Origin of the sequence: Paenibacillus aquistagni (assembly GCF_900177815.1) — a bacterium.
GTDB classification, from domain to species: Bacteria; Bacillota; Bacilli; order Paenibacillales; family Paenibacillaceae; genus Paenibacillus_B; species Paenibacillus_B aquistagni.
Map to the genome: position 1 here is coordinate 1326447 of NZ_FXAZ01000001.1, position 115343 is coordinate 1441789.

The window sequence follows — 115343 nt, forward strand, 5'->3', positions numbered from 1 at the left end:
AAAGTTAGAAAAAGAAGATAGAATGAAGCATCATAAGAGCATCTTAAAGAACAGAGGTGCTCTTACCATGTTTAAAGAGAACAGACCATTTCAACGAGAATTGAGATTCACTAAGGCATATCAACAACATATGAGCAGTGATAAGGCGATTCGTGAATATGAATGCCTAAAGGAACAAATTCCGCAAAGCTATCGCACGCTGAATAATAAAGAGAAAGATATGTTTGCCGGAAGAATTGAAGACGCTTTAATCGGATTCTATCCTATCTTTGCCGGAAGCGATGAACTTGATAAAACAGCCTATTGCATCAACGAACATAAATGCCAGACCTTGCTTGCGAACATGCAGGCTGAAGGCATCTACGAGGAAGCGTATTTGAATGAAATCAGAGACATGATCTCATTTTGGCAAGAAGAGAATACGGTAACCAAAACCAGAAGAAGACTGACCCCGGAACTGGAACAGGCTTTAACGGGTGACAACTACAATACCGAGATTGGGGCTTGTTACCCGCTCTATCGTATCGCAGGAATTCATTTGGATGCCAAAAAGCTATTTCGTTATGGGCTAAATGGTTTAATGGAGCTTCTCGATCAGAAGATTATCGATAAACCGGAAAGTGAACCGCTTTACCGGGCAATGATTGGCACATTGGAGCTGCTCCAAGAGGTGTGTCAGCTATATGTTGATGAGATGGATGTGCTGATCTCTGAATGCCAAAGCGAAGAGAGAACACAAGAATTGCTGTTGATGAAGCAGTCTCTGATGAACATCAGAGTACAGCGGCCGCAAACCCTGCATGAAGCGATCCAACTGCTGACCATCTATATGTTGTCCAACGGTACACGGGAGATCGGACGCCTGGATGATTACTTATGCGAGTTCTATGTAAATGACCTTAAAAATGGAACGATTACAAGAGAGTTTGCCGTGAGGATGGTTGTTGATTTCTTCGGAATAATTGAAGAAGAATTTACGCGTGATACAAGAGCCATCATCGGTGGATTCGGCCGAGAGAACGAACAGGCAGCCGATGAATTTGCACTCGTTGTGTTGGATGCCCTTGAAGCAAGACCTTATAATTATCAGCCCCAAGTAAGCTTGCGTTACTATAAAGCAATGGACCAAAGATTATATGACCGCTCTTTAGATATTCTAGCCAAAGGCCGTACTTTCCCCATTCTATATAACGATGATGTGAATATTAAATCGGTTATGAATGCGATGGAAGTATCTCAAGACATGGCTGAGCAATATGCTTTCTTTGGCTGCGGAGAATATATGCTTGCTTGTAAAAGCATAGGCACGCCCAATGCATTGATTAACTTGGCAAAAGTATTGGAGCTCACATTAAATAATGGCATTGATCCCTTAACAGGCAAGAAAATCGGCTTGGAAACAGGCGAGATGACAGATGATATGACCTTTGATGATATCATGACGCGATATCAAACACAGGTTGATTATTTTGCAGATGCAGCCGGTTCGTTTAAAGAGCTGGTGTATGATGTGTGCAGTGAAGAAAGCTCTTTCTTGCTGGCGAGCATCCTTTATGATGATTGCATTCATCGTGGGAAGGCGATCTTTGACGGCGGAATAGAGCACTTGGGCGGAACCGTTGAAACCTATGGAAATATCACCGTCTCAGATAGCCTATGTGCGATTAAACAAGTCGTGTTTGACCAGAAGAAATTTACAATGACACATCTTCTTAACATGTTAAAGGCTGATTTTGTTGGCTATGAAGCAGAGCAAAAAGCATTATTAGAAGCACAAAAATTCGGAAATGATTATGACGAAGCAGACGACCTTGCAGTGAGAGCACATGAAGGCATCTGTCATGCCGTGAAACGGCAAAAAGAACGTACGCGGTTAGATTCTTTGCTTGTTGTCGTCATTAACAACAGCATGAATGTTGGGATGGGTAATGCAACCGGCGCCACTCCTGACGGCAGAAAAGCACATGTATATTTATCAAATGCCAATGGTGCATACAACTGTTGTGACAAAGAGGGCATCACCGCACTCATGAAATCCATGACGAAGCTGGATACATCCATCCATGCCGGAGCCAACCAAAACTTTAAATTCTCAACGGATCTGTTTCGCGAGAGAGCGAAAATTAAAATGCTGCTGGGCGGTTTCTTTGCACTAGGCGGACAACAAACCAATATCTCTGTTGTCAATCAAAAAGATTTGGAGGATGCACTCATTCACCCTGAGAATCACGAAAACTTAATCGTCCGTGTGGGGGGCTATACGGCTCGCTTTGTGCAGCTGGATGCCAAGACACAACAAGAGATACTGGCTAGAACGGCCTATTAACAAAGGTGGTTCATATGAAATCATATGTTATTGATGTGCAGCGCTGCTCGATACACGATGGACCTGGAATCAGAACAACCGTATTCCTTAAGGGATGTCCTTTAAGATGCAAGTGGTGCCACAATCCTGAGTCACAGAGCTATAAGAGACAATTATCTTATAATCAATCACTGTGCATATCTTGTAGAGCATGTGAAGAGGTGTGCAGTCAGAACGTGCACAGCTTTGTAGACGGATTGCATAGGGTTGATTATTCCAAGTGCACGCTATGCGGGAAGTGTGTAGAGGCTTGTCCATCGAAGGCGCTTAGCATGATTGGAAGAGAAATGACCCCACAAGAAGTGTTTGCGATTGTAAAAAAGGACGAGATCTTTTATGCACAGGGCGGAGGCGGTGTTACCATCTCAGGCGGGGAAGCGCTAACCCACATTGATTTTTGTCTGGAGCTTCTGCAGCTATGCAAAGAGAGCCATATTCACACTTGCATCGAGACAAGTGGGTTTGCTCAAGTTAATCAATTGAGAAAGGTGCTCCCTTACGTTGATCTGTTCTTGTATGATTTCAAAATAAGCAACGAGCCAGATGCATTACAATTTATTGGCGGCACACTTTCGGTTATCAATCGAACCTTTAATGAAATCTACACTAATGAAAAGGCAATGATTCTTCGCTGTCCAATCATACCGGGTGTCAACGAAACAGATGAGCATTTCCAGGCTATTGAAAAGATAGTGGCTGCATATCCTGATCTGATCGGAGTCGAGTTGTTGCCTTATCACAATTTCGGAGTGGTAAAAGGGGCAAACATCGGATGCAAGACAGAGGAGTTTGACTTCCCAACCGAGGAGCAAAAACAAGAATGGATACAGTACTTCCATCAGCACGGATATGATAAAGTCAAACTCGCATAGCATTATAAGGCCATGTCGTTCTTAGCCGCTATTTGGGTGAATGGATGATGAAGACAAGTGCGACAGCTCATCATGAATGATTCGTAAGCTGTCATCCAGCTAAGATGTAACTGTCGCACTTCATATTACAATCTGTCGGACATTAAAAAGTTAAAACTTGACACCTTATTATTTCGAGGATATTATAGACACACTAAGTCTTTTATTAAAGGTGCTACCATGAGATTTACCAAAGCCGCGAATGATGCTTGGTATACAGGTAATTCCACTCCGCTTTGTGCTGTTATGATGACTACAACTGATTGCGCGCTAAATTTCGCCTCAATTAAAGATATAAAAAGTCTGTAATGTCTCTATTCATTTGCAGCATTTGCAGAACAATTGAGCTGTGGTCGGACGAACTCGAAAGGGGCGATAAAGGAGGTGAGGAGGTTCAGTCAATTCATCATCGGCACTAGACAGATGGATAATAAAACGGTCTTTGAGATGAGACCTGTTGGTCTAATGCGTAATGATGCTAAAAAGGAGGAATATACAAATGACGATTTGTCTCTCTACGGATCAATCCTTTAACCATGATTTGAAAAATGAAGGTTTTACATTAGTTAATTTCTGGGCACCTTGGTGTGGGCCTTGCCGCTCTTTTGCACCCATTCTTGAGCGATTCGATCAAGAGCATAGCAAAGTTGTAAGGGTGCTCAAAATCAATGTAGACGATCAACCGGAAACGGCCGCTCATCATGGAGTTATGAGCCTTCCAACTACGATTCTGTTTAAAGATGGCAAGCCGGTCGATAAAATGATTGGAGCTGTTCATGTAGATAAATTGAAACAGTTCATTTCAGATAACAGCAATTAATTACGGGCAGCGTGATCCATTCTGGACGCGCTGTTTTTTGTGACATGAGGCGGGATTGTGAAATTGACGGGATATTCATGATTTTGAAATATTTGCTGTGATCGTACGCACTCTGGGGGGCTTTCCCATTTAGTATGTTGAAATTAGAAAACTATTTTGACAGGGGGAAGCCCATATGTTCTGTTATCAATGCGAGCAGACGCCGACGGGCGGCTGCAAGGTTGTCGGAGTATGCGGCAAGGACGAGACCATTGCCAGTCTACAAGATACGATCGTGTTTGCGTTAAAAGGCATCGCAGCGTATGCCACGCATGCGCGGCAGTTGGGCTATGTCGATGAAGAGGTTGACGCGATTACGCATGAAGCGCTTTATATGACGCTGACTAACTCCAACTTCAACTTACAAGAGCATCTGGATATGGCGATGAAGGTAGGGGGCGCGGCAATTCGCATTATGGATGTGCTGGATCGGGCGCATACAAAGCATTTCGGCGTTCCAGTGCCGGTTACCGTCCCGCAGAACAAGATAGAGGGCAAGTCTATCGTTGTGACAGGACATAACTTGTATGCGTTAGAGGAATTGCTGAAGCAGACAGAGGGCAAGGGCATTAACATTTACACGCATTCCGAGATGCTTCCCGCACACGGCTATCCGGTTTTGAAGAAATATCCACATTTGAAAGGCAATATCGGCAAAGCCTGGTATGACCAGCGCCGTCTGTTTGAACAATATCCGGGCGCTATCCTTGCGACGACGAACTGTGTCATGCCGATTAAGGGGAGCTATGCCGATCGGTTCTTCTCCTATGACGTGGCTGGACTTGAGGGCGTGACCAAGATCGTCAATGACGATTTCTCGCCGTTGATTGAGCGTGCGCTGGCGCTGCCTGCGGCGGATGTGGAGAGCGAGCAGACCTTGACAACGGGTTATCACCACGAGACGGTGCTTGGGCTGGCGCCTGAGATTATTCAAGCCGTTAAGGATGGAAAAATCAAGCACTTCTTCGTTATCGCGGGCTGCGATGCGCCAGGCAAGGGAGGCGAGTATTACCGGGAGCTCGCGACATCACTGCCGAACGATACGGTTATCTTGACGACCTCATGCGGGAAGTTCCGATTCAATGATGTTGATTACGGTACGGTAGCGGATACAGGTATACCGCGTTATATCGATCTGGGGCAGTGCAATAATTCCGGCTCCACGGTCAAGATCGCGGCCGCGCTTGCGGACGCCTTCGGCTGCAGTGTCAACGAACTGCCGGTGTCGATCGTGCTCTCGTGGTTCGAGCAGAAGGCGGTTGCGATTCTGCTTGGCTTGTTCAGTCTGGGCATCCGTGATATTCGCATCGGACCGAAGCCGCCGGAATTCATCTCCGAAGGCGTGATGAACGTGCTGACTGATCTGTTCGGCCTGAAGCTAATCGGAGATGCGCAGGAAGATATGAAGGCGATGCTCCATCTTGTCTAGATGATGAATGAGGTAAAGTATTTATGGAGTTAATCGATTACAGTTAATATAGTCATATAATTCTAAAGTCAGTGTCAGATGATATGAATATAGTGACATTATGTAGGCAAGACCCCGTTTAGTGGACATAAGAAAAACGCCTAAGCAGTAAGCTGTCGTCAGTACTCTACTGGCGACAGCTTCTTTAGCTTTCTTTGATAAGGCTAGAGCCCTTCCATTTTGAGAAACGAGAAGAAGATCTCCATTAAGGCGTTGTCGTAACAATTGCCTTTACGAGACATGCTGATTTGGGCGCCAAGCGACAGCATGACATGGTAAGCGTAGGACGTGTACTGGAATCCTTGATCGCTATGAACGGTCAATCCCGTCACGTCTTTCGTCTTGTTGAAGGCTTTCTCAAACGTTCAATGACCTTACAGATACATCTATGTAACTGATGAATTTTCCAAACAAACTCATTAAAAACAGATACTTATTTCAAAGAAGCTAATAATTGTTCTGCTTGCCGCAGCATAGGGCCGAAACGATCGGGATCGTCCGCATCCAGCTTAAGGTACACCTCGACAGCTTCTATGGCATATTCCAACGCTTCCTTAGCCCTTTCAACCACTACCAAACAGCTCGCAAGGGCGTACAACGTAGAGGCATATAATTCGAAATACTCCTCGTCCTTCAAATGGAATCCGCGTAACTCATCCACTGCCTCCAGCGCTTTACGGGCAGCATCCTCATGCACTCCCGTGCCAGACAACTCTTCGGACAGAGCCAACAATTGCTTCGCTAGGGATATCACATCGTACAACGGAATCGTGTCTACATAAGTTTGACGCTCTCTCATGGTAGATGTGGCTCCTTGCGGTACGGTGCCGGAGATAAGTTCGTGTTCCTGAATGACAAGCCGTAATCGCTCGTTCTCATGATCGACAGGGATGCTTATCTGGCCCTTCCATACTGTAACCTGGTCGGGATCCGATGCATCGGGTGCGAGCTCAACCTTCCACGGCAAATCCGCCCACCTTAACACCGCATCCTCAATCTCATCGACGCGGCGCTGCACAAGCGCTTCCATTCGGCTGGTTACCCGAATTTCGTCTCCTTCTAACGAGGCTTGCGCATAGTAGGAGACGCCGCTCACCGATACATTGTACACGCTGGCAGCACCTGACGCTTGCGAGACGGTTGCCATGCGATTCGGCGCTGTCTGTACGAGATCAACCAATACGACAGGGGAAGGGCGCAGGTCCAGCGAGGATCCAGGTATTACGATAGAATGGGGCTGAAAACGGACTAATGCCAGGCGGATAAACGGGAAGTATTGGTTGCCAATATCCAGCTCAAGGTCGCAGTACCATAACTTGCAAGCATGATCCCAGTTCACGTCAAAGCCAGCAATGAATAGCCTCTCTCCATTCCCCATATGCGCCGACCAGACCTGCTTCTTATTTGTAAAGTTCCCAGCATGCGGCAATCCGATTTCTCGAGATGACCGGATTGGATCCCGCCCCCACAGCGTCACTTTGTGATACGAGGCTTCGTAGCGAAAAGGGACACTATTGCCCAATACAACACCCAGCACCTCGCCAGCGCCCGATGACCACCAAGGGCGGTCAAGATATACCCGTATGCCGGCACCATTGCGCTCACTCGTAATATTCCCGTCGGCATCTGCCGCTTGATTCCATCCGAAAGTCGGAACGGCGTACAGAACATGAGGAGCTGCCGGACGCGCGGAGCTAAGGATATCGATCTCAATCTCCTTGCTTTCCCGAACAAGTTGATTCGGAGACAGGTTAGGCGCAAAATACTCGCGGAAACGCGAAGTTGCCGATACCCGATACCGTACGCGGCGGTACTTCGTATCGCCAAACTCGTGCGCTGCAACCTTGCTTGCCAAATTGAGCTGTTCCTGCAAATGCCTGCGCTGCTGGGGCGTTAACACCGAGAGTGGTTCGCCCAATATTCGCTGCACGCATCGCCGCGAGTTCTCTGCCTGCTCCCCGTTGAAAATGAGAAGATCGGCATCCCCATCCTGATGCACGAGCCGTAATGCATCATTCTCTTCTACAAAGCAATAGTCATTCCGGCCCTCTAAATGGACGACCTGACCTTCAAAAGTCGTTGGCAGCTCCATAACATGGGCACTCGAAATGACAGTGTCCGGTTCTTCTCTTTGAGGGTCGTCTCGTGGCTCTGTCCATTCCGCCATAATATCCAGCTTCGTCGTACTAGATGCATGTACGCCGATTGTTCCTTGAAGATAGGCATATGTGCTGCCTTCACTGCGTTCCGCATGAAGACGCTGCGGCTCAGGCACGAGCAGAGGCTGTTGCACAGCGTGAACCAGCGTAAGTTCACGATACGGAGTGAACATCCAGTGGCGGCCATCGAGAATGCCTTGCCTGAGAAGACTGTTATCTTCAAGGGATATTCTACCGTCGTCGCAAGCCTCGCACAGCCAATTCCACAGTTCCATCTCTTCCAGCGTACCGCCAAATATAGAACTTACGCGCACACGTGCGACTTCTGACTTGGGAAGCTGGACGGTAAGGATACGGGTTGCTTCATCCCATACGGGTTGGTCGCTGCCCTCGATCAAACGCAGCCGGAAAGGCGTCGCTTCATGCCAAGTTTCACCGCCAAACGCGATTGGCAGCAATTCGTCCTTCGCCATGCCCGGCAATCCTTGAAAGAGTACGCCTGTGGCCCATGGATCAGGCAAATAGGGGAGGAGCAGCTGTTCCTCGGTATGAACAGCGTAGCCCTCTGCAGAAGAGGGATCAGAGCCGGTTGGAATAAAGCGTACGGAAGGTGATGACACTTCATTCAAGGATCCAGCTTCGCGCTTGGCCAAGCGATACACTTCTTGCATGCGGGCTTTGGCTTGATCCAGCGGAAGGGTGTGCTTCGCATCCAGCGCCTCGTCCAACAGTCCATGTGTCTCCACCAAATGAAGCGAGGCTTTAGGTGCTGCAACATGCCGTTCGTTGTACGAATGATAGGTAGGGTGGACGACAGCATATTCATCCGCCGTTTGCCCGAAGTTGCTGCGAACAACGAGACGCTCCAACGATTCACCCTCTGTATAACCTGACGTATGGGAATCATTCAGGTTCCCGCTGGGACTATACAGCTGCCGCGGAACAAGCTCTGGTGGATTGATCGGCTCGAATCGGTTGTATACGAGCGGCTTGTCTTGCGGCAAACTCGCTCCTGATCCTGCTTCAATCGCCGATGCTTCAGCAAGCGTTAGACCGTTGCCTGCCAAATCCACGGTACGCACGCGCAGTCGGTAGTTCTGACCGAATCGTAGCCGTGGAAGCGTACCCTCCTGCACTCTAAAAGACGTTTCAAGTCCGAGGCCTGTCATCGCCACATTGCTGACATGCTGCGGCATTGTTTCTGGATCGGCAGGATCTGGGGCGCGTGAGCTCCTGCTAATGCTCTTTCCAGGACGTGCACCCGACAGACTCCACCCATCCCAAGTAAAGAGCGATTCATGGACATAAAGCTCACCTGCGGGATCAGGAGGGGAGGACGGATCCTCAGGCTTGCTTGCCACACTCGGTTGCATGAATCCTTCGTCTGCGATATCAGGGATCAAGCCGGGATGATTCGGGGTGCAATATGTACCGACACGTTGGTGCAGCGAACGCCATTGCCCTGAACGCTCCTCGTAGACATCCAGACGGTAGCCCCGCATGAGATCCTCGGCATATAGCTCTACGAGTTCGGGACGATCAGCGTTCAGCCTCTCGTTCAATAAAGCTGAGGAATTGAAGATATCGTTATAGTAGTGCGCATTCTTCTTGCGAACTAACGAGATCCCCTTCGTCCGCAGAGCGGGTACGCCCACTTGTTCAACTGCTTCGATAGGTTGGCTGTCGCCATTTTTTTTCATTCGAGCCAAGCTGCCAGTCAGATTCAAGGTTTTCAAGGCTGCACTATCGATATCTGCTTGCACCAGCTCCACACTGCTGCCCGGCATCCATAATCCTTTATTCACTTCTCCCGTTCTGGAAGACGCCGTAAATAATTCCTGTCCATTGACCGTCATGCATTCTTCACATGTCCAGGGGCTGTAATCCGCGGTCCATGTCTGCTGCTCGGGAGACTGGAGGGGCGGCAAAGCGGAATTCCAGGTCGGGATCGCGCGAACGAATCCAATCGAATCGCTAAGCTGCGGGAGAGCATCTGCCGGAACCTCAATGTCTATAATTAATCCCAATCGTCGTAAAATCTGTGGGAAATCACTTAGAGCCGCAATCATTTGATGGAAATCGAACCTCTCCTCAAAATGCTCGCGGACCGTCGTATCATCCGGCAATTCAACAGGCTCTTCGTTAGCGGGACGATAGTGAAATAACATGGCGCTATAGAAAGCGTCTTTGGTTTCATCCGCTTCTCTGACTTCATTGACATCACTGACTTCTCTTATTTCGCGCAAACCAACCGGCGTTATCAACTCTCCGCCTGCATCTGTTTCAGATCGGCGATTACGAGCAACTTCGCGTGCTCGTTCAATGCTTGAGCTCAGCAATTGGCTTAATTGCTCCTCACTCTCAACATTCAGACTCTGGTGAAGCTCAATCAGATCGCTAAATATTTCTTCCAGATCGGAACGGCTTTCCAGACTCTCTCCATTCCTTATAATCGGGGTGTCAAACGGAGTTCGCAGCGCAACCTCCTGATACGATGTCTTCACATAGCTTTGAACGCTGCTTACCGGATAGCTAACAATGGGCCGATTGGTAAAGTCATCGAACTCGTAAGGCTCAAGGCGCGTCTCTGATGTAAATAACGCTCTCCATAATGCGGGATCAGGTGGCGCGCTAGTAATCCTAGCCGGTACTTGAATATTGTCGGCCTCGACCGCAAATGATACTTGATCCGGCTGCATGCATGCGGCCCATTCGATAAAGTCGGGGAAGTGCGATAACGTTGTGCCCTGATCTGTGCGCAAGCGCGGACTAACGAACACGGACAAGCGCAAATAACGCGTTTCGCCATCAGTGATGACTCCATTCGGGAGCGCTATCCAAAAAATATTCTGAACGGTTGTCATGTTGCGAGCTCCTTTCTATTTACGCAAAAGCGAGGCAATATTGCTCCCAATCGCCTGGTTCGACCATGTCGGCGAAAGTCGGGTCTCCTGCCGCACCGGCAAATTTACGCTCAATCGTGAGGGTGACGCTCTTGCTCAAAAAAGCTACCTTCACGCCAACGGTTACAGAAGCCTGGCCCCAGACTTCGCCGCCGCCATTGTCCTTCTGACGATAGTTTAGTCCCATGTAGAACTCAACGGAAACGCCGATTAGCCCGAGCACGCTCAAATAGCCGCCGCAGCGCAGATAGCCCGTCAGCTTGACATCATTGCCTGCCATGCCGAAATAAATGCCCGCCATCACATATATTCCGCCACTGGCAATACCAAGGTTAAGGGAGACATTGCCACCGAACTCAATTGCAGCTTCGATCTGCTCGATACCGTTCGCATTGAGAGCAAGCGCAAAGAAGCCTCCTCCTCCGAATACACCTACGGTAACCAGGAATGGATGATGCCGCTCAGAAATCGCGAATCTAACCCCTGCTGGCTGGTCATTGAATGGTAGTGTCAGCGACGCGCCAAGGCTTATATTCTGCAAGCTGAAGATGCCTACACCAAGGCTGGGTACACCCAGCGTATATCCAGCTCGGATGCCCGAAGTGGTTACGTCCAGGAATGGCGGGTCGCTAAACCCATCCGCTGGCAGGATGTTGCGGATCGTATTCACAAACTGGAGCGGCCCCTCAAAGATCAGATCCATGCCCTTAGCGCTTACATCCATCTTTTTGCCGCTCTTAGCGCAAAAGCTCAGTGATGTGAATCGGATTGTGAGCGCTCCGGCAAAATTCATCGCAAAATCTTTGAGAGAGCCATTGACCTCATAACTGGAAGCTTTTCCGTCTGTGGGAAAAACCAAGCGAGAGTTCAAGCTCAGTTGAGCATCATAGGCGAATTTTGTATCCTGTTTTGTGGTTAAAAACCGGAAGAAGGGATCCGTCTCTGGAAAACCATAATCTTGAATATGCGGCTTCCACACGAATCGCGTTTCGATGGCGATTGGCACGGCCGTCTCAGTATACTCGACACCTGGCGGGTATAGGGGCCGGGTTGTAATGAAGGGAAGCTCTAATCGATATTCGGGAATATCCAGCTGTTCCTTTAACTTCTCCGGAGACCATTCTGTGGGCTTGATTATAGCGTCCGGATCAAAATCCAACTGCTTCAGAATGTCCTTTAAGGTAATGCCGCCCAGAAAACGCGCCTTGTCGAAGATGCTAGTATCGAATTTCCCGATCTTTAAGTTTTCCGGATCCGCAACAGGACCAAGCGATCGCGATAATGCCTGAATCGCGGTGTCCGGCTTGACCAATCCGCCGGCTTTCTCGACAGGGAAGGGAAGCTCAACCTTCCGGTTAAGCTTGGCAAAGATCTCCCCCTTGTTTATTGCACGTTCAAAGCCAGCCTCAAGGTAGCTTTCATCTAACGAGATATCGACGGGCACGGATCGTCCAAGAAGGCGATCAACCGCAGGCAGGTTTACCTTGGCTTCCTTCATGGTAGGCAAGAACAAAGGATGTGGTTTAGGTAATCGCCCGATTGCATCATCCTTGACAAGCTGTGCCTCGAACACAACTCGATCTGTTTGAAGCGTGGTTTTGCCTCGGCTATTGTCGGTAGTTTCAGCCAAGGCCACAGACTGAGCTTGCAGCGAGACGGCACGAAAATCCCGATGCTCTTCCGCATTATAATATTGGACGATATGGTTCCAACCCGCTCCCTCGTCAGGCAGCGGCACGCACAGCAACGGACGTTCGAAATGGACGGTATTTCCTTCCCAATCTTCCGCAACCATTTGGAACAGAAACGGCTTTCCTCCTTGCTTCGGCCAAAATGGAGCGCTGTCCGAAAAGGAGTCAAGCTCAGGCGTCGAAGGGGTCGTAATGTGAATTCGCCTGAATGGCATTTCACGCCCGCCGTATTTATAGGCCGATGCCAACGCGGTGTAATCCTTAATCGGCTCAAGGATTTCAATATATTGATATTGCTTCAGCAATGCGGTCACGCTGAGTGTAACACCATCAAATGTACGCTCGGTAATTGTCGTAATAGATACTCGGTGCCCTGTATCGCAAAGATAAGCTTTTTTTACCGTCTTTACATATTGATCCCGTCCCTGTGAGGCAATGTGCTGCCACTGAGTATAAGAAATCACAGGATACCCCAGATGGTCGTTCTGACCGGCAATAATCGTCGGGTATTCCCATGCGCCCTCTAGTTTCGTCCATGCGCCAAGCGAGGAAAGCATCAGACGGGGGGTATGGACAGGTTGAGGGACATATTGATGAGGAAGTCCGTATCCGTCCAGATTCGTTCTCCATACCTGATAAGCGTATTCTCCTCCGCCATAGCGCTGAAAGATCCACAGGGGAAGGCTAGGTATCGAGAAATCGGCAGATAAAGCAGCGAAATTTTTGCGGGCTTCCTCGGTTAAGGAGCTTGAGTAAGGGATATTCACGTCAGGGGACCATATGACGCGCGTGTTCCCGCCTTCCCGGAATTCACTGTCACCATTAACATTAGCAGGGATACGTTCTCCGAGCCTCGTATGCCACAGCTCAATACGCCCATTATGCATCACCTGTGAAAAGGCATGGCTCCAGACGCCCAACTCGTCGGGGGAAAGATACATGCCCGTAGGGATCTCAAGCGCCGTCTCTCCAGGGCCGGGCGGACTCGGCTCCGGACCGTTCGTGGCGCCAGGCGGCAGGGCATTGCCCGCTAGCACTGGTCGATAGTCCCGCCAGTTCAACAGTGTCTTAATCGTGAGCGGCCAACGATCCTGATCGTCTGGCAGCTTGAATGCAAGGCGGCTTGGACCGGACAGCATAGCTTGAAACGGCTTGACACTGGGGTAAGACAAAGCTTCCACAATATGCTGTGGTGGAAAATGAACGATCAATAGTGCCGGCTGGTTCGCATCAGTCTTGACGATGTGCAGCGGCGTACCTTCGGTATGCAGATTGATCAACTCGAAGGTTAAATCAAGAAAATCCTCCTTGCGCAAAGCGCGAAACACTAGACGTTCAGTAGGCATAGCCTGTCCTCCTTCACGTTCAAAATAGCGGAATCAGATATGATTGACGGCCTCTCTCAAATCCGGCATAACTCCGATCCCGTCGGGGTTGTCTGTGGCCGTATTGAATGGGCCGGATAGTATCTCTCGCACGCGGGCTGGAGTAAGTGTGATGCCACGGCTGCGGGCAATGCCCTGCAAGCTGACCGCTGCGCCCGCTACGATCGCGCTGGCGCCCGAAGTACCGCCAAATCCGGTATCTCCAGCCAGAGGATTCAAGCCCATATACGGACCGAAGGGACCATTCACGGAAGAAGTCGTTACGATGTTTTCGCCCCAGGCGTGACAGTCAACGCGATTGCCGTGGCACGAGAAGGCTATGCGGGCACGGAGTGCGGCATGTCTTGCTCCGACCATAATGGCGCCCGTGTCGAAGAAATTGAATGTGTTCCGGTCCAGGCTTGTCCCATCATTGCGCAGCAGCGCATCCAGGTCATGACCTCCGTTGCCAGCCGGTTCGATTACAACGATGCCAAGCAGTGTCAACGCATGAATGAGCATCGCGATGTGAGCGTCCATCTCGACAGGCTTCAGGTCGGTGCTTTGGTCTTCAATCAATAAGACATCGCCTGCCCCCAGAAATCCGGCAGCCAGAACGAAAGCATCAGGCAGCGTATTTCGCAGCGAACTGGCAATTGCTCCTTTTACTTTGGGCGCAATGCCGATTACCCCTTTATCGTTATCTTGGGCCAACACGATTCCGAGGCAAGCGGTCGAATGAAATTCATTGCCTGGCACACTCTGGTTTAACTCAGTGATGCCCACACCCGCAAGGTCTTCGTGAGTCAGATTCCAACCTCTTTCGATATCCAGGAACTTAACTCCCTCTCCGTCGGCACCTGGGAGACTCCATGCAAAAAAAGCGTCGATCCCGAACGGGGCGGGAAGAAGATACCCCTGGGTAGGCGCTAACGGATCATTAGAGGGATCCACGCTTGCTTGGACGAGCGGTGTCTCTTGGTATGCGAATTCAACGAAGGGCAGTGCGCGCAGGGCTGTCACTAGCGACTGCCTGTCGACGAATCCCGCGACATCAATGGCCATCACACTGAGCAGATTAGGCGGCTCTTGACCGCTTCGCGCCCGCGCAGTATTGAGCAAGTCAGCCAACTGTTCGCCTGTCTGAACCCGAATCAATCTGTTAAGGGACAACGCCGCACCCGGGAATTGGCTCTGCAATTGCTGCCACAATAATGAAATAGGGACCGGCAGAAATCGCTCTGCGGCATCTTCATATGGAATCGTTACATCCGGACGGAATTTGACGATGATTCTAGGTTCGCTTGCCATTACATGCACACTCCTAAGTTGTCAGGTTATAACGCTTAATGTTTGTAATGGCGTACAAAAAAATTCAGAAAAGGAAAGCATACACCTGCACAAGACGCTTCTGCAGGATTGCGGCCCAATCGTCTTGTTTGCGAGAGGATCGAAATCTATAAAAGCAAAGTCATTTGAAAACAATAATGCTAATGGTGCGCCGAACGACATTCGTACGGACGAAAAAAAACATTACGTAAGGAATGAGCGCTACATGAACAATCACGTAAGTTTAGAGGAGGTCCATAGCGCGTTAAACGTGCATGGCGATCCGTGGGTTGTCGGGGAAACCAGCTTTTCATCACTCCCATTAGAAGAAAAGCAGCAATACCTTGGGGCATCGCCGCCGCCGGACGTGCCCAGCCTTGAAGAGATCGAGCGGCGTGTCACTGCCATGCGAGAAGAAATCGACAATGAGGGTTTACGGGCGTTTCGCGAGAATGCCGCCCGCGATTTGCGCAATGTGGACGGCATTAATTATGTATCGCCAATAAAGCATCAGAAGCGCTGCGGCTCTTGCGTGGCATTCGCGACCATTGCAGCCGCAGAGAGTACTTACCAGATCCAGCAGCAATATTCAAACGGCATCGATCTCAGTGAGGCTCATTTATTTTTCTGCCTTGCCAATGCACTTGGGAAAACCTGCGAAACCGGATGGTGGGCAAAGGAAGCTTTGAATCGCTTCAAAGACAATGGTGTGTACGGAGAATCCTTTCTGAAATACGATGAAGCCCTTGCAAGAGAACCGCATTGCAGCGGTTTTCAACTTACACCCGAGTATTACTTCAAAATCACGGGATATGTGGATCTTACTGGACAGCCAGCGTTAATAAAGGAATGGATTGATAAAAAAGGCCCTGTGATAGCTTCTTTCATCGTTTATGAAGATTTCTATATATATAAAGGCGGGGTATACAAGCATGTGGCCGGTGAACGTTCCGGCTCGCATTGTGTGGCAATCATCGGTTATAACGACAGCGAGGGTTGCTGGATTTGCAAAAATAGCTGGGGAACGGAATGGGGCGAGGAAGGTTTCTTCCGAATTTCTTATGGCGAGTGCGGCATACATCTGTGGGCGAATTACGGTATTACAGGCGTCACGGGTATTCGCATAGAGGATCCTCCCGATCCGGATCCTGGTGAATGCACCGACTATGATTGCCCGCCACATCGAACGATGTGAGCGACTCGCTGATATAATCGGAACCATATAAAAAGGGATAGCAGCTTTGATTGAAAGTTATCCCTTTGCTTTTCTTGTAATCGATTATAAAACTAGCATCTGAGTTTGTTGCCCGTTAAGATGCCTATGAGGATGTCCAGATCGGTTATACTTGACGGGGCTAAACATGAGTGGGGGCGTGGCACTTAGCAGCAGTATCCAGGAAGGTTGCGGCTATCGTTTCCAATATGCGGTGGAGGTAACCCCAACCGGATACATGCACTGCACTAATAGGAACACCTAACTGGACATTCCATGGCGCGAAGGATGATATTGTTACTATTGTTGAATTACGGGAATGGTAGCTTCTCAGCAGATAAATAATTTACTGTCTAGCTTTAGATAGACCGATTATTATACTAAAAAGAGAAGCAACCAATGAGTTGTACATATAATTAATCTCTTCGAAAGATTTACCCTGTATTAATAGTTTGAACGCCATTGTTACTAAACTAAAAAGAATGAAAGTTCCGGAAAAATACTTTAAAAATATTATCAATTTATCCCTATTAGTTCGCTTCATACGCATCTAATACCCCTGATCATATATAATATACAGCAAATATTATCTTCCATTATAGTATATAATGTAATATATTCATCTCCATAACATTTTTAGATAAATACACTAATATTAATAGTGTAACTGTGACGGAAAATGATAGAGGCAGGGGATGTGGTCGCTAGAGTGGGGGAACAACGGCTATTCTAGAAATCCTCACATTCATGTAGGAGTAAAAATGTAGGAATTCTCATGAAATCTATTAGCGCCAGAGATATCATGAATGAAGGGGGAGATCATATCATTAGTGATGGTACAGGGTCTTCAAAGTCTGTCGCATTAATGTTACGAAAAGAAGATCAGGTTTGGAAGATCGATTTTTACTCACCAATGAAAAAGTACATAAAATAGACGGTCGTTAAATAACGGCCGCCTTGAATTGTAAGTATACGTTTTTATAGGTTCGGTAGAACGATCTACTGCAAACGACACGCTGCAGTTAGAACGGTACAGCTCTTTAAAAATTTCACACGAATTCTTACTTAGATCTTAACAGTACCCGTTTGTCTGTCTGAAGCAATAAATAATGGATTGCCCGTTTCAGTATGGTTCACTCCTGCATCTGAAGTAAACATGATGCCAATCGAAATCATCAAAAATAATAGTAAGACACTCAACAATAAGCTTAAGGAAAAAGATTGGGAGCTTGAACTTTTCAAAAGCACCACACCCTTTACATGGATATACTTACCATATTCATGATATAGCCCACCAATTATTTGTGTCAAGAGTGAAAACCATGTCAAACAAGTTATCAGTCACATCGTGAATCAGCTACATTTCTTTTGGCTTATAATTTAATTCTCGGAATAGTTCAGTTTGCTCTTTCTTGGATAAATCTCTCCATTGTCCAACAGGAAGGTTACCTAAATGAATATTCATGATTCGGGTTCTTTGCAATCGGCGAACGTTGAATCCTAATGCGGCGCACATGCGGCGAATTTGACGATTTAGTCCTTGTGTTAAAATGATTTGAAAATCAAATTTTGATAATTGAACGACTTTACAAGGAAGTGTTTTTGTACCTAATATTTTGACACCTTCTGACATCTTCTTCAAGAAATCAGGAGTAATTGGCTTGTCTACTGTAACGATATACTCCTTTTCGTGCTTATTTTCAGCACGCAGAATTTCGTTAACAATGTCGCCATCGTTCGTAAGTAGAATTAAGCCCTCTGAATCTTTATCTAGACGCCCAATATGAAAGATCCTTAATGGATGGTTGACGAAATCAACAATATTTCCCTTTACCCCTTTTTCTGTTGTACTCGTAATGCCTACAGGTTTATTTAAGGCAATATAGACATTATGCTGTGCTTCTTTGACTGGAATTCGATGTCCATCTATTCGAACGTCATCCCCAGCTTCAACTTGGCTGCCTATCGTTGCAAGTTCACCATTAATAGTCACTCTTCCATCGGTAATTAAATTATCGGCACCTCGTCTAGATGCTTTTCCTGATTCACTTATAAATTTATTAATACGCATGCTGACACATCCTTAATCAAGGCTTGTTTTATTAGATAATAACTATACTTTATTTTATGGATGAATCACAAACTAATATTTAGAAATAACCGATAAAAGTTCGTTTCTAAGGAAGACTCGTAGTGGACAATTAAATTATATATCGCTATCTTAAGGGGATGTGGAAGATTACGACAATTTCGTACAGGAAATGCACGGCAAGTCATTTTAATCTGCGATAGTATGTTACTCGGAGGAGCACTTCGATAGAAAGGGCTCCAATCACTGTTGGAAAATGAATATAGGGGGAGACAAATGAGACGATATCGTTTAATCTATATCTAGCTATAGATTACTCGAATAGCGCTTTATTTGTTAAATTAATACCATTCGTTGCCGAGTAAGATGTTGGTATCATTAATCTTGTACAAATTGCATAATCGAGAACCGGTGTCTGATCGGCGAGCGTGCTTGTCGTTCTGACTTAAAAGGGAAGATCGGTGTAATACCGACGCGGTCCCGCCACTGTAACGGAGGAGCAGGCAGCTCAACCAGCCACTAATCTACATTGATTGGGAAGGCAGCTGCCGAGTGACGATTCCGGAGCCAGGAGACCTGCCTGTTCTGACAGCACTGCTGTACCTACGAGAGATAGGGAGGTGTTAGATGAACCGTCATGATGTACGATTATGAAGGCGTCTTTCCCTATGTATTATTGTGGGAGGACGTCTTTTATTGTTGTCAGCAGGTGTAACAGGTTAAAACGTGTGCAATTATGCTGTTTGAACGATCTGATGGGTGTAACTGGCGACACGTGGTCAACCACGAAGGAGCTCACATTCATATCGCCGTTCGCCTGAGCAAAGTATTTGATCTTAGGATTAAATACTTTTTTTATTTACTACTGAACGCTTTTACATGAATACGGACTCGCCTCGTAAATGCTGGCCAACGCGCTCAGGAAAGAAGCCGGATAGCTGCAGCAGCATCTGTCCAGCTTTGGACGTGGACGGGCCATTGGTGCGTGAAGTCCATGAAAAATAATGTTGAGGTAAAGGGGGATTCCAATGACCTTGCAGCAGTTGAAATATATTCTGACCATCGTTAGTTGCGGCTCCATAAGCGAAGCGGCAAAAAGGCTGTATATCTCACAGCCGAGCTTATCCAATGCGGTAAAAGAAATCGAGATGGAAGCCGGGATCGAGATTTTCCTTCGATCGTCCAAGGGGATTGCGCTATCAAGCGATGGAGCGGAGTTTCTATCCTACGCTAGGCAAGTCGTGGAGCAAGCCGAGCTTCTCGAACAGCGGTACATGAATCGCAAGCCTTCGAAGAAGCTGTTCTCGATCTCAACGCAGCATTACGCCTTCTCTGTGCAGGCCTTCGTCGGACTGCTGAAGGAGCTTAACGTGGACGAGTACGAGTGTACGCTACGTGAAACACGCACCTATGAGATTATCGAAGACGTACGGAATATGAAAAGTGAGCTCGGAATCATCTATATGAGCGAATTTAACCGAAAGGTGATTCAGAAGATATTAAAGGACAACGGGCTGCAATTTCATCCGCTGTTCCAAGCGGAAGCGCACGTATTTATCAGTGAGGAGCATCCACTTGCCTCCAAGTCGCTGCTGGACATTGAAGATTTGGATGACTACCCGTGCTTGGCCTTTGAGCAAGGCGAATATAATTCCTTTTACTTCTCCGAGGAAATACTAAGCACACGAACGTACAAGAAGAAAATACTGGTCAGTGACCGTGCCACGCTTTTTAACCTGCTGATCGGGCTTAACGGCTATACGATTAGCTCGGGTATACTAAATAAGGATCTGAACGGGGAGCAAATCAAATCTGTACGCCTTCGTACGGACGAGAACATTCGGGTAGGTTACATCGTGAATCAGAAGGCGAGCTTGAGCCAGCTGGCTGCCGCCTATGTGATGAAGCTTAAAACCGTCATTACAGATTTCGGTTATCCGATCTTAAACCAAGAGGATGAGCTCGACTGAGCCCATCCTCTTGAACGTTATTACAGCGTTGCTCTTATTTCTTTGGCTGCTTGGACAAGGTTCTTCAAACTAGCCCACGTTTCCGTGACACCGCGAGTTTTAAGTCCGCAGTCTGGATTAACCCATAGCTTGGAGACTTCGATCTTGTCGAGCATGCGGTTCAGCCCTTGTTTAAGCTCGTCGACGCTAGGAATCCGAGGTGAATGGATGTCGTATACGCCAGGGCCAACTTCAGTACGGAAACCGCATTCGTTAATCGTATCGATGATGGCAAGATCCGAGCGCGACGCTTCGAACGTAATGACATCGGCGTCCATCGCATCGATATCGCGAATGATGTCGCTGAATTGGCTGTAGCACATATGGGTATGAATTTGCGTTTCGGCTTTGACACCGCTGTGTACAAGTCTGAAGGCGGGAATCGCCCAGCTCAAGTATTCGCACTGCCAGTCCGAACGACGTAGTGGAAGCTTCTCTCTTAAAGCAGCTTCGTCGATCTGGATAATCTCGATGCCGTTGGCTTCGAGATCGAGTACTTCGTCACGAATCGCAAGACCGATCTGAAGAGCGCTTTCCTTCAAGCTGATATCTTCGCGAGGGAACGACCAGTTCAGAATCGTTACCGGACCTGTCAGCATGCCTTTGACGAGCTTGTTGGTATGGCTCTTCGCGAACGCCGAGTATTCAACAGTAATCGGCTTGCTGCGGCTAATGTCGCCCCATACGACCGGCGGTTTTACGCAGCGTGTTCCATAAGACTGCACCCAGGCGTTCTCTGTGAAAATAAAACCATCCAAGCATTCACCAAAGTATTCGACCATATCATTGCGTTCGTATTCGCCGTGCACAATGACGTCAATTCCGATCTCTTCCTGCTGCGCGATGCACTCAGCGATTCGGTCAAAGTTGAACTGCTTGTACTGTTCCTCGGTGATGTTGCCTTTCTTGAAGGCTGCACGGTTTGCACGGACTTCAGCCGTTTGCGGGAACGAGCCAATCGTAGTCGTAGGCAACAGCGGTAAATTGAACTTCGCTTTCTGGATGGCTTCCCGCTCAGCGAACACAGGCAATCTCGTGAAGTCGGCATCCGTCAACGCAGCCACTCTCTTTTGTACCGAGTTATCATTCGTAAGGCGCGATGCGCTGAACAGCTTCTCGTTCTCCGTATAAAGTGTGGAGGCTTCAGGGCTCGCTTGTGCCAAGATCAATTTCAGATCTGCAAGCTCGCGTAACTTTTCTTCAGCGAACGCGAAATATTGCTTATTCGCCGCCGTCAGCTTCGTTTCGTGCTTCAGCGTATAAGGAACGTGGAGCAGCGAGCATGATGTGCCAATCACAACTTGGTCTGCATGCTTGTTAATTTCACGAACAAGGGCAACCGTCTGCTTATATTGGTTCTTCCAGATGTTCTTGCCGTTGAGTACGCCGGCGAAGAGTACTTTTTCGCTTGCGAAGCCGTGCTTACGCACAAGGTCCAAAGATTGCTTGCCCTCGACGAAGTCGATGCCGATGCCGTCGAAAGGAAGCGCTTGAAGCGCCTGATAGCAGTCGCGAATATCTCCAAAATACGTTTGTGCGACAACTTTCACACCGCCTTTAGCGGAGAGGATGCCGTTATAAAGCTCCGTGAATAGATCGATATCTTCCACAGTCAAGTCCGTTACCAATGCAGGCTCATCCAACTGAAACCATGCTGCGCCAAGCGTGTTCAACTGGCTCAGGACAGCCTTATAAGCTTCGACGATCGCTGGAACACAATCTTTGGCCTGCTTGGAGCCGGTAAATCGCGCTAGCTTAAGCAGGGTAAATGCACCGATTAGCACAGGTTTGGTTGTGATGCCGAGCTGCTTTGCTTCCGTAAATTCGTCGAACAGCTTCGATCCCGTCAAACGGATGTCAGTCGTATCGTCGATTTCGGGTACCATATAGTGATAGTTCGTGTTGAACCATTTTTTCATTGCCAGCGCTTTAACGTCGCCCTTGTCACCTTGATAGCCTCGTGCCATTGCGAAATACGTCTCCAGGGGGCTTAGGCCGAGCGCTTCGTATCTTTGTGGAACGATCCCAAGCAAGCAAGACGTGTCGAGTAGTCCGTCGTAGAAGGAAAAATCGTTGGACGGAATGAAATCGACACCGTTTTCCTGCTGAAGCTTCCAGTTTGCCGATCTAAGCTGAGACGCCGTTTGCTGCAGTTCTTCCACTGGAAGTATGCCTTTGAAGTATTTTTCGGATGCGAATTTAAGCTCTCTTAGCGCGCCAACTCGCGGATAACCGATGATGGATGTTTTCAATTGTAACAGCTCCTTAAGTGAGTATGTTGGTTTCATTATAGGACGTGGAAGCTGTTATCAATAAATACTTAAAAACTATATAGAGGCATAGTTTTTTGTTATAGTCCAGACAAATAGTCTATCAGACCAATATATTGTGGATTAAAAATATTAATTGAATGGATGCAAGGAGATATTAAATGCAAAATAAGATAGAATTTCCTGCATTATTTTAATTCCTGAGATAAATTCGTTTTTCCAGCGAGATTGAATTTACCAGCCTGCATATTAATTACACTGTATTGGCCAATTTGACGATGAGCAGGTAGAAGGGTACAGTAGAGTTTGGACATCTTAAATGAACATACATTCAAGGAGTAAATTATATGACGGAAAAGGAAAAATCACATGCAGGCATGTTATATCAACCCGGAGATCCTGAGCTAGTAGCAGACCGCGATATGACTATAAAAAAATTACACGATTATAACAATATACACCCGCTTGACCGCGACGTGAGGAAGGCCGCCATACGCGAGCTGCTGGGCAAGACCGGAGATAACTGCGTTGTGGAGCAACCATTTTTTTGCACTTACGGGTATAATACCACAGTGGGGGATAATTTCTTCCTTAATGTCAACTGCAAGCTTATGGACAGTGGGAAAATCACGATTGGAAACAATGTATTTATAGCACCCAATGTTTGCATTATAACGGAAGAACATGCCATGAATGTGGAACAACGGGTGGCAGGGTTGGAATATACACATCCGGTGAATATCGGTGATAACGTTTGGATATGCGCTGGCGCTATTGTATTGCCGGGCGTGACGATCGGTGCGAACAGTATTATTGGCGCGGGTAGTGTTGTTACAAAGGATATTCCGCCAAACAGGTTGGCTGTCGGTAATCCTTGCAGAGTAATCCGCAACTTAAATGATGAATGAATCAAGATTTACTAGGGGTACTGCTAAGATACGTGTAAAATTTATGGTAATTGCAACTGAGGTGTCCGATTCTGGTTCAAAATAAGATGGTTAGTGGAAGGCATCCTGATCGGGGCCTTCTACTAACCATTTTATTTTGAGAGGGGAGCGAAAACAAAACTTCGCTGTACCGACAGCTACCATCGAGAATTGTTTTACACGCTGGGGCTATCGAACGATACTCGCGCGGACGATCAAGAATGGTTCGACTTTACCTATGGCATCATCAAGCCGGAAGGACTGTCTGCTATCTTTATACACTTAACTATCCTGTATGGTCCCTCTTAAAGCGAAATCAATAGCACTCTCGGCATGAATTCTTGTTGTATCATAAACGGGTATACTGCAATCATCTTGCGAGATGAGTAGTGTTATTTCTGTACATCCCAGAATAATGGCTTCCGCTCCTTGCAGCTTAAGATTATTTATGATCTTTAAGTAGGTTTGCTTGGACTCTTCTTTAATCATTCCAAGACAAAGCTCTTGGTATATGATGTCATGTATAGCCAATCGTTCCACTTCATTTGGCACAATTACATCAAGTCCAAACTTTTCAGTAAGTCTGCCCTTGTAAAAGTCTTGTTCCATCGTAAATGAAGTGCCCAGTAACGCAACCTTCTTGATTCCATCTTTAACAATTTGAATTGCTGTTGAGTCTGCGATATGAATGAACGGAATACTTACTGATCTTTCTACTTCTTGAGCCATCTTATGCATTGTATTTGTACAAATGACGATTAAATCTGCTCCTGCCATTTCAAGTTTTTGTGCGGAGTCAATCATCATTCTGGTAGCCTGATCCCAGTTTCCTTGATGCTGTAGAGTCTTGATTTCTTGAAAATTCACAGAATACATAAGACTTTTAGCGGAATTATGACCACCCAGTCTTTCTTTTACATATTCATTAATAATTTGGTAATAAAGCAAAGATGACTCCCAACTCATTCCACCAATAAGACCAATCGTTTTCATTATTAAGCACCTCACTTATTGTTCACATCATTTTCTCACAATGAGTATATGAATACAATAAATGGAGGATATCGCATCTCATGCTGTCATCAGCGGCTTTAAATGGTGACAAGTACTTTTTTAATGAATTGCATCAACAGCTGGTTAGAACGATCATGTTCTTCCCAGAAAGGACCATGGCCACTGTATTGAAATGGGACTAACAGTGAACCCTTGATAAGGTCGTTAATTTACAGTCGACTTGATTTTTTACTTTCCAGACGATGTGTAATACCATTAAACCAAGACTTTCCTCTAATAAGAGGGGCATAACACCAAGTTGTGCCCCCTTATTCATTTCCGTGGAGGACTGTTCGGTAACAAATCAAGGGAAGGAGGTAGTTAAGAGTGATTCAAGAATTAGGGTTTTGTCCAACTGATCGAGTAGTCATAATTAATGCGGATGATTTGGGAGTGACGCGTTCCACGAATCAAGCTATTATGCAAATGTTTAAAAATAATGCCATTACATCAACATCAATAATGGTTCCAGCAGACGCCGCTCTCGATGCAGCGCTACAAAGTACAAAGGAAATGAATGTCGGGATACATATAACATTGACCAGTCACAAAAGTCGTTTCTATAAACCAATAAACAAACTAAATAAGTTTTCTAGTTTAACCAATGAACATGGATACTTCTATGATGAGGTATCCAATTTTGAAAAAAATGCAGACCTAGATGAAGTAAGAATAGAAGTCGAGGCACAAATTCAGACGGCTATTTCATTAGGAATAGAACCAACTCATTTAGATAGCCATGCAGGAAGTATTTTAGGTCTTTATAATAATCGCGATTTTTTAGAAGTTATTTTTTACTTATGCCAAAAGTACGCGCTTCCATTTTGCTTACCTATCCGGATATTGGAACACCCGAGTTTTAGCTCAGAACAAAAACAAATGTTTAGACAAAGGATACATTTAGCAAATCAACTTGGTGTCCGACTGATTGACGATATAGCAGGACTTACTTATCATTTTTCGAGCGAAGAAGGTTATGAAGGAGCAAAAAAAGAACTAATAAAGCAAATTAATAATCTAAAGCCTGGGATTACACAAATCACTACGCATCCATCTATTGTATCAGATGAACTAAAAGAACTGACAAAGTATTATGAAAATCGTGAAATTGAGTATCAACTTTATAATGATCCTGATGTGAAAGAACTGATTAAGAACCAAAATATTAAGTTGATATCCTGGAAAGAAATTCGTGATCTTCAGCGGAACAGTTTTAGTCTAAAATACTACTGAAGGAATATCAGGAAATATAGGGAATTCTATTTTTACCCCCTATGGGAGACATCACAAAAGTGAGGGAGATACAATGAGTCAAACCGCAAATAAATTAGAAAAAGAAATAACAAAAAAAGTACGGATGAAATACCTCTTACATATACCAGATCACTATGAAAAAGAATCCTCGATTAAGTGGCCTTTAATCTTATTTCTTCACGGAGCAGGTGAACGTGGAGATGATCTGGAGTTGGTAAAAGCACATGGAATTCCTATGATAGCAGAACGCGATCCTTCTTTTCCATTCATTACGATTTCCCCTCAATGCCCGGAGGATTCTTTTTGGAATGCTGAACAAGACGGATTGATGGCATTAGTAGATGAGATCATTGCAAACTTCAACGTAGATCCAGATCGGTTATATTTGACGGGGCTAAGCATGGGTGGTTATGGGACGTGGCACTTAGCAGCAGAATATCCAGGAAGGTTCGCGGCTATCGCTCCAATTTGTGGTGGAGGTAACCCCAACCGGATCCATGAACTAATAGGAACACCAACCTGGGCATTCCATGGCGCGAAGGATGATATAGTTCCTATTACTGAATCAAAAAAAATGGTAGACGCACTTCGTGAAAACGGTGGAAATGTCTCTTTCACAATCTATCCTGAGTCGAATCACAACTCATGGACTGAAACATACAATAATTCGGAATTATATAGCTGGTTTCTAGGTCATTCTCTGCACGGTAAATCGCTTTGAAATCGTCACAGATGCTTTACGATCAGATACACGTACCTTATGAGCGATATGACGAGCCGGCTCACTGTGAACAAGTTTCTTACCGAACTGTTTCGGACAAATCAAAGACTGACGGAAGGCCTCCTGCTGACGCTTTTCAGGTAATTGTCCAGCAGCGCACTCTCTCAGAAGCACACCCAGTGTTGGTTTAAAGTTCTTGGTTCTTACGAATTGTGTTCTGGTGGATACCTATCTCTTCAACAAGCATTAACCTTCAAAGAACTAATTTCTTCCCTTTTCAGAATTTAACATAATTGTGAATTGACGGAGCAAGTTGAATGTGATAGCATTGGTTCAACTTAAAACGAAAAGGCTATGATGAGAAATAGTAGGTATTAGGGATCTCACAGAGAGAAGATGGTTGGTGCGAATCTTCATTGATCTTATACTGAAGCAGTCTCGGAGCTGTGAACCGAACAGAGGAATCTTAGTAGGCTTCAACGGAGTTCCACCGTTATTCAGGAAACAATATCGGAGATATCCCGTATTGATAGAGTGCAGAGAAATCTGAAATTAGGTGGTAACACGGACATAATCGTTCGCCCTAAGTTGACAAGAAATAGGTCAGCTTAGGGCTTTTTTTGATTATTTCTTTTCGTTTGAATATTTGCAAAATATTTTCCAAGAATAAATAACAATTGAAATGGAGGTATTGAGCATGGTGAAAATGACACCAGATGAGTTAAGAAAATCATATATTGATTTTATGAAAGGAATAGGGGCTAGCCAAGTGCCCTCTTCTTGCTTGTTACCAGAAAATGATCCCTCAACGTTGTTTACAGGAAGTGGAATGCAACCTATGGTTCCCTATTTATTGGGGGAAAAGCATCCGATAGGTAATGAGATTGCTAATATTCAGAAGTGTTTAAGGACAGTGGATATTGATGAAGTAGGAGATACATCGCATCTGACATTTTTTGAAATGATAGGTCGATGGGAGTTTAAAGCAAATGAAACTAACTATAAGAAAAAGCAAATCGATGCCATTTGGAATTGGCATATTAACGAATTAGGAATTGATCCTGGCAGGCTGTATATCAGTGCTTTTATAGGAAGTGATGATTTGAATATACAGAAAGATACGGAAGCCATTCAAATCTGGTCAGAAAAATTCAAATCAGTTGGTATAGAACCTATCATTGAAGATGATCCCTATCAATATGGGACATCTAGAGGTGGAAAAATATTCTTATACGATGAAAAAGAAAATTGGTGGAGTCGATCCGGAAGTCCATTTGATATGCCTGTTGGTGAACCGGGTGGGCCTGATAGTGAAATGTTCTATGATCTTGAACCAGGCGGTGATTCACTGGATCATCCTGCTTCTGTAAGCGAGAGGTTTTTAGAAATTGGGAACAACGTATTTATGTGTTACAAAAAAGAAAACAAAGGATTTGTAAAAATGCAAAATCCCAATATTGATTATGGAGGCGGATTAGAAAGGGTTGCAGCAGCCCTTAATGGTGACAAGGATATTTATAATACGGCTTTCTTCCTTAATCCCAAGAAAAAATTGATGGAGTTAAGTGGTAAACAATATACTGACGATTTAAAGTCGTTTAGAATCATACTTGATCATGTGAGAGCGGCTACTTTTCTAATTAATGATGGTGCTGAGCCAGCTAATAGTGATGCAGGGTATATAACAAGAAGGTTATTAAGAAGGGCAATTCGTGCAGGTAAAAAAATTGGTATACAAGGAAGATTTGTAGGTGAGTTGTCTGAAGTTTATATAGATGAAGCAACAGCGTATGAAGATTTGATCGGTAACAAAAAGAAAGTTATCGAAATCGTAAATAAGGAAGAAAATCTTTTCTATAGAACATTACAGCAAGGAGAATTTGAAATACAAAAACATCTTAAGAATAAGGGTAAAGTTACAGGTGCAGATGCCTTTTATTTTTACGAAACATATGGGTTTCCCTTGGAGTTAACGGAAGAGTTTCTAACTGAAAGTGGATATAGCATGGAGGACAAGGCGTCTTATATAGAAGCGGCAAAGAAACATGCTGAAAAGAGCAGAACTGCTTCTGCGGGCAAATTTAAAGGTGGATTAGCTGAACATTCAGCAGATACAACTGCACTGCACACGATATCTCATTTATTACTTGCTGGTTTAAGGGAAGTTTTAGGTGATCATGTTCATCAACAAGGAAGTAATATTACTTCAGAACGATTACGGTTTGACTTCAACCATGATGAAAAACTTACGCCAGAGCAAATAGCTGAGGTGGAAAAGTATGTGAATGATGCGATCTCATCAAAAGCAGTTACCTATATTTCAGAGATGCCTAAAATTGAAGCGAAAGAAAGTAATGTTGAAGGGAATTTTTGGGATAAATATCCGGATATCGTTAAGGTGTATACAATCAAAGATAACGAAGGGAAAGTCTGGAGTCGAGAAGTATGTGGAGGACCTCATGTAGAAGATACAACAAACTTAGGAAAGTTCAGTATTAAAAAAGAACAATCTTCTGCTGCTGGAGTTAGAAGAATTAAAGGAGTAATTATTAAATAGTTTCCATATAAAGGAACAATAGCTGATGCTTTAGGATTGCCATTTGTAACAACGATATGAGTTGCCGAGATCCAGGATGAATGATAAATTCGGAAATCGAAGAGGGTTTGACATCGCTTGGCCATTCCGTTGGCGGTACCGGAGCACAGTATTCAAAGAAAAAGCAATTCGGATTAAATTCGAATTGCTTTTTTTATTGCAAGAAAGGAGAACTTATAAAAAACAGAACGAAAATCGAGCTATATGGCGTATGACACTAAATGAAAACTCAGTAGTTACTAGGCATTAAATCGATTTATATACATATGTACAAAATACGGGTTTTGTGTAAATGTCATATGTGAAAAATAAATCTCCGTCACAAAAACCACATTTCTGTCCTTTTAACATAATGAACTTCTATATCATAACAACATCATTATTATCATTACAAAAGAAACAGCTAACTGTGTCTGATTAGCTGTTTCGTATCATGTTCACTCACTTATTTCTTTTCCGATACTGCAAAGTAATTATCTTCATAATCTGCGAAGTTAAATACTCTCCCTGAAGGAAGCTCCATAATATCTCCAACCTTGATGTTTTTGTTTTGCAAATCGCTGTACAACGCATCGAATTGGTCCGTGTAATACATGATGGATGGTGTACCTAGATTCATTTCAGGGTTCATCTTGGCAATAAGTTCTTTATTATGCAGCACAATGCTCGTTCCAGCACCTTTAGGAGCGACTTCGATCCATCTCATTGGACCATTGGTTTCATCTGCGATGACCTCGAAACCCAGTTTTTCTGTCCAAAAATCACGGGAAGCTTCTTGGTTATTCACATACAACATGACTTGGCCAATTTTGTTAATCATCTCTTAATCACTCCTCTTTTTGGATGGATAAATGCCATTCTTACCTTTCGTTATCAAGCTATACCGTCCTCGCAAATACAGGACTATTATTGTTTTACATCATTTTTCGGTTGTAAACAACTCTAGTCCAGAAGAAAATAGCACTGCCTATTAATAAGATGGTAGATTGCCATCCCGCTTCGCCTTTTGCAAAAAAGTCATACAGTGACCAAATTAATAATGCTGTAGTGTAAAACATAAAAGCATTTTTAGCGGATTTCTCGTTTTGATACTTTTCCATTTCATCTGCTTTGCGAAATCTCAATTTGCATTCTCCTTAAAAACAAATAGTTTATCAACAGTGGTCTGAAGACTAATCGATAATTTGAATGCCAACGATAAGGTCGGATCGTATTTATCATTTTCAATGGCATTAATGGTTTGCCTAGTAACCCCGCATGTAACTGCAAGTTGCTCCTGGGACATATTCATACTACGTCTTATGTCCTTGATATAGTTCTTCAATGAACAATCACCCGTCTTGTATGATGTAAAAAACATTTTACATTTAAAATTATAAAATGGCCTAGTTAAAATGTCAAATAGTCTTTACATTTCATCTATTCTTCACCATCGATTTTTCGAATACTCCCCCTCCATTCTGAATCAGTATTCCATCTTCAGTTACAACGCTTCTTTATTTACAATACATCCAAATAAGAAAAATCTGCATGCTCGGTCCGCTCATAGCGAATGTCGTTTATTTAAGAGGTTTCTCCCCCTTACCTTCGTACATGATTTCATATTTACTGGGTACGATAATCTGTGAATACGGAATCAGATGTTCAAAGGTGTGATCTCATGTCATTCTACAGTGAATCCATAAGAAACAAACTAAAGGAAATCTTGCATTCAGGCGACGGATTTGTTGTCAGAGGCATCGGAAAATCCTTTGCCGTCAGCTATGTTGCAGGCATGGTTGATATCCATCAACTGAACATGCATGTGTTAGAATGCTTAACCGATAAGGGACCTGTCGAATCCATCGAGAATGTTAGGGAATGGATTGCTATTGGTGAGTGTGAAGTGATGCCTTCCCTGCATGAAGCCACAGAGAAGCTCCTGAGCGGATACGCTGTTGTCTCGTTAGCAGGTACTCCCCATATTCTTGTGGTCAATGTGATGAAAATACCTACTCGAACACCCAGTGTTCCAACGATTGAGTCGACCATCTACGGTCCTGCAATTTCCTTCACAGAGTCCATGGAGCTAAATATTGCCCTGCTTAGATCGTATATCTCAAGCGAGAATCTCATTCAAGAATCCATACAGCTTGCTACAGAGACTAATACGAAAACCAATATCTTTTACATGATGGGTACCGAAACGAATCCCTTCATCGACACTATTCGCTCGCGAATGAAAACCTGTCGATTCAAAGGCTTAATTGGAAGTCCAATGCTGCTTCAATTGCTGCAGGATAATCAATACTCCTTATTTCCAGAAATGAGCCTGTCCGAACGTCCGGACGTCGCAGCTCAAGCGCTGCTTGAAGGCAAGATAGTCATCTTTGTTGAAGGGAATGCTCAGGTCATCATTGGACCGAACAGCTTCTTTGATTTTTTCTACTCCATTGAGGATCGATATTCGCTGTGGGGAGTCGGTATCTTTAATCGAACCTTGAGAAGCATGGCTTTTTTTATATCCATTTATTTAACGCCGCTATATGTAGCAGCACTCACCTTTCATTATCAGATGATACCGTTAACGCTAATCGTTCCCTTGATTGAATCTCGCACCACCATTCCGTTTCCCCCTTTGCTGGAGACGTTAATCCTAGAAATAACGATTGAATTGCTAAGAGAAGCAGGCGCAAGGCTGCCAACCAAGGTTGGACAAACGATGAGTATCGTTGGCGCTATCGTGGTTGGGCAAGCTGCAGTAGCTGCAGGCTTCACAAGCAACACGCTAATCATGCTTATCGCTCTAGCAGCCTTAGGAACCTTTACAACACCCAACTATCGCATGGGCGCCACTCTTCGAATCATCCGCTTCCCCATGCTGATCGTTGCCGGAACCCTTGGATTACCGGGTATCGCATTCTTATCTGCTCTGATCATCGTTCATCTCCTACGAATGACGAGCTACGGGAAGCCTTATTTATTTCCGATCTATCCTCCGAACAAGGATGGATTCATCAATAACATGCTGTTGACCGCATCTTCTCTTTTTCGTTTCCGTACGGATCTGACCAAAAATAATAGAGCTTCCTTCAGAACAGCAGCAAGACGATGGTTTAGTTCAAATGAAAAGGACGAATAACGATGAAAATCAATGATGTCCCGAGGAAGAATTTACAGTTCCATGCCTTTCTCTTGTTCTTCGCAATAAGCAGCGCGCAGATCGGTGTAGGTATCTTCAGCTTTCAGCGGTCCATCTTTCAAGCATGCGGCCATATTGCATGGATCGCGGTCATCATTGCCGGGCTCATTGCACATTTGATTCTCTGGTCGATCATTAAAATATTGCAGAAATATGAGTCCGCTGATTTGTTCGGCATTCATTATGATATCTTCGGCAAGTATGCTGGTGTCGTACTGAATATTTTGTTTCTCTTTCAATATATTTGCACTATTGTGGCCATCATGAGAAATTACATCGAGATCATTCAGGTGTGGATCTTCCCAGATATCCCTTCTTGGGTGGTAATCATTTTGTTGTCGATTCTCACCTTCTATACGAGCTCTGGCGGGATTCGGGTTATTCTTGGCGTATGTGTGATTCAATTCACCATCATTCTGATGACAGTACTATTGTCCTTCTCTCCCCTAGAATATGCGGTATGGAATCAACTGCTTCCTATTGAGGTCGACAACATCAAGGAACTTATAAACGGGGTCATGAGGATGGGCTTCAGCCTTGCTGGATTCGAAGTTGTTTGGTTCTTGTATCCATTTGTTAGAAACAAACAAAAGGCAATGCTGCACGCTCATCATAGTCTTGGCTTCACTAATATTGTCTATCTCTTTTTAACCATCGTCTCTCTTGTTTATTTCTCTGCAGATCAGCTGCAGGAAGGGCTATGGCCTTCCATCGATATTCTGAAGATTGTGAAATACACCTATTTGGAGCGAATAGAGTTTATTGTGATATCCATTTGGATGGTGGTGACAATGTCAGGATTAGCGCTCTTTATCTGGATCATAGGCAGAGGCTGCAAGCGAATGTGGAACCTTAAACCCAACATGATTGCGATTATTACACTGATGCTTGCTTTTGTGGCCAACATCAATATAGATGAACATGTCGAGATCAAGCAATTGAATGCGTTCATAGGCATGCAGGTCATTGCCTCAACCTTTATCTATCCCGTGCTTCTCAGTTTTATTGTGATGATTGTCCATTCCTATAGACAGCGGAAAAATAATGAAGGAGGCCAACAGCATGAAAGCATGGAGGACATTTAGCGTCGCGCTGATCGCCATATCCATGCTGACAGCCTGCATGAAAACCAATATTATCGAGGAGATATCCATCGTTGTTGCACTTGGATTTGATGTGAACAAAGATCAGACCTTTCGTGTAACCTCAAGCTTTTTGGAATCTCAAACCGAACCAAAATTAAATAAAGAACGAAGCGTGTCCGTTCATACGAAAACAAGCCAAGGCGCTCAGCAATTATTTACTCAAAGAGTCGGATACGAGCTTGCATATGGTCAAATACGAGTACTGCTGCTTGATCCGAAGCTCTTCGAGGCCCAAAAAGCGAATGAGATTCAGCTGCTAAGCCGCGATCCTCTATACGGTGATATGATCAAGATCGTGATAGCAGACCAAGGTGCAGCTGATATCCTTGAACATCGCTACAACTCAATCCCAAACATAGGGACATATCTCAACAATATGTTAGACCATAACACCAATAAAAGTTGGAGCCCTGTTATGACTATGCACGAATTCTCAAAAGACAAGAGTGAGGACTTGTATCGTGAAAAGGTCATTCCAATCATGGAGCGGCAAGGAGAGGAAATTGAAATAACGGGTTCGGCTTTGCTTCAAAACAGCCAAATTGTGGGCAGAGCAAGCGCGCAGGAGTCCTTTTATATCAAATCACTTAGAGGAGAGGATGCTGAGTTTCCTTATGAAGTCTTTTTTACGAAGCAACAGCTAATAGAAAGCGGCATGATCCATCACTTTCCTCGAAACGAGAACGTGCAAGATGTAAGTCTGGCATTCAAGATCATTAACAGCAAGGGCCATATTCACGTCACCGACCTTGATAAGCTGGAGTTTAAGGCGACTGTCAATGTGGAAATTGATATCCAGGGCATCTCGGAATATTACAACTTCCAGGATTCAAGAGCCATTGCAGCGTTGAAAAAACAATTGCGTTCTACCCTTACCACTCATTTGCAGCAGGTGTTGGATAAAATAAAACAGGTGAATTCCGACTGTGTCGGCTTCAGTGAGCGCTATCGAAGCATGATCCCCCATTCCAAGCTGCAGCAAACAAATTGGATAGAACTCTTCCCTACTTCAACCTTGCAGGGAGATGTCAACATTAAGCTGATTCGCACAGGGACGAAGGAATGAGGAGAATGCTCTGCATGCTCCTCTTTCATACGGAAAAGCAAGCATAGCCTATGGACAGCAATAAAATAATGAACAATAGCGCAATACTTACCCTTATCACTTTTCTCATCATTACCTCCGGTTGTTGAACAGGGTGGATTCCGTTCCAATTGTCGTCATCCTCATCATATAACAAGGAGATGTCCAAAGGGTTATGAAAAGATTAAGCGATTCATAGCTGCGATAACTTGACGAACCTCTTCCGCTTATTTGGATTGCGTTGATAGGATATGTTGTTCCTGACAGCTGTCTATTTACGTCTTCAAAGGTGATTAGGCGTAATCCGATGAGCTCAATTCTTTATATGACCGTGACTTTTGACAAGTCTGCAACCCATAAGCTTTTGAGCGCAGCATAGGTCAGCTTATCCATTGTTGCGCCGTCAAAGCAGACGGTTTTGAAGTCTAGGTAAGATTTGTTGGTTACGGAAAAAGGCAGACGGAAGGAGACATTCTTGAGTGTCGCTCCCCTAAACGAAGCGTCATTCAGTGCAGATTTGTCAAACTTGACACCAATGAAGGTCTGTCCCTCAAAACACATTCCACGCAGGTCAGATTTATTGAAATCCACCCCACTGAAGACACATCGATTAAAAATGGTTTTCTTTAGGTCAGTCTTGGTCAGCGTAACGTCAGTCAACGTAACGTCTGTGAATGCAGCACCTTCTAACCCTGATATGCTGAAGCTGGTACGTACAAGGATTGATTTATTGAATCTTGCCCCCGTAAGATCAGAGTTCGAAAAGCTGCAGTCTGTCAGATTGGCGCTGTCAAAATTGGCTTCCCTTACATTGCTGGTTGAAAACGAGGTTCCGGTCAAGTCAGCTCCGGCAAAGTCGGCTCCGCACAACGCGGCCACTTTGAATTCGCCTTTGTGTAAAATAACGCCCGCGAAGTCACTCTCTTGCAGATCGATCGCACGTAGGTTGATTCGCACCTGGCGCTCCAGCGAGCGGGAGAGATTCGCCACCTCAAGTACCGTTTGCTCAATATCTCCGATACTGTCAATTGTCATCGCAAAAGCCGTATCATCATCTTTGCCCTCCGCTTTAAGATCATGATATCGCTCCTGCAAATCAGAGAGCAGGTCAGCCTTTAATTCGTCGACAGTCTTTACCCCATCGTACGGTGTAAAGACGCTGTTCAGATAATCCGTTAGCTTCTGATTCATGCCATCCATCTCCTTATAATAAGTTTTCTAATACGCGCTTGGCATACTCCCAATTCCTTTTATTGCGGGTGTAAGTGTCCCGGCCTTTGTTCGTAATCCTGTAATACTTGCGTCGTCCTCCCTGTGTCTCATCGCCCCAATACCATTCGATATCCCCATCTGCCTGAAGACGCCGGAAGCTCGAGTACATCGTTGCTTCCTTCAACTCATATTCGCCTCCTGAGCGCTCAGCAATCAGCTTGACGACCTCATAGCCATAGCGATCAGCTTCGGACAAGAGCCGTAAAATCATCGTATCCGTATGTCCACGCAACAGGTCGGACGTGATCTTGTTCTCGCTCATTCAATCACCTCCACATTTGCATGATACATCATATTACTATGACAGTCAAAGTACTAGTTCGGTTAAATCTTATTGAAGAAATACATGCGGAGTATTCCGATCTCAAAAGCCTAATCAAAATCCCAAGAACAGAACGGGAGGCAGAAGGTCCAAATACGACAAAGAAGCTCCTCTTTGACCGTTGCAAGAGGAGCTTCTACAAGAATTCAATTTTTTTCCTAGAAAGAGTATTGCCCTAAAGCGAGCTTGATGCTTCATTCAACCATGCAGCAAGCTGCTTCGCATCATAGGTTTGATCCTTTTTCAGCTTCATCGTTTTACGCTCTTCCGGGCCCGTAAACAAGGCTTCTGGCAGTCTCACATTTGCAGCATGAAAGATCGTAAAGCTAACGGCATTCTTCGAAGTAGAGATGACGGCAGCATATTTCCCATTTTTCAGAAAATGAGGCTTCTTATACTGGATTCGTTCGGTTACACTAGGTATGGCTTGGTGAACAATGCCCCGAAGTTCTAACGCCTTCTCCTTTTGCCATGGCTCCGTGATCGCTTCAATAAATTCCAATACCTCTTGACTCATCAAATAGCTCCCCTTTTCCATCCATTATTATTTTCTTCAACTTCTATACACATCTAATTGGCTCTTAAATTCATCTTCCGTTATTCATTCATGGACATCTTGCTTTTGTCATGAGCATAAACAGCATCTGCATGTCCTCCTATTAAAAATTAGAAAAATGTTCGAGCTTCTTCCAAGCTTCTTCCTCTTTCTAATAAGACGACGAACAACAAGATAGGATATCGACATGTTCAAAAAATAAATATAACCTCTTATTGCTCACAATCAGCAGCCTTTTTCATCAACAGCTCCTGTTCACGCGTATTCTGAGTCATTGCAGCAGCCCGTAACAACGCTTCTCGAGCTTCTTCCTTACGGCCAAGCTTCATCAAGAGTTCTCCTCTTACACTTGGCAATAGATGATAATCCTTCAGATATTGATCCTGACTGAGCTCATCGATAAGCTGCAGGCCGTATTCAGGGCCGAACGCCATAGAGATAGCGACAGCTCGATTAAGCTCCACGATGGGAGACGGAGCCACTCTAGACAACGCTTCGTAAAGGGCGGCAATTCGCGTCCAGTTCGTATCATCAGGGGTCGGCGCCTGCGCATGGCAAGCTGATATGGCGGCTTGAAGAGCGTAAGGACCCCATGTTCTGCCCAATCTTTGACTGCGCTCAAGTGCTTGTAGGCCGCGGTGGATCAAGAGCCTGTCCCATTGGGCTCTGTGTTGATCCATTAAGAGGACCGGATCTCCTGTAGGACGAACCCTTGTCTTAAGCCTGGAGGATTGGATTTCCATAAGAGCAACAAGCCCATGGACTTCCGGTTCCGAAGGGGCGATCTCTGCTAGCACGCGTCCTAGTCGGAGCGCTTCTTGGCACAATACGGGCTTAAACCACTGCTCGCCTGATGTAGCAGAATACCCTTCGTTAAACATCAGGTAGATAACTTCTAGCACAGTACTCAGGCGTTCCTTCAGCTCAGCGCCTTCAGGCACTTCAAATGGAATCTTCACGGCGCTCAGTGTTCTCTTCGCTCTTACGATTCGCTGAGCGATCGTGGATTCTGGCACGAGAAAGGAGCGGGCAATCTCATTTGTACTCAGACCGCACAGCAGCCGCAAAGTTAATGCAACTCTTGCTTCCTGTGACAGAGAGGGATGGCAGGTCATGAAGATCAGACGAAGGAGATCGTCACCGATCTCCCCATCTATAGCTCCATCTATGTCTTCTTCTGTCACCCATTCGAGTTGACGTGATAACTCAGCGTACTTCTGACCACGCACCTTTGTTCGGCGGATTAGGTCGATCGCGCGCCGCTTGGCTGTCGTCATCAGCCAAGCTCCAGGATTGTCTGGAATGCCTAGCTCTGGCCATTTTTCAAGTGCAATGACAAGAGCATCTTGAGCAAGATCCTCTGCGAGCGATACATCTCGCATCATGCGTGTCAAACTCGCAATCAGCTTGGCGGCTTCAATGCGCCAAATGGCATCAATCGTTCGGTGAATATCATTCGTCACGAGCGCTGCTTCTCCATAAGCTGCTTGCGAAGCTCTGCTTCCTTCGATAAGAATTCAGCGTCACTGGTGAGATCTTCTGATTCATAGACTTGACGAAGCTCAATTTCCCCCTGGCCAAATCCATGCGGATCAGGCATGCGAAGCGCCCATTCGATCGCTTCTTCTCTTGACTTCACCTCGATAAGTGTATAGCCTGCGATCATTTCCTTCGCTTCGGTAAATGGACCATCCACCACCTTCGGCTTGCCTCCAGGTTCAGGGTAAGAGATTCGAATGCCGCTTGAGCTTGGCATTAGACCATCACCTGCCAGCATCACACCTGCCTTGACCAATTCCTCATTATACTTGTGCATCGCTTCAATAAGCTCTTGGCTAGGCAGTTTTCCTGCTTCTGAATCGGTTGTCGCCTTTACAATCATCATAAATCTCATATCTTTATTCCTCCCATCATGTCATGAAGCGTGAATCTGATGATTCGTTTCGTTAGTCATAACTGTCATGGATTGCGCCCGCTTCTATATAAGCAACGAATAAACCATCATGAAATCGACAACCACTCGAAAATATTTTTTAAAAACTTTTTTCCGAATATCAGCTTACGATTCATTGAAGAACGAGATCAGTTCTGCTGCAATCATCTTCGCATTCAGCTTTTTCGTGTGCCCGAGCCCTTTTTTGCTTAATAACCTTGCACTTGGGAGCACATCAGCAAGCGCTTGCGCACCATGTCGCAGTCCCTCCGGGCTCTCTGTTCCTTGCAGCACAATCGCTGGCATCGTAATCATGCTCCAATCACTTGCGCGCAAAGGCTTGCCGTTCATGTACCCATCGCCTAGAGCAGCATCATACGGAAGCGTGTGGGCAACAGCCATCAGCTTATCCCAGACCCCAGGCATGATGCGCATCATACTCACGATAAAGGATGGAGCTCCCATTCCCTGCATCATGAAGTAGCGAATCGCTTCAGCCCGACGATTGGTAGCAATCAGTTCCATGACATGATTCTTAAAGTCTTGTGGTGGCTTGCGATCATTCGGATTGACGATAAATGGGGGCTCATGAAGCGCCAACTTGGTCATCTTAACGCCGCGCGTAGCAGCTCGCAAAGCAAGGATTGCGCCAGATGAGAGTCCCCATACATAAGCAGAACCGCCTGCCTCATCTATAACAGCCTCCAGATCTTCAATCTCTCGTTCAACAGCATAAGGCTTCGTGTCGCTGCTATCGCCACGGCCACGGCGATCATAGCTGTACACCGTAAAATGATCAGCCAACAACTGAGCCAGCTGTACTTGAGCAGGAAACTTTCGGTAGCCGAAAGCTCCAGTCACCAACACCAGCGCAGGTCCTTTTCCGATCTTGTCATAGGTAATCGTGGTGCCATCTTTCGACATCGCAATGTTCATCGTAACTCTCCTTTGTTATATCGAGATATCGGGTGTCATTTTTGCTTCTATATAGAACGACGAACTGCAATTGGCCATATCGACAAGATATATAGATTTTTTAAAAATTTCTATAGTCCCTGTAATGTAAAGAAAACAACACGAAATTGGAGAAAATAAACAATGGAAGAACTTACTATCGAATCATAAAGTAGATTGTGGCTGCATTCAAGTCCTAATCTCTTGATGATTTTTACAGCCAACCATTCGATTGTGCACACAAAAAAGCCTCCTCGCTTGATAGCGGGAGGCCTTGCGGCAACTGCTTTATTCCATGCACGGCTCCTATGGATACCGAATCTAACGTTAAATGAGGTAAAGGATTGCTTCATGCCGACTTATAGAGCCTGCAGCCCTGCTGTGTTCAAGAAGTTCCACGGCTTGTTATAATGCGGCTGGAAGAAGAAGTCCACAAAGCCAAGCTGGTCGATGGTCATCTTGTTTTGAATACATACGGAGATTGTATTCACAGACTGCGTGAGATCCGCCTTCGACATGAGCTGCGCACCAACGATACGACGGGTATCCGTCTCGTACACAACCTTCAGTGTGACTTCATTGTACGTCGGCATAAATTCAGGGCGATCGTTTTCTTGGATTGTTACGCTTTTCACATCCATGCCCATGTCAAGTGCTGCCGTCTCCGTCAAGCCTGTCGATGCGATGTTGTGATCATAGATCTTGATGCCGGACGTGCCTTGCGTACCCATATAAGCGATCGTCGGCTTCATCAGGTTGCGTGCTACCAATGTACCCATTCGAACGGCGTTCGTAGCCAGCGGAATGTAAGCATGCTTCCCGGTTGGATTATAGACAATCGCACAGCTGTCTCCAGCAGCATATACATCCGGCTTGCTTGTTCTCATATATTCATCTACGATTAGAGCGCCATTGGGCATCATCTCAAGCTGTCCTTGGAACAGCTCTGTATTTGGCTTGAAGCCAATACAGAGAATAACCAAGTCGGCCTCGTATTCGCCTTTTGTTGTGATGACCTTAGCCACTTTGCCATCTGTGCCTTCAAACCGTGTCACGGTTTGGCCAAGTGCCAGCTGGATGCCATGTTCCTTCAGACTGCTCTCCGTTTGCTCTGTAAATTCAGGATCCAAGTATTTGCTAAGAATGCGATCCGTGCTGTCAATAAGCGTTACTTTTTTGCCATTCATCTCAAACGCTTCGACCAGCTCAATGCCAATGTAGCCTGCACCGACAACGACAATCTTAGATGCGGTCTTTGCTTTTTCAATAATCGTGTTCGAATGATTAAAGTTCTTGGACAATAGGATATTATCCAAGTTAGAGCCTTCAATTCGCGGCAGGATTGGCCAAGAGCCCGTCGTAATAATAAGCTTATCATACGTATCGTCGGATTCGGAATCAGAAGCAAGGTCACGAACACGCAGGGTTTTCTTCTCTGTGTCCACCGCGATAACGTCGTGGCGCATCTTCGTCACAACTCCAAGCTCAGCCAGATGCTCAGGCGAAGAATAGAACAAGCCATTCGGGTCTTCTATGACTCCACCGACATATAAAGCAATCCCGCAGGATAAAAAGGAAATATTGTCATTACGCTCATATACCGTTATTTGTGCCTCTGGGTACAATTTCGCTGCGTTTACAATAGCTGCTGTTCCTGCATGGGTACATCCGATTACTGCGATTTTCATCTGATTGTCCTCCTTGTGTGTCGGTCCTTCGCTCTGTATGATGCTGGACCGTTTCTCCTATCCAAATTGTGTTTGTGAGCACATTCACTTTCATCTGCATAATTATATGTGAATGATTTCACCTTCTAAAGTAAAACAATCTGCTTGTATCAATGTAATGTCATCTGACACAAGCCGAATCAAGCTGTATTCGAGGAGATTTCTCTTTTTCTCATACCTGCCTTCGAATATGTGAGTTACATCACCTTAATCACTGGATTTAATGTGACATATTTCACACCTGCCTGTTGCAACCATCATATAGCAAATCGCGGTTCATTTCAATCCCTTATTTCAAACCTTTTCATTGTTATTTTTTCCAACCCGCTCCCCTTCTTCTCAAACATACAATCATGTTGTTCTTCGAATACACTTGACCTTAGGTCTGACCTAAGGTGTATGGTAGAGGTACTAATCACGCATTGCTTTATAGGAGAGACGCTTATGAAAAAGGAAATCACCATCAGCGAGCTAGCCAGGCTCATGAACGTGTCTGTTCATCAAATTCGTTATTTTGAAGAAAAAGGAGTGCTAGAGCCCGCTTATATCGACAACAATCAATATCGCATGTACAATACAGACCAGATGTACGATCTGTCGCATATCCTCATGCTTCGCAAGCTGGGCATCTCCGTTCAGGATATTAAAGCCTGTATGACCTCCTATGATGCCGAACAATACGAGCAGATATTCAAGCAGTCCTTGCAAGAGCTTGAAGCTGAATTACTGCGTTTAACAAAACTTCAGCATTTTATTCGCAAGGTGCTCCATGAGCATCAGCACACTCGCACACATTCTCAGAACTATGAAATCAAGAATAGAGCAGTGACCTATCTTCAGCCTTGGGTGCGCCTTCAACCTCACGAGGAGCTGCATGCCAGACGGTTGGCCGAGCAGGCGGATTCGATGCCTAATCTCTTTGAAGCTGATGTGCATTATATATGGGACGAATCAGGTACTGTCATCATGGCTTTTGAAACCACTGAGCCAAGCGATTGCTGCCTGACTAACGGAAACTATCTGTCCTATCATATTCAGATCAGGGAGGAGAAGGACTTGGAGCCAATCATTCAGCAGTTCTACGATGATGCAGCCGCGATGACCTATCACCTAACTGGTCCATTAGTGCTTATTGAAAAATCCTATCTATCTCTTTTCAGCAAAAACAAGCTTCATTACGAGCTCCTATCTCTAATAAAGCCATAATGTTTGGCGAAAGGATGGACATTCCATGTCGAAGCATACGCTGCCTATTCGGATCGAACCGATGCTGTCGAATCATATCCCTGCTGTGAGCCAATTGCTTGCATTAGGATTTATCGCCAAATTTCAAACAAGAGCGCATCTTACTGATCATGAGCTCGCTTATTTTTTTCAGCAGCTGCTGAGCCTCTACCCTCTTGGCCCGCAATCACATCGCCTCGTCGCCTTGCAAGAGGGTGTCGTTATCGGCACGATGTGCCTAATGTGGAAACACCCTGATCAAACGCCTATTAAGCACGGCTTCCCTGCATTAAAGAGCTTCCGACCTCTTAGCAAGTGGACGGTCTTGAAGCTGCTTGTAGGCTTGCAGGCGCTAGAGCACAAACCGTCCGATAACGAATGCTATATTAGCGATATTACGGTGCATCCCGAGTATCGAGGCAAGGGTGCAGGCACTTGCCTCCTGCAGTATGCCATGCAGATCGTATTTAGGGAGCCTAGTCTTCAGGTGCTGAGCCTGCATGTCTCCAAAAAGAATAGACGAGCGGAACAGCTGTATGAACAGCTAAACTTTCGCAAACATTCCACACTTACAAATTTCGCAAGTGGATTATTGTTTAAAGAGCCCTTATGGCATTACATGCTGCTTCATGTGAAGACCACCACTGACGTCTAGTCAGTCCCCAATATTAGTGAAAATAAGGAGTCATTATGGTAAAAAAGTGGATAGTCGTTATAACTGCCCTTGTGTTGATGATCGGCAGCGCAGGATTGTATGTTGTCACCCAGCATGATTACAACATGGTGGAGCAAACCATCGAGATTCCCACGCCTGACGGAAAATTAACGGGCATCTTTGTACTGCCTAAGGAGCATACAGAAAAGGTAGGCTTGGTCCTATTTATCCATGGAGACGGCCCTATTAATGCCACGCATGATGATGGATATAAGCCGTTGTGGGAGAAGCTAGCTTCGATCGGCTATGCTTCCTTGTCGTTGAATAAGCGAGGAATTAACGGATCGGCTGGCAATTGGCTTGACCAGAGCATGGAGGAGCGTGCGGAAGAAGCGAATCAAGCGATTCTTTGGGCGAAGCAGCAGCCCATGATCGATCAGGAACGAATTGGCGTATGGGGAGCAAGCCAAGCAGGCTGGGTCATTCCTAAGCTGGCCAAGAAGGAGCCGCTTGCATTCAGTATACTAGTATCCCCTGCGATTAACTGGCTGACGCAAGGACAGTATTATACACGAAGCCACCTGGCCAAGGAAGGTGTATCCGAACAGGAGATTCAAGCTCAATTGGCATTGGATCAACAAATCGTGGAGCTATTAAGAAGGCATGCTCCGTATGAAGAATATCAACAGGCTGCGCAGCAAAATAAACGCATGACGCGGGAAAAATGGACTTTTGTGAGCAAAAACTTCTTATCGGATGCTACAGAAGATCTTCATCATTTCCGTACCCCTGTGCTGCTATTGCTCGGCGAGGACGATATCCATGTCGATGTCAAGGAAACAGAGCGAGTGTATCGCGAGATCATCCCCCCAGAGCTGCTAACAGTCACTGTATTTGCAAACACCGAGCATTCGATGTTAAGCACGAAGACAGCGGAATCAGAGCTTCGAGCGTGGCTCATTAGTTTATTTGCCCCAAGGCAGATCACAGTGCAAGGCTATATGGAGCAGATTGAAGCGTTCCTTCTTGCGTTAGAGAAGCAGTGAACGCTTTATCCCAACGACTCTACGAACATGCGAATCAATCTGGTTCGCATGTTTCCTTTTTCATTTGAGTTCTGTCAGCAGTCGTAAGAGACGATCAGTGAAAATAGGCGCTCGTCTAGAGCCCAGCACGACTTTGTAAAACTTGGAGTGCTCGGCAATATGCTCAAGCAGTCGAAGCAGCTTCAAGGAATCCTGGATTTCTGCTGCACTTCCCTCATCAGGATCGCCATTCATCGCAAGCACAATGTCATGAATCATCTCGTCAGACATCTTGTTAAGCACCTATAATTTGATTTATATGCTGTTGATCATCTTACCGTTTGTATATTATTTCCATTTCTAATTCCAAGTTATGATGTTGACCTCTTCGTTAAGAAGTCAATATTATATGTCAACATAAATATTATTATGTTACTAACTAAAAGGTTCAGCCCCACTAAGATCTACCGATAACCTCATCGACCTTAATGGGGCTTGCCTATCATCATCCTGTATCCGATCATTTCGATGTGTGCAAACGGATTGACGGTACTACAAGCGGTCATATAACGGAATCTAGCATTAATTAATGACATTAAAAATAATAATTAATCACATAAAATACCTTCAAAATCCTATCCTCTAGTTAACACAGCATTAACTATTTACAGGAAGCTTCTCTTCGATCACTTCATTGTTGGCTAGGCGAATCCAAGTGTCAAAGGATCGTTCCCCTTCTCGCAATTGAATAATTCTCGCTCCACGTTCAAAGTCATCTCGTCCATAGGTGCTGTAGCCAGTAGCACGCCCATAACATAAGCGAATGCCGTACAGGTCACCTGCATAATCGTTCAGATGGTCATGTCCGACGAATGTTCCTGCAACGTCACCAGACTCAATCATTTGCGTAAAAAGCCCGGTATTGATTTTGGGACTGCAAACGTTTTCAAGTTTGTTGCCGATACAAGAACCTTTTTCCCATACTTCTGTATATTCAGGCAGTGGAATATGGAAAAAAGCTAGCGCTGGAGTTGGCTCTTGTCCTGACTTCGCCCGCTTCATTGCCTCATCTGCATACCACTGAATCTGAGAACGGTGGATCCATTCGTATCCGCCAACCGCCTCAATAGGCGCATAGCTTCCTGAATCAAGGAAGTACAACGTATGTACGAGCTGTTCCCCTTCACGATCGAATACCGATAGCGTGTAGTTGCCTACTCCGTCGAGCTCCGTAGGGCCTGCTTCAGCCAGATTGTACGCATAGGTCTGCGCAATCTCCATCAATTCCTCACGTGTTGCGCCTGCTTCCGAATCATGATTGCCAAAGACAAACGCAAACGGCTTCGCTGCCCGTTCTGCGAAGTCAAGCACCTCACGGAAAGAAGCCTTCACATCCGCGCAATGCGTGGAATCAACTAAATCGCCTGTAAACACAATAAGATCAGGCTGCTCTTCCTTCAGAACTAGATCGAGCACCTTTCTTGTGTGCAGATCTCGCTCATCTCCATTTCTCCAGTGCACATCGGTAAACTGCACAATCTTGAACGTACCATCTTCTCTAAAGCGTAATGTCGATTTCAAGCGGACTCCCTCCTTGTCAATGTGCCTACATTTTACACCTATTCCTTTGCCGTGTATATTCCTTATTTATCACACATGGAGGTGAAATGTAAAAAACCAGCCTAGATCTATCGATCAGACTGGTTCTATTGGTTCTTATCCATTATGCGAGACTAGGATGAAGCTAGATGCCTAAATCAATATAGGCTTGTCCTTATTCCTCGTCCAAATCAACGTTATGATACACCTGCTGCACGTCTTCGAGCTCTTCAAGCGCATCGACCATTTTTTCAAATTGCGTGCTTGCATCGCCATCGAGCGTTACATCATTTTGCGCCAGCATCGTCACTTCGGCTACTGTGAACTCCGTAATGCCTGCATTCTTGAACGCTTCTTGCACGACATGGAACTGGTCTGGCTCCGCGTATACGATAACCGTCTCTTCTTCCTCTATTACATCACGCACATCCACGTCCGCTTCCAGCATCAGCTCAAGGACCTCGTCTACAGACTTCCCTTCCACACCGAACACGGCTGTCTCATCAAACATATAGCTTACCGATCCACTCACGCCCATATTGCCGCCGTTCTTATTGAATGCAGCACGCACAGACGACGCTGTACGATTAACGTTATTCGTCAAGGTATCCACGATAACCATGGAGCCATTCGGTCCGAAGCCCTCATAACGTAGCTCCTCATAAGTATCTTCCGCACTGCCCTTTGCTTTATCTAAAGCACGATCAATGATGGCCTTTGGAACATTGTATGTTTTTGCACGTTCAAGAACGACCTTAAGAGCACGGTTTGATTCCGGGTCAGGCTCTCCTTTTTTTGCCGCAACATATATCTCTACACCAAACTTGGCATAGATACGGCTTGTGTTCGTATCTTTCGATGCTTTTTTGTCCTTAATATTATTCCACTTACGACCCATAATGTTCCCCTTCCTCAACTACGACTAAGTTTCTAGCACATACGCTCCATTCCCTATTGCTGCACAAGTCTATCAATTGCACACTCGCTCAGCGATAAGGATCTCATCGTCCATTATATCCTTTTTTGATTGTTTTGAACAAGCGTTGAGCGTGCGTTTTAAGTCGACACACCGCTCAGCATAGCATAGAAGGTGCTTAAAGCACTGTTTAAGATGTCATACTCAGGTGCTCTAAATCAACGGTTCATCCTTGTGAATAAGCAGGAGTCATAGTGAAAGCATGGCAATGATCAGAGCCGCATCAGCATTAGACTTGACCTTTGCATAGTCCCATGAAGCTTGTCCGCCAATTCATTTTTACACAGGATTACAAGTCACCACGGGCTGCTCTAGATGGATTGCCTTGCCGAATTGTGAAGAAGAGACCAAGACCTAGAAGCATACGGCTTACCTAGATCCTGGTCAGTTTGGGTTCCCTTGAAGGACAAGCATAGGTGTTAGAAGCAGCTGTACCAGAGGATAACGGAGGATGGAAATGTCCCGAAGGCATACGTAGGGTAGATAAAGCCGCGTGTAAACCCATTTGGATTGGACTGTGTCACATACATCAAAAAGACATTGAATGTCTTGGTCACAATTAGCGTCCAGCGATTCTGACAGCCTGCAGCAAAGCTTACTGCCCCTTGAGTTCCCTGCAGGGTTTGCTGCTGGACGAAGTTCTGGGCTTGTGCCGGTGACTGAGACAGCTGCTGATAGGAGTTTAACAGTTGAGGTGGCGGTGGCGTAATGTTCTGAGGCATGCCACCTGTGCCTGGTCCTCCCGGCATCGATGGCAGACCTTGCATTGAAGGCCCTCCCCCTTGTACAGGCGGCAAAAAGATGGGTGTTGGGAGCGGGAAATACGCTCTTGGGTCCTGATATCCATACATGATTGATTCCCTCCACAGTGATGAACTTTTTTCGTTAGGATACCTTATGCATAGGCGTTCAACCCTGTTCATGGTTCGTTCAAGATTGCTCTTGAAAAAAGCATTAATCATCCCTATATGCGATGATTAATCTCTAAACCTATCAATTTTGTAAGGTTTCTGTAAGGCTGCTCGATAGCATCCCTACTAGAACTCTTTTACAATAGTAGTGGTAGTTTTAAGCTCCAAAGCTGTCATTGAAGGAGGATGAACGGACATCATGAGGACGGGATTAACCCAAGACGAAGTATCGATTCGAATGCAGGAAGGACTGTCGAATAAGATGCCCCAAGCACCCTCCCGCACGATTTGGGAGATTACGCGAACGCATCTCTTTACGACTTTTAACTTTTTAAATGCCATTCTCGCCATTGCGGTTCTAATAGCAGGTTCACCAAAAAACGCACTATTTGTTGGCGTGATTATCACCAATACCATCGTAGGCTTATATCAGGAACTGAGGGCAAAGGCTACCCTTGAGAAGCTCTCTGTGCTGAATGTAGCCAAGGTAGATGTGATCCGAGATGGCCGTGAGCAATCGATCGCAGCGGAAGAGCTTGTGCTAGATGATCTGATGATCCTTAAGCCGGGAGATCGAATTGCGGCGGATGCCGTGGTGCAAAGCGAGGCCATGCTTGAAGTAGATGAGGCCATGCTGACAGGCGAAGCGGACCCTGTCGGCAAGCATGAGGGCAATTCCATATTGGCGGGAAGCTATGTGGTAGCGGGAAGCGGCTGCGCCAAGATTACCAAGGTCGGCTCTGATACATATGCCGCCAAGCTTGCCCAAGAGGCAAAGCGCTTCAAACGCATCAACTCTGAGCTGCAAGGCGCAGTCAATAAGCTGTTTAAGGTCATCATGTGGCTGGTGGTTCCGATTGGCGCGCTGCTCGTATTCACGCAGCTTATGTTCACCCATGGCAAATGGCAGGAAGCTGTCGTGGCGGCTGTATCCGGCATCGTCAGCATGGTGCCCGAAGGGCTTGTCCTCTTAACGAGTGCAACCTTCGTCATCGCGATTGTGAAGCTCGCCAAGCACCACACGCTTGTGCAGGAGCTGCCCGCAACGGAGGTGCTGGCACGAGTGGATGTGCTGTGCCTCGATAAGACGGGAACGATAACCGAAGGCGATCTGGATCTGATCGAGGTTCGTCCGCTGCATGGCCGTACATTAGAACAGGTGGAACATGCGCTATCTGGCGTTGTTCATACGTTGCCAAGCATGAATCCCACACAGCAGGCAATTCGAGATCGATATAAGCAAGCACCTAATGTGTCGGTTACCCACAAGATTCCATTTTCCTCGGATAAAAAGTGGAGCGGCGCAGCTTTTGAATCGATTGGCGCGTGGGTGGTCGGTGCTCCTGAGATGATTCTTCAGGAGGAATATGCGCTCATTCAGGACTTAGTGGAGCAGGAAGCCCACAAAGGCAGACGCGTGCTTCTGCTCGCACAGGTAGATGAAGCTGCATTTGCAGAAGACCAGCTGGCGCACCCGCAAATGGCTGCCATTCTGCTAATCGAAGACCGCATTCGCAAGGAAGCCCCAGAAGCCTTGCGGTATTTTGCACAGGAAGGCGTTACGATCAAGATTATCTCTGGAGACAACCCAATCACCGTCTCTGCAGTGGCTGCCAGAGCGGGAGTTGAAGGCGCGGAGCATTATATTGATGCGAGAACGCTCCCTCAGGATATGGAGCTGCTTCAACAGGCAGTGGACACCTATACGGTATTTGGACGAGTTACTCCTCAGCAGAAGAAGCTGCTCGTACAAGTCCTTCAGTCCAAGGGACACACCGTTGCAATGACTGGCGATGGCGTCAATGATGTGCTGGCGCTTAAGGAAGCGGACTGTGGAATTGCGATGGCCAATGGCTCGGATGCCGCTAAGGCAGTATCTCAGCTTGTCCTGCTCTCTTCTGACTTTAGTGTGCTGCCAAGAGTCGTGATGGAAGGCCGCAAGATTATTAACAACTTGGAGAAGGTATCCGTACTCTTTTTATCCAAAACCGTCTATTCGGTCTTGCTGTCCATCATCTTCTCCTGCATTCTGATGCCTTATCCCATCATGCCGATTCACGTGACGCTTATCGGTTCTCTAATGATTGGCATACCCGCATTCTTCTTGGCGATGAGCCCTAACAAGGAACGTGTAAGGCCTGGATTCTTAAAACGAGTCCTTCGTTCCGCCATAGCGAATGCCGTCATCTTAGCCGGTGTAACCTTAACCATGTTCTTGTACGCCTCCCATAGCGGACTAGAGACATCAGAAGCTCGAACATTAGCTGTGCTGGTGCTGGGCGGATCAAGCCTAGTCGTCCTGACCCGAATAGCAAGACCGCTGAATGGTTTGAAGATTCAGCTCGTGATCGCCATGCTGACCTTGTTTACAGCAGCATTCCTTACGCCATTCGGCAGCGAGCTCTTTATGCTGACGACACGCACGTTATCTCATACAGCTCCAGCGCTGGCGCTAGTAGCGCTTACCTGGCCAATGCTCTCTTTAAGCAATCGCCTTGTAAAGCGTTTGGTCTAAGCGATCATCATACGAATAGTAGCAATAACAGCAGAACAAATAAAAACATCCGAGTTCGGCACCGCATGCCTGCTCGGATGTTTTTCATTCCATTACTCTATTTATTAGACTCACCATATACTAGGTTCAAAGAAGATGGCGTTGAATGCGCCGATCGGGGAACGCGGCTTGCAGCACACGAAGAGCCTCTTCGTCCTTTTCTTTAACCTTCGCAGGCATTCCTTCCTCGTAATATTTCTACCCGATCACCACTCCATGCACCTAAGCTGCATGTTCACTGTTAAAAAAGAGAAGCTGCTGACAAAGCCCTTAACATGTAAAGGCAAGCCAGCAGCTCCTTATCAGCATAGCGATACCCAACACCATACAGAGGATACCCTATTCATGTGCATTAGTATAAATGAAGTGCAGATGACATGCGATCACGCTTCATGCACTCATTGCCAACATCAATTACCTAGCATTAACGAACGACGGAGAACGTAATACGGTCTCCCTTTTTCACCTCTGAACCAGCAGCCGGCTCCTGCTTGAACACTGTGCCTTTGGTTCCACCCTCTTGGCTTTCAATAACGAAGGAGTATTTCAGTCCAGCAGCCAACGCCTGCTTCTCAGCATCCTCTTTCGTCAATCCAACCAAGTTCGGTGCTTTCCCCTGCTCTACTGCAGGAAGTTCGGTTCCAGGCTCGGCAGGCTCACCAGGCGTTGTTGGATTCTCTGGCGTGACAGGCTCAGTCGGAGCTGTAGGGTCTGTCGTTGCCGGCGGTGTCGTATCGCCATTCGGTGTGCTTGTGCCAGTACCATTGTCTGTACCGTTATTACTATTCGCAGCATCTGAGCCAGAGGATTGGTCTGGATTGGTCTGTGAAGACCCTTCATCCGTGTTCGTTTCTTCTGGCTGCTGATTAGATGAATCGGGCTGATTCTGTGAACCTTGCTCAGAAGAGTCATTATTGGAGCTCGCATCTTGGCTTCCTTGTTCCGAATCCGCTGATCCTGAATCCTGATCTGTTGGTTGATCTTGATTCGTCTCCTGCTCGTCATGCTGCTGATTTGAAGCATTATCCGTTGTCTCAGCAGCCGTGTCGCGCGAATTCGACAGCTGATTCGCCCAGATAACCGCACCTGCCAGCAAGCTGAAGAATAGGATGCAGCCGGCTATGATCGTGATCCGCTTCGTGCGCTTCGACTTCATGCCTTGACCCGCTTGAGACTCGTGAGACCGGTTGCGATCCATACGGGAACTGTTCGACTCTTCTGGAATCTGTCTTTCCACCGCAGGCTCATCTTCAGAAGCAGAATAACCAGACGGTTCATCCTTTGCCGCTATTTCATCAGCGTAGCGATAAGACGACGAGGCCGGTTCAGGAGCCGTATAGAGAGGCTCGGCATGTGCTTCTGGCACAGGTGCGGCTTCAGCTTCTGCTGCCCCTGCAATCGGAATGCTCGGCTGGTTAATGATTTCCTTAATGGTCGACATATAACTGAGCGCCGGCTCATCCCCTTGATAGACACGCTTGGACAAAGCGATCACAGAGCTGCGCTGCGCGGGAAGCTCATACTTCAACGCCGATTGCATGCGGCTCACAAACGTATCATATTGGCGCGGCGCAAGCGGATGCAGGGTGCACAGCTGGTACAACAGCGAAGACAAGCCGAATGTGCCTGTACGGCTGCTGCGCGCCTCCGTCCAATAGTTCATCACAAGCAATTCATGCTTCTCTGTCAGCCACAGATTGTCAAAGCTCACAGAGAACGCTGGTGTCCCTTGACGCAAGCCTTCCTGCAATCGCTGCCCTGCTGTAAATACAATCTCCAATGCCGATTGAAGCGGCATTGCATGATTCTCCGCATACTGGTACAACGGCATGCCTGTCTGAGGGGAAAATACAACAAAGCTGTTCTCCCCATCCGTACCCGCGTTCAATACCTGAAAGAACGATTCGCCCGATACCTGCACGGCATCAGCGCCGAGGCTCTTCAATGTAGCCGTCTGCTGCTCTCCTTCCAATTGAAGAAGGATGATCTCGCGCTTTAGCGAATTATCATGCGCTCTCCACCACGTGCCTTCATCTGACTTCATAATCATTTTATATAGTTCATAGCGATTCGCAATCATTGGAAAATCCATAGTTCTTCTCAACTCTCCCTGTGTGTCACAACGTATTAGTATGTGTTTTATCTTCCTCTATTATTGAACATTCTCGCGAAAATATCAAAAACATCTCTGTCATGATTGTGACAGTAACCTTACAAGCGATCTCAACATGCGATTCAATTAGCCCCGTCATCTTCTTCGCATCTTTGTTTGAAAAATGCTAAGATGAGAGTATTCTAATGCACATAGAAAGGATGGTCAACAATGGGAATGCAGTACCGCAGACTCGGCTCGACTGCACTTAACATATCAGTCGTAGGCGTTGGCACATGGCAATTTGGCGGCGAGTGGGGTAAAGACTATACCCAGCCAGAGGTGGACGAGATTCTACATACCGCCAAAGAAGAAGGCATTAATTTTATCGATACCGCTGAATGCTATGGTGACCATCTGTCAGAAGCATTTATTGGAGATTACTTGAAGCGGGATCGTCGAGAAGATTGGATTGTTGCAACCAAGTTCGGTCATCAGTTTCACTCTCATCTGAACCGAACCGATGCTTATGATGCGGATGCTGTTCTACAGCAATTGGATGCTTCATTGCTTGCTTTGAAGACGGACTATATTGACCTATACCAATTCCATTCCGGCTCAGACACAGCCTTCGATCAACAAGATCTGTGGACGATGCTCGACAAGCAGGTGCAAGCCGGCAAGATTCGCCATATCGGTCTCTCCTTGAATAAGAGCAACAGCATGCATCAGGTCAATCATGCCGTAGAGGTTGGCGCAAGCACGCTTCAGCTTGTCTATAATCGGCTTGAAAGAGGACCAGAACGTGAAGTCTTCCCAGCGTGTGAAAAATATGATCTGGGCGTTCTCGCAAGAGTGCCATTGGCAAGCGGGCTGCTGTCAGGCAAGTATCAAGCGGGGACTCGCTTTGCGAGCAATGATGTAAGAGCAAGGCAAAATGGCGAAGGGCTGGATGCCACCCTTGCCGAGGTGGCTCGTATTCAGCAGGAGGAGGTTCCTGCTGGCGCGAACATGGCCCAATGGGCACTCGCTTGGTGCCTGCGCCATCCGAATGTCACCAGTGTCATTCCAGGCTGCAAGGATCCTGCTCAGGTACGAAGCAATGCAGCCGCTGTTCGTCTGCTGACCGAATAATGGGCTAGAAGTAACGGTTACAACGCAGGGTGTAAAGGATAGACTTGTGAGTGAATAAGGTTCTAGTTCATACATCAAGGCCCCACTAACCGCTTAGTGGGGTCTTTTAATCTGACAAATCTACCACATGATCCGTGATCTTATATACGATGTAATGGCGATTCCATATTTGTTTGGCAGTAACGATCGTTGTTTGTCCATCCTGTTCAAAAAAATAACCAGCCCCTTCCTGATCCATATAGGTCCAACCTTCTTTTTTCATCCTTTCCTTGAGGCGTTCTCTATGACCGTTGAACTTCGTTACATATTCCCCTTCAGCTTCCATCGGGAGTATAGACTGTTCCGTCATATGTAATTCATGCATCAGCTTCAAGTTTGCCCAGCCAATATGATGAATGTATAGTCCCGTTATGATGAGAATCATAAATTCAACAACTCCAAAAGCAACAGCTTTCACTCGTTTTCTCATCCTTATCCCCTCCTTCATATAGAGCAACGCATTAACCAATAAGAAGGTTGCGAATATAGAACGACAAATTCTGAAGCCATGTGCGATCCTTTCAAATTTTATATATTTTTAAGTTGTTCCTTCCCCATCCCTTCGGGCATTACTCTCAATGCGAACACAAGATGTAATAACCTATTGAATATAATAACATAATATATATTATGTTAACTAATATACAAAAAGAATAACCTCCAGCTTCTGGAGGTTCAACGCATAACAGATATTTAAATTCTTCAAAGGTATAACATCAACGATCGTGAAGCGATACTCGCTTCCTCCCCCCTACGGGATGCATTCGGCCAATATGGAAAGTTATTCTTTTCACATATTAAGGTGTTGAAAAGCTTCTCCTGCTTACGCGTAGTAAGCTTTCAGCATATCGCGAGTTTCATGACGCTCATGATCAGCATCGCAGTTGTTGTTAGTCCAGCATTCGCGGCATGCAGCTTCACTCGTGCACTTTGCTTTATCATCACACATGTAGCAGAATTGGAGGAAGTTTTGCGTTACATTGTTGGTTTGGTCGAAGGTTTTGAAAGTTCTCATCTTCATCACTCCTCTTATTGGATGACTTAACTATATCACAAATTTGGAGTATGTCATGTGAATTATATCACATTGTATATTTAAAAAATAAATGACCTCTCATCGGAATCGGAAGTCATTCATTTTCAACGTTATTTTCATCAGTTCCCTGATTACATAAAGACAAACATGACCGCAAACAATACAGATGTGATAACACCCATGAGTCCCATCGCAAGACCGCTGAAGCTGCCCTGCTTCTCGGAATCGGACAAGCATTTTGCTGTTCCAAAGCCATGTGCAGCTGTCCCTAAAGCAAGCCCTAAGGAAACCTCATCCTTGATCCCTACTTTACGCAGGAATGCCGTACCAGCTAGCGCTCCTACAAGACCGGTAAATACGGTAAACACGGCGGCAAGCTCTGGAACGGCTCCGAGCGACTTCGCTATCTCTACAGCGATTGGCGAGCTTACAGACTTCGGCAGCATGCTCATCGCAATCTCGTGAGCACCCGAGAAGATAAACATGATGACCGCTACGCTCCCTACCCCCACAATGGAGCCGCAAGTAATCGAGAGCATAACGGCTTTGAAGTTATCCTTGATGTGCTCACGATGCTTATAAATAGGAACACCAAGCGCAATGGTTGCTGGGCCAAGAAACAAAGACAGCAGGTCTGCCCCAGCCTTGTAATCTTCAAGCGGAATACCACCGATCAACAGCATGCTCATCAGCACCGCTGCACATACAATAATCGGATGCAGCCAGCTCACCTTGCGATGGATCGCTTTAGCTGCAAAATACACGATTATCGTCGTCGCAACCCCAAACGAAAGATGTATGATAGTCATGCTGCCTCCTCCTTTCCTACACTAGAGGATACAGGTTTGGTTGGTACTGTTCCCTGCATCTTCTTGGCTACTAGGCCGGTTACGTACAATACCGCAAGCGTGCTTCCGATAATGCCAGCGAAAATGCTGACCCAGTGAGCGCCGAGCACGGGAAAGAACGCCATAATACCGACAACATAAGGGATAAAAAACAGCAGCATATGCTTCAAGAGTAAGTCTGCAGCAGACTCTACCCATTCCAATCGAATAATCTTCAATCCGAGTGCGGCCAAAAATAATACAAGGCCCAATACATTGCCTGGAAGCGGAATATGCAGCGTATTATGTACCCACACACCCGCAAAGTTAAATCCTACGAGAATCGCGAATCCTAGAATTCCTTTAATTCCTTTCATTACCTATCACCTTCTGTTCATGATCTCATGCTGTTCCTTGCAGGATTCATCGTATTCGTACATTTAATCACAAGCCCTATTGTAGCACCATTACACTTGAGATCCCACCAGGATACAGCTATGCATAAGCGAGATGAAAGCGATTTTTTCAAGTAAAAAGGCCCGGTAGATGATTACCGGGCTTTTCAGCAGTTTTCATAGCTTTTTCACGTTGTCGGCTCTTGATCGAGCCGCAGCTTCCGCAGCTTCTCTGGCTTGCGCTTAAGCGCCTGATCACGATGATACGATCTTCCAATCCATCCGCTAAGCCGCCACATCAAGGAGATCAATGACATTCGCTTAGGATAAGCGATATACTGGGATTGCCATTCCTGTCCACTCCAGCGCTCAAAGCGATGCCGTTGATTGGACAGCATATATACCTTTCGCAAGCGGCGATACATCGCGATAGCGGTTCGTTCCGTCCAGCTCATCGGAGCCACACTGCTCTCCAGATGAGATAACGGCACAAATCCGCTCTCAATCGTGGAGTAGCCAAGATGTTGGGCCCATTGATATAACGTATGAAGAAGATGCTGCTCTACCTCAGTAGATTCTATCGGCTCAACAGAATCCGTCAAACAAGTTGTTCTCAAATCCTCGATCATGAGCCTCTTCTTAACCTGATCAATGCGAACAATCGCAGCTCCGTTCCACACCTGTCCATTACGCGGCTTCGAGATAAACAAGCGATAATCCGAATAAGGTATTTCTAGCGCCAGCTCCATGTTATAGCGATCATGCTGATCCATGTTTGGCCATTGCGAGAGGCTGTTCATCAGATGCTGCTTCACTGATTGATCAAGCGGAAAGTCATATCGCTCAATCGTATTCGGATCATAGACAGCTTCCTCTATAATACCCGCCATCTGAAGAGATGCCTTCTCTCCAATTTTGAAGAAATCATTGCCGTAATCTAGAAGAATCGGCATCCATTCCGTGTCCACATGAAGAAATATCAAGTGGTAGCCGTATCGATCAGCAGTGGCGTATAGATCGGTCAGCGCCTCAGCTCGCTTATTCTTTTCGATCAGCGGTTGGCCTAGTATATACACCCTGCGTCCTTTAATGATCAGCGGAAATGATACTCCCTCTACCACGCTCTCATATACTCTTCGCTGCGACAAGCTGAGATACAACCAGCCGTGCTGGACATGACGGAACTGCTCATTGTCGGCTGCTCTCCAGGCTCTGCCGAAGGTCTCCTCCTGACGATACTCAAAGAGCATCCAACCCAGAATATACAATACCAAGAAGACAACGGCCGCAATTCCCAAGGTAGCAAACCACTCCTGCTGCGATTGCAAAAACGCGCCGAACTGAATCGAATCGTGCAGCATGCTGAGCTCATTGCCGACTATAATGTAGAGCCAGCCGAAGAGCACAATGCCCATTGTCATGATGATCGTTCCAAATGGATTCACCGGATAGCGGACACGGGTAAATTGATTGCGCAGCAAATACATAAACCACAGCATGCCGAGGAGCCATAAGGAATGCCTTAAGCTTGTCCCGAGCAAAAAGGTCGCAACGGTGCACAGCGCTAGAGAGATAAGCAGCGTGTAATAGGCACGCAGCGTCCGTTCAAATACTCCTTTTAACACAATCAGATTTAAAAATGCACAGCCTACAACAATTCCGTTCAGCAGCGGAAATATCGAGCCATGTGTCCATGAGACGTACATGAAGCTTGTGCCGGGCACAGGCACCGTCACACCGTACAGCAATAGAAATAAAGAGGTCATCAGCAGCAGAATCGTCGTCGACCAAGACGATAAGCTCATCCAGAATGATCGTTGTATAAACCACAAGATGCTTCCCGTCTCGATATAGGTGCCGATTCGAGGATGCTCTTCCCATCGCTTTACCGCCACTCCGCCAAATTCAAAAGCAGCAAAGATTAGGCCAAGTCCAAACGGTATGAAGTAATACACAATTCGGAACAAGAGCAGACCGGTAAAGACCAAATGATCCTCCACGCCGATGGATTGCATCCCAACCAGATACATAATGTCAAATGCGCCGAAGCCTCCGGGAACCATACTGACGATTCCAGCTACCGCACTAATGACATAGACAGCCAGCACATCAATATAAGCGACGGGCGCATGCAAGCTATGTAATATGACATAAACCACGGTTCCAGCGGCAACCCATTCTATAAAGGAAACAAGCGTATAGCCGAAGGTCAGTCCCATATTCGCATGCTGCTTCCCTTTCCACCTTGAACTCACCAGATATATCGGTAATAAGGAAGCAACGACGATCAATACGATCCACATCCAGCCTCTTCCTACAAGCACATTGTGAACCGGAAGAATCCCTACAAGAACGGCTATCGACAGCAGGCTCAGCCCGCTGATCATGGATGGAGCCATCCAAGCAAGAGAAATCAGGAGCTTCGACGCATCCTTGTCATTCTCGCGGTAAAGAATCGAACGCACACCAACGCCAACGACACCCCCGAAGCCGAAGATGCCATTGAAGGTATTGGCGATCCAGGACGTACGAAAGATCTTGGCGGCACGGAATTTCTTGCCGATCGAACGAGTAAGCAGCCAGTCATATCCATACATCGTCGCTACAGCAAGCATGCCAAGAATAATTAATGCCGTGAATCGCTCACTCGACAACAGCCGAATCGCATGAAGAGATTCGGAGATGGAGAACTGAGACAATTCCTTCTTGCCTTGGATAAATACAAACACAATAACTGCAATGGGAAATACAATCTTTAGTGACTTTTTCAGCCACGGTTGACGGATTAGCGCATGCAGCTTTGCTTGAAAAGCATTCACAAGCACTCCCCCTCATCGTACAGTAACTAAATGAATCAAGCTTGAGCGACAACTCTAGTTCTTATTAATATCACCTATAAGTCCATGAAAGATGCAAGTCTAGAAGCAGCTTCCTCCTTCTGCTTGTCATTGACATGAGTATAGATAGTCGTGGTCTGAATGGATGCATGTCCAAGCATCTCCTGCACAGTGCGGATGTCGGTTCCGCTCTGAATCAGCATCGTGGCAAAAGAGTGTCTAAGCTTGTGGCAGGAATAAGAGCGCTTGTGCCTGCTCCCTTCGTTTAGCTGCTGAAGTTGCTCGAACAGCTCGCTTGTCATGAGCTGAATATGACGAATCGATAATCTTCTTCCCTTCTGGGAAATAAACATCGCTTCCTCCCCAGCTCGCCACGGAACAATTCTCTCCTCCAGCGCTCGCTCAAGCTGCCAAGCAACAGGCTCTGGAAGAGGGACCGTACGCCATTTTCTCCCCTTGCCAAACACCTCAAGCGTGCGGCGCTCTGGATGATAGTTCCCAATATCCAGCCGATGCACCTCGCCTACACGCAGACCAGCATAAGCCATCAGCATAATAATGGCTTTGTTGCGCTCTTGATATTTGCCTTCGATATGTATGCATAATTCCCGAATCTGCTCGGGCTCCAGATAGAGCGGGGCTCTTGCCGATGCTGTCTTCGACTTTTTCACCTGCAGAGCAGGATTCACCTCTGTGAACTGAAGCTCATTCAGCGCTCGATAGAAGCTGATAATGGCACAGTGCTTACGATTGCGGGTCGTATCACTGACTCCCGATTGCTTAACCTTTGATAGGAATGCAAACACCTGCAAATTTTTGACCTGAGACACCTGCATGCCATCCAAGAACAATAAAAACTGATGCACATCGCTAATATAATTCCGCACGGTATAAGCGGTGTAACCCGCGTTGGCCATCCACATTCGAAAAGCCATCAAGGGTTCCTCATAACGCTCCTCCAGTTCATTACGAACGGATGAAGATATACTCATCCCTGCATGCCTCCTTCCATCATACAACACCAGCTGGCCATAAGCCGTGACAAACTTGCAATAATTCGACAGGTTTCCTTGATTATTGAGGAAATAAGCAAGGAAAAAAGCAACAGAAATAACTGCGTATAATGATTATTATACGCAGTTTTGATTTAGAGAGGCAAACATTATGTCGAGTTGGTATTTGTACGTGATTGATTTCGAGTTCGAAACCATCCTACGACCAATAATAAGAATGGAATCACAAGCAGCATTGGAGGCTGAACATAATAGGTAAAGGCAAACATGCCGTTTACCGTAAATTCAATGAAATTGCCAGCCAGATTCACCGAGCCAAACAAGATAACAATTCCCATCGGAATAACCAGCGTTCGATAGTTCCGCACATTGAAGATGGAAGTGGCGCACATCACCGTCGCGTAGAACAGAATTGAGATTCGAAAGAAGCCGCCTAACACGGAGGTAATCATAAACAGAGAATCCATCCGTTCTAAAAAGGCCTTCCCTTCAACCAGTTGGAAAGTGCTCAGCAGCGGATACTCCGTCCGCGTGAACAAATCAACGCCAATAATCGTGATATTCAGGACCATGACAAATGCGATGATAAAGCCTCCAACGATGATGCCGGTTATTGCCGCTTTTTTTATCCCCTTTAAGCTCGCTAGATACGGGTATACCATCATAAATGCAATTAACTCTCCAAATGGAAATACAGAAGAGTGATAACCGCTTTTCAGAATGGGAATCCATCCTTCCTCAAGAACAGGAAGCAAATTGTGAACATCAACATTCCCAGAGCTAACCAGCAGCGTAACCCCAACGATAGCGACGATCGAGAGAATGGTGAACAGAATCTCCCCTACTCTTGCTATTACTTCTATGCCCTTATACACGGTATATAGAATCGCCACCAGCATAAAGGAGCTGATAACGAGCATGGGTGTGTTCTGATAAGCAAATACGCGTACCAGCTCACTGAAATCCCTCAATACGAATGCGGATAGGTACATAAAGTAGATCATGTATAAAATGGTGACAAGCTTGCCCAGCCACTTTCCGAATATGAATTGAATAACCTCACCAAAGGAATGGCCTGGAAAATAGGAATAGATCTTCACATTCATCAAAAACAGCAGAATTCCGCCTAATGTTCCTACGAGGGTAGATATCCAAGCATCCTGTTTATTCTCTACTCCATATGCAATAATGATGGCACTGACGACAACGTAAAAGACGACAAGCACATACAACTGATGCACACTAATTTTTGCTTTTTCCAACTTGATCTCCCCGTTATCGTTGTTCAAGACTTTATACCTCTCATTATGAACCAACGGATGTATGCTCATACGAAGATATTCAAAATAACGTTAGTGCGGCTTTGAACGAAAAAAGAGACATTTAGACGTACGTGCAGTCATAAGCAGCGGTCGAGCACAAGCCATTTTCCTGTATAAAAAAACGCTCTTGCACGCAGCAAGAACGTTTGTATGATTCCATAATGCTAAAGGCATGTCGTTGACCGCGCCACACCTTGCCCTAAGTGCGCTCACGGTGTAAAGGTAGAATCACACCATTAACCAAGCGCTTGTTTTAAATGTCTGGGCATCATATGCACGCTTTGAAGATAGCGAATCGTTCCCGTCTTCGCGCGCATCATAACAGAATGGGATTCAATGCGTTCACCGGGAAGCACGCGAACACCTCGCAGGAGATCGCTGTCAGTAATGCCTGTCGCTGCAAAGATCACATCGCCGGTACCGACCATATCCTCCATGCAGAGAAGCTGGTCCGGATTCGAGATGCCCATCCATTCACAGCGTCTTCGCTCTTCGTCAGATGTAACCCAGAGTCTGCCCTGCAGCTCACCTCCAAGGCAGCGAAGCCCGGCTGCTGCGAGCACCCCTTCAGGCGCGCCGCCAGAGCCAATATACATATCCACGCCTTGCTCAGGAATAGCCGTTACCATCGCGCCAGACACATCACCGTGCTCAAGCAGCCGGATGCGAACCCCATGATTGCGCAGCACCTCAATGATATCTTGGTGTCGTGATCGATTCAGAATCATGACCGTCAGTTCAGCAAGCGGTTTGTTTAGAATTCGGGCAGCCTTATTCAAGGTGAGATCAATCGGATCATCGAGACTCAGCTTGCCTGCCAGCGCAGCTCCTACAGCAAGCTTTTTCATATACATATCAGGCGCATGAAGCAATGAGCCTCGCTCTGCGATTGCGATGACACTCATGCCATGATTGGATCCATTCGCAACGGATTCTGTCCCTTCAAGTGGGTCAACCGCCAAATCCACAGCCGGCCCGAATCCACTTCCTACCTGCTCGCCAATATACAGCATAGGGGCCTCATCCATCTCCCCCTCGCCAATGACAACGGTGCCCTTGATCGGGACCGAATCCAGCATCTTCCGCATGGCGCTGGTTGCAGCCTCATCTGCGCCATGCTTATCCCCGCGGCCAATCCAGGCCGATGAAGCAATTGCTCCAGCTTCTGTTATTCTAACGATTTCAAGTGCCAGCTTACGATCCATATATTCGTCCTCGCTTTCTATGAAATAGCAGCCTGTCTCTAGAAATCTGTCCGTAGAATCAAACGATCGGTATGAGAGACAGCATCGGCATGAGTGATCCATAGCATCAAAGTGATAAAAGATATAAGCCAGCTCTCAACTCTATAGCCATTCCATGATCAATCCTGCTGTTTCCTCTATCGCTTTGTCGGTTACATCCACCACTTTGCAGCCAAGCCGCTCATAGAGTTCAGCTGCATAATTCAATTCCGCCGCTATTCGTTCCATCGAGGCATAGCGAGACTGCTCAGGCAATCCCATGCTTCTTAGCCTTTCTGTTCTTACCTTCCATAGATGCTCACCTGTCATCGTCAACGCAATGATTTTATTTTTAGGCAGATGAAACAACGGTTCTGGCGGGAGCATCTCAGGAACGATCGGACAGTTTACGACCTTCAAGCCTTTATGTGCCAAAAAGATGCTCAGCGGTGTCTTCGACGTACGGGATACGCCAAGCAGCACTAGATCAGCGCGGTGCATCGCCTGAAGATCCTTTCCGTCGTCACACTCCACTGTGAACTCAATCGCCTCTACTCTGCGAAAATAATCCGCATCCAACTGATGAAGCAATCCGGGTGTCAGCTTTGGCTGCTTCGCAAACATATCTACAAAAGCCGAGATCATCGGACCCATTACATCCACAATCCTTACATTGTGCTGAATCGCAAGCTCTCTGATTGCTTCGCGCAGATCCGGCTGTACCAATGTATAGGCAACGAATCCGCCTGCCGCGGCAGCTTCCTCTATCAATGCCTGCAAATCCTCTTCCTGACGCACATGCATATAACGCTTTATTTTAACATCAGCATCAAATTGTGAGATCGCCGCTCGCACGACAGCTTCCGCCGTCTCTCCCACTGAATCTGAGCATACGATGATCATCCCTGACGCATTCCCCATGATTGACCGTCCCCCTACTTTTACGAATCCAGCTTCTCAAGCATCACTTTAATAATGGTTGTTTTCGTGATTCTTCCCACCACTTCCAGCTGCTCAGCCTCGCGTTGGCTGTTCTCCTGTACGACAGGCAAGCTGTCGATATGATAATGAATCATCTTCTTGGCGGCTTCCAGCACGGAGTCCTCTGGTGTCACCGTAATCACATTTGCTTGTCTTGTCATGACCATGCTGACAGGCATGCTGCCTGCCTGTGGATTGCCTAGTGTGACCTTGAGAAGGTCTTTTCTAGAGATTACACCTGCCAGCGTGCCGTTCTCTGTTGTTACAATCAGACTCCCCACATTCTCAAGAAACAGCGCCACGACAGCATCTTGAACCGTGGTCTTCACATCTACAACAATAGGCACTCCCTGCACATCTCTTACCTTCGTACTGTGCAGCTGCGAGGCATCCACTGGAGGCTCATCACTCTTCTGCCCAAGAAAATACCCTACCTTCGGCTTGGCTGCCAAATAATCCAGCATGACCAGCAAGGAGAGATCCCCGCGGATCGTGGGCCGACTAATGTTCAGCATCTCGGCAATCTGTTCTGCAGTAATGGGGGCATGACGCTTTACGATATGAATGATCTCCAGCTGTCTCCCTGTTAGTTCGATGGTTATCCCTCCTCCATGCCTGACTTATCCCATTTCGATTGAACATATAATACGTCATATTTATCTTTTTTACAATATATAATACATCCTATTTATATAATTTTATTGTTTTTTCCGCATTTGTGCTGGAGAATACGGACAAATCGATTGTACATATACTTGAGCGGTGTAACCTCAGACTAGGCCCATGAGGAGGAGCCATACGCATGATCAAACGATTTCCTCCGTCATCCGAATTTGTTATTGTCGTTGTTCCCGTTCATCAACTGATGGAGGGGCTAGCGATTGATTGGGTTGGCGGGCCAGCACTGTTTGCCATCGTGAAGCGAAGCCTGCTGTCTGATCTTCTTGCAATTGCAGCCAGCACCTTCATCCCGATGCTGTTCAAATACATGCTCAAAGAAGTTCGTGCATATCGAGAAAAGAAGCGCGTGAAGCCGAGAGCATGGGTAACTCCTGCTGTCCGTGCCGCAGCAATAAACGGTAGCGCTCCGTCATCCGCTCCTTCCTATCTCTCATCAGCAGCATCGGCTCATCCTGTCATGCATCCCGTAAAGCCAGCCACGCTGCGAGTCACATTTTCAGCTGGCATCCCATCATCATGAACATGACCGCAATACGAAAAGGAGCGCTCCCAACATGGCAGCATTGCCATTAGAAGTGCTCCTTGATCATTTGAACATACCCATGACTTTATTTTCGTTGTAACATGGTTAGACTTCAATCTAACAATGGCTTGACAAATACGAGATCCCGTTCTCTTTAACCAAGCTTGATGACGCTTGATCAACACTAGATCCTATTTGCTTCAACCAAGCTTGATGACGCTTGATGATCGTTCTTCGCGCGATTCATAATCGTAATTCCGACAATAATCAGAACGATGGCAATGATCTTAAACAAGTTAAGACTTTCATTGAAGGCCAACACCCCGATCGCAACAGACAAGGCTGTCCCTACGCCACTCCAAGTCGCATAAGCTATCGATAATGGAATCGTCTTAAGTGCGAAGCTAAGGCTTGTAAATGAAACCAAAAAGCCAAGTGCAACTCCTAAACTAGGGCCAAGCACCGTAAATCCGTGCGACAACTTCATCATGGTTGTTCCGAATGCTTCAAAAATAATCGATATGGTTAAAAATACGGCTCCTGACATCTCTGTTTCCTTCCTTTACTTCGTCGCATTCAGCATAACGATGCCAACGATTAGAATAGCCATGCCAAGCCAAGCTTGACGATTCATTCTTTCTTTAAAGATCCACATTCCCGTCAATACCGTCAGAATCGTTCCAACGCCGCTCCATGTCGCATATACAAGGCCAAGCGGCAAGGATTTCAAAGAATAGGATAATAACCAAAATGCAAGTCCATATCCTGCTATTAAACCTACAACCGGCAGCCAACGCTTGAATCCATTCGACAGCTTCAGCATGGTGGAACCGAATACCTCCATGATAATCGCAAGGCCCAGCCATAAGTAACTCATTGTTGTTTCTCCTTATCAATCCATTCAAGAATATAGGTTAACACTCGCTGCTCCTCTTCCAGATGAAGGGGATCGCTTTCGAATAGTCGGGAATACAAGAAGCCGTCACTGACTAGCCGCACAATCATCCCTACCTCGAAGCTTATCCCTTCCTTCTCTATCTCCACACGGAAGCGCTGGTAGTCTTCATCCCACAGCTTGATCCATTCTTTGTTCGTGGAGAGCGCAGCAAGCATGCTAGAAGATGCATTATGCAGCTCCTTGCCTTCGATTTGACGAAGGGTGGCTAGCAGAAATGCTTTGGTATAGCTTCCCGTCTCCTCGTGCGCCTCCTCTACGAGTTTGCGAAACTCTTTAATGGTGATTTCATTCAACCCTTTAATCAATTCATCCTTGTTCGCAAAATGATAGAGAAGCCCGCCTTTGCTTACGCCCGCCTGCTGAGCTACTAGCTCTAACGTAAGATGGTTAATGCCTTGCTCCATAATGATAGCTGAAGCGGCTTCTAAGATAAGCTGACGCTTGGATATTGTCACGAGATCACTCCTTTGCATGGAAGGCACCTCTTTTATTACTGTACCGTCCGGACGGTTTTATTTTAGCAAATGAGTGTTCCAGATGCAATACCATCTTCTCCAGCACAAGATTAACATACTCATAAAAAAAGCTCCTACAGCACAGTTTCTCGGTTGCTGTAAGAGCTATTCATCAATCAGACAAGCACAAAGAAGCAGGAAGGCGGCAGCTCTTCTACGCTTGCCGCTGAGCAAGAATCCTCGGGTTCTGCTGCCAGCCCTGAAAGGCTTCATCCTCCAGCGCTTTCTCCCAAGTAATCCAGCCGATACGGATGGCTTCATTCAGATATGCACAACCCTTCTGCGTTTCGCCAATCCTCGCATGAGCTCTTGCTGCGTTAAAAAACAACCAGCCGATCGGAATCGTCTTCAACAAGTAAGAGTATTCCAGCTCATCGTCTTTATCGTCATCGTCATTCTGGCTACAGTATCGAATGAGCGCTTCATCATACTGCCTTGCCGCATGGCTGTACTGCTCATCATTCCAATCTCGATAGGCCTGTACCAAGTGATGATCGAAAGCATTGAACCAGCCAGTCATTACTGGATAACGGCGTCGGAGCACGCCACCAATACGTTCTACTGTCCGGTAGGAGCCCTCATTCTCATCCCAGCAGTTCCAGCCGATAAGCTGTATGCCGCACTCCAGTCCATGGGAGACTGATGCGTAAGCTACAGCAGTTGCCAGCCCTTTTCTCCGATAAGCTTCTGCCGTCTCAATGCCCAGTTCACAACATGTTCCATCAATAAAGTCTGTTAGACAAGCACTAACGACATCTCCCCCTTCATTCAGTGCACAATAGCCAAAGCCCTCCCCTTGAAGCCACTGCTCACATGAGATATGATGGTCATTGAACATTGTTGTAAGCAGTTCCCTCTGGTCTTCTTGCAGGCTATGATACAGCTCCGCTGTCACCTGCTCGATGCTGAAGCCTTCGGGACACGCCCCCTCTACTCCAGCATGCTTTTGAGCATCAATGGTATAATAGCGCCGAAGCAGAACGGCTAAGCGGCGATCTGGACACAGCTGCTCTTGAATCGCCTCTTCCCATGCAGGATCATCGTATCGAAGCGTAAAGTCCAACTTGTGGCTTCCCTTCATCATCTCGAAGCAATGATTCAGGATCATAGACCCAACTGATTGCAGGAACGATGTTTGATGGTGGTCACCCGCACAGTAAAAGGAGCGCCCCAAGTCCCACACAACCGCAGCGCGCGGCTCAACTAAATCATCGACGTAAATCTCAGCAGGCCATTTCCCCTTTAGAATCAGTTGTAGCTCCCCTGACGGAATCTTGTTCATAAGGGATTGAATCAACCCGACATCTTGTGTGCAATAAGCGGCCAATAAGCTGCACCTCCAGCAGATATATAATATTTAATATTTATTTATTCAAGAATCACCTATCACCTAATCATCATCTAATAGGCCGTCTAAATTATTCGGAAGAATCATGATCGCCTTCAGATTACCATGAACTCGAAATATGTCGTAAGGGTGCGCTTCCTTATAGCTAATTTGTACAATATATGATCATTCAAAACAAGGAAATCCTTATACGAAGCTGCAAATGATCCTCGCTTACTATGATAAAATAATCGTAAGAGCATGCTGACTGCTGACAGGAGGAAGATCAATGGCCCATATTATATTGTTTGATGGAGAATGTAATTTTTGCGATAAAAGCGTCCAATTTATTATCAAGCGTGATCCGGAAGCTGTATTTTCCTTTGCCTCCCAGCAAAGCGCGATTGGGCAATCTCTGCTTCATGACTATGGTCTGCCTTCCAAGCTGGATAGTTTTGTCTATATTCAGCATCACGAGGTGTACCTGAAATCGTCGGCTGCACTAAGAATCTGCAAGCGCTTGAAGGGCTTCTGGAAGCTGTGCACCATCTTCTTGCTCGTGCCAAGGCCGATTCGGGACGCCGTGTATAACTATGTTGCCTCCCATCGCTATCAATGGTTTGGAAAAAAGGACAGCTGCGCCCTGCCAACTCCTGAGATCCGCAAGCGCTTCTTGTCTTAATTGGTTAAGCTCGGCACATAGAATGCATGGAATGTTCTCTTGCTCCATACGTGCTGCAGCTGTTGGAAGTGTGTATGCAGACATCATCGTACAGCATGCTTGACTATCTCTGTATATCATTAAAGAGGCAGCCCCAATTCCACTTGGGACTGCCTCTTCGTATTGTCGATCATGATTCATTCAAGTGATCTTAAGCTTCCTTCAAGGTTCCTTGCTTTGCTTTTCGTTCAATGACAGCCAGCCTTGCGAACAAGCCCACTGCACCGAATGCCAACCCCACGATCAAGCCAATCCAGTATCCGTAAGCGTCCAGATCCGTAAATTCAGCAAGGGCATACCCGGTTGGAAGCCCGATTACCCAATAAGAGATGAAGGCAATAATAAACACCGCATTAACATCCTTATACCCTCTTAAAGTCCCTTGAATGGGGGCAGCGATCGCATCTGACAACTGGAAGAAGATCGCATAGAACAAGAAGGTTTGGGTGAGCGCTCTGACCTCAGGCTCGGGATTATAGAGCGCAGCGACATCGGACGAGAACAAGAATAATAAGACCGCACATAATGCCGAAAGTCCGATTGCCGAGCCAATTCCTAGCCGAGCATATTGTTTGGCATCCTCATAACGCTTCGCCCCAACTTCAAATCCAACTAGAATCGTCAAGCTCATGGCTACACTAAGCGGCAGCATATACAGGAGTGAAGCAAAGTTCATCGCCGCTTGATGTGAGGCAATCGTAATCGTATCATAATTGCTCATCAGAAGCGTCACGATTGCGAAGATGCTAACCTCAAAAAAGATGGATAAGCCAATGGGTGTTCCGATGCGAAGAACTTCCTTCCACGTCAGCCAGTTGATTTTTTCGAACATGGACAGCATGCCCAGCTCACGCATGCCATCATTTTGCTTCATAAACCAGATCGCAATCAGCATAATGATGATATACGTAATCGATGTTGCGAGCCCGGAGCCTGCGCCACCCAGCGCCGGGAATCCAAACTTGCCGAAGATGAGCATGTAGTTAAGCAGGACATTAATGGGAAAGGACAGCAGCGTAATAAACATCGTTACGCGTGTTTGTCCAAGTCCGTCTATACTAGCTCTCAATACCGTATAGATCAGCACAGGCACAACCCCGATGCCGAGATAGTGCAAATAATGAGTGGCAACCTCAGCTACATCCGGCTCAAGGCTCATCGCTTGAAGGATGGGTTCAATCGCAAAGGCCCCTGCCAGGATCAACACAAAGCCAAATGCCACTGCCAAGTATCCGGACTGAATCACGCTTGAGGCAATACGATCCTTCTTGCGAGCACCTAGTGCTTGCGCTACTATGGGGGTCACTCCGAGAAAAATGCCGGATACCCCTGTATAGACCGGAGTCCACAGGCTTGCGCCAATGGCGACGCCTGCTAGATTCTCCTTATTGAAGTTACCGGACATTACGGTATCAAAGAACACCATAAATTGCATGGCGACCTGCGTAATAAAGATCGGTAACAGGATGTGAAGCATCATCTTCACTTTTTGCTTCCACGTGTGTGTCTGATTCATAATGATCTGTCGCAGCCTTTCATGATGAATTGCATCTCTATAGTTTAAGCTTTCTAAGGGTAAAAGGAAACCTTTATTCTTTGAAAATATGATAAAATAAGAATTTGAGCCGCATTCTCAGTGAATAGGATAAATTATAATTAGCTTCATATATATTTAATATAATTAATTATTTGTATAGGGGGTTGTTCTCTCATGACGATACAAAAACAGAAGGATCGATTACAAGTCGATCAGAAGCTCCCAACGATGCCTTGGTACGTCCAGCAATTTATTGAATATAAGCTTCCTGATTTGTCGCCATCCACGCTTCTTGAATACATCAGAGATTATGAGATTTTCTTCGACTGGCTGATCCAAGAGGGAATCAGCACAGGACCGGATATCCACTCCGTTACATTGGAGCAGCTTGAGTCCCTTCGAATGGAGCAAGTAACGGCGTACCGTATCTACTTAACAACCTATAAGGAACAGAAGAACAGCAGAATCACCCTTTCACGCAAGCTGTCCTCTCTGCGCTCGCTCTTTCATTATTTAAGCCAAATCGCAGAGGATGAGAACTTCTATCCGCTGCTAAAACGCAATATTATGGCCAAAATTGAGATCAAGCGGGTGCATAAGCCTAAGGATACAGCAGCGAAGCTCAAAGGAAAGCTGCTGGAGGAAGATGAGCTGTTCGACTTCGTTGATTATGTGCGGACGGGGTATGCTGCGGATGTGTCAGATAACAAGCAAGCCTTGTATGCTCATGAGCATAACGCGATTCGCGATGCTGCGATTGTGAGCTTGATCTTGAATTCCGGTCTGCGTGTGAGTGAGGTCGTTAATCTGAACATGGATGATGTGGATATGAATAATCGCATGCTCTATGTCTCTAGAAAGGGCAATCAGGACGAGACCTTTAAGACACCCGTCTACTTCAGAGAGCGTGCAAAAGAGGATATTCAAGCTTATTTGGAGCTTCGCGCCGCCCGATACCCTACGCCAAAGCGCGAAAAGGCCTTTTTCCTTGCGATAAAAAATGGGGAGAAAGAAGGAAAAAGGATGACTAAGCGTGCCATGCAGGCCATGATTATCAAGTATGCCAAAGCCTTCGGCAAGCCATCATTAACCGTTCATAAGCTGCGTCATTCCTTTGCTACCGATTACTATCTGCAAAATGATATTTACAAGACAAAAGAGCAGCTTGGTCATGCCTCGACCGAGACAACGGAGATCTATGCTCATCTCACAGACAAGACTATGTCTGAGGCGATAGATCGCTGAGTGGAATAACCGTTATTCATCGTTCTTCAGGAAGACAGCTTGAAGGCCGATTGAACATCATTTAAGTCAACGCCATTAGGTGAGCGTAAAAAAGGACCATCTGCTATAAACAGCACATGGTCCTTCCATTATATCCTGTTAAGGTTACCTTCGTCCTCTTCGGAACACACTGCCTTTCCCTACTCTAGTCTTTGGCGGTTTTTGCTTTTTAATTGTCGGCTTCTTCACGCTTGTTCCTGATTTATCCCGGCTTATGCTGCCTTTGGAATTGGAAGGCGTTCGATTGAATATGCTGCCTCCGCTGCCAACGGTGGAATCCTTGCTTGAGCCGCGTTTAAAGATCGAACCCTTTTTATCGACCGTAATCGGCGGCGCCTTCTTCAGATCCTCCTTGGTCGGAGCGTGATATGGCTTAGCTGGCGTGTATGTTTTTCGGTCCGAATAGCCTCTGTATTTGCCGATGCTTTTAAGCGAATCGAACATGCTGTCTACGATCTTATAGGTAAGATACATCTCAAGGAAGCTGCGGTCATAGTTCTTCTGAACGTATTCCTTCGAAGCAACTTCAATCAGAGAATCCTCCGGGAATTCCTGATCCTGCTGGATCTGAATGATCTGATTCGAATAGACAAGGAACATCCGCTCGGTGTCTTCCTTGGATATCTGCTCCGGACGCTGCTTGTCAGCGAGCAGCTTCGCAGCCTCAGGGACTGTCGTCTTTTCAGCGCGGTATACATATGAAGTCTGATTGCCATCCTCGGTAACCGATTCAAGCGGGAACTGTTCGGCAATATTCACCTGCCCACAAGCGGCGAGCAGAGGGAAGATGAGTGTTACAACAAGCAGGCATTTAATCCAATACAAGGATTTATTCTTCATGGTTTTTATACAGATTTACGATTGTCTCATGACTCGAACGTCAGGAGCCAGAATCGATTCCCCTTCATATAGCTGGAATCGGCCATCCTGCCACTCAATGCGCAAGAGCTTCCGATTATCCGCTTGGTAATCCCATACATATTGCTCGCCTGCAGTGCCGAATGGAGTCTGCCCCGTTACCATCACTTGACCGTTATACTGATCCTCTAAGTAGAACCAGGTTCCATCCAATTCAATCTCAGTCGGAACTTCATCTACAGCATCCAATCTGCCGTCGATGGAATCGAACAACGTGTAATACAGCTGTTCTCTTTTTTCAATTCGCAAATATTTCATCTGCGCCCCATCTCGAAGCGTCAGCCATACAGAGGAGCGAACCCTCCATTCCGTACGTCCAATAATCTCGTATGTCACAAGCGATACTTCAACGATGTCGCCAGGCATTAAGCTAATTGGCGTCTTCTCTGGCTTGGGTGGCTCTGGCTTCTCTATGATCTTGCGCATTCGTTTCCATAGACTCATGCCTGATCACTCCCTTCTTTCCCCTTGCTTTATAAGCAAGCTGCGATAATAAATGCTCCTACGACGTGCAAGGAGCCTGCGAGCAAGGCGTGGGACATCATTCCGTTCTTCGTGCCTTCCTCGAGATTCAAGTTGAACATCACACGCAGGATGAGGCGAACCAACCATTCAATAATGAGCAAAATAATAAAGGCAATTACGGAATAAATTAATGCCTCTCCCAAGCTGTAAGCAACTCGAATGGAAGTTGAGAGGATATAGCCTTGTGCGAACAGCTTCATCACGAATCTTGTGGTGACAGCCACATTCCCTTTTTTCATCTCGCGCATATCGTTGTAAGACGTAAAAATGGAGTCTACAAACATTAAAATGAACAGCAGCACTACACTGATTCCTGTCCACACTCCAATGGCTTGCACATTTTGCAAGGTTACATTTAATTGATCCACCTTATATCCTCCTATGTGTCAATACAGCTGTACACGCTGCGAGCAGCGATGTGCCGTCGAATAAAGACGCTTGCTGGCGCAAGCGTCTTTTCTTCATGCTATCTACAGACTTATGTGTGAAGATCCGGATTAATTCCCGGATTTCTCTTCTTGTACCTTCTTCATAATAGCAGCAAGCTCATCTTCAACCTCTCTGCTGGAGCCAAGCTTAGCAAACTCATCATCAAGCGAGGAATTCTTGCCCACAAGCTCATTGCTCGCATCCGCCTGTGCTTCCATCTGAAGCATCTTCTCTTCCATGCGCTTAAGACCAGCTGTTGCAGTGTCGGAGCTGAAGCCAGACATTGTTTTGTTGATTTCATTTTGAGCCTTGGCAGCATTGTAGCGCGCAACAAGCGTTTCACGTTTGTTTTTCATATCCGTGTATTGCTTGCGCATCTCATTAAGCTTATTGCGAAGATTGTCTGCAGATTCTTTATTCTGATCATAATTGATCTTGAACTCAGCCATCTTCTGCTCTGCCGCTTTCTTCTCTTCAAGCGCACGGCGCGCAAGATCAAGATTGCCAGCGCCAACTGCAATATGCGCTTGCTCCTCACGTTTCTTCACCAGTGCTTCCTGCTCTTCGTATTGCTGCTTGAAACGCTTCTCTATAGCGATCTGCTGTGCGACTGCACGCTCCGCCTCTTCCAGATCCTCTTGCATATCACGCAAATATTGATCCGTCATCTTGATTGGATCTTCCGCCTTATCAATCAGTGCATATAAATTCGACATCGTCACATCTCTTAAACGTTTGAACAAAGACATTTCGTCACTACCTCCTCAGATATCAACACCATAATAACGGTTATTGCTAGTATAATACGAATCAAAAACAAGCGAGTTTCATTTTTGTATCTTAATCCATATTGCTCTTTTTTAAAAGATATGTAAAGCGGCAGCATAGCCGTTAGTATCGAAGCAGCAGGACATGTCAGCTTGATACCGTCCCAAGTCCTTCTAGCGAGAACTGATGCTTGTGAACCAAATGAGGAGATGGATCTTAGCTTCACCTTTGATACCTTGGAGGAGCGCCTAATGGCGGCATTCTGCTGGAAAGTGGCTCAGGGGCGTGGTATTCCAACTAACATGTGTAAAGACGTATATTGTATAGACGTATGATGATTGAACATTTAACTATCGATTGAATAATCAAGGCATCTTGCAAGCCACCGCCATATTTAACCCCATTAAGTAAATGTTGTTGTGGATTCAAGAGCGCCTTTGCCCTCTTAGCGCTTAATTCCAAGCAATTGTATGTCTTCTTTTTGCATGTCTATTTTTTATGTCCCAAATAAAAAAGGCCGTCTTCGCATGCATACGAAAACGGCTCTCGATTACTCAACGGTGTTTATTCCTTCGACTTTTAACGGTCAGTTGTGATTTAAATGCTTGTAAAGAGTACTTCGAAACACCTGCCAGGATGCATCGACCACCTCTGCAATCTGTTCCTTCTTCAGATGATCAAAGTGAACGCCAGCGATAATGGTAATATTTCCGTTCAGCACTTGTGCAGCTTCCTGAGCCATATCCTCCGTTAGAAGATGCTCTTTATGTCCTGGAATGGACTGTGTCATCACTTGCGGCTCTTCAGTCTCCAAGTCGCGATAAATCGTCGAGATCGCTCCAATATGATGATCCGATTCCTTGTCTCCGCCTGTTAAGACAATAAGCCAGTCTCGACCAATCGCAGTGACCCTGCATTGAATAGCCTGTTCGGGAACCTTCCAGCTGCTCATGCTAGATGATTCCTCTAATCTCATCAAGGCTTTGGATGTTTTCAAGCTCCATAAAGCTTTGCAGCCCCGCCAGCAATTCTTCGCCTGCCCGCAGATTCATAAAGTTGTACGTCCCTACTTGGACGACTTCAGCGCCCGCCATAATGAACTCAATGATATCGGAAGCATTCGAGATGCCTCCCATACCGATCACAGGAACGCTAACCGCCTTGGCTACCTGATGCACCATCCGCAGGGCGATCGGCTTAATGCATGGGCCCGACAAGCCTGCATACATGTTGTTGAACATGCTCTTGCGGTCATGAATATCAATCTTCATGCCAGAGAAGGTATTAACAAGCGAGATGCTCTCTGCCCCTTCCTCCTCGCACATGACGGCCATCTCCACGATATCCTCTGCTTGCGGCGATAGTTTTACCGCTAACGGCAGCGAGGTCACTTGACGAACCTCACGAATCACTTCTCTTGCAACAGCGGTTTTGATGCCGAAGGCAATCCCGCCTTCTTTTACATTCGGGCAGGAGATATTCAGCTCAACCATGTCTACAGCTTTCTTTTTGTTCTTATGGCGCTCATCCGCATCCTGCGTAATCTTAAGTGCACCTTGCACGTACTCTTCGATATTGCTGCCGCCCAGATTCACAATCTTCACAGGCTCAATGGTTTCCCAGAACTTCATCTCTTCTTGTAAAAATGCATCAATGCCAGGGTTCTCCAGGCCTACACTATTCAGCATCCCGCCTGCGGTCTCCACCATGCGAGTCCCTGTATTGCCGCGGCGCGGGTGAAGTGTTAAGCCCTTCGATGATATTCCGCCTAATATATTGATGTCATACAGCTTGGCAAACTCTCGGCCAAAGCCGAATGTTCCAGATGCCATAATGATTGGATTGTTAAAAGGAATGCCAGCAACCTTACAAGCTAAGTTCCGCATGCCACTCCACCTCCTGCGCATGAAATACAGGTCCGTCCGAACAAACCTTTTTATTTTTCTCCTTGTTCATCACAGAGCAGACATAGCATGCTCCAATACCGCAAGCCATTCGTTTTTCGAAGGATACATAAATATCGGTGTCCAACCCCTCGCCTTTTAACGCTACAGCCTTCATCATACCGAGTGGACCACATACAAACACTTGGTCGTATTTGGCCAAATCCAAATCTTCTAGAAGGTTTCCGTTAACCGTAACATTGAGCTCATTGGCATATGGCTCGTACATTTCAGTCAAATAGGATTGACCACGGAAGCCAAGATATATATCTGGCTTGTCCTTTAACTGCTTTGCCGTGTACAACAGCGGAGCTACACCGATACCGCCGCCAACCAATGCTGTCTTGCCTGTCACTTCCGGAAATCCATTGCCGAAAGGACCTTCCAGCTGAATTTGATCCTGGGCACGCAGTCTAGCAAACATTCGCGTACCTTCGCCAGCAACCTTGTACAAGAATTGGATTGCGTTCTCTTCCACATTAAAAATACTGATAGGGCGGGACAAAATAGGTTCCCGATCCCAAGCACGAAGCATGAAGAATTGACCCATGCGCGCTTGAAATTGACCTTCTACCGTCATAAGATAAATGCCTTCTGAGATGCGTTCATTGGAAACAATAGTGTGCACAGTCATTCTCCCTTTGTGAGGTTTACAACTATAACTATGTCATGTACACATAGGGTTAACTGTGACCATTATCACAAAGACTGAAAACTTTTGATACAGTGTACGAAAGTTATCAGAAATTTAGAAAGGTTTTCTATTCTTACATGAAATCACTAGAAGATTGCTCATTTCTTCCTTTCAATCGAGGAACTGGAAGCAAGGAATTCCCTTGGGATGTAAGCCAAGCATATTTCATTCCATATAGGGACATAACAAGGGTATCATTCCTATGCAGGAAAGGAGACTTATGATGCGGCAATCCTTCAAGCTGATCATGATATGCATAATTGTCTCGCTCCTCGGTGGGTGCCACACTGCCGTCACGGAACCTAAGAAGGCACTGCCAGCTCTGCCTGAGCAGGCAAATTGGACGAACTCATCTCCAATCGATGCTTCCTCTCATCATGAAATGATACAAGTTGCTCCTTCAAAGCATACGAGACAATCACCACAGGCTGAGGGAGACAAGAAACTGAAATTCACCCTGCATGCAGAAAAGAAACAGCAGCAGCTTCAAGAGGCGAATCATTCACAATTAAAAAAACGGCAGAAGCTTCAGCAATCCAATCGTCATACGAATCATCAATCTGGCCAGCAGACGAAGCAGAATCGTCACACTCACAAGGAGCATCGCAAACAGCTCCACGCGCAGACGATGACGAAGGAACGCAAGCTTTCCTTGCCAGAGCTTCGGATTCGCTATCCCGACATATTCAAGATGCGAGGATCGGCCTCGGAGAAAAAAGTCGCGTTGACATTTGACGATGTTCCCGACAATACGGTTACTCCTGTCGTGCTCGATATTTTAAAGGAAATGAACGTGAAGGCCACGTTTTTCCTAGTTGGATACCGGGCTAAGGCTCATCCCGAGCTAGTCAAGCGGATCGTCGCTGAAGGGCATACTTTAGGCAATCATACCTACAGCCATCCCTTGCTGACAAAGGCAGAGATGCCTAAGTTTATTAATCAGCTCAAAGATACAGAGGATATCATTGAAGCTTTGGCAGGGTATAAGCCTCGTTTCTTCCGCCCTCCCTTTGGAGAAATCACGGAGGAGCAGTTAAAATGGGCTGGGGATCACGGTTACATCGTCGTAAACTGGGATGTTGACTCTAATGATTGGCGCGGCATTTCAACGAAAGCCGTCGAAGATAATGTCATGTCCACCGTCTCCTCTGGTTCGATCGTTCTTCAGCATGCAGGCGGCAATGGCAAGCGGGAATACCTGCAAAATACGATTCATGCGTTACCCTCCATTATCAAGCAGCTGCGCGCACAGGATTATCACTTCGTCACATTGCCTGAACTGCTCCATGATCAGCAGCAAAAGCGCGAGCAATAAAATGAAAATATACATGAAACAGACCTAATCGATCAACGATTAGGTCTGTCAGCATTCAGGTCTCCTTATTACTTCAACACATATACTTCAATCTGCTGCACGCCAAAGGTTGAGCCAACCTTTTTGCTAACTGGAACAAACAGATCGATACGCTTTTTCTTAATCTTGCTGCCTGTATCCGACGCTACAGCAACATATCCTCCTTCAGGAAGATGACGGAATTGATAGCCGGTTACAAAGAGCTTCGTTCCAAGTGGAATCACATCTGGATCTACAGCTACCGTACCAAGCTTAAGGTCATTTCCAAGTGCATCGACCGCGCCCCATGGACCATTCTCACTAGGATGGGCCGTGTATGCCGTTGCTTTCATGGATAGCTTCTTCGCATATTTCATGTCTCGGCCATTAATGGTAATAACATTCTTAGGCACGTTCTTTTTAGGCTTATTGACGGGTGTTGCTGCTGCGCTCTTGGCAGCCTTTGCTTCAGTTGCTGGTTTTGCTTCTTCACTAGAAGCCTGTCCTTCTGCTTGTACAGAAGCCGCATGCAAAGGATTCAAGGCCTGAAACTCCTTGGTTGGAGCTGGCATCGACATTTCAATGCCGCCTACTGTATCCTTCGCTGCGATCATCGGATGATCTGCAAGCAATGATTCCATGCCAAGCTTATATTCTTGTGCCACCGTATAAAACGAATTTGCACTACCCTCTGGCTCATCCGAGGATGCATACACAGGCAGTATAGCAAGCACAGTTGCTACACTCAGCAGCACGCCGGTAACCGTTACAAGTAGTCTTTTTTTCATAAAAATAAGTACCTCCTTGATTTACGCCTTCGGGGTTAGTTGTCGGATTCGGGTAAGGAGTTCCCGTCTAGGCGCTTGGCTTGCATTAGATTAGCGCCATTGATTCACCCCAAGATTCTATGAAAAGCTGTTTCATTTGCTTTAGCAGAATCAAGAAAGCGTCCCCCGCCACAACATGTGTTCGGCTCGCAAAGCATCATATCACAATTTTGTAACCTGTGCGCAGGTATTTATTGTAATATCCTGCAAGTCCTTGCCTGACAAGGGATTCAGAAGCCACTTTTGTTACAGTTGTATTACAAAATCGTCACCTGACTTTCGTTAAGAATTGCATTTATTGGCATGTAAACAAATCAAAAAGACATCTTCTGCAAGCTGCTCAGAAGATGCCTATCCTCATTCATCGGTATTCCGGTCATGTTATAGAACTTTACCCAAAAAATCCTTAGTGCGCTCGTGCTGAGGGCTGCCAAAGATCTGCTCTGGCGATCCCTGTTCAACGATGACGCCCCCATCCATAAAGATGATGCGATCCCCCACCTCACGAGCAAAGCCCATCTCATGCGTCACAATCGCCATGGTCATCCCGGACTCCGCCAGTCCCTTCATGACCCCGAGCACTTCTCCCACCATCTCCGGATCAAGTGCGGACGTTGGCTCGTCAAACAGCATCACATGCGGCTGCATCGCTAGCGCCCTTGCAATCGCAATACGCTGCTTCTGACCACCAGAGAGCTGTGAAGGGTAAGAGGCCGCTTTGTCTGCCAGCCCTACCTTCTGAAGCAAGTCCATAGCGATCGCATTGGCCTCCTCTTTGTTCATCTTCTTCACCTTGATGGGCGAGATCGTAATATTCTCAAGCACCGTCATATGAGGGAACAGGTTAAACGATTGAAACACCATTCCCATCTTCTCACGAGTCTTGTTCATATTATGCTTTTTACGATTAATAACTTCGCCTTCAAACACGACGTCGCCCGCAGTCGGCACCTCCAGCAGGTTCAAGCAGCGAAGCAAGGTACTCTTCCCAGAACCAGAGGGTCCAATAATAACGACGACCTCCCCTTTGTCGATACGAAGATCAATACCTTTTAGAATCTCATTTTTCCCAAATGATTTATGGAGCTCTCTAGTTTCGATCATCTTTGTTCAACTTCCTTTCAAGAGCGACGATGCCTTTTGACAAGGTGAAAGTCATAATAAAGTAGAAGAATGCTGCTCCAAGCAAAGGAGCGAGCGCTGTATACGTCTTCGAGCGTATAATGTTCGTCTCGAACATCAGATCGGCAAGTCCGATGACACTGACGATTGACGTTTCTTTAATAATGGTCACAAACTCATTGCCGATTGCAGGCAATACGCTGCGGAATGCTTGCGGCATCACGATATGGCGGAATGTCATCGCTCTCCCCATGCCAAGCGAGCGAGCGGCCTCGGCTTGCCCTCTATCGACGCCTTGAATGCCCGCACGGAAGATCTCAGCTAGATAAGCGGCGCTGTTCATCGACACCGCGATGAGGCCTGCTCCAAACATGCTCGTCGAAATGCCATATTCCGATAAGCCGAAGTATACGATAAAGAGCTGTACAAGCAGCGGCGTGCCGCGAAACACTTCAATATAAGTGACACTGATCCAGCGCAGCGGCTTAATGGATGATATACGCATAAGTACAAGAACAATACCAAGGATAACGCCAACTAAGACCCCTAATAGCGATAAAGACACCGTAGTGCCCACACCAGATAAATATCCGGATTTATATTCTATAATCGTTTCAAATACATTCACGAATATTAACTCCCTTTCCATCTCTTGCCTGATAGTCGTAAACACAAGGAGAAACGCCTCCAAATCCTCACCGGATGGAAAAGCGTTTCTAATCCATAGCTGTATATCTAATCCTCGAAGCTCGAAGTATTAATCGCTTTCTACCAGGCGGTTTGCTTCATTAATGAACTCATCGAGCTTGCCTTCATTCTTCAAGCGCTCAATTGTCTTGTCAATTGCGGCTTGAAGCTTCGGACTATTCTTGGCTACCCCTGCAACATAGCCTTCACTAGCAGGCTCAAGCTGAATTGGAGCAATGACTACATTCGAATTGTTGCTTGCATAGGCTTGTGCGACTGGAAGCTCTACAAGAACAGCTCCAGCACGATTGCTCTCCAATGCCTGCACGAGATCTCCAACCTTGTCTAGCTGCATCAGCTGCTCTTTATCATTGAACGCTGGAATCTGAGTGGCGACGTCAACGAAGGTTGAACCGGTTTGTACCCCGATGGTCAGTCCTTTAAGATCGTCTGCCGACTTGAACTTATCCGCATCATCCTTCTTTACCAATACACCAGCTACAGCCGTGTAGTAGGTTTTGGAGAATAGCATCGCTTTCTCACGCTCAGGTGTAGGGTCCATTGCCGCCATGGCAAAGTCCGCTTTGCCTGTCGCAACACTCTCTACAACCGCAGAGAAGCTCATATCTTTAATCTCGAGCTCAACACCAAGATCCTTAGCAATCTCTTCGGCGATCATAATGTCGTAGCCCACGATCTTGTCTTTTCCGTCAATGTCTTTGTGGAATTCAAATGGTGCATATTCTGCATTGGTCGCAAGCACCAGCTTCTTCGCGCTTTGTGCTGCATCATAACGATCTTCTTTAGCGCCACAACCGACTAATAAAGCCATAAGGAGCATAGATACTGTTGCCATTTTGAATACTTTACTTTTTTTCATTGAAGTAACCCCACTTCTATCTATTTGTCTGTACCAGATAATATTAGTGTTCAGCATGTCTGGTGGAATGACCTCATTATACATACTTATGCATACTTATACAATACTTTTTCTAAAAAATATTTTTGACATAATATGAAGGGTAGAGGAGTCAACATTATTTTTACCATCGTTCAATCATAACGATAATGTTTAAGATTCCCTAATCCGGCTGCAGTCATCCCGCCTCAACAATGACAGACCCGCAGGATGCCTCGCATGTATAACAAGCTGGGAATTGCAGTGCTTTCCATAATAGCAAGCGATCTCCACCTAGCATAAGAACCATTCCGCTCGATGTGCATTTAACCTATCTAACCCGTTTGTTCCAGTTCAGGATCATTTCGGATATGCATGATTGTTCATTTGCTATTTTGGTAATTTATGTTTCTTTTAGCTATCGAGATTGCTGCAGATTAACAGCACATCTATAAGCTTCTCTCTATTCGTTTTTCACAAAATGTATATTTATGTATATCCATGCAACGATCCTGCTTAAACACAGCACACTTATTTCATATATATGAATGTTCTGGAATGTGAATACATGAATGGGCCTTGAACTCTCATTCTCTAACGACTTACACTTGTCTTCTTAAATCAGAGCCTACACAAAAATAGAGCTATGGAATCTGCCCATAGCTCTAACGCTCGCCTTCTTGTCTCCATTCGATTATCAATCACGGCCTATTGGGGGAGTAATCACATAGACACACCGGATATCCCCTTCAAGGATATGTTCACTTCTCGTGATCTCCAAGTCAGCACCCAATACCTGCTTAAACATCTCGACTTCCTTCTTGCATAAGCCAGAGCATGCTCGCGCCGCTTCACAGATCGGACAGTGCTTCTCGACAAAGGAATAGGATCCATCTTCATTCTCGATAATTTCCGCCATGTAGCCCTCAGCGGTTCGAGAAGCCGCAAAAGCATTCAATCTTTCCTTCAAAGTCAGGTCCTTTGACACTTTGCTTTGATATTCCATAATTTGATTGCGATTGCGGATGTCGAGCATTCGATCAAGCCCATCCTCGCCAAATGCTTCCTTCATGGACTCGATCAAACTGATCGTAAGATCTGCATAGCCATCAGGGAACAGTCGATTCGCCTCTGATGTAAGCGCCCACATTTTTGCTGGACGTCCCATTGATCTAGGCTCTTCTGAGAACGATACCAACCCTTCCTCCTGTAAACGATACAGATGCTGCCGAACCGCCATAGCGGTGACATGAAGCTCATTGGCCAAGTGCAAAGCATCCATCGCGCCATGATGCTTCAACAGCTTCACAATGCTTCTTCTCGTTCGCTCCGCCCCAAGCTTCGCTTGTGAACGCTCCTTTTTCATGTCGCTTCCCCTTCATTTCTCAAAAGTATCTGTACTGAGATTATAAAGATAAATCTTGACAAAGTCAAAATGACTGGTATATTTTGTTTCTAAAGATCTTTATTTATAAAGTATCCGGATACTTCGTTTTACATTAAACCCATGATGGAAGGTGAAACGATTGGCCTCTCAAAGCATTTTTGCACCACGCTATCTCGCGCTGTCCATTGGCATCATCCTTGCTGCCATGACGATTGGCTTCGAAGGATTGGCCGTGACGACGGTTGCTCCTGCCATTGCTGGTGATTTACAAGGCATTCATTTGTTTGGCTGGATTTTCAGCGCTTATTTGCTCGCGCAAATTGTTGGCACGTTAGTTATCGGTCGGCAAATCGATCGAAAAGGACCCGCATTGCTCTTCACCATTGCCATTATCCTATTCGCTGTCGGTTTGATTATCGCTGCGATTGCAAGCAATATGTACGTGCTCATTGCTTCTCGCGCCCTGCAAGGCTTTGGGGCTGGAGCTATGTATACCTGTATCTATACCGCCATCTCGCTCAGTTATCCTGATGCGCTTCGAGCAAAGATTCTGGGTGCGCTAGGCACGGCTTATGTGCTCCCTTCTATGCTTGGCCCTTACGTGGCAGGCCTCATCGCTTCTCAGTGGTCATGGCGATTTGTCTTCTGGGGTGTTCTTCCCTTCTTGCTCCTTGCCGTCCTGCTAAGTCTGCCTGTATTCCGCAAATTGAAAATGCCTGATGTTGTGGAGAAAAAGGAAGCAGGCGTCATCGGGATGTCTGTAGTGCTTGCTGTTGGGACAGGAATATTCTTAAGCGGCCTTGGGATGCTGCCGAAGATGCTTGGCGCAGTTCTCCTCCTGATCGGATTGCTGTTAATGGCCCAACCGCTCCGCAAGCTCCTGCCCAAAGGCACCATGGTATTCCGCCCTGGCTTATCCTCCCTTATCGCTTCCCGTGGCCTTTTCTTCGCCGCTTATGTGTGCACACAGAATTTCTTGGTGCTAGCACTGACCGATACGAAAGGATTGGCTGCTGACCACGCGGGCCTTGTTGTCGCCAGCGCTGCGCTTAGCTGGTGCATTGTCGCCATTTTACAGGCAAGATGGGATGCGGCAGATCAAGGGCGCGGCCGCAATAAGCGCATTATCGCAGGCATTATGCTGATGCTGCTTGGTATAGGCATTATGGTCTTCGTGCCTACGCTTAACGTTGTGCTCGCGGTCATTGGAGAGATCATTGCCGGCATCGGCATCGGCCTAGCCCATACCACAAGCGGAACCGTTGCTTTTTCCTTAGCGAAGGAAGGCGAAGCCGGCCAAGTATCCGGCAGCTTGCAGTTTGCTGATTCCTTCACGCCTGGCGTTGCTATTGGTATTGGCGGCGCGATTATTGCAATCAGTCAGACGGCTGCCATATCAATGGAAGCGGCGATTACGCTAGCCATGGTATTTAACATCGTACTCGTGCTGCTCAGCTTGCTCGCAAGCTCAAGAACCAAGCTAGCCCAGTCTTCTAGCCAAGAGCCGCAAGCTGGGACTGTGCGAAATGAGATCTAGCCATGCTAACATAAGCGCGACTGTGCTGCTTATATGAGAGATGTCTATCGCGGCCATTCAAAGAGATACGACAGCCCTTAGAGGCAGATTGGAATGCTTTCCTAATTGAATACTGGTTTGCGTTCTACGACGCAACTTATACATTCAATTAGGGCAAAAAAAGCTGACGTCGGTTGCGAACCAACGTCAGCTTGCATTTCTTTTATAACATTCTTGGCACACAGATTATTACACATTATTCAATATCCTTAGCTCATAGATCACCGAGATCAAGCTTCCCTGCAGACTAGGCTTCTTCGAGATCAGCTTTGCGAATCGGCAATTGGACCATCGCAGTAGTTCCCTGCTGCGATTCACTATGCAAGGAGAGCTCTCCTTCGTGAGCCTTCACGATCTCATCGCTAATCGCAAGCCCTAAGCCTGTACCGCCGCGGTCTGGATTGACTTGATAGAACTTGTCCATGACCTTCGTCAAGTCATCCTCGTTAATCCCAATTCCCTGATCAATGACCTTGACGATACAACTGCAATCACCAGTGCTGAGCTCTACTCGTATGGTGGAATGCAGCGGCGAGAACTTAATCGCATTATCGATCAGGTTCAAGAACACCTGCTTCAGGCGATTCTCGTCGCCTGTTGTCGTCAGCTGGCCATGCGCATCTTCAGCAATATCTAATTGAAGCTCAATTTGCTTCTGATCCGCCTTCGATTTCACTTGGAAGATCGTCTCCTCAAGTAAACTCTCAAGATCAACAGATTCCTTATGAAGCTGAATCCGGTTCTGCTTCAATCTAGAGAAATCAAGCAGTTCCTCAACGAGTCCAATCAATCGATCCGTTTCTTTTGTAATGATGTTCAATCCTAATTTTGTCTCCTCAGGATCGTCCATATTGCCTGACAAGAGTGTCTCGCTCCATCCTTTTATCCCAGTCAATGGCGTTCTCAGCTCATGCGAGATGGAGGAGATAAAGTCATCTTTCATTTGATTGCTTCGCACAATCTCCTGCGCCATGAAGTTAAGCGTCTTCGCAAGCTCTCCCAACTCATAGCGATACTCCTCCGTGACCCTGACGTCAAACCTGCCTTTCGCCATCTGCGCAGATGCCACCGTAATATCATTAATCGGCTTTACGATCGAGTTGGCCAGCCCAATACTAATAATAAGTACCAATACAAGCACCGAGCCCGAGATGACAAAAGAAAGCAGGACCGTGCTCGTCAGCTTCTGATTCACATTGTCAAGCGAGGTGACCAAGCGGAGCACATATCTTACGTCCCCTTTGGCAAGCAGCGGCGACGAGACGGCCATCACCATCTCGCCCGTCTCCGGCATCTTGCCCACCCACCTTGACATCTTCATCTCATTTACCGCTATGATGACATCAGAAGTTCGGATCGGATCCTTTACCTGAAAGCCTGTATGAGAGATGAGCACATCGCCTTTCTTATCGAGAATCTGCACCTCAGCATTATCGAGCTGAAAGATATTAAGCAGCTCTGGCAGCAAGGAGCGATCATTGTCGTTGTACAGGACACTAACATAACGCTGATAATAAGACGCGGTTGCAGAAGCATGCGATCTTAAATGGTTGTAGACCGAGTCATAATAGTAGGTGCGGATCGCAAGCATAAAGATAACTTCAAGAATGAGCATCGTCAAAAACACAACGATGAAGTAGTGCATGACGACGGAGCGTCGTATACCTGGTTTTAAAATTAGGAAACGGTTCCCTTCCATTTATATCCATGTCCCCAAACTGTTTCAATGTATTTCGGGGATGAGGGTTCATCCTCGATCTTTTGTCTTAATCGTCGTACATTCACATCCACAATCTTCGGATCACCCATGTATTCTTTACCCCACACATGATCAAGCAGGACATCTCGGCTTAAGGTGACCTCCTCTTTCTCCATGAAATATTGGATCAAGGAGAACTCCGTTGGCGTAAGATCAATCGCCTCGTCATCCTTCATGAATCGCTTCGCAATCAGATCAAGCGTAAACGGCCCTGAATGGTATACAACCTTCTGAGAAGCCTGGTGGTAAGAATGGACTCGGCGCAGCAAGGACTGGATTCTGGCTACCAGCTCTGTCGGGCTAAACGGCTTGCTCACATGATCATCCGCCCCCACAGAGAGCGCATATACCTTGTCTTGCTCCTGAACCTTAGCCGTTAAGAAAATGATGCCTAAGCGCTCATTGATCTCCCTTACTCTGCGGCATACTTCAAATCCGTCTATGCCTGGCACCATGACATCAAGCAGCGCAATATCAATCGTCTGGTCGCTAAGCAGCTTGTCCAGTGCTTCATTGCCGTTTGATGCTTCCACGACTTCGAAGCCATTGCGCTTTAGATTGATTACGATAAAGCTGCGAATGGATTCCTCATCCTCTAAGATCAATATTTTCGTCATCTATGCTCGTCCTCCCTTATGACTTGGTCGACTTCTACTCTGCCGTCTCCGAATCCTGTTCCAGCTCTGGCAGCTTCAAGGAACCGTCATTAAGCTTCAGTGGCTCCTTGCTCAATATTCCAATCACCTCTTCGCCATAAGCAGCGAGGTAGGTCCATTTGTTCTTGTAACGTTCCCAATTCTCTATACTGAAGAATTTGATCTCCGCTAGAGTCTCATTCGTCTGATAATCAATAAATCGGATATATTCGTCCCGATCCGACTTCGTATCCACTGATACGCGGCCATACCAAGAAGTAGGAATCGTGAAGTGGAATCGATCCGAATAATCGCGGTATTGCTTCTGCACAAGCTTAAGCTCGTTCTTGCCATCCCATTGGAAGTAATTTAAGAAGTAAGGGACCTCATATTCTCTGAATATATCCCATCCCTGCGGTGTTTCATTTTTAACAAACTCTATAATACCATCATTATTAATGTCCGTACTGCTGTATGACTTGCTACGAATCGTATTCTCCATTGGCACAGCCTCAATGAATTGTCCATCAAGACACAACAAGCCTATGGAAGCATAATAATTCGCACCTACGGACAAATCGAGCACGAGTCCGCGCTTGTCCTTGCTTATCAGCCCTGACACCATATTATATACGGCGTTCACCTCAACATCCATCTGGATTTCAGCTGTTTTCGTCAGCTTCTGGTCCATATACTGATATTGACTCAGTAAAGGCGGCTTTCCCTTATGATGGCTTACAATATAAAGCTCTTTCTTCGAATCGCCATCAAGATCATCAATGACAGCCTGTGAATAAGGCTGCTCGAAGATCTTCTCAATACGATTGTTGACAAAGGAATAGACGACCATCCCCTTATTCAAGGAATCTCGATCCTGGCTGCCATAGCCGACAAGAAGATCCAACCGGTTATCTCTCGTTAGATCCACTGTTTCGACATAATCCAGCCGAACACCGCCGCCCTCAAAGTCTGCGACCTTTTTCCATTCCTTGCCGTCGCTTTTTAGAATCATGCCATGTAGCCTTACATCACTATCAGGTATCTCATAAAAGACGATGGCTTCTGCCTTCCCATCACCGTCAAGATCTGCCATTCTCACTGCACTGCCGTCTGTCGAGTTATTCGGTCGAACCTTCTCTCCGCCCTCTGGCAGTTGAGCATTAATGATACTCATCAGGTTCGCCTGCTCTTCAGGGAGCTTAGGTACACTCATTAACAGCTTCGGGTCTTGAACCCACTCACAACCATTGATGATGAACGTGCAGGCAAGAAGCAAGCAGATTGCGCTTCGTCTGAACCACGAGCGTCTCAATCACATCCCTCATTTCTTGTTCACGCTTTTTGTTGTTGTAGAACCTCTCTTATCATAAAAAAAAAAGATCACCAATAGGTGACAAACCCATTACAAACAAGGCCCGGAAGAAGATGCCTGATGGATGAGGCTTAAGGATTCAGGCACCTTCACATCTTCCTTAATACCATAAGGTATCAATCGGACCATTCTCTTTCTTGATGCTCTCCAGATCGTAGATCGAAATCGGAAAGTATGGAAAGCCGTACACATATGGAAGCAGCTCATACAAATCAAAAAACAGCACCAAAGCCTTGTCTGTCAAATAAAAAGGCTGATCGGGCTTAATCTTCGTAAATGGCTCAAGTACAGGCAGATCCCTTTCCTTAATCTGTTTGGCTACCTGTTCGCTCAATTCATCCACGTAAGACGCACCAGGCTTAAACAGATCCTTCAGTGTAATCAAGTTGCCTGTATTCGTATCAAAAGTAAGTCCCTCTTGATACGTCATACCATGTGCTGCCCCAAGCGTATACCCGTATACAATCAGCAGAATGCTAAGCAGCCCTCGCTCATTCAGCTTCACTTCATAGGTGCCCGTTACCTCAGTCTGATCGCCCTCACCATACCCCGTCTTCTTAATCAGCTCTACGGCATGATGATGAAGCGTGCGATTCATTCGTTCAGTGGCCTCTCTAGCGCCTGCTTGCTCCACCTGTGGTACAAACACTTCAAGCTTAGGCTTGCGAATAACCTTCGAATAAACGTGAACCGGTGCAGGGTGCAATGCCAATTCCATCACCTCATTTTCGAGATTGCGTTATAGAATTAGCTTATGACTTCACCCTAGCATTCGTGACATTCGCCCGCGCTTACAGCTGAAGCATGCGCTTCTCACTTTGCAATAGCTTTCTGCCATGAATATCAAGCTTAATATCGCCATCCGCAAGGCCAATAATGCGAGTACAGAAGCGCTCCGCCAGCTCGACTTGATGGAATACGGCAATGACCGTGCAGCGCTCTTTCTGACAGACTGATTGGAAGTTGCGCATAACATCCTCAGCGGCATGTGGGTCCAGACCAAGCACAGGCTCGTCTGCAAGAATGACCTTAGCGCCATGCACAAGCGCGCGCGCAATCGCTACACGCTGCTTCTCGCCGCCGCTGAGCTGCCCTGTCTGCACCTTTGCTTTGTCCAGCAGTCCAAGCAATTCGAGCGTATCCATGGCACCCATGTAATCATCATTGCGAACCATGCCCGTCGCCATTCTCCACAGCGGAGTCTGGCTAGAGCGGCCGATCAGCACATTTTTGAAGGCTTTGCGATTCGGCGACAGTACAGGATTTTGCTCCAAGTAGGCGAATTCTCGTTTCACCTTATGCTTTAACAGCGCATTTTGCTTGATGACATCATTGCCATCCACATAATAGGAGCCGCTTGTCCAGGACTCCTGCAGCGCAAGGCACTTCAAGAGAGTGGTCTTTCCAGAACCGCTTGCGCCGACCACGCCGATGAATTCTCCGTGATGAACCTCCATGCTGATGCCCTTCAGCACCTTAGTCTCTGGCGGATACTGCTTAACAAGACGATCTATCTTCAACATTAGATGATTGCGCTCCTCTCAGGACGTTCTGCTATAGTCTATAGGTATTATTGTAAGAAAAAGATGGGGCGGTGTCCATGGAAGGTTGGTGAAAGGCTCTGTGCCGGTATCTCGTGTGATATAAAAAAGGCTGCCTTATTCCCCAAGCACGGTCTGATTAACCATGCTTCAGCAAGCGGCAGCCTTGTTGTAAGGCAGTAAATATCGATTATTGACGGTATAAAGACTAGGAAGCTTGCGTAGTCTGTTGATCTTCACTCACTACAGCTTTTCCACGGAAACGAAAGCCGATGATGGAGAATAGAACATAACCGATCCCTAAGAAGTAGAACATGCTGCCAATGGACAAATAGCGAATGCCGAAGCCGCCCAGATTCGGTCCAATGATGGAGCCGAGGCTGAAGTGAACGGATGCGATAACATTGGCGGATGGCAGATATGCTTTTGGCAGAATATCTGCTGCATAAGCAAGCCCTAAGGAGAAGAACGATCCGACCAATCCGCCTATAAGCATAAACAAGATCAGAATGCCCCAAGGGTTATCCCCTACTAACGGCACAAGACAGAATAGCAGACCGCCCGCGATACCACAGCTCATCAGCACTGCTTTTCGATTGACGCGGTCACTGAGGATACCGAGCGGCAGCTGAAGAATTAGCGCCCCAAGGCCAAAGAACGGCAGCAAGAATGCAATCCATGTCTGATCAAGCCCAAGCCGTAACGCATAGACTGGGAAGTTGCTGTTCATGGATGACTCCATGTATCCATACAGAAAGGATGGAAGCAGCGCGAACCATGCCCATTGATACGATCTTGCATATCGCTTCTCAGGTCGAGCTTCCCCGTGCATCGCGTTCATGTCTTGATTCGGAAGCTTGATCCATACGATCAGCATCACAAGGATAAACAGGGCCACGATAAACACAAATGGCGCTGCATCGCTGATGCCAAGCAGATGGATGCCAAGCGGTCCAATGCTGAAGCCAACGCCGTAAGCCATGCCATATAACGAGATATTGCGCCCTCGGCGGTCAGCCGGACTAATCGTCACAGCCCACAGCTGCGTAGCGTAATGAAGCGCGCTATCTCCAACCCCCACCACTATACGAAGCACAAACCAAAAGCCAATGCTCGGAAACAACGGAAAAAGCATCAGGGCAAAGGTAACGACAAGCATTCCTCCAAGCAGCATGCGCTTGTAGCCCAGCTTGCGCAGAATGCGCTCCACAAAAAACATCATGACAAAGGTTCCAAAATAAAGCGCAGTTGCATTTAATCCATTCAGATCTGAAGGAACTCCCATTCTCTCCAGAAAAATGGTCAAGAGCGGCAGCAAGAGCCCTTGACTGAGTCCGGTAAACATCACTACTGTAATCAAAATAACAAATTGCCAAGCAGGGGATGTTGTCGGACGTCGGAATGATGATAGCATGATCTTTCCCCTCCCACTTTTGTTCGCAGCAAAAAAACATGAAGCTTCCGTGCGCTTCATGCACTTTGAACATTATAGTAGACAATTGCCTGCAACACAATTCATAATGAATATGTAATACCGACCAAAGAGGTGATAAGGAGGTCCTGCAATGGCCCTTCAGGTTCGTATCGACTGTTCACCGGTATATGAGCTCATTAGCAGCTATATGCTGTTTGTCCATCGAAAGTGGATACGCAACGTTGATCTAGGCACTGGCTGGGTAGAACAAGTGGAGCAATCCATGCCCGAAGCCTTCATTAAGACAGCGGAAACGCTGAAAAAGACGTCGATGCATATTTTCGATCTGTTGTACGCTGCTGCTTTAGAGCGAAAGCACCCGCATGATATTCCGCAATTCCTTGCTCAGCTGGAGGAGATGAAGGAAGCGGATTGGAAGTGCTTGCTTCGTTCCTATGGACAACCCTACCGGCAGAAGCACGTACAGATGATCAAGGACATCTTCGTTCCTGCGCTGACCTTGTGGAATGAGAGGTATTTGCAGCCTTCCTCCATATATTGGGAGCAGCCAATTCTCGAAGATGCGAATGAGAAGCTTAAGCTCATGTACAAAATGAATCCAATAGAACTTATCGAGGTCGCAACGAACGGAGTCGTCTTCAATCATCCTGATCCAAGTCATGAAGTCGTGCTTGCCCCGTTTTGGCACTATCGCCCGATTAATATGACCTGTGCTTTCAAGAATACGACGCTGATCTTGTACGCCGCTCACGACCCTGAATCAGATGAGGATGGCCCTCCCCTGTCATTGACACGGATGCTGTCCGCAATATCCAATGAAGTGAGGCTGCAGATCCTGCGCGCAATCGCTGAAGAGCCAATAACCTTCTCGCAGCTTACTGCTCATCTGAAGCTCGGCAAGAATGCGGCCAAGCATCATCTGGCTATTCTAAGAGCAGCTGGTTACATTCAAACCTATTGGAATGGCGAGGTGGAGAAGATTGCGCTCCGTCAGGAAGGCCTGTCTGATTTGTCCGTATTTCTAGAGAACTATGTACGCCCTTGACGGGCATGATGCATGAAGCGTCATCGCCCAAAAGTATTGGAAAAGGTCATTTCCAAACGAGAGTCAAGTGCGCTTGGAGGTGGCACAACAATGAATCATCGAGCAACTGCGATGAATAAGCAAACGCTATTATTTGATATGGATGACACGCTCATCTACTGCAACAAGTACTTTGACGCCGTATTGGATCAATTCAATGATCTGATGACAACGTGGTTTAAAGCCTTTCGAGTGTCTGCAAAGGACATTAAGAAAGTCCAAAATGAATATGATATTGCCGGTGTTGAGAAGAATGGATTTGTGAGCACGCATTTCCCGAAATCCTTAGTTCATACGTTCAAGTACTTCTCCGATCTAACTGGCAGAACGCTTACTAAAGTTGAAGAAGATCAGCTCTGGAAGCTCGGCATGAGTGTATATGAGATGGAAGTTGAGCCTTACCCAGGCATGATGGAAACATTGAACCAGCTTCGAGATGCCGGTCATGAGCTCTTTCTTTATACTGGCGGCGAAGCCGTCATCCAGCAGCGGAAGATCGATCAGATGAAGCTGGAACAGTATTTTGGCGATCGGATCTTCATTCGCCAGCACAAGTCCATCGACGCATTAGAAGGCATCCTGCAGCAGCTCAAGCTGGATCGCACCAACACTTGGATGATTGGCAACTCTCTTCGAACGGACGTGCTTCCTGCGCTGACCAATGGCATTCACGCCATTTATTTAAAGCAGCGTACAGAATGGTCCTTTAACATTGTCGATCTGGATGTGAAGCCGCAAGGCGCATTCTATACTGTTGAGAAGCTTACGGAGGTCCCGAGCAAGATTCACAACTGGGTAACAGATGCGCGAGCCCACGTGTAGCTTGCATAAGCAGCATGCAAATACGATGCATCTACCATGCATATATCACCTCTACTACCAGCTTTGCATCAAGATTACTTGACTAATTGACACCTCTGCAGCGGATCAAACCAAAGCCCCCCACTCCTTGCCTAATGGCATCGAGTGGGGGGCTAATTGTATAGGATCTAGCAGCTTCATAGCGGTGTATGCTGAATCTACTCAACCCAAAAGCTATTATGCGGTTTGCACAAGCTATGACTCTCGCTCCACATTCAGATCTCCTGTCGCTTTATCCTGAAGCACCAAGCGCCCCTTGAACTTGCTTCCTTTCACTGTAAAGGTCAGCATCTGAGTGTGGCCTTTACTCAATAAGCTCTGAAGCATCGTGGTCGAAATTGTTTTTTGCAGTGTGTGCTGCTCCTTCCAAATGACAAATTTGCAGCCTTGCTTATAATGCGTGCAGCCGTAGCCTTTGCGCCCTTCGATGATCGTTCCCCCGCATCCAGGGCGAGGACAATCGCCAAAGCCAATCCGTTCTCCGCTGCTATCCGCACTGCTTGTTGAACCTGCGTTTTCTTCGGAAGCACCCTTTTTGGCTGCGGCTTTCTTGGTCGCACCACTCGACTTGCTCCCCGTTTTCCTGCCGCCCTTGCTCTTACTGCCGGATTCTTCGATCTGCTTCAGCAGGTCACCTGATACAGACTGCTGCTTACGAACGCAATCGATGACATGCAGCGTAAACTTGCGCACAGCCTCCATAAAAGCATCCCTGGAGGCTTCACCGCTCGCAATCTGTGATAGGCGTCGCTCCCATTGCCCAGTCATCTCAGGCGAAGTCAGCAGCTGAACGCCTGCATGGCGGATCAGCTCAACAGCCGTTTTCCCTTTCAACGTAAGCTCTATGCGCTTGCCACTCATGGCGACATAGCCGACCTGCTTCAGGCGCTCAATCGTTGCTGCGCGCGTTGCCGGTGTTCCGAGTCCGGCATCCTTCATTGCATCGCGGAGCTCTTCATTTTCAAGCTCTTTGCCTGCGCCCTCCATCGCCTTCAACAGAGTGCCTTCCGTATAAGGCTTAGGTGGCTGCGTTGCTTTGGCATTAACGCTCAGCTCCTTCACCTGAACAGGCAGGCTTGCATCAATGTGGAAGGGCTCTGTCCCATTCCATTCCTCCGGCTCTTCCCCGGCCTTCTCATCCTTGCCTACATCACTTCGCTTCGCACTCTTTTTCTTTTTCTTCTCATCCTGATCGTAGAGCTCCTTCCACCCCCGAAGCGTCCATTGCTTGATCGAGGTCTTGAAGCTCTCTTCTCCGACTTTTGTCATTACGGTATAAAGCGTATATTCTGCCGGTGGATAAAAGTGCGCGAGCATCCTTCTGACGATAAGATCATAGATCTTCGCCTCCTCAGGAGACAAAGAGCCTGGACGCTTCTTGGTAGGGAGAATGGCATGGTGATCCTCTACCTTAACCGGCTGGCAGACCCCTTTATTCCCCTTATGAACGCGGCTCGGCTCGGCTTTGTCAGCTAAGTCACGGTATGCGTCCGTCGTCTGCAGCATCCGCAATGATTCATGCATCGACGGTATATTCTGCTCCGTCACATAGTTGGAATTCGTACGCGGATAGGTAATAACCTTATGCTTCTCATAAAGCGACTGGGCGAGATCCAATGTCTTTTTGGCTGAAAAACCGAATTTGCTGTTGGCCTCTCGCTGCAAGAGCGTCAAATCATACAAACGATAGGGATACTCTTTGCCTTCCTTAATCTGAAAATCATCAATAACACCAGGCTTGCCTTCTATTGAAGCTCTGATCTTCTCCATCTCTTCTTCGCTTCGAATGCGATCACCAACGCGAACACCTTTGTAAGACGTATCCGCTTGTTCAAAGATTGCAGACAGCTCAAAGTAGCGATCCGGCTCGAACTTCTCGATCTCCTGCTCACGATCATGAATAAGGGCAAGAACGGGCGTCTGCACGCGGCCAACCGACAGCAGCGTGCGATGCTTAGTCGTAAAGGCGCGAGAAGCATTCATGCCGATCAGCCAATCCGCCTCGCTCCGCGCTCTTGCAGCAGACGTTAGATTCGCATACTTGGAGGCATCCTCTAATTGGTCAAAGCCCTTGCGAATGGTCTCAGGGGTAAGGTCAGAGATCCAAAGTCGCTTCACCGGCTTCTTCCACTTCCAGTACTGTTCAATAAGGGCAAAAATATATTGACCTTCCCTCCCTGCATCGCATGCATTTATGATCGAATCGCATTGCTTGGCAAGCTCGCCAATCATTTTTAATTGATCCTTTGTTCGTTTGGATGCGATAATCTTGAAGGATTCCGGCAGAATCGGAAGATCATGAAAGTTCCAACGTTTATATTTCGGATCGTAAAGATCCGGTTCAGCTAATCCTAGCAAATGGCCGATGGCCCATGTAATGATATAACGCTCGCCTTCCATATGGGTACGATGACGCTTCGCACGAGGTTCAATAACCTGCGCAATGTTGCGTCCCATGTCCGGCTTCTCAGCCAGAACGAGGATTTTACCTGTAGACATGCCAAGTTTCCAACCCTTCTGGTTGTATTGTTTACGATAAAAGACTCTAGTATTTTAGTCTACCACGAATGGCAAAGCTGTGCACTATGCAGCATTTTTATTAGGCCATGGCAGTTTCGAATGTCATGAACAATCCTACTATACATTCAATCCTCCATATTTTAAAAATTATACGTTAGTTTAATATTGCATTGCACCTGATTAGTTTACATAATATTTTTTATGTATTCTTATTTTACGACCTTTATTTACTGCACTGCTATCGTGATGCGATTGACTGCCGTTATGCGTCGCCGCCCCTCACCTTTGGAGAAGTGTGAAAGGCGGAAAAAAGCTGCCGAGATCTCTCGACAGCTTGGGATAATCCTATATATGCCTCATTCAGGCATCGTCCATATAATCGATTAACGTGCAATGAGGTTCAGCTTTAATGTTCCATCGAATAGGTTAAGGCAGCAATGTACTGCCCATCAGATAGCGATCAACTTCACGAGCCGCCTCGCGGCCTTCGTTGATTGCCCAGACAACCAAGCTTTGACCACGGCGCATATCGCCTGCTGCAAACACCTTGTCAACATTCGTACGATACTTGCCATACTGTGCCTTCACATTCGAGCGGCGATCGGTCTCGAGTCCGAAACCTTCAATCAGCGTATGTTCTGGACCGTCAAATCCGATAGCGATCAACACGAGCTGAGCTGGAAACACTCGCTCTGTGCCTTCGATTGGCTTATAGATCTTACGTCCCGTCTCATCTACAATACGCTCGATTTGAACAGTATGCAGCTCTTTCACCTGTCCATTCTCATCCCCAACAAACTTCGTTGTCATAATTGAAAATTCGCGTGGATCTTTGCCGAACACTGCCTTTGCTTCTTCATGCGCATAGTCCAACGTGTATACATTCGGAAACTGCGGCCAAGGGTTGTTCTCACGATCACGTTCAAGCGGTGCCTTAGCATGTGTTCCGAACTGAGTTACGCTGCGTGCGCCATGACGAAGTGCCGTTGCGACACAGTCTGTACCTGTGTCTCCGCCACCGATTACGATTACATCTTGATCCTTGGCATTCTTATATTGGCCATCCTCCAGCTTGCTGTCCAGATAGCTCTTAATTGTGCCGTTCAAGTAATCCATTGCGTACTCGATACCTTTTAGCTCACGACCTTCGATATCGAATTCACGAGGCTTCGTCGCACCGCCGCAGAGAACAACAGCATCAAAGTCTTCTCTGAGCTGCTCTGTTGTTATATCCTTGCCGATCTCTGTATTGGTTACAAATGTAACGCCTTCTGCGGCTAGAAGATCGACACGGCGTTGAACAACACCTTTATCAAGCTTCATCGTCGGAATTCCATAAGTCAGCAAGCCGCCAATTCGGTCTGCTCGCTCATATACAGTGACCAGATGGCCTGCTTTGTTCAGTTGAGCCGCTGCAGCCAGTCCAGCAGGACCAGAGCCTACTACAGCCACCTTCTTGCCTGTACGCCGCTCAGGAGGCTCGGGCTGTACCCAGCCCTCATCAAACCCGCGATCAATGATCTCCTGCTCGATCGTCTTGATGGTAACCGGTTGACCGATCAAACCAACGGTACAAGAGCCTTCACATGGCGCAGGACATACCCGGCCGGTAAACTCCGGAAAGTTATTCGTCTTGTGAAGGCGCTCCAGCGCTTCACGCCACAGCCCTCTATAAATGAGGTTGTTCCACTCTGGAATCAAGTTATTGATCGGGCAGCCAGATGTACCGCCTGTGATCTCAATGCCTGTATGACAGTAGGGCGTGCCGCAATCCATACAGCGAGCTCCCTGCAGACGGAGCTCTTCTTCATTCATATGCTTGTGGAATTCTTCCCAATCCTTAATGCGTTCTAGCGGATCGCGGTCAGCTGGGATCTGTCTTGTATACTCCATAAAACCCGTTGGCGTTGACATACCTGTACTCCTCCATCCATCTGTCCGTCTCTATATTTGTAAATAAGTTATTCTCCAATATATACCTGAAATTGCGAAGATGCAAGAATGATGATTACCAAACTTCGACATTTTCACTTTCCACACATTTTATATAATCATGCTACAAATGGACATAGAGAAAACGTCTTATCATTTGCACTACTTCACTACAGCACTGCTTGCTGAATATGTGTTAAACACATTCATGCCTAACAGCGTTCATAGATGACGAAACGATGAGGATATGGATTATCTTCATCTTGGAGCCCTGCTCGTTCTTCGACTACTGACCACTGCTTCCAATCCACAGGAGGGAAATAATCCGTGCCTTCGAAGGCATGATCAATAAATGTTACGATCAACTTATCAGCAGAAGGAAGTGCTTGACGATACAGCTCTGCCCCGCCGATAATCATAATCTCCTCTTGCTGAGCTAACTTTATAATAGAAGAAAGGTCATGTACGACTTCTACGCCCTCAAATGTCCAGCCTTGATTGCGCGTCAACACGATATTGCGGCGCTTCGGCAGCGGCTTGCCGATAGAATCGAATGTTTTTCGCCCCATGACCACGGTCTTGCCTTTCGTCTCTGCGATGAAATGCTTCATATCATTCGGCAGCCGCCAAGGCAGTGCATTATGATTGCCAATCAAGTGATTGCGGTCCATCGCCCAAATCATGCTAATTCCCATTGAGCTCCCCCTTTTTTATTGGTTAAAATGAAACGATTAAACCGCCACAGGCGCTTTGATCGTTGGGTGATACGTATAATCTTCAAATTCGAAATCATCAAAAGTATATTCAAAAATGGAATCCGGCTTCCGCTTAATGATAAGCTTAGGCAGTGGGTAAGGGTCGCGCTCCAGCTGTGTCTTCACTTGCTCCATATGGTTGGAGTATATATGCACATCTCCTCCCGTCCAAACGAATTCTCCAGGCTCTAAGCCGCATTGCTGCGCAACCATATGTGTAAGCAGCGCATAACTGGCTATATTGAACGGCAATCCAAGGAACGTGTCCACTGATCGCATGTTCAGCATGCAGCTAAGCTTGCCCTCTGCAACATAGAATTGGAACGCATAATGGCATGGAGGCAGCTTCATCTGATCCACTTCCCCTACGTTCCAAGCTGACACAAGCAGGCGCCGTGAATCTGGGTTATGCTTGATCTGCTCAATGACATTTGTGATCTGGTCAATCACCTTGCCGTCCTTCGTCTCCCAGTTGCGCCACTGAGAGCCGTAAACTGGTCCCAAGTTGCCATTCTCATCTGCCCATTCATCCCAGATTGACACACCATTTTCTTTCAAATAACGAATATTCGTCTCTCCGCTCAAAAACCACAGCAGCTCATGAACGATGGATTTCAAATGAAGTCTTTTCGTCGTTACCAGCGGAAATCCTTCCTGCAAGTCAAAGCGCAACTGTCTGCCAAATACAGACAAGGTCCCCGTTCCCGTGCGATCTTCCTTTTTTACACCGTTCGTAAGTACATCCTGTAATAGGTCTAAGTATGCTTTCATTATCCTCACTCCGTTTCACAGACTTCCTATAAGTTTACCATTAACCACAAGCGATAGCTATGGATTTTACCGACAGTTGCGCTCATCATAAAGCCGCTGGTCGTCCTGCAAGGCCTATGTATCTTGGCTGATGTATACCTCTCTATAAAATGCCTCAGTGTCAAAAAAAAGCCCTCGCAGCAACAACTGCGAGGGAATATAGAACCGTATATAGAGTACATAAAAAATCAAATAGAGAACATGAATGATCCAAGTTGATTAAACGGTATGGATCGGGTGGCCAAGAACAACCTCAGCCGCTTCCATCACGATCTCACCAAGCGTTGGGTGAGCGTGAATCGTCAATGCAAGATCTTCAACTGTTGCTGCCATCTCAACCGCAAGACCCATTTCAGCAATCAAGTTGGATGCTTCAGGACCTACGATTTGAGAACCGATTACAACGCCGTTGTCTGCATTGGTTACGATCTTAACAAAGCCGTCTACGCTGCCGCCAAGAGACAAAGCACGGCCGTTTGCAGCGTAAGGGAACTTGCCTGCTTTAACGTTGATGCCTTTCTCTTTTGCTTCAGTCTCGGACAAACCTACGCTTGCACATTCAGGATCTGTGAAGCATACCGCTGGCATTGCTTTATAGTCAACAACGCTAGGCATACCTGCGATTGCTTCAGCAGCAACCTTACCTTCGTAAGATGCTTTGTGAGCAAGCGCTGGACCTGCAACGATATCACCAATCGCGAAGATGTGTGGTACGCTTGTGCGGCCTTGGTGGTCAACTTCGATCAATCCGCGATCCGTCATTTTAACACCAATCATGTCAAGTCCGAAGTCACCATCTGTATTTGGACGGCGTCCAACAGTAACGAGCAGGTAGTCTGCTGTTACTTCTTTGGTTTCACCTTTAACTGTGAATTTCACTGTAACATCTTTATCCGTTTGCGTAGCAGATTCTGCTTTAGCATTGGCATGGATCTCGATGTTTGTTTTCTTCATGCTCTTCGCAACAAGCTTCGTCATATCCTTGTCGAAGCCAGGAAGAACAGTATCAGCACCCTCAATAATGGTTACTTTCGTACCGAACTTGGAGTACATTTGACCAAGCTCTGCACCGATGTATCCACCGCCGATCACGATCATGCTCTTCGGAATCTCAGGCAAGCTGAGTGCTTCTGTCGAAGACAAGATGCGTCCGCCGAACGGGAATGCCTTCAATTCGATAGGACGGGAGCCTGTCGCGATGATGCAGTTGTTGAATTTGTAACGAGGAGATTCTTGCTCATTGAACAAGCGAGCTTCTGTCTCGTTGATGAACATGGCTTCGCCTTTGAAGACTTGCACTTTGTTCGCTTTAAGCAAACCAGCAACACCGCCAGTAAGCTTCTTCACAACTCCGCCTTTGAAGTTTTGAACTTTGTCCCAATCAACCGTAACGTCAGATACGTTAATACCGATGTCAGAACCATGTTGTGCAACTTCATATTGATGTGCTGCGCTGATCAAAGCTTTAGAAGGAATACAACCGCGGTTCAAGCAAACACCGCCGAGTTCGGACTTATCTACGATCAATACGCTTTGACCAAGCTGAGCTGCGCGAATCGCAGCTACATAACCACCAGGGCCAGCTCCAATAACCAAAGTATCAATGTTTAATGATGCGTCACCTACTACCATCGGTTACACCTCCATAACGAGCAGTTCAGGATTTGCAAGCAATTGCTTGATATAATTCATTGCATTTTGAGCTGTTGCGCCATCGATAATACGGTGGTCGAAGCTCAAGGACAATGCCATAACTGGTGCTGCTACGATTTCGCCGTTTTTCACAACTGGTTTTTCTGTGATGCGTCCTGTACCCAAGATTGCAACCTCTGGGAAGTTGATGATTGGTGTAAAGAACATACCGCCAGCAGAACCGATATTTGTGATGGAGATCGTGCTGCCCTTCATTTCTGTTGGAGCAAGCTTGCCTTCACGGCCGCGGTTAGCAAGATCACGGATATCATCAGCGATCATCCAGATGCTGCGACGATCAGCGTCTTTGATAACAGGAACGATCAAGCCGTTATCTGTATCTGTAGCAATACCGATGTTGTAGTATTTTTTGTAAACAATTTCTTGAGACTCTTCGTCGATCATTGCATTCAATACAGGGAACTTGCGAACCGCTGCGATCAATGCTTTTACGATGAATGGCAAATATGTTACTTTCGTACCTTTTTGTTCCATGATTGGTTTCAAGCGAGTACGGAATGCAACGAGTTCAGCAACATCCACTTCGTCCATGATCGTAACGTGTGGAGCAGTGTAAGCCGATTTAACCATTGCGTTGGAGATCGCTTTACGGATGCCTTTGAATGGTACCCGCTCTTCTTCCGCATTGCGATCAGCTGCTGGTGCTGCCGCTGCTGCAGTGGATGCCGCTGGAGCTGCATCTTCCTTCGCTGCTGGAGCCGCTGCTGGTGCACCGCCATTTGCGAATGCTTCAACATCTTCACGAGTGATTTTGCCTGCTTTTCCTGTTCCAGGAACGCCAGCAATATCTACACCGAGATCACGTGCAAGTTTGCGAACGCTTGGTGTTGCAAGTACTTCGGCATTAGGCGCTGCTGGTGCTGCCGCAGCTTCTGCCTTAGGAGCTTCTGCTGCTGGAGCAGGTGCTTCTTCTTGAGCTGCATGGTTATCAGCTGGTGCAGCTTGCTCAGGAATGTCACCTTCAGCGTCAATGATTGCAACCACTTCACCCATGTGGCATACTTGACCGTCTTTAGTCAGCACTTCAAGTACAGTACCGTTAACTGGGGAAGGTACTTCCACGATCGCTTTGTCATTTTGTACTTCCATGATGATATCATCGTCCGTGATTTTATCACCCGGTTTAATATGCATTTTAATAATTTCGCCTTCATGCAACCCTTCACCAAGCTCAGGGAAGCGATATTCAAACTTAGCCACGTAAATGACCTCCTATTCGCGTATGTCTCAATTCGAAAGTTATATATTAGAAGTTCAATACTTCTTCAACTGCTGTAATGATGCGAGCAGGTGTTGGGAGCCATTGATCTTCGATTTGGGCAAATGGATAAATTGTATCTGGACCTGCCACGCGTAGCACAGGAGCTTCCAAGTGAAGGATTGCTTTTTCGTTGATTTGAGCAACCACTTCTGCTGCGATACCAGAAGATTTTTGAGCCTCTTGAACCATGATGACACGGTTTGTCTTCTTCACAGAAGCAACAATTGTGTCGATATCAAGCGGAGACAATGTGCGTAGGTCGATAACCTCAGCGTCAATGCCTTTTTTCTCAAGCTCAGCAGCAGCCTTCATGGAAGTGTGAACCATCAAACCATAAGAGAGAATGGTTACGTCTTTACCTTCACGCACTACGTTTGCTTTGCCGAGTGGCACCGTATATTCACCCTCAGGCACTTCATCACGGAACGCATGATACAAGTTCAAATGCTCCATGAAGAATACAGGGTCGTTGTCGCGAATTGCAGAGATCAACAAGCCTTTTGCATCGTAAGGGTTAGATGGAATAACCACTTTGATACCTGGAGTTTGAGCAATCAAGCCCTCCAAGGAATCTGTGTGCAATTCCGCAGCTTTTACGCCACCGCCAAATGGTGTGCGGAATACGATTGGAGAATGATAGCGACCGCCGGAACGATAGCGCATGCGAGCTGCTTGTACACAGATTTGATCCAATGCTTCATAAATAAAGCCAACGAACTGGATTTCTGCTACTGGACGGAAGCCTTGGATACCAAGACCTACTGCCATACCGCCGATTGCGGATTCAGCAAGCGGTGTATCGAATACACGATCTTCACCAAATTCTTTTTGCAAACCTTCTGTTGCACGGAATACCCCACCAACGTGACCTACGTCTTCACCAAAGACAAGCACGTTCTCATCACGTTTCAATTCTACGCGCATCGCATCGCGAATTGCTTCTTTCATATTCATTTGAGCCATTGCTTCGTTTCCTCCTTACCGTCTATGAACAAGTTCAAGTTAAATCTTCCGAACGTTAATTATTGAGATACAATTTTCGCATCTGTTTTTTGATCTTCAAGATGATGCGGAGTGTTTTCGAACATGCTGTCGACCAAACCAGTCAATGTCATTTTTTCTGTTTGCTCTGCACGTTTGATTTCCTCGTTAACTTTTGCTTTCGCTTCATCTTTAACGCGAGCTGTATCTTCTTCTGTCCACAAGCCTTTGGACTCCAAGTATTTGCCGAAGCGTGCGATTGGATCTTTGATTGCCCATTCTGCTTCTTCGTCTTTCGTACGATATTTCGTTGTATCGTCCGCCATGGAGTGAGGACGGAAGCGGTAAGTCAAGGATTCGATCAATGTTGCTCCTTCGCCTTTACGTCCACGCTCTGCAGCCATTTGAACAGCTTTAATAACAGCGAGTACGTCCATGCCGTCTACTTGCATGCCTACAATACCAGCAGCCAAAGCTTTGTGTGCGATGGATTTAGCAGCCGTTTGCTTCGCAAATGGCGTCGTAATCGCATAGCCGTTGTTTTGTACGAAGAAAATGACTGGCAGATCATAAGCACCAGCGAAGTTCAAGCCTTCGTAGAAGTCGCCCTCGGAAGAACCGCCGTCACCTGTATAAGTAATAGCAACTTGTGGTTTCTTGCGAAGCTTGAAGCCTTTTGCAATGCCCATTGCATGCAAAATTTGCGCACCGATGATGATTTGCGGCATCAATACGTTTACGCCTTCAGGAATTTGACCACCATGTTGATGACCACGAGAGTACAAGAATGCTTGATAGAGCGGAAGTCCGTGCCATACGATTTGCGGCATGTCACGATATGCTGGAACTACGAAGTCTTCCTTCTCAAGCGGATACACACTACCTACCATAGAAGCTTCTTGACCGGATACTGGTGCGTAGAAACCAAGGCGTCCTTGACGACCCAAGTTGATCGCACGCTCATCCCATGTGCGTGTGAATACCATGCGGTACATAATTTCTTTCAGCTGATCATCCGTCAACTCAGGCATCATATCTGGGTTAACGATCTCACCTTCAGGAGACAAAACGGACAATGGTGTTACATCTTCCGTCTGTACTTCAAATGGGAACTTACTCATCATATTTCACCTCAACAAAAAATTTGAAGAATTTAAATATCTGTTATATGGTTATTATACACCTGTTACACACAAAAGGTCAAAGAAATTAGCGATAAATTTGAACTTTTTATTAAATTGTAATTATAACAGGTCATATATTATTGTATAACAGATTGATACAAAGTTGTCCAACTTGTGAAAAATGAAAGTAATTACAATTCAGATTTTTCACTTGTTTTTTCATCATATTATCCCACATAACCTGTTTCAAAATCTGGTAATATCGGTTAGTGTGTAATATGAGTAACTTTCCATAAGGCGGTGCACTACACTTGACAGATTCTATTTACCTCAAGCGAACAGTAATCAAGCAAGACATAGCATGTCCACTTCTTCCCAATGGAAACCGGTCAGTACGCGTTTATTTGCCTCCTGGATACCAGGAGATACTCAGCTACCCGGTCGTCTACTGCCAAGATGGAGAGGAATTTTTCAACTTTGGCCGCATTGCTACGATTGCAAACAAGCTCATTATTGATGGCGATCTTGATCCCTTCATTATTGTAGGCGTAGATGTCGACAAAAAAAACCGTACAAATGAATATTCACCAGATGAGAGCGGTTTTGAATCGTATTCGCGCTCTTTTCTTGAAAATATCGTCCCTGAGATCGAAAAGCGCTACCCTGTACGGACAGACTGGACCGATATCGTTCTCGCTGGCGATTCCTTAGCCGCAACCGTATCCATGCACATTGCGCTGCTCCAACCAGATAAATTCCGACAAGTTATTTCGCTGTCAGGCGCCTATTATCCTGCTTCTAGATCCATTATTGCAGCAGAGAAAGACTTAAGCTGGCTCTATGCCTATATGATAGTGGGGCTTCAAGAAACAGATTACGAGACAGATCGCGGCAGCTTTGACTTTGTCGATATTAATCGGAAGACTCGCCAGCTGCTTGAAGAGCGTGGCGCACATGTTCATTATGAAGAGCATGACGGCACTCATGTATGGGGATTCTGGCAAAAGCATCTTGCCCAGTCATTGCAGCATTTCTTAGCGTGATCCATTTGGCGCAAAAATATGTTAGCAGACTGGAAGTAGCCACAAACAAACCAAAGGCATTTTCAACATCTTATGATGTCGGAAATGCCTTTTTTGCAAGTAATATTAAACGTAGTGTTCGTACTGCAGCCATGATCATCGCTATAGCAGCAAGCTACATCTCCAATTGATGCTCTCTTACCAATCGGCTTAAGAGCTGCTTGCAGCCTGCGGATACCAGCCTGTACGTTTCATCAAAATCTCCTGTGAAATAAGGATCCGGCACATCTGTCCCCTTCTCCTCCGGCAGCAGCGACATGAATGGAATGAGCGTTGTCGTTCCTTCGGCAGCCCCTTCCCATTGCTTAAGATTGTTCATATTGCTCGTATCCATGCCAACAACATACGTAAAGGCCTGAAAATCATTGGGCTGAACTTGTCTTGCTCGAATCCCTTCATAAGAGATGAGGTAGCGGTCAAGCTGCTTTCTCGTTCCTTCATGAGGAACCGCCCCAATATGCCAATCCCCAGTACCCGCACTATCAACACGAATCTGATCCCGAAGGCCAGCTTGTTCCACTTGATGTCTTAATATGGCTTCAGCCATTGGAGAGCGACAAATATTCCCGAGACATACAAACAATACTGATATCATCCTTTTGCTCCTTCCTTTTCATAGAGATGGCGCTTTGGCAGCTTCCACTTATATTTAAATGATAACAAACGCATCAATACAATACAGCCAAATACAATCCAAAGCTCCGAACTTGCTCTTGCCCATCCCAATCCAATGGCAAGTCCACCTATAATCGCCCAGATTGCATACAGGTCTTCGCGGAACACTACCGGCTTGCGGCCAGCAAGCACATCACGGACGACACCGCCGCCAATGCCTGTCATCATGGCAGCAAATACGACTGCAATCACAGGCTGCCCCATCGATACGGCATACATCGCGCCTTGAACGGCAAAGGCTGCAAGACCAATCGCATCGAAAAATACTTCAACCTTAAGCCACGTATGTATCCATTTGACGGGAACAATCAAGATGATCGTAATGGATATAAGTGCAGAATTCAACATAAAGCTCTGAGACCATAAAGAGGCCGGGGGAATGCCAATCAATAGATTCCGAATAACTCCTCCCCCAAACGCGGTCACCAACCCTAGGATAAAGATACCGAGGATATCATAATCCTCATTCATAGCCGTAACGGCTCCGGATAAGGCAAAAGCAACTGTACCAATGAAGCTGAATACCGTAAATAACAAATCGTCCACTCGTATGCACCGTCCTAGAAGTCACTGACCATTTCAAAATCTATCTCATTGTAACGACTTCCCCTATTGGTTTCAATACAAAAATGCTGAAAAAGGGATAAGGCTTGGAGGAGTGAGCTCAAATGGTTATACTATTTAAATAGTATAAATCATCGAAAACGATTCATTATGGATACATAAAGGAGACTTTCACAGCAATGAGCGGAACAAGCGAGGAACATGTCAAGCATGTTGTTATTGTAACCGGAGGGGCCATTCACCCTTCTGTTCATCCTATTATCGATCAAGCGGATATGCTGATTGGCGCGGACCGAGGCGCGGATTATTTGCTCCAGCATGGCTACACGCCAGACCTAGCCTTGGGTGATTTTGATTCTGTGGAGCCTGAGCGTTCATCTTATATAGAAGCCAATAGTTTGCGTTTTATAGGCGTTGATGCGATTGACAAGAACTTTACGGATACCGAACTTGCATATAAAGCTGCGGAAGAAGCCAATGCAGGGCGAATTACGATGCTTGGCGCAACAGGTACGCGGATGGATCACACTCTGGCCAATATTCATTTGCTTCGTCAAGCGCTTGCTGATGGAATTGAAATGTGCTTGATCGATGATCACAATTCCATCCATCTTATTGATCGCTCCATTACGCTTGCGAAGGAGCATTATCATTATCTATCTCTGCTTCCTTTATCATTAGAAGTAACAGGCATTCAACTATCTGGATTCCAGTATCCGCTGGACAATGCAACACTAACCCTTGGACAGTCGCTTGCGGTCAGCAATCAATGGGAAGAAGAACAAGGAACCGTAAGCATCAAGGACGGGCTGCTGCTCGTCATACGAAGCCACGACTAACCAAGCGAGATTAGAAAAAAAGTTGTAATCTTTCTGATTGGTTTCGAGAACCTTTCATTTCTTCAACCTCCAAATGATGATGAGAAATCAGCTTCTCATCATTTTTTAATGTAAGCGCATACATAATAAGTGAGATTAACGTTGTACACCCTTGGTATATTGTGGGTTATATACTTGAGTCTATCATCTTGTTATACTCCAGTTGTCAGAAAGATTACGAAAGGGTGACAAAGATGACAAAACTGAAATCTATCACTACTCGCAAATGGGTCATGATCACACTGATGGTTGTCAGTGCATCTGGTATAATATTCGGTACAGACGCAACAAAAGCAGAAGCATATCCGATTGGCGGATCGAATTGGAACTGGAATCGTACAAGTGATTACAACACGTGGCCGTATCAGCCATCCCGTGATGCACAATCCACAACAGACACAACGGAAGGCACAAGTCGTTCAGACAGCTCCACTGCTGCACAGACTATTTCTATTGGTCAACGTTTTCTTGGTACGAAATATGAGTTTGGCGCTGACACTAATCAAACCAAAACCTTTGATTGCTCTTCCTTTGTAAAATATGTCTTTAAGCAAGTCGGCGTTGATCTGCCGAGAACATCCTATACACAAGCCAAAGAAGGCAAAGCCGTTAGCCGATCTGAGCTTCAAACCGGAGACCTTGTCTTCTTCGCGACTGGCAGAAGAGGAAGTGGAATAAGCCATGTTGCGATTTATGCTGGCAATGGCCGTATCCTCCATACATTCGGCAGCCCTGGCGTTACCTTCTCTGATCTTAGTGATTGGGATTCTTCCTATGTAACAGCTAGACGCGTTCTGTAAAAGCGGTCTACCAGCTTCCGAGATGAGTGTATATCATATTGAATATCGTTTCGCTCATTTGGAGCTCTTCAATGGTGCGGTCGGACTCACAAGCTTATATCCATAACCACGTACAGTGCGGATAAGCTTGTGCGTCCGGCCGCGATCTATTTTGCGCCGCAAATAACGAATATACACATCTAAGATGTTGGTATTGGTCTCAAAGTCAATACTCCATACCTTTTCCATTAAGTAGGCTCTAGATAGTGGAATATTCACATTGGCAATCAGCACATGCAAGAGTTCATACTCTCGCGGTGTCAGATCTATAAGCTCCTCCCCGCGGCATACTTCCCGTGTTGACCGATTCAACGTTAGATCATCCACCTGAAGCACGCTGGCAATGGCAGCGAACCGCTCTTTTTTCATATGAAACGCCCTTTTAACGCGAGCTTCCCATTCTTCCAACGTGCAAGGAAAAAGGATAATATCATCGAGACCATGATCCAGCAAAGCAAAGATCGGTCTTTTGGAATCCCTCTTTACTACAACAAAGCTTCCAATCCATAGTGCTCCCCTGCTGCCTGCAGAGAGCAGATATGGATGCAGTTTGCTCCATTTCTCGTCGAGGTTCACATCATCCTCTAAGTCCACGATTACGATCGCGATATCCCTATTGTTAGCCGCATCTATCCGGTGTTCCAATTCTGCAAACAGTTGCTTCGGCGTAACGATTACATAATTCCACTGTAATTGGTCAAGCCATTCCGTAAACGGATTGCCCATAACGGTATTGGAATAGGATAGGATATATAGCCTAGTCTGATGAAGGAACATGGTGACTGTCTCCTGCCTGGCATACGCACGTATTCGATCCGAGCGATTAGAATGCTCTAATATAGGCTCAGTCCTACTATTGTCCATCCTACGCCTTCAAACTATGCAACCTTACCCTTCTTTATAACACGATCCCCTCACACCAAACACCACATGAACCGCTGCAATACCGGCAGCTTATCATAGGCGAACTTAGATATGGGCAAAGCCTATTCTGCAGCGTACCCCTTCCTATATCGGGATATTATCAAGCGGGCTGCTGGCTGTTGCATGCCTTTTGCGAGGAATGCGGCCAGCAAGATAGCCATATCGCCCTGCCAGAACAGCCAACTTCATCGCTTCCGCCATTCGCACAGGGTCACTCGCGCCAGATACAGCTGTGTTCAACAGAACTCCATCCGCCCCGAGCTCCATAGCAAGAGCGGCATCTCCTGGCGTGCCGATACCCGCATCGATGATGACGGGTACATTCGCCTGCTCTATGATTAGAGATAGACTGTGTTGATTCAATATGCCCAACCCACTCCCGATCGGAGATGCCCCTGGCATGACCGCATGAACGCCTAGTTCTTCGAGCCGCCTTGCTAATACCACGTCATCTGAGATATAAGGAAGCACAATAAATCCTTCTTCCAATAAGATCTCACAAGCTTTAAACGTTTCTATCGGATCGGGGAGCAGCGTCTTCGAATCACCGATTACCTCTACTTTAATCATATCGCATAGTCCAGAAGCCTTAGCGAGACGCGCGATCCGAACCGCTTCCTCAGCATTGGCAGCTCCAGCTGTATTTGGAAGCAGCGTGTATCGACCAAGGTCTAGCCGCTCTAAGAAATTGGGTTGATTCGGATCAGATACATTCATTCGCCTAACCGCAAAGGTGAGAATTTCCGTTCCTGATACCTCTACAGCCTGCTGCTGCACTTCGAAATCAGGGAACTTCCCTGTTCCGAGAAGCAAGCGGGAATGAAATGGATAAGGGCCAATACATAATGCATCATGATCTTTTTTTTCGAATTCCACTACTTATCCTCCTCCCACAAATTGAACAATTTCGATTCGATCTCCATCGCTTAAACGAAGTTCCTCATAAGCATCCTTCGGAACAATGGAGCCGTTATGTTCAACGACAACAATCCGATTCTCAAGCGATAGATGAGACAACAGCCGATGAATATGCTCAATCTGCTCAGGCAAATCAAGCTTATCTCCATTTACAATAACGTGCACAACATGATCTCCTTTCTACTGCGTCATCTCAATGGCATACTGGTTTACTCGCTCTAAACCAAAATCCTTCAAATAAGACCACGGCATGCTGCCGGTACGAATCCAGTCAATCATGGAGCTTGCCGTAGCTGGTGCCAGCAGTATACCGTTGCGATAATGGCCTGACGCCACCCATAAGCCTGGAAGTTCATGAACCGGGCCTAGATATGGACGCTGATCCGGCGTACACGGGCGAAGCCCCGCCCAAGCTTGTTCCCAAGCCGCTGTGCGAAGCTCCGGGAGATAGCGGCAGGCTTGCTCCAGCAGCTGTACGATTGAGCCAGCACTGACATGATGATCGTACTGATGATTAAAGGAGGTTGCCCCGATATACACCCTCTGTTGTGATTTTGGAACAATATATACACCTTCACCGTAAACGACAGATTCTAGCGCAGTTTGCAAACGCAGCACCAGCAATTCGCCTTTCACGGCATAATGCGGCATGCGCAGGCCTATTGATCTTGCCAAGTGTTCATTCTCTAGCCCTGAGCACAACAGCACATGCTCTGCCAAAAATGTCTTTGAAGCTGTCTTCACGCCTGAGATTCGTTTATCTCGTACGATGAATTCCCGAACTTCCTCATGCTCATAGCACGAAGCGCCCAACCGTCTCGCCCCTTCGAGCAATGCTTCTGACAGCTTTATTGGCGAAATATGCCCTTCATTCTCGTAAAAAGCCCCTCCTGTTACTTCCTTTCCTACTTGTATATGAAGATTTGCAAGACGAGAGCGATCAAGCCAGCGTTTATGTAAGTTGATCGGTGTTAGATCCGGTTCTCGCCGTGAAATCCGCGAGCTGTTCGCCGAAGAGGCTTCAATCTCAGGAACAAAAACCCCGCGAAGCCTGAGCTCTGGATCAATTCCCGTCAGCTCCCACAGCTCTTCGACCCAAGGCTGATAGAGCTCTAAGCTGTCCCAGGCCAAGAGCGATAAGGACGGATGGATAAATGCCTCTGCACTAGGAGCCAGCATCCCAGCAGCCGCACAGGTCGTTCCTCCAGCAAACTGTTGACGCTCTAGCAGCACCACCTTCATCCCTTGCCGAGCAGCTTCAAAAGCTGCGGACAGACCCACAATGCCGCCACCAACCACGATTAAATCAGCAGTCATCGTTTGATTCGACATCATCCCATAACCATTCTCCACTTCACTCACTCCTTGTCATGTTCTATTTATTAGGACACCTTGGATGGGTCTAACGTTGCAGATAAAGCTTCATGATATTGTTTTGCTGCAGTTCGAGGATCGGATACAAGCCAAATGGAGGACATCACAGCCACCCCATATGCTCCTGCGGATAATAAATTCGGTATATCCATCGGCTCGATACCACCTATCGCTATGATCGGAATATGCGATAGGATTTCGGCACAACCTGCTAAGCCTTGCAGCCCTCGGGCTGGAATTCCAATCTTGCTTGCCGTATCGTATATATGGCCATATAAGACATAATGGGCGCCTGCCCGTTCAGCATCAAGCGCCTCCCCGGGCTGATGCACAGATACGCCGATGATCTGTTTTGGATACTGAGCTCGAATCACATCTGCGGGCATGCTGTGTGAGGTAAGCTGCGTTCCATATGCATGTACCGCTTCAGCAACATCCGATCGATCATTAACGATCCATTTTTGAGGTGGAATCCCTCTTGCCTCCCCTTCTTTTACAAGCTCCCACAGCTGCATACTGGTCCACTTCTTCTGTCGCAAGTGCAGGATATCTGCGACATCTACAATGGATTCCGCTACAGATAGAATACGCGACGGGGATAGCCCATCCGGTGTAATGGCATGTAATCTCGGAATCAACACCGATACCAACTCCTTTTTCTTATGACTTGGTCGCCAACTTGCATGCCTATAGCACCCTACAACGCGAAAAGACCACCCTCATAGAGAGAGTGGTCGAAATGGTAAACAGTAACAATAATGGATAAAGGACAGAAGTTAGCTGATTCGTTGAACAGTCTCTTATGCTTATCGATCAGCTCTCACAATCGAGCGATGCAAGAAGAATCGCTCCTATCACTGATAAATAAACAATCAGAAGCTTAATCAATGTCTAATGCAGCGCATCAGCAGCTGTCACATTTCCTCAAATTAACGACGTTACCGTCCATATACGTACACTTCCCTACGCTGGTATAACCCAGATCAGGTAATTAAGGGTCCGAAGTCTTATACTTCATCTCAGCCATAACGGCACCCCTAGTGTTGATGGATGATGTTGTAAATGAATCTGTCGGTAGTGTAACATGATTCCAGCAATTTGGAAAGAGTGTTCATTCGCGCTTACAATTCCTCGGGAAGAATCCTCGCTCTGCAGCCTGCTTTGATGAGAACAATACTTCCTCGTATTCAGTGGGCTGGCATTCAGCTGGATATGCTACTTTCACACCGTCTCTCATCGTACCATAATAGAGCTGGCGCCTCATGATTTTGGAAGCGCCAAGCGCATAATGATTATATTTGGAGCTGCCTAGAGGAAGCCCTTGTATGAAGGCCAATACCCCCACATCGTCAATGGTATTCTGCCATTCTTCATCTTCGATAACGGGGAGCGTAAATGTATACTGCATACCCAATCGCATAATCTCTGCATTATGTATTGCGATCGTCGATTCCAGCATGGATTGGATGGTGCTAATAATGGTCTGGCGGCGCAGCGTATCAAAGCGTTCAGCATCTTGCAGCAGCGGATTCATACTCTGCTCTGCCAGTTCTCGCCGGAATCCACGTTCCGTTGTCTTGCTTATGGGATCATAGATCTGGATATATTCATCCAATGTGAATGCGTAGAGCATTCCTTGTTCATCACGATACATGTAGGGTTGTTTAGGGTGCCACACATGATGCAAGCTCGCTTCCCCATCTGCTCCGTCATAACTATCTGATGCATACACTTCAATGCCATTGTAACCCATTACAAGGAAGGCGGGCATGTAATACGCGATTGCTTGTTTCGTCCACCGATCCTCAGCACCATCAAGGTATAAGAGCAGGGTATCCCAGAACGATGCGAGCGCTGCTTCTTTGTTAAGGTCAACTCGCTTCATCGCTTCATAGCCGGATTCCATAGCGGGTATCAAAGCAAGGCTTAATGAATGAACAGCATCATCCACAGCCTGATTGAGCATGTCATTGTAGCGATCCTCAAGCTGCAGCTTCTCATATAATTCTCGTGCTTGGAGCTGGTTTACCCAGAAAAAAGGGAGGACAATTGCCACAAACAGAATACTCCATTTAAGCAGCTTCATTGCGTATCATTCCTCCAAAAGGCATTGACCAAAATGATCGTCGATCGCCAAATGATAACCACTGTGCCAGCATAGAGGAGCGAGTCTGTTGGGAAGGCGTGACTTTCATCTGAATATAATCCCCAATAGACATTCGGTATTGTCGTCTGCGATTTTCTTGCGGATAACTTGCCGAAGGAAACATGGCCGCAACAATATCATCATGAGAGGTAAGTTCATATCGAAGCAGTATACGATCTTGGAATGTCGATTGATCTGTGGGATCATCATATTCTGGGTCATACTTTTTGGCATAATGCGCTAGGCTTACATCAAACTCATAGCCTGTCAAGGATAGTTCTCTGGTAAAATCTGTGTACATTTTTGGCGTAATTACGCCCTTATCTTTGATCGTATCTACAAAAATCTGTGCTGTACGATAAGCCGTCATCATCGCCATATCGTCTTGTCGCTGATAGGACTCCAATAAGGGGTATAAGAACAACAAGAGGAGGCTAAGAAGCACTGCAAACAGCTTCAACACACTATTTAACATCATTAACCTCCCAAGTCATAATGAATTTCCATGATCCTACCGTCCTCACTTCTCACTATCCTCTTCTGATAGATGGCATGGAGTGATATAAAGCTGATATCAACCATCCTCGAATCAGTATGCGCTGCAATACGCTTTCCTTGTATTACGATATCTGCTTGCTCATCTTGCATGTTCATAAGCGTTGCCGCTAAGCGAGCACCTGACATTACAAACTCTCCTCTGCTGTGCAGTGTAGGGTGTACATTGCGATCCTGAGCAGAGATGCGTTCATCAAGAAGACGGATATCATTAGAGCCCGCATGAATGAGTCCAATCGCAATGGTCAATGCAGCCATGAATAAAACAGTACTTGTCCACAGTTCAATCATTTCATCAGCATGTGTGCTCATCACTTCTCTCCCACGATGTTGCGACATGTTCTCTCGCTAGAACATTATTATTGCTGCTCAAAAATGATGCCTCTCGTTACATTCGAATTATCAACAATAAGCATAGCTTTGAACTTGCCGCTTGGGTTGACATAAGTATCAAGCGATTCCGTAGTAGCGAGCATGGTTGACAAGTTCGGATCACCTGTCATTATTGTGCCATTTGGACTTACATCATAGCCATAGAATATGCCTGGATGGTTCGCATTCGAAGCCTTATTTTTCCCTGTGATGACATGTATGCCGAACTGCTCCTTCTGATAAAACTTTCGTATCGCATTGACCACTTGAGAACCGCTTACCATTGTATTGTCGTACACGGTGAACGATGCCTTGCTAAGCTCTGTTTGGATAGATGAAAACTCATTCTGAGCCGTCTTCGTCGCTTCCTGTGCCGAGACAAACAGCAAGACCACGATAGTGATGAGCGCAATGGTTAAAAATATGCCTGCGGCAACCTTTAGCGCCGATTGTGCGTTGTTCATGATATGCACCCCTTCACGTTGTATAATTTACGAACCCCATGCTTCTAAGCCTCTCATTGATAGAACTCTGTTCTACAATTGGTTAATCTGAACAAAGGATTCTGTCATCTGCTTCATGCTGAGCCACATAAGCGGCATAACGAGATACAAAAAAATAATGGCATACATGGGCGCAAAGCCAATCCACTGCCCCCACACCGCCTTCGCCTGGACCGCTTCTTCTTCCTGCTGCTTGCGCATCTCCTGTTCATAGATCCAGCTCTGCTCTGCATCATCGAAGGCAAGCCGAAGCGGAATCTTATCGTATGCCAGCTCTAGCTGGTTCACGAGCCTTGTAAAGTCAGGATAAGGGATATCCTTTCGCAGCTCTTGCAGAGCTGCCTCAGCGCCGCTATCCCAATGAAGGAGACACTTAAGCAGTGCTTCTCGACAGCATACCGAGCTTCTAGCCATCCACTCAAGCAATTGCTCTGACGTCATCTTGTTGAAGGAGCGAAGCAGCATAATGATGGAATAGAACTGGCTGATCTCAAGACGCATCTCCATAAGACGCCATTTCTTCTTAAACAAAAGCAGTACATTCGGTCCATGATACCCTAACACGCACACGACGATTGTCAGCAGCAGCTGCCACCACCAGAATACGGGCTGCTGCCATCCAATGCCTTGCTTAAGCAATTGCTTTGCATAATTACGTATGGAAGTTGTACTCCATTCAGGGTGGTATTCTCGAATGTTTGCCTGCAGCTGCTGTTCTCGATCCTCTTGGGAAGAAGCAGACTTCAGCACTTCAAGCGTAATGCGGCGATACTTGGCAGCTTCTTCTTTGAGTCTAAGCTGGCGGTCCGCTCTCTCATTCATGGAATGATCCATGCCGCTAGCAGCCCATCGCACCTCGGTATGCGATAGACTAGCATCC

The 115343-nt window shown here is 46.4% G+C and carries 102 protein-coding genes, 2 pseudogenes, 4 riboswitches and 1 other annotated feature (1 of these 109 only partly in view); of the genes and pseudogenes, 29 read left to right on the forward strand and 75 right to left on the reverse strand.

What is annotated here, in order from left to right; all coding sequences use genetic code 11:
• Positions 1-22: 22 nt before the first annotated feature.
• From B9Y93_RS06240 to hcp, 4 genes are all read left to right on the forward strand, one after another.
• Positions 23-2326 carry a pyruvate formate lyase family protein gene (locus B9Y93_RS06240; protein ID WP_085493442.1) on the forward strand — a complete coding sequence of 768 codons (2304 nt, stop codon included), beginning with the start codon at positions 23-25 and terminating at the stop codon, positions 2324-2326.
• Positions 2327-2340: 14 nt separating this feature from the next.
• Entirely contained in the window at positions 2341-3237 is an 897-nt protein-coding gene (locus tag B9Y93_RS06245) for a glycyl-radical enzyme activating protein (RefSeq protein WP_085493443.1), read from the forward strand.
• 538 nt (positions 3238-3775) lie between these two features.
• Positions 3776-4096, forward strand: coding sequence for a thioredoxin (gene trxA, locus B9Y93_RS06250; protein ID WP_085493444.1), 321 nt, complete (start codon positions 3776-3778; stop codon positions 4094-4096).
• A gap of 175 nt (positions 4097-4271) precedes the next feature.
• The gene (hcp, locus tag B9Y93_RS06255) at positions 4272-5564 is read left to right on the forward strand and encodes a hydroxylamine reductase (protein WP_085493445.1); all 1293 of its coding nucleotides are present in this window, start codon (positions 4272-4274) and stop codon (positions 5562-5564) included.
• A gap of 206 nt (positions 5565-5770) precedes the next feature.
• Here the strand turns inward: hcp and B9Y93_RS06260 are convergent.
• The 4 genes and pseudogenes from B9Y93_RS06260 to B9Y93_RS06275 all read right to left on the reverse strand — a co-directional run.
• Positions 5771-5917, reverse strand: a pseudogene (locus B9Y93_RS06260) (IS3 family transposase); the annotation flags it as partial.
• Between the two features lie 119 nt (positions 5918-6036).
• Positions 6037-10626 (reverse strand): hypothetical protein, encoded by a 4590-nt coding sequence (locus tag B9Y93_RS06265; RefSeq protein ID WP_085493446.1) that lies wholly within the window; start codon positions 10624-10626, stop codon positions 6037-6039.
• A 19-nt stretch (positions 10627-10645) separates the two neighbouring features.
• On the reverse strand, positions 10646-13702 hold the full coding sequence (locus B9Y93_RS06270) for a hypothetical protein (protein ID WP_085493447.1): 3057 nt from the start codon (positions 13700-13702) through the stop codon (positions 10646-10648).
• Positions 13703-13735: 33 nt separating this feature from the next.
• Positions 13736-15031, reverse strand: coding sequence for a S8/S53 family peptidase (locus B9Y93_RS06275; RefSeq protein ID WP_085493448.1), 1296 nt, complete (start codon positions 15029-15031; stop codon positions 13736-13738).
• Between the two features lie 244 nt (positions 15032-15275).
• Here B9Y93_RS06275 and B9Y93_RS06280 point away from each other — a divergent pair, with 244 nt between their 5' ends.
• Entirely contained in the window at positions 15276-16244 is a 969-nt protein-coding gene (locus tag B9Y93_RS06280) for a C1 family peptidase (RefSeq protein ID WP_085493449.1), read from the forward strand.
• Between the two features lie 1375 nt (positions 16245-17619).
• On the opposite strand, the gene rluF is transcribed toward B9Y93_RS06280, so the two are convergent.
• Positions 17620-18333, reverse strand: coding sequence for a 23S rRNA pseudouridine(2604) synthase RluF (gene rluF, locus B9Y93_RS06290; protein ID WP_085493451.1), 714 nt, complete (start codon positions 18331-18333; stop codon positions 17620-17622).
• A 410-nt stretch (positions 18334-18743) separates the two neighbouring features.
• Positions 18744-18949: riboswitch (cobalamin riboswitch) on the forward strand.
• Between the two features lie 153 nt (positions 18950-19102).
• A riboswitch (ZMP/ZTP riboswitch) is annotated at positions 19103-19181 on the forward strand.
• Between the two features lie 198 nt (positions 19182-19379).
• Here rluF and B9Y93_RS06295 point away from each other — a divergent pair.
• Positions 19380-20321, forward strand: a complete 942-nt coding sequence (locus B9Y93_RS06295) for a LysR family transcriptional regulator (RefSeq protein WP_085493452.1) — start codon at positions 19380-19382, stop codon at positions 20319-20321.
• A 20-nt stretch (positions 20322-20341) separates the two neighbouring features.
• Here B9Y93_RS06295 and metE read toward each other — a convergent pair whose 3' ends face one another.
• Entirely contained in the window at positions 20342-22612 is a 2271-nt protein-coding gene (gene metE / locus B9Y93_RS06300) for a 5-methyltetrahydropteroyltriglutamate--homocysteine S-methyltransferase (RefSeq protein ID WP_085493453.1), read from the reverse strand.
• A gap of 365 nt (positions 22613-22977) precedes the next feature.
• Here metE and B9Y93_RS25030 point away from each other — a divergent pair, with 365 nt between their 5' ends.
• The gene (locus B9Y93_RS25030; RefSeq protein ID WP_085493454.1) at positions 22978-23538 is read left to right on the forward strand and encodes a sugar O-acetyltransferase; all 561 of its coding nucleotides are present in this window, start codon (positions 22978-22980) and stop codon (positions 23536-23538) included.
• Between the two features lie 168 nt (positions 23539-23706).
• Positions 23707-23865, forward strand: a pseudogene (locus tag B9Y93_RS25180) (DUF6075 family protein); the annotation flags it as partial.
• On the opposite strand, the gene B9Y93_RS06310 reads toward B9Y93_RS25180, so the two are convergent.
• Positions 23839-24549 carry an aspartate/glutamate racemase family protein gene (locus B9Y93_RS06310; RefSeq protein ID WP_085493455.1) on the reverse strand — a complete coding sequence of 237 codons (711 nt, stop codon included), beginning with the start codon at positions 24547-24549 and terminating at the stop codon, positions 23839-23841. The pseudogene B9Y93_RS25180 and the gene B9Y93_RS06310 overlap by 27 nt on opposite strands.
• A gap of 387 nt (positions 24550-24936) precedes the next feature.
• On the opposite strand from B9Y93_RS06310, the gene B9Y93_RS06315 reads away from it, so the two are divergent.
• The 3 genes from B9Y93_RS06315 (at position 24937) to B9Y93_RS06325 (ending at position 29141) form a co-directional block, all read left to right on the forward strand.
• On the forward strand, positions 24937-25842 hold the full coding sequence (locus tag B9Y93_RS06315) for a polysaccharide deacetylase family protein (RefSeq protein ID WP_085493456.1): 906 nt from the start codon (positions 24937-24939) through the stop codon (positions 25840-25842).
• Positions 25843-25915: 73 nt separating this feature from the next.
• Positions 25916-26584, forward strand: a complete 669-nt coding sequence (locus B9Y93_RS06320) for a carboxylesterase family protein (RefSeq protein ID WP_085493457.1) — start codon at positions 25916-25918, stop codon at positions 26582-26584.
• A 345-nt stretch (positions 26585-26929) separates the two neighbouring features.
• Positions 26930-27173 (forward strand) — a binding site (T-box leader).
• A gap of 108 nt (positions 27174-27281) precedes the next feature.
• Complete coding sequence (locus B9Y93_RS06325; RefSeq protein WP_176228860.1) at positions 27282-29141, forward strand: alanine--tRNA ligase; 1860 nt, start codon at positions 27282-27284, stop codon at positions 29139-29141.
• A 484-nt stretch (positions 29142-29625) separates the two neighbouring features.
• Here the strand turns inward: B9Y93_RS06325 and B9Y93_RS06330 are convergent, their stop codons facing one another.
• From B9Y93_RS06330 to B9Y93_RS06340, 3 genes are all read right to left on the reverse strand, one after another.
• Entirely contained in the window at positions 29626-30000 is a 375-nt protein-coding gene (locus B9Y93_RS06330; protein ID WP_085493459.1) for a VOC family protein, read from the reverse strand.
• Between the two features lie 94 nt (positions 30001-30094).
• A complete protein-coding gene (locus B9Y93_RS06335; RefSeq protein ID WP_425320332.1) occupies positions 30095-30304 on the reverse strand; it encodes a hypothetical protein in 210 nt (69 codons plus the stop codon).
• A complete protein-coding gene (locus tag B9Y93_RS06340) occupies positions 30301-30504 on the reverse strand; it encodes a helix-turn-helix transcriptional regulator (RefSeq protein ID WP_085493460.1) in 204 nt (67 codons plus the stop codon). The genes B9Y93_RS06335 and B9Y93_RS06340 overlap by 4 nt, the downstream gene beginning before the upstream one ends.
• A gap of 336 nt (positions 30505-30840) precedes the next feature.
• On the opposite strand from B9Y93_RS06340, the gene B9Y93_RS06345 reads away from it, so the two are divergent.
• From B9Y93_RS06345 to B9Y93_RS06355, 3 genes are read left to right on the forward strand one after another with little or no spacing between them, the layout of a single operon-like run.
• Positions 30841-32301 (forward strand): spore germination protein, encoded by a 1461-nt coding sequence (locus tag B9Y93_RS06345; RefSeq protein WP_085493461.1) that lies wholly within the window; start codon positions 30841-30843, stop codon positions 32299-32301.
• A 2-nt stretch (positions 32302-32303) separates the two neighbouring features.
• Positions 32304-33446 (forward strand): GerAB/ArcD/ProY family transporter, encoded by a 1143-nt coding sequence (locus tag B9Y93_RS06350; protein ID WP_085493462.1) that lies wholly within the window; start codon positions 32304-32306, stop codon positions 33444-33446.
• Positions 33424-34572, forward strand: a complete 1149-nt coding sequence (locus tag B9Y93_RS06355; protein ID WP_176228861.1) for a Ger(x)C family spore germination protein — start codon at positions 33424-33426, stop codon at positions 34570-34572. Before B9Y93_RS06350 ends, B9Y93_RS06355 begins: the two co-directional genes overlap by 23 nt.
• Positions 34573-34911: 339 nt before the next feature.
• Here B9Y93_RS06355 and B9Y93_RS06360 read toward each other — a convergent pair whose 3' ends face one another.
• The 7 genes from B9Y93_RS06360 to B9Y93_RS06390 all read right to left on the reverse strand — a co-directional run bounded on the left by B9Y93_RS06360 (position 34912) and on the right by B9Y93_RS06390 (position 41315).
• Positions 34912-35781 carry a pentapeptide repeat-containing protein gene (locus B9Y93_RS06360; protein WP_085493464.1) on the reverse strand — a complete coding sequence of 290 codons (870 nt, stop codon included), beginning with the start codon at positions 35779-35781 and terminating at the stop codon, positions 34912-34914.
• A gap of 13 nt (positions 35782-35794) precedes the next feature.
• Positions 35795-36124: a PadR family transcriptional regulator gene (locus tag B9Y93_RS06365; protein ID WP_085493465.1), complete on the reverse strand. Its 330-nt coding sequence runs from the start codon at positions 36122-36124 to the stop codon at positions 35795-35797.
• Positions 36125-36359: 235 nt separating this feature from the next.
• Positions 36360-36701: a DUF1801 domain-containing protein gene (locus B9Y93_RS06370; RefSeq protein WP_085493466.1), complete on the reverse strand. Its 342-nt coding sequence runs from the start codon at positions 36699-36701 to the stop codon at positions 36360-36362.
• 251 nt (positions 36702-36952) lie between these two features.
• A complete protein-coding gene (locus B9Y93_RS06375; RefSeq protein WP_244903300.1) occupies positions 36953-38203 on the reverse strand; it encodes an RNA polymerase sigma factor in 1251 nt (416 codons plus the stop codon).
• Complete coding sequence (locus B9Y93_RS06380) at positions 38200-38634, reverse strand: YciI family protein (protein WP_085493467.1); 435 nt, start codon at positions 38632-38634, stop codon at positions 38200-38202. Before B9Y93_RS06380 ends, B9Y93_RS06375 begins: the two co-directional genes overlap by 4 nt.
• A gap of 165 nt (positions 38635-38799) precedes the next feature.
• Positions 38800-39609 (reverse strand): alpha/beta fold hydrolase, encoded by an 810-nt coding sequence (locus B9Y93_RS06385; protein WP_085493468.1) that lies wholly within the window; start codon positions 39607-39609, stop codon positions 38800-38802.
• A 377-nt stretch (positions 39610-39986) separates the two neighbouring features.
• Positions 39987-41315, reverse strand: a complete 1329-nt coding sequence (locus tag B9Y93_RS06390; RefSeq protein ID WP_085493469.1) for an FAD-dependent oxidoreductase — start codon at positions 41313-41315, stop codon at positions 39987-39989.
• Positions 41316-41798: 483 nt separating this feature from the next.
• Between B9Y93_RS06390 and B9Y93_RS06395 the strand changes: the two genes are divergently transcribed.
• Genes B9Y93_RS06395 through B9Y93_RS06405 form a run of 3 tightly spaced genes read left to right on the forward strand, consistent with a single transcriptional unit; the run spans position 41799 to position 44279 of the window.
• Positions 41799-42560, forward strand: a complete 762-nt coding sequence (locus B9Y93_RS06395; RefSeq protein WP_085493470.1) for a helix-turn-helix domain-containing protein — start codon at positions 41799-41801, stop codon at positions 42558-42560.
• A 25-nt stretch (positions 42561-42585) separates the two neighbouring features.
• Positions 42586-43233, forward strand: coding sequence for a GNAT family N-acetyltransferase (locus B9Y93_RS06400; protein ID WP_085493471.1), 648 nt, complete (start codon positions 42586-42588; stop codon positions 43231-43233).
• Positions 43234-43268: 35 nt separating this feature from the next.
• Positions 43269-44279 carry an alpha/beta hydrolase family protein gene (locus B9Y93_RS06405; RefSeq protein WP_085493472.1) on the forward strand — a complete coding sequence of 337 codons (1011 nt, stop codon included), beginning with the start codon at positions 43269-43271 and terminating at the stop codon, positions 44277-44279.
• A gap of 60 nt (positions 44280-44339) precedes the next feature.
• Here the strand turns inward: B9Y93_RS06405 and B9Y93_RS06410 are convergent, their stop codons facing one another.
• The 4 genes from B9Y93_RS06410 to B9Y93_RS06425 form a co-directional block, all read right to left on the reverse strand.
• Positions 44340-44549, reverse strand: coding sequence for a TetR-like C-terminal domain-containing protein (locus B9Y93_RS06410; RefSeq protein ID WP_085493473.1), 210 nt, complete (start codon positions 44547-44549; stop codon positions 44340-44342).
• A gap of 366 nt (positions 44550-44915) precedes the next feature.
• A complete protein-coding gene (locus B9Y93_RS06415) occupies positions 44916-45839 on the reverse strand; it encodes a metallophosphoesterase family protein (RefSeq protein WP_085493474.1) in 924 nt (307 codons plus the stop codon).
• A gap of 193 nt (positions 45840-46032) precedes the next feature.
• Positions 46033-46755: a YebC/PmpR family DNA-binding transcriptional regulator gene (locus B9Y93_RS06420; RefSeq protein WP_085493475.1), complete on the reverse strand. Its 723-nt coding sequence runs from the start codon at positions 46753-46755 to the stop codon at positions 46033-46035.
• A 497-nt stretch (positions 46756-47252) separates the two neighbouring features.
• Entirely contained in the window at positions 47253-47684 is a 432-nt protein-coding gene (locus B9Y93_RS06425; RefSeq protein WP_139829141.1) for a hypothetical protein, read from the reverse strand.
• A 259-nt stretch (positions 47685-47943) separates the two neighbouring features.
• On the opposite strand from B9Y93_RS06425, the gene B9Y93_RS06430 reads away from it, so the two are divergent.
• Entirely contained in the window at positions 47944-50259 is a 2316-nt protein-coding gene (locus B9Y93_RS06430) for a cation-translocating P-type ATPase (RefSeq protein ID WP_085493477.1), read from the forward strand.
• Positions 50260-50722: 463 nt separating this feature from the next.
• On the opposite strand, the gene B9Y93_RS06435 is transcribed toward B9Y93_RS06430, so the two are convergent.
• Positions 50723-52390, reverse strand: a complete 1668-nt coding sequence (locus B9Y93_RS06435) for a PASTA domain-containing protein (protein WP_085493478.1) — start codon at positions 52388-52390, stop codon at positions 50723-50725.
• Positions 52391-52627: 237 nt separating this feature from the next.
• Here B9Y93_RS06435 and B9Y93_RS06440 point away from each other — a divergent pair, with 237 nt between their 5' ends.
• Positions 52628-53524, forward strand: coding sequence for an aldo/keto reductase (locus tag B9Y93_RS06440; protein ID WP_085493994.1), 897 nt, complete (start codon positions 52628-52630; stop codon positions 53522-53524).
• A gap of 106 nt (positions 53525-53630) precedes the next feature.
• Here the strand turns inward: B9Y93_RS06440 and B9Y93_RS06445 are convergent, their stop codons facing one another.
• The 10 genes from B9Y93_RS06445 to B9Y93_RS06490 all read right to left on the reverse strand — a co-directional run bounded on the left by B9Y93_RS06445 (position 53631) and on the right by B9Y93_RS06490 (position 63772).
• Positions 53631-53993 carry a hypothetical protein gene (locus tag B9Y93_RS06445; RefSeq protein WP_085493479.1) on the reverse strand — a complete coding sequence of 121 codons (363 nt, stop codon included), beginning with the start codon at positions 53991-53993 and terminating at the stop codon, positions 53631-53633.
• 393 nt (positions 53994-54386) lie between these two features.
• On the reverse strand, positions 54387-54578 hold the full coding sequence (locus tag B9Y93_RS06450) for a hypothetical protein (protein WP_085493480.1): 192 nt from the start codon (positions 54576-54578) through the stop codon (positions 54387-54389).
• Between the two features lie 152 nt (positions 54579-54730).
• Positions 54731-55408 carry an LrgB family protein gene (locus B9Y93_RS06455; protein ID WP_085493481.1) on the reverse strand — a complete coding sequence of 226 codons (678 nt, stop codon included), beginning with the start codon at positions 55406-55408 and terminating at the stop codon, positions 54731-54733.
• Positions 55405-55803, reverse strand: coding sequence for a CidA/LrgA family protein (locus tag B9Y93_RS06460; protein ID WP_244903301.1), 399 nt, complete (start codon positions 55801-55803; stop codon positions 55405-55407). The genes B9Y93_RS06455 and B9Y93_RS06460 overlap by 4 nt, the downstream gene beginning before the upstream one ends.
• Positions 55804-56009: 206 nt before the next feature.
• Positions 56010-58640, reverse strand: coding sequence for a lysylphosphatidylglycerol synthase domain-containing protein (locus B9Y93_RS06465; protein WP_085493482.1), 2631 nt, complete (start codon positions 58638-58640; stop codon positions 56010-56012).
• A 74-nt stretch (positions 58641-58714) separates the two neighbouring features.
• Positions 58715-59650, reverse strand: a complete 936-nt coding sequence (locus B9Y93_RS06470; protein ID WP_085493483.1) for a tyrosine-type recombinase/integrase — start codon at positions 59648-59650, stop codon at positions 58715-58717.
• A gap of 170 nt (positions 59651-59820) precedes the next feature.
• The gene (locus B9Y93_RS06475; protein ID WP_217809680.1) at positions 59821-60960 is read right to left on the reverse strand and encodes a GerAB/ArcD/ProY family transporter; all 1140 of its coding nucleotides are present in this window, start codon (positions 60958-60960) and stop codon (positions 59821-59823) included.
• Between the two features lie 269 nt (positions 60961-61229).
• Positions 61230-62198 carry a class II fructose-bisphosphatase gene (glpX, locus tag B9Y93_RS06480; RefSeq protein WP_085493485.1) on the reverse strand — a complete coding sequence of 323 codons (969 nt, stop codon included), beginning with the start codon at positions 62196-62198 and terminating at the stop codon, positions 61230-61232.
• A gap of 141 nt (positions 62199-62339) precedes the next feature.
• Positions 62340-63137, reverse strand: coding sequence for a pyruvate, water dikinase regulatory protein (locus B9Y93_RS06485; protein WP_085493486.1), 798 nt, complete (start codon positions 63135-63137; stop codon positions 62340-62342).
• 20 nt (positions 63138-63157) lie between these two features.
• Complete coding sequence (locus B9Y93_RS06490; protein WP_085493487.1) at positions 63158-63772, reverse strand: helix-turn-helix transcriptional regulator; 615 nt, start codon at positions 63770-63772, stop codon at positions 63158-63160.
• A 227-nt stretch (positions 63773-63999) separates the two neighbouring features.
• Here B9Y93_RS06490 and B9Y93_RS06495 point away from each other — a divergent pair, with 227 nt between their 5' ends.
• The gene (locus tag B9Y93_RS06495; protein ID WP_085493488.1) at positions 64000-64398 is read left to right on the forward strand and encodes a hypothetical protein; all 399 of its coding nucleotides are present in this window, start codon (positions 64000-64002) and stop codon (positions 64396-64398) included.
• A 187-nt stretch (positions 64399-64585) separates the two neighbouring features.
• On the opposite strand, the gene B9Y93_RS06500 is transcribed toward B9Y93_RS06495, so the two are convergent.
• From B9Y93_RS06500 to B9Y93_RS06515, 4 genes are all read right to left on the reverse strand, one after another.
• Positions 64586-64948, reverse strand: coding sequence for a DMT family transporter (locus B9Y93_RS06500; protein ID WP_085493489.1), 363 nt, complete (start codon positions 64946-64948; stop codon positions 64586-64588).
• 15 nt (positions 64949-64963) lie between these two features.
• The gene (locus B9Y93_RS06505) at positions 64964-65278 is read right to left on the reverse strand and encodes a DMT family transporter (protein WP_085493490.1); all 315 of its coding nucleotides are present in this window, start codon (positions 65276-65278) and stop codon (positions 64964-64966) included.
• Positions 65275-65814: a TetR/AcrR family transcriptional regulator gene (locus tag B9Y93_RS06510; protein WP_170936541.1), complete on the reverse strand. Its 540-nt coding sequence runs from the start codon at positions 65812-65814 to the stop codon at positions 65275-65277. The genes B9Y93_RS06505 and B9Y93_RS06510 overlap by 4 nt, the downstream gene beginning before the upstream one ends.
• A 214-nt stretch (positions 65815-66028) precedes the next feature.
• On the reverse strand, positions 66029-67201 hold the full coding sequence (locus B9Y93_RS06515) for a GNAT family N-acetyltransferase (RefSeq protein ID WP_085493492.1): 1173 nt from the start codon (positions 67199-67201) through the stop codon (positions 66029-66031).
• A gap of 289 nt (positions 67202-67490) precedes the next feature.
• Between B9Y93_RS06515 and B9Y93_RS06520 the strand changes: the two genes are divergently transcribed.
• A complete protein-coding gene (locus B9Y93_RS06520) occupies positions 67491-67883 on the forward strand; it encodes a thiol-disulfide oxidoreductase DCC family protein (RefSeq protein ID WP_085493493.1) in 393 nt (130 codons plus the stop codon).
• A 190-nt stretch (positions 67884-68073) separates the two neighbouring features.
• On the opposite strand, the gene B9Y93_RS06525 is transcribed toward B9Y93_RS06520, so the two are convergent.
• Positions 68074-69438 carry an MATE family efflux transporter gene (locus B9Y93_RS06525; protein ID WP_085493494.1) on the reverse strand — a complete coding sequence of 455 codons (1365 nt, stop codon included), beginning with the start codon at positions 69436-69438 and terminating at the stop codon, positions 68074-68076.
• A 195-nt stretch (positions 69439-69633) separates the two neighbouring features.
• On the opposite strand from B9Y93_RS06525, the gene xerS reads away from it, so the two are divergent.
• Complete coding sequence (gene xerS / locus B9Y93_RS06530) at positions 69634-70704, forward strand: tyrosine recombinase XerS (RefSeq protein ID WP_085493495.1); 1071 nt, start codon at positions 69634-69636, stop codon at positions 70702-70704.
• A gap of 144 nt (positions 70705-70848) precedes the next feature.
• On the opposite strand, the gene B9Y93_RS06535 is transcribed toward xerS, so the two are convergent.
• From B9Y93_RS06535 to B9Y93_RS06565, 7 genes are all read right to left on the reverse strand, one after another.
• A complete protein-coding gene (locus B9Y93_RS06535) occupies positions 70849-71568 on the reverse strand; it encodes a DUF4247 domain-containing protein (RefSeq protein ID WP_306456749.1) in 720 nt (239 codons plus the stop codon).
• Between the two features lie 30 nt (positions 71569-71598).
• On the reverse strand, positions 71599-72105 hold the full coding sequence (locus B9Y93_RS06540; RefSeq protein WP_085493497.1) for a DUF4178 domain-containing protein: 507 nt from the start codon (positions 72103-72105) through the stop codon (positions 71599-71601).
• A 29-nt stretch (positions 72106-72134) separates the two neighbouring features.
• Positions 72135-72554 carry a DUF350 domain-containing protein gene (locus B9Y93_RS06545; protein ID WP_085493498.1) on the reverse strand — a complete coding sequence of 140 codons (420 nt, stop codon included), beginning with the start codon at positions 72552-72554 and terminating at the stop codon, positions 72135-72137.
• A gap of 129 nt (positions 72555-72683) precedes the next feature.
• Positions 72684-73364, reverse strand: a complete 681-nt coding sequence (locus B9Y93_RS06550) for a PspA/IM30 family protein (RefSeq protein WP_085493499.1) — start codon at positions 73362-73364, stop codon at positions 72684-72686.
• 605 nt (positions 73365-73969) lie between these two features.
• Positions 73970-74335: a prenylated flavin chaperone LpdD gene (lpdD, locus tag B9Y93_RS06555; protein WP_085493500.1), complete on the reverse strand. Its 366-nt coding sequence runs from the start codon at positions 74333-74335 to the stop codon at positions 73970-73972.
• A gap of 1 nt (position 74336) precedes the next feature.
• Positions 74337-75269, reverse strand: a complete 933-nt coding sequence (locus tag B9Y93_RS06560; protein WP_085493501.1) for a dihydroorotate dehydrogenase — start codon at positions 75267-75269, stop codon at positions 74337-74339.
• Complete coding sequence (locus B9Y93_RS06565) at positions 75250-75954, reverse strand: dihydroorotate dehydrogenase electron transfer subunit (RefSeq protein ID WP_085493502.1); 705 nt, start codon at positions 75952-75954, stop codon at positions 75250-75252. Before B9Y93_RS06565 ends, B9Y93_RS06560 begins: the two co-directional genes overlap by 20 nt.
• Before the next feature lie 286 nt (positions 75955-76240).
• Between B9Y93_RS06565 and B9Y93_RS06570 the strand changes: the two genes are divergently transcribed.
• Positions 76241-77335 carry a polysaccharide deacetylase family protein gene (locus tag B9Y93_RS06570; protein WP_085493503.1) on the forward strand — a complete coding sequence of 365 codons (1095 nt, stop codon included), beginning with the start codon at positions 76241-76243 and terminating at the stop codon, positions 77333-77335.
• 68 nt (positions 77336-77403) lie between these two features.
• On the opposite strand, the gene B9Y93_RS06575 is transcribed toward B9Y93_RS06570, so the two are convergent.
• The 5 genes from B9Y93_RS06575 to B9Y93_RS06595 all read right to left on the reverse strand — a co-directional run bounded on the left by B9Y93_RS06575 (position 77404) and on the right by B9Y93_RS06595 (position 82253).
• On the reverse strand, positions 77404-78141 hold the full coding sequence (locus B9Y93_RS06575; RefSeq protein WP_085493504.1) for a 3D domain-containing protein: 738 nt from the start codon (positions 78139-78141) through the stop codon (positions 77404-77406).
• A 9-nt stretch (positions 78142-78150) separates the two neighbouring features.
• A riboswitch (cyclic di-AMP (ydaO/yuaA leader) is annotated at positions 78151-78338 on the reverse strand.
• 223 nt (positions 78339-78561) lie between these two features.
• Positions 78562-79284 (reverse strand): amino acid ABC transporter ATP-binding protein, encoded by a 723-nt coding sequence (locus B9Y93_RS06580; protein WP_085493505.1) that lies wholly within the window; start codon positions 79282-79284, stop codon positions 78562-78564.
• Complete coding sequence (locus B9Y93_RS06585; protein WP_244903302.1) at positions 79271-79930, reverse strand: amino acid ABC transporter permease; 660 nt, start codon at positions 79928-79930, stop codon at positions 79271-79273. The genes B9Y93_RS06580 and B9Y93_RS06585 overlap by 14 nt, the downstream gene beginning before the upstream one ends.
• Before the next feature lie 129 nt (positions 79931-80059).
• Complete coding sequence (locus tag B9Y93_RS06590) at positions 80060-80869, reverse strand: transporter substrate-binding domain-containing protein (RefSeq protein WP_240968277.1); 810 nt, start codon at positions 80867-80869, stop codon at positions 80060-80062.
• Between the two features lie 715 nt (positions 80870-81584).
• Positions 81585-82253 (reverse strand): helix-turn-helix transcriptional regulator, encoded by a 669-nt coding sequence (locus tag B9Y93_RS06595; RefSeq protein WP_085493506.1) that lies wholly within the window; start codon positions 82251-82253, stop codon positions 81585-81587.
• Between the two features lie 160 nt (positions 82254-82413).
• On the opposite strand from B9Y93_RS06595, the gene B9Y93_RS06600 reads away from it, so the two are divergent.
• Positions 82414-83811, forward strand: a complete 1398-nt coding sequence (locus tag B9Y93_RS06600) for an MFS transporter (RefSeq protein WP_139829142.1) — start codon at positions 82414-82416, stop codon at positions 83809-83811.
• A gap of 286 nt (positions 83812-84097) precedes the next feature.
• On the opposite strand, the gene B9Y93_RS06605 is transcribed toward B9Y93_RS06600, so the two are convergent.
• The 6 genes from B9Y93_RS06605 to B9Y93_RS06630 form a co-directional block, all read right to left on the reverse strand.
• The gene (locus B9Y93_RS06605) at positions 84098-85495 is read right to left on the reverse strand and encodes a sensor histidine kinase (RefSeq protein WP_244903303.1); all 1398 of its coding nucleotides are present in this window, start codon (positions 85493-85495) and stop codon (positions 84098-84100) included.
• Between the two features lie 32 nt (positions 85496-85527).
• Positions 85528-86226 carry a response regulator transcription factor gene (locus tag B9Y93_RS06610; protein WP_085493508.1) on the reverse strand — a complete coding sequence of 233 codons (699 nt, stop codon included), beginning with the start codon at positions 86224-86226 and terminating at the stop codon, positions 85528-85530.
• Between the two features lie 34 nt (positions 86227-86260).
• Positions 86261-87556 carry an FG-GAP repeat domain-containing protein gene (locus B9Y93_RS06615; protein WP_244903304.1) on the reverse strand — a complete coding sequence of 432 codons (1296 nt, stop codon included), beginning with the start codon at positions 87554-87556 and terminating at the stop codon, positions 86261-86263.
• A 160-nt stretch (positions 87557-87716) separates the two neighbouring features.
• Positions 87717-88334, reverse strand: coding sequence for a DUF3298 and DUF4163 domain-containing protein (locus tag B9Y93_RS06620; protein ID WP_085493509.1), 618 nt, complete (start codon positions 88332-88334; stop codon positions 87717-87719).
• A gap of 73 nt (positions 88335-88407) precedes the next feature.
• Positions 88408-89139 (reverse strand): phosphonate ABC transporter ATP-binding protein, encoded by a 732-nt coding sequence (locus B9Y93_RS06625; protein ID WP_085493510.1) that lies wholly within the window; start codon positions 89137-89139, stop codon positions 88408-88410.
• Between the two features lie 226 nt (positions 89140-89365).
• Positions 89366-90571 (reverse strand): MFS transporter, encoded by a 1206-nt coding sequence (locus B9Y93_RS06630; RefSeq protein WP_085493511.1) that lies wholly within the window; start codon positions 90569-90571, stop codon positions 89366-89368.
• A gap of 151 nt (positions 90572-90722) precedes the next feature.
• On the opposite strand from B9Y93_RS06630, the gene B9Y93_RS06635 reads away from it, so the two are divergent.
• Both B9Y93_RS06635 and B9Y93_RS06640 read left to right on the forward strand, forming a co-directional pair.
• The gene (locus tag B9Y93_RS06635; RefSeq protein WP_085493512.1) at positions 90723-91637 is read left to right on the forward strand and encodes a winged helix-turn-helix domain-containing protein; all 915 of its coding nucleotides are present in this window, start codon (positions 90723-90725) and stop codon (positions 91635-91637) included.
• A 90-nt stretch (positions 91638-91727) separates the two neighbouring features.
• Positions 91728-92498: an HAD family hydrolase gene (locus tag B9Y93_RS06640; protein WP_170936540.1), complete on the forward strand. Its 771-nt coding sequence runs from the start codon at positions 91728-91730 to the stop codon at positions 92496-92498.
• 234 nt (positions 92499-92732) lie between these two features.
• On the opposite strand, the gene B9Y93_RS06645 is transcribed toward B9Y93_RS06640, so the two are convergent.
• The 8 genes from B9Y93_RS06645 to pdhA all read right to left on the reverse strand — a co-directional run bounded on the left by B9Y93_RS06645 (position 92733) and on the right by pdhA (position 103630).
• The gene (locus B9Y93_RS06645; RefSeq protein ID WP_085493513.1) at positions 92733-95036 is read right to left on the reverse strand and encodes a type IA DNA topoisomerase; all 2304 of its coding nucleotides are present in this window, start codon (positions 95034-95036) and stop codon (positions 92733-92735) included.
• A gap of 447 nt (positions 95037-95483) precedes the next feature.
• Positions 95484-96971: a glutamate synthase subunit beta gene (locus B9Y93_RS06650; RefSeq protein ID WP_085493514.1), complete on the reverse strand. Its 1488-nt coding sequence runs from the start codon at positions 96969-96971 to the stop codon at positions 95484-95486.
• Positions 96972-97201: 230 nt separating this feature from the next.
• Entirely contained in the window at positions 97202-97684 is a 483-nt protein-coding gene (locus B9Y93_RS06655; protein ID WP_085493515.1) for a dihydrofolate reductase, read from the reverse strand.
• A gap of 36 nt (positions 97685-97720) precedes the next feature.
• Complete coding sequence (gene thyA, locus B9Y93_RS06660; protein WP_085493516.1) at positions 97721-98515, reverse strand: thymidylate synthase; 795 nt, start codon at positions 98513-98515, stop codon at positions 97721-97723.
• Between the two features lie 258 nt (positions 98516-98773).
• Entirely contained in the window at positions 98774-100186 is a 1413-nt protein-coding gene (lpdA, locus tag B9Y93_RS06665; protein WP_085493517.1) for a dihydrolipoyl dehydrogenase, read from the reverse strand.
• Between the two features lie 3 nt (positions 100187-100189).
• On the reverse strand, positions 100190-101467 hold the full coding sequence (locus B9Y93_RS06670) for a dihydrolipoamide acetyltransferase family protein (RefSeq protein ID WP_085493518.1): 1278 nt from the start codon (positions 101465-101467) through the stop codon (positions 100190-100192).
• A 46-nt stretch (positions 101468-101513) separates the two neighbouring features.
• On the reverse strand, positions 101514-102491 hold the full coding sequence (locus tag B9Y93_RS06675) for an alpha-ketoacid dehydrogenase subunit beta (protein ID WP_085493519.1): 978 nt from the start codon (positions 102489-102491) through the stop codon (positions 101514-101516).
• A gap of 59 nt (positions 102492-102550) precedes the next feature.
• Complete coding sequence (pdhA, locus tag B9Y93_RS06680; protein ID WP_085494001.1) at positions 102551-103630, reverse strand: pyruvate dehydrogenase (acetyl-transferring) E1 component subunit alpha; 1080 nt, start codon at positions 103628-103630, stop codon at positions 102551-102553.
• A gap of 314 nt (positions 103631-103944) precedes the next feature.
• Here pdhA and B9Y93_RS06685 point away from each other — a divergent pair, with 314 nt between their 5' ends.
• Positions 103945-104676, forward strand: coding sequence for an alpha/beta hydrolase (locus B9Y93_RS06685; RefSeq protein ID WP_085493520.1), 732 nt, complete (start codon positions 103945-103947; stop codon positions 104674-104676).
• A gap of 154 nt (positions 104677-104830) precedes the next feature.
• On the opposite strand, the gene B9Y93_RS06690 is transcribed toward B9Y93_RS06685, so the two are convergent.
• Positions 104831-105310, reverse strand: a complete 480-nt coding sequence (locus tag B9Y93_RS06690; RefSeq protein ID WP_085493521.1) for a low molecular weight protein-tyrosine-phosphatase — start codon at positions 105308-105310, stop codon at positions 104831-104833.
• Positions 105307-105936, reverse strand: coding sequence for a trimeric intracellular cation channel family protein (locus tag B9Y93_RS06695; protein WP_085493522.1), 630 nt, complete (start codon positions 105934-105936; stop codon positions 105307-105309). Before B9Y93_RS06695 ends, B9Y93_RS06690 begins: the two co-directional genes overlap by 4 nt.
• Before the next feature lie 197 nt (positions 105937-106133).
• Here B9Y93_RS06695 and B9Y93_RS06700 point away from each other — a divergent pair, with 197 nt between their 5' ends.
• Both B9Y93_RS06700 and B9Y93_RS06705 read left to right on the forward strand, forming a co-directional pair.
• Entirely contained in the window at positions 106134-106793 is a 660-nt protein-coding gene (locus B9Y93_RS06700) for a thiamine diphosphokinase (RefSeq protein ID WP_085493523.1), read from the forward strand.
• A 233-nt stretch (positions 106794-107026) separates the two neighbouring features.
• Positions 107027-107632, forward strand: a complete 606-nt coding sequence (locus B9Y93_RS06705) for a C40 family peptidase (protein ID WP_244903305.1) — start codon at positions 107027-107029, stop codon at positions 107630-107632.
• Positions 107633-107686: 54 nt separating this feature from the next.
• On the opposite strand, the gene B9Y93_RS06710 is transcribed toward B9Y93_RS06705, so the two are convergent.
• From B9Y93_RS06710 to B9Y93_RS06755, 10 genes are all read right to left on the reverse strand, one after another.
• Positions 107687-108448, reverse strand: a complete 762-nt coding sequence (locus B9Y93_RS06710; RefSeq protein WP_170936539.1) for a winged helix family transcriptional regulator — start codon at positions 108446-108448, stop codon at positions 107687-107689.
• Between the two features lie 231 nt (positions 108449-108679).
• Positions 108680-109471 carry a thiazole synthase gene (locus tag B9Y93_RS06715; protein WP_085493525.1) on the reverse strand — a complete coding sequence of 264 codons (792 nt, stop codon included), beginning with the start codon at positions 109469-109471 and terminating at the stop codon, positions 108680-108682.
• Positions 109472-109474: 3 nt separating this feature from the next.
• Positions 109475-109678, reverse strand: coding sequence for a sulfur carrier protein ThiS (thiS, locus tag B9Y93_RS06720; protein ID WP_085493526.1), 204 nt, complete (start codon positions 109676-109678; stop codon positions 109475-109477).
• Between the two features lie 15 nt (positions 109679-109693).
• The gene (gene thiO / locus B9Y93_RS06725) at positions 109694-110866 is read right to left on the reverse strand and encodes a glycine oxidase ThiO (RefSeq protein WP_085493527.1); all 1173 of its coding nucleotides are present in this window, start codon (positions 110864-110866) and stop codon (positions 109694-109696) included.
• Positions 110867-110895: 29 nt separating this feature from the next.
• Positions 110896-111528: a thiamine phosphate synthase gene (locus tag B9Y93_RS06730; protein ID WP_176228863.1), complete on the reverse strand. Its 633-nt coding sequence runs from the start codon at positions 111526-111528 to the stop codon at positions 110896-110898.
• Positions 111529-111830: 302 nt separating this feature from the next.
• Positions 111831-111936, reverse strand: a riboswitch (TPP riboswitch).
• 62 nt (positions 111937-111998) lie between these two features.
• Positions 111999-112973: a hypothetical protein gene (locus tag B9Y93_RS06735; protein ID WP_085493529.1), complete on the reverse strand. Its 975-nt coding sequence runs from the start codon at positions 112971-112973 to the stop codon at positions 111999-112001.
• The gene (locus tag B9Y93_RS06740; protein ID WP_085493530.1) at positions 112960-113508 is read right to left on the reverse strand and encodes a hypothetical protein; all 549 of its coding nucleotides are present in this window, start codon (positions 113506-113508) and stop codon (positions 112960-112962) included. The genes B9Y93_RS06735 and B9Y93_RS06740 overlap by 14 nt, the downstream gene beginning before the upstream one ends.
• A 2-nt stretch (positions 113509-113510) precedes the next feature.
• The gene (locus B9Y93_RS06745) at positions 113511-113900 is read right to left on the reverse strand and encodes a hypothetical protein (protein ID WP_085493531.1); all 390 of its coding nucleotides are present in this window, start codon (positions 113898-113900) and stop codon (positions 113511-113513) included.
• Positions 113901-113947: 47 nt separating this feature from the next.
• Positions 113948-114424 (reverse strand): ABC transporter permease, encoded by a 477-nt coding sequence (locus tag B9Y93_RS06750; protein ID WP_085493532.1) that lies wholly within the window; start codon positions 114422-114424, stop codon positions 113948-113950.
• A 72-nt stretch (positions 114425-114496) separates the two neighbouring features.
• Positions 114497-115343: the 3' end of a hypothetical protein gene (locus B9Y93_RS06755; protein WP_085493533.1), read on the reverse strand. It continues 1256 nt past the right edge of the window; 847 of the gene's 2103 nt are visible here — the last part of the coding sequence; its start codon lies off the right edge, out of view; it ends in the stop codon at positions 114497-114499.

Bases quoted from the DNA above. Each gene is read 5' to 3' on its own strand.
- B9Y93_RS06240 (WP_085493442.1), top strand. From the start codon at position 23: ATGAAGCATCATAAGAGCATCTTAAAGAACAGAGGTGCTCTTACCATG.
- B9Y93_RS06245 (WP_085493443.1), top strand. From the start codon at position 2,341: ATGAAATCATATGTTATTGATGTGCAGCGCTGCTCGATACACGATGGA.
- trxA (WP_085493444.1), top strand. From the start codon at position 3,776: ATGACGATTTGTCTCTCTACGGATCAATCCTTTAACCATGATTTGAAA.
- hcp (WP_085493445.1), top strand. From the start codon at position 4,272: ATGTTCTGTTATCAATGCGAGCAGACGCCGACGGGCGGCTGCAAGGTT.
- B9Y93_RS06265 (WP_085493446.1), bottom strand. From the start codon at position 10,626: ATGACAACCGTTCAGAATATTTTTTGGATAGCGCTCCCGAATGGAGTC.
- B9Y93_RS06270 (WP_085493447.1), bottom strand. From the start codon at position 13,702: ATGCCTACTGAACGTCTAGTGTTTCGCGCTTTGCGCAAGGAGGATTTT.
- B9Y93_RS06275 (WP_085493448.1), bottom strand. From the start codon at position 15,031: ATGGCAAGCGAACCTAGAATCATCGTCAAATTCCGTCCGGATGTAACG.
- B9Y93_RS06280 (WP_085493449.1), top strand. From the start codon at position 15,276: ATGAACAATCACGTAAGTTTAGAGGAGGTCCATAGCGCGTTAAACGTG.
- rluF (WP_085493451.1), bottom strand. From the start codon at position 18,333: ATGCGTATTAATAAATTTATAAGTGAATCAGGAAAAGCATCTAGACGA.
- B9Y93_RS06295 (WP_085493452.1), top strand. From the start codon at position 19,380: ATGACCTTGCAGCAGTTGAAATATATTCTGACCATCGTTAGTTGCGGC.
- B9Y93_RS25030 (WP_085493454.1), top strand. From the start codon at position 22,978: ATGACGGAAAAGGAAAAATCACATGCAGGCATGTTATATCAACCCGGA.
- B9Y93_RS06310 (WP_085493455.1), bottom strand. From the start codon at position 24,549: ATGAAAACGATTGGTCTTATTGGTGGAATGAGTTGGGAGTCATCTTTG.
- B9Y93_RS06320 (WP_085493457.1), top strand. From the start codon at position 25,916: ATGAGTCAAACCGCAAATAAATTAGAAAAAGAAATAACAAAAAAAGTA.
- B9Y93_RS06325 (WP_176228860.1), top strand. From the start codon at position 27,282: ATGGTGAAAATGACACCAGATGAGTTAAGAAAATCATATATTGATTTT.
- B9Y93_RS06330 (WP_085493459.1), bottom strand. From the start codon at position 30,000: ATGATTAACAAAATTGGCCAAGTCATGTTGTATGTGAATAACCAAGAA.
- B9Y93_RS06345 (WP_085493461.1), top strand. From the start codon at position 30,841: ATGTCATTCTACAGTGAATCCATAAGAAACAAACTAAAGGAAATCTTG.
- B9Y93_RS06350 (WP_085493462.1), top strand. From the start codon at position 32,304: ATGAAAATCAATGATGTCCCGAGGAAGAATTTACAGTTCCATGCCTTT.
- B9Y93_RS06355 (WP_176228861.1), top strand. From the start codon at position 33,424: ATGAAAGCATGGAGGACATTTAGCGTCGCGCTGATCGCCATATCCATG.
- B9Y93_RS06360 (WP_085493464.1), bottom strand. From the start codon at position 35,781: ATGAATCAGAAGCTAACGGATTATCTGAACAGCGTCTTTACACCGTAC.
- B9Y93_RS06365 (WP_085493465.1), bottom strand. From the start codon at position 36,124: ATGAGCGAGAACAAGATCACGTCCGACCTGTTGCGTGGACATACGGAT.
- B9Y93_RS06370 (WP_085493466.1), bottom strand. From the start codon at position 36,701: ATGAGTCAAGAGGTATTGGAATTTATTGAAGCGATCACGGAGCCATGG.
- B9Y93_RS06380 (WP_085493467.1), bottom strand. From the start codon at position 38,634: ATGAGATTTATGATGATTGTAAAGGCGACAACCGATTCAGAAGCAGGA.
- B9Y93_RS06385 (WP_085493468.1), bottom strand. From the start codon at position 39,609: ATGAACATTGCGATGTCGAAAGATGGCACCACGATTACCTATGACAAG.
- B9Y93_RS06390 (WP_085493469.1), bottom strand. From the start codon at position 41,315: ATGAAAATCGCAGTAATCGGATGTACCCATGCAGGAACAGCAGCTATT.
- B9Y93_RS06395 (WP_085493470.1), top strand. From the start codon at position 41,799: ATGAAAAAGGAAATCACCATCAGCGAGCTAGCCAGGCTCATGAACGTG.
- B9Y93_RS06400 (WP_085493471.1), top strand. From the start codon at position 42,586: ATGTCGAAGCATACGCTGCCTATTCGGATCGAACCGATGCTGTCGAAT.
- B9Y93_RS06405 (WP_085493472.1), top strand. From the start codon at position 43,269: ATGGTAAAAAAGTGGATAGTCGTTATAACTGCCCTTGTGTTGATGATC.
- B9Y93_RS06410 (WP_085493473.1), bottom strand. From the start codon at position 44,549: ATGTCTGACGAGATGATTCATGACATTGTGCTTGCGATGAATGGCGAT.
- B9Y93_RS06420 (WP_085493475.1), bottom strand. From the start codon at position 46,755: ATGGGTCGTAAGTGGAATAATATTAAGGACAAAAAAGCATCGAAAGAT.
- B9Y93_RS06425 (WP_139829141.1), bottom strand. From the start codon at position 47,684: ATGTATGGATATCAGGACCCAAGAGCGTATTTCCCGCTCCCAACACCC.
- B9Y93_RS06430 (WP_085493477.1), top strand. From the start codon at position 47,944: ATGAGGACGGGATTAACCCAAGACGAAGTATCGATTCGAATGCAGGAA.
- B9Y93_RS06435 (WP_085493478.1), bottom strand. From the start codon at position 52,390: ATGGATTTTCCAATGATTGCGAATCGCTATGAACTATATAAAATGATT.
- B9Y93_RS06440 (WP_085493994.1), top strand. From the start codon at position 52,628: ATGCAGTACCGCAGACTCGGCTCGACTGCACTTAACATATCAGTCGTA.
- B9Y93_RS06445 (WP_085493479.1), bottom strand. From the start codon at position 53,993: ATGAGAAAACGAGTGAAAGCTGTTGCTTTTGGAGTTGTTGAATTTATG.
- B9Y93_RS06450 (WP_085493480.1), bottom strand. From the start codon at position 54,578: ATGAGAACTTTCAAAACCTTCGACCAAACCAACAATGTAACGCAAAAC.
- B9Y93_RS06455 (WP_085493481.1), bottom strand. From the start codon at position 55,408: ATGACTATCATACATCTTTCGTTTGGGGTTGCGACGACGATAATCGTG.
- B9Y93_RS06460 (WP_244903301.1), bottom strand. From the start codon at position 55,803: ATGAAAGGAATTAAAGGAATTCTAGGATTCGCGATTCTCGTAGGATTT.
- B9Y93_RS06470 (WP_085493483.1), bottom strand. From the start codon at position 59,650: ATGAGTATATCTTCATCCGTTCGTAATGAACTGGAGGAGCGTTATGAG.
- glpX (WP_085493485.1), bottom strand. From the start codon at position 62,198: ATGGATCGTAAGCTGGCACTTGAAATCGTTAGAATAACAGAAGCTGGA.
- B9Y93_RS06485 (WP_085493486.1), bottom strand. From the start codon at position 63,137: ATGGGGAATGCGTCAGGGATGATCATCGTATGCTCAGATTCAGTGGGA.
- B9Y93_RS06495 (WP_085493488.1), top strand. From the start codon at position 64,000: ATGATCAAACGATTTCCTCCGTCATCCGAATTTGTTATTGTCGTTGTT.
- B9Y93_RS06500 (WP_085493489.1), bottom strand. From the start codon at position 64,948: ATGTCAGGAGCCGTATTTTTAACCATATCGATTATTTTTGAAGCATTC.
- B9Y93_RS06505 (WP_085493490.1), bottom strand. From the start codon at position 65,278: ATGAGTTACTTATGGCTGGGCCTTGCGATTATCATGGAGGTATTCGGT.
- B9Y93_RS06520 (WP_085493493.1), top strand. From the start codon at position 67,491: ATGGCCCATATTATATTGTTTGATGGAGAATGTAATTTTTGCGATAAA.
- B9Y93_RS06525 (WP_085493494.1), bottom strand. From the start codon at position 69,438: ATGAATCAGACACACACGTGGAAGCAAAAAGTGAAGATGATGCTTCAC.
- xerS (WP_085493495.1), top strand. From the start codon at position 69,634: ATGACGATACAAAAACAGAAGGATCGATTACAAGTCGATCAGAAGCTC.
- B9Y93_RS06540 (WP_085493497.1), bottom strand. From the start codon at position 72,105: ATGAGTCTATGGAAACGAATGCGCAAGATCATAGAGAAGCCAGAGCCA.
- B9Y93_RS06550 (WP_085493499.1), bottom strand. From the start codon at position 73,364: ATGTCTTTGTTCAAACGTTTAAGAGATGTGACGATGTCGAATTTATAT.
- lpdD (WP_085493500.1), bottom strand. From the start codon at position 74,335: ATGAGCAGCTGGAAGGTTCCCGAACAGGCTATTCAATGCAGGGTCACT.
- B9Y93_RS06560 (WP_085493501.1), bottom strand. From the start codon at position 75,269: ATGCGGAACTTAGCTTGTAAGGTTGCTGGCATTCCTTTTAACAATCCA.
- B9Y93_RS06570 (WP_085493503.1), top strand. From the start codon at position 76,241: ATGATGCGGCAATCCTTCAAGCTGATCATGATATGCATAATTGTCTCG.
- B9Y93_RS06575 (WP_085493504.1), bottom strand. From the start codon at position 78,141: ATGAAAAAAAGACTACTTGTAACGGTTACCGGCGTGCTGCTGAGTGTA.
- B9Y93_RS06580 (WP_085493505.1), bottom strand. From the start codon at position 79,284: ATGATCGAAACTAGAGAGCTCCATAAATCATTTGGGAAAAATGAGATT.
- B9Y93_RS06590 (WP_240968277.1), bottom strand. From the start codon at position 80,869: ATGAAAAAAAGTAAAGTATTCAAAATGGCAACAGTATCTATGCTCCTT.
- B9Y93_RS06595 (WP_085493506.1), bottom strand. From the start codon at position 82,253: ATGAAAAAGGAGCGTTCACAAGCGAAGCTTGGGGCGGAGCGAACGAGA.
- B9Y93_RS06605 (WP_244903303.1), bottom strand. From the start codon at position 85,495: ATGCACTACTTCATCGTTGTGTTTTTGACGATGCTCATTCTTGAAGTT.
- B9Y93_RS06610 (WP_085493508.1), bottom strand. From the start codon at position 86,226: ATGACGAAAATATTGATCTTAGAGGATGAGGAATCCATTCGCAGCTTT.
- B9Y93_RS06620 (WP_085493509.1), bottom strand. From the start codon at position 88,334: ATGGAATTGGCATTGCACCCTGCACCGGTTCACGTTTATTCGAAGGTT.
- B9Y93_RS06625 (WP_085493510.1), bottom strand. From the start codon at position 89,139: ATGTTGAAGATAGATCGTCTTGTTAAGCAGTATCCGCCAGAGACTAAG.
- B9Y93_RS06630 (WP_085493511.1), bottom strand. From the start codon at position 90,571: ATGCTATCATCATTCCGACGTCCGACAACATCCCCTGCTTGGCAATTT.
- B9Y93_RS06635 (WP_085493512.1), top strand. From the start codon at position 90,723: ATGGCCCTTCAGGTTCGTATCGACTGTTCACCGGTATATGAGCTCATT.
- B9Y93_RS06640 (WP_170936540.1), top strand. From the start codon at position 91,728: ATGAATCATCGAGCAACTGCGATGAATAAGCAAACGCTATTATTTGAT.
- B9Y93_RS06645 (WP_085493513.1), bottom strand. From the start codon at position 95,036: ATGTCTACAGGTAAAATCCTCGTTCTGGCTGAGAAGCCGGACATGGGA.
- B9Y93_RS06650 (WP_085493514.1), bottom strand. From the start codon at position 96,971: ATGTCAACGCCAACGGGTTTTATGGAGTATACAAGACAGATCCCAGCT.
- B9Y93_RS06655 (WP_085493515.1), bottom strand. From the start codon at position 97,684: ATGGGAATTAGCATGATTTGGGCGATGGACCGCAATCACTTGATTGGC.
- thyA (WP_085493516.1), bottom strand. From the start codon at position 98,515: ATGAAAGCATACTTAGACCTATTACAGGATGTACTTACGAACGGTGTA.
- lpdA (WP_085493517.1), bottom strand. From the start codon at position 100,186: ATGGTAGTAGGTGACGCATCATTAAACATTGATACTTTGGTTATTGGA.
- B9Y93_RS06675 (WP_085493519.1), bottom strand. From the start codon at position 102,491: ATGGCTCAAATGAATATGAAAGAAGCAATTCGCGATGCGATGCGCGTA.
- pdhA (WP_085494001.1), bottom strand. From the start codon at position 103,630: ATGAGTAAGTTCCCATTTGAAGTACAGACGGAAGATGTAACACCATTG.
- B9Y93_RS06690 (WP_085493521.1), bottom strand. From the start codon at position 105,310: ATGATATCAGTATTGTTTGTATGTCTCGGGAATATTTGTCGCTCTCCA.
- B9Y93_RS06700 (WP_085493523.1), top strand. From the start codon at position 106,134: ATGAGCGGAACAAGCGAGGAACATGTCAAGCATGTTGTTATTGTAACC.
- B9Y93_RS06705 (WP_244903305.1), top strand. From the start codon at position 107,027: ATGACAAAACTGAAATCTATCACTACTCGCAAATGGGTCATGATCACA.
- B9Y93_RS06710 (WP_170936539.1), bottom strand. From the start codon at position 108,448: ATGTTCCTTCATCAGACTAGGCTATATATCCTATCCTATTCCAATACC.
- B9Y93_RS06735 (WP_085493529.1), bottom strand. From the start codon at position 112,973: ATGAAGCTGCTTAAATGGAGTATTCTGTTTGTGGCAATTGTCCTCCCT.
- B9Y93_RS06740 (WP_085493530.1), bottom strand. From the start codon at position 113,508: ATGTTAAATAGTGTGTTGAAGCTGTTTGCAGTGCTTCTTAGCCTCCTC.
- B9Y93_RS06745 (WP_085493531.1), bottom strand. From the start codon at position 113,900: ATGAGCACACATGCTGATGAAATGATTGAACTGTGGACAAGTACTGTT.
- B9Y93_RS06750 (WP_085493532.1), bottom strand. From the start codon at position 114,424: ATGAACAACGCACAATCGGCGCTAAAGGTTGCCGCAGGCATATTTTTA.